The sequence below is a fragment of the Actinospica sp. genome (assembly GCF_035552695.1).
GTDB lineage: Bacteria > Actinomycetota > Actinomycetes > Streptomycetales > Catenulisporaceae > Actinospica.
The window spans coordinates 57,161-146,058 of the sequence record NZ_DASZKT010000093.1; the positions used below are offsets into that span (position 1 = coordinate 57,161).

Sequence of the window (88,898 nt, forward strand, 5' to 3'; positions counted from 1 at the left end):
TCTTGAACGGGGACATCTTGGCGGCGTGCAGGATCTCGTCCGAGTACGCGTTGCCGATGCCCGCGATCGTGCTCTGATCGCGCAGCACGCCCTTGATCTGCCGACGCTCGTTCTTCAGCAGGTCGATCAGCACCTCGGCGGTGAACTCGGGCGACAGCGGCTCGATCCCGAGGCGCGCCACTCCCGGCACGTCCTCCGGATCACTGACCAGCCAGATCGCCAGCCGCTTCTGCGTCCCGGCCTCCGTGACGTCGAAACCCGCGGACTCCGGCTCCGTCAGCCGCAGGCGCAGCGCCAGTGGACCCTTTCCGGGACGCACCGGCTGCGTCGGCAGCTCGTCCTTCCACCTGATCCACCCCGCGCGGGAGAGGTGCATGACGAGGTGCAGTTCGCCGATCCGCATGTCGAGGAACTTCCCGCGCCGCCCCACGCCGTCGAACGTCAGGCCCTCGATCGCCGAGAGCGGCGGGTCGTACGTCTTCATCGCCTGGAACGCGGCCGGCGTCGCCGCGGCCACGGTGCGTCCGGCCAGCTTCCCGTCCAGAAAGGCGGCCAGCGCCTCGACCTCGGGCAATTCGGGCATGGACCCAATTTTGCCACCCGCCGCAAGCCCCCGCCCGCCGGTGTCGGCTCGGCGGCGATCCTCCCCGTCTACTGAGGAAGATCGCCGCCGAACGGTCAGCGGATCGAGCCTAGAACGACTGCTCGCCCTCGCCGAGGCCGATGCCGGTGGTCCACGAGCTGATGCTGACGCCGCCGGAGTAGATCGCGGTGTTGCCGGGGTAGAGGAAATCGGTCACCCGCGAGGTCTTGTCCGGCATGGCCAGCGTCAGGGTGGTGACGTAGAGGCTGTCCTGCGGGGTGTCCGGTATCGCGTAGTAGAACCTGGCGTGCAGGGGGCTGTTCGGGCGCAGGATCAGCGTGCCGCCGCGGCCGTTGATCTGCACGGGGATCTTCTTCTTCTGCGACGGCGGCCCGGCCAGGGTGATCAGCGGGGTGTCGCTGAGCGAGCAGGTGATGCCGTCGTGGGCGAGCAGCGTCAGGTCGAACGTGCGCTGGCCGAGGCCGTAGCTGTAGCCGCCGAAGTAGAACGAGACGTCGTTCATCGTGCAGGGGTGGACGGCGGCGGCCCCGGAGGCCCCGGCCGGCAGGGCCGCGACCGCTACGCCCGCGGTGACGGCGGCGGCCAGGGCCGCCGCGCGGATCTTCTTACGCATGGTTTGCAGAGTCCTTATCTCCGTGCTCGGATGCCTAGAACGCGCCGAGGCCGTGCGGGATGCCGATCCCGGTCGGGCCGTCCCAGCCGGCAATGGCGTTGCACAGCTTCTTGCTGATGCCGGGGTACGCGGCGCAGTTCAGGAACGCCTCGTTGTTTCCGCTGGTCACGTCCGTGAAGTCGGCCGCGGGCGCGGCGTAGAGGGTGTTCGGGCCGTCCACCGCGGACAGGTGGCCGGCCCGGGCGAACAGGCCGCCGATGTAGGGGGCTGACGCGCTGGTGCCGCCGACGATCGTCCAGTCGGCGGGCTGTCCGGTGCTCGGCGCGTAGGTGTCGTAGACGGCCAGGCCGGTGTTCGGGTCGGCGTCGGCGGCGATGTCGGCCGCGGCGCGGTGTCCGCCGCAGGCCGCGGTGACGGCGGCGGGCTGGCCGGTCGCCGCGCGGAAGTCGGTCTCGCAGCCGCTGCCGCCGTCGGACCACGCGGTCGACTTGGCGCCGGCCTTCGTCGGCATCGTGGTTCCGCCGACCGCGATCACCGTCGGCAGGTCGGACGGCCAGGACTGGTGGATGCCGCCGTTGAAGCCGCTGTCGCCGGTCGAGACCGCGATCGCGACGCCCTTGTGCTGGAAGGCTGCGAGGTCCGCGCCGCCGGTGTTGGTCACGTCGGCCGAGTAGCCGTAGCTGATGCTGACCACGGAGGCGTGCGCGCCGACGGCGGTGTTCACGGCCTTCGCGAAGTCTCCGGTGCTGACATCGTTGTCGTCCTCCCCGTCCTGCCAGGGCACGGATATCTCGACCAGGTGGCAGGTCCCGCACGCGGCGGAGGCCATGTCCAGGTCGAGCGAGGTCTCGACGGCGACGTCCTCTTCGAGCGCCGCGCCCGCGCCGCTCTTCTGCGGGGCGGGCTGTGCGCCGCCGGTGTAGTTCTCCAGGTGCAGGCAGCCGTTCGCGGTGGTGCACGCCGGCAGGCCGTACTGCTTGCGGTACGTGGCCAGGTCGGCGGCCAGGTGTCCGTCCACGCCGGCGTCGATGATGGCGATCGTCGCGGTGCTCGCGGTTGTGGACGGCAGGTCGTACGCGCTGGCCAGGCCCGCCGGTCCGTAGCCCGCGGGCTGTGAGGAGCTCAGCGGGGTGGTGCTGTTCTTGGCCGCGGTGACGACTTCCGCGTCGCAGTGGGCGCACACGCGGTGGGTTCCGTGCGTCTGCAGCAGGGTCCCGTTCCGCACCTGCTGCGCCACGGCGGCGACCGTCTCTCCGCTGTTCGCCGTGGCGCTGTTCGCCGCCGTCGCGCCGCTCGCGGTCGCCGCCGCCGTGAGCGCGAGGGCGGCCGCGACCGCGAGCACGGGTATGGCCGCGAGGCTCCGTCCCCGCATACCGAATACCGACATATCGTCCCCTTATCCCAGTGGGTGTCGCAGTGGGTTTCGCGGGGAGAGACGATCGCGGCGGAGATCGGTTGGCGCGGCTTCAGAAATATTTAAGGCAGCAGGCCGGAGCCCCACCAGCCCGCCGTGTGCCGGCTCGTCGCCGCCGCGATCGACCTCGTGCCCTGACCCGCGGACGACGGGCGCAGCGGCTCGGTCCGGGTGGCGCGGCGCCGGGCCGAGAGCGGGCCGAGGCCGCCGAGCAGGTCGATGGCCTCGGCGACGCGCTTGTCCGCCGTCACCGAGTTGGCCGGGAGCAGCCCGATCGCGCGAAAGCCCAGTTGGGCCGGTCGCAGGTCGGCCGGATCGGTGACCCGCATGCACGGCACGCCGAGCGCGTCGACGACCTCGGCGACGGTCGGATCGGTCGGCTCGGCCGGATCCGCGAGTACGAGCACGCACTCGCTCGCCGCGGCCACCGAGCGCACCGTCTCGTGCCAGTCCGACCGGCCGTAGCAGAAGGCGTCCGGGTGCTGGCCGCGCAGCCGCGGGAAGCGCTCCCGCAGGCCGAGCAGGACCGGCGCGGCGGCCTCGATGCGCGTGCCGGGCACGATCACGAACGAGAGCGCCTCCGGGTCCACCTCCTCGAGCGCGGGGTCCGCGGCCTCGCGCACGATCTCCGCCCGTCCGCCCGCGCCGCGCGCGTCCGCCGCCAACTGCTCGGCCAGGGCGTTGCCCGGTTCGGCGATCAGCACGACGGCATCGCCGCGGTTGGTGAAGTCGAGCACTGAGGCGTGCGCCGTGTGCCGGTGCGGGCACATCGCCGTCGCGGTGGCCGAGACGGCGCAACTCGGCCGCTCCGCGACCAGAACCTGGCGAGTGCGCATCACGGACGTCCACTCGCACACGGTGCGCAGCACGGCGTCGAGCGCCGCCGCGTCCTCGGACGGCAGCGCCACGGCGAGGCCCACCGCGCGGCCGTCCACGAGATAGCTGACCGCGGCGGTGACCGTGGCCCGCGTGTGCCGGGTGGCGTCGAGGTCCGAGTCGAGCACGACGTCCCGCCCGGGCGCCGCCGTGCCCGGACGCAGCCGCTCGGCGAGCGCGGCGCTGAACGCGGGGGCCGCCGGGCAGCGCACCGAGCCGCGTGTCGGATGCTCGAAGCGGGTGAGCACGTTGATACGCCCGCGGGCCACCAGCGGCCCCTTGCCGAGCGTCTGCACGAGGAGGGTCCTGTTCACCCGTCAATCGTGACGGAACTGGCGACCGGGCTGGTAGGACCAACAGGGTGATAGTCCACTGATGAACGTAACGAGGCTACCGTATTGTCCGATCTGATGCCTCGTGAGATCCGCGCGATCTGCCAGCTGCCGAGCGCCAGCAGGACGAAGGGGAAGCAGAACGCGATCTTGAAGCCGTCCAGCGCCGCCGTGGCGGACGCGGTGTGCTCGGCGCCGGTGGCGTCCACCAGGAGTCCGGTCGCGAGCAGCGTGATCGCGGAGGCCAGGAAGGCGCCCACGTTCACGATGCCCGAGGCCGTGCCCAGCTGCTCCGGCGGGCTGGCGCTCCGTGCGACGTCGAATCCGATCATCGAGCCCGCGCCGTTGCTCGCGTACGCGGATATCAGCACGATCAGCAGCCACAGCGGCGCCCGCCCGGGCCACAGCAGCACGGCGGCCAGCGCGAGCACGGTGCAGCCCACGACGCTGAGCGCGAGCGGCACGCGCAGGTCGGGACGCCGCGTCAGAGCCACCCCGAAGGCGAAGCAGAAGCCCATGTTCGCGCAGATCAGCAGGGTGAGCAGGGCGCTCGCGGAGCCGGAGCCGAGCCCCTCGCCCTGCACGAGGAAGGGGTAGCCCCACAGCAGGGTGAAAACGGCCGCCGGGAAGCCGGTGGTGAAGTGGACCCACAGCCCAAGCCGCGTCTGCGGGCGCGCCCACGTGACGCGCATCTGGTCCCGGAGTCGCCCGACGCGCCGCGTCCCCCGCATCGCGCGGCCGTGCGGCGTGTCGCGCACGATCCCGGCGGGCAGCACGAGCAGGCACGCGCCGACGGCGGCGACCGTGAGGAAGGTGCCGCTCCACCCGAGCGTCTGCAGGGCCCAGGCGAGCGGCCACGCGCTCGCGATGCCGCCGGCCGCTCCGGTGAGCGCGCTCAGCTGGGTCAGCAGCGCCACGCGGCGAGCCGGGAACCACGCGGACACGATCCGCAGCACACTGATGAACACCATCGCGTCGCCGCAGCCGAGCAGTCCGCGGGCGATGAGCGCGAACCCGAAGGAGTCGACGGCGGCGAACGAGGCCTGCGCGACGCACATGACGGTCAGGCCGGCCAACAGCAGGCGGCGCGGCCCGAAGCGGTCGACCAGCAGGCCCACGGGTATCTGCATCGCGGCGTAGACGAGCATCTGGAGCATCGAGAAGGCGGAGAGCGACGCGGCGTTGATGCCGAAGCGATGCTCGGCGTCCGGCCCGGCGACCCCGAGGCTGCTGCGGTTGAACACGGCCACGAAGTAGACGGCGACGGCCGCGGACCAGGTGACCCACGCGCGCGGCGATATGCGCTGATCGAGTGTATGAACGGGGACAGGGGCAGCGGCACTGTCTATCGCATCCATGGCGCCCGCATCCTCTCACGCATCGGACGTCATACGTTTTCCAGTTCGAGGAATGGGATGCGAAACGGAGCGGATCCCGGGCGATCCAGGGCGAACGGGACTAACTTGGAGGGAAGGGCGACGAAGACAGGAGCGCGGTGATGAAGGCGAATGTCGGAGACAGGCTCGTCATCATGTCCCGCCACCTCGACGAGGCGGTGCACGAGGGCGAGATCATCGAGGTCCACGGCGAGAACGGGACCCCGCCCTACCTCGTGCACTGGTCCGAGGGGGAGCACGAAGGGCTGATCTTCCCCGGGCCGGACGCCAAGATCATTCGAAGGCCGGCGAGCACGGCAGGTGCCTGAACACGGGTCCGGGCCGACCCCCGCTGGGACCGGCCCGGACCGTTCAGCCGTGCCGCTCGGGCAGACTGCTCGTGCTCATACCGCTCGGACTGCTCAGACCAGGTCGAAGCGGTCCAGGTCGGAGACCTTCGCCCAGGCCGCGACGAAGTCGCGCACGAACTTCTCCTTGGCGTCGTCGCTCGCGTAGACCTCGGCCACCGCGCGCAGTTCGGAGTTCGAGCCGAACACCAGGTCGGCCCGGGTGCCGGTCCACTTGACCGCGCCGTTCACGCTGCCCTCGAACACGGTGCCGTCCGCGGAGACCGGCTGCCAGGTCGTGTCCAGGTCGAGCAGGTTGGCGAAGAAGTCGTTCGTCAGCTTGCCGGGGGTCTCGGTGAACACGCCGAGCGCGGAGCGGTCGTAGTTCGCGCCGAGCACCCGCAGGCCGCCGACCAGCACGGTCAACTCGGGGGCGGTCAGCGTCAGCAGGTTCGCCCTGTCGAGCAACAGGAACTCGGCCGGCAGCCGGTTGCCCTTGCCGTAGTAGTTGCGGAAGCCGTCCGCCTTCGGCTCGAGCACGGAGAAGGACTCGACGTCCGTCTGCTCCTGCGCCGCGTCCACCCGGCCCGCGTGGAACGGCACCTCGACCTCGACGCCCGCGTCCTTGGCCGCCTTCTCCACCGCCGCGTTGCCCGCGATGACGATCAGGTCGGCCAGCGAGACCGGCTTGCCGAAGTTGGCCTTGATGCTCTCGAGGGTGCGCAGCACCTCGGCGAGGCTGTCCGGGTCGTTGACCTCCCAGCCCTTCTGCGGCTCGAGGCGCACCCGGGCGCCGTTGGCGCCGCCGCGCTTGTCGCTGCCGCGGAAGGTCGAGGCCGAGGCCCAGGCCGCGGACACCAGCTGGGACACCGTCAGACCGGAGGCCAGCACGTGCTCCTTGAGCGCCGCGACGTCAGCCGCGCCGATCGGCTCATGGGTGGCGGCGGGCAGCGGGTCCTGCCAGATGAGCACCTCGCTCGGCACTTCCGGGCCGAGGTAGCGCACGATCGGGCCCATGTCACGGTGCGTCAGCTTGTACCAGGCGCGGGCGAAGGCGTCCGCGAACTCGTCCGGGTTCTCGAAGAAGCGGCGGGAGATCGGCTCGTAGATCGGGTCGAAGCGCAGCGCCAGGTCGGTGGTGAGCATGTTCGGCGCGATCCGCTTGTTCGGGTCGTGCGCCGAGGGGACGGTGCCCTCGGCCGCGCCGTTCTTCGGCTTCCACTGCTTGGCGCCGGCCGGGGACTCGGTCAGCTCCCACTCGAAGCCGAACAGGTTCGAGAAGAAGTTGTTGCTCCACTTGGTCGGCGTGGTGGTCCAGGTGACCTCCAGGCCGGAGCCGATCGCGTCGGCGCCCACCCCGGTGCCGAAGGTGCTCTTCCAGCCGAGACCCTGCTGCTCGATCGGGGCGGCCTCGGGCTCCGCACCGACGTTGTCGGCCGGGCCGGCGCCGTGCGTCTTGCCGAAGGTGTGGCCGCCGGCGATCAGCGCGACGGTCTCCTCGTCGTTCATCGCCATCCGGCGGAAGGTCTCGCGGATGTCGCGGGCCGCGGCCAGCGGGTCCGGGTTGCCGTTGGGGCCCTCGGGGTTGACGTAGATCAGGCCCATCTGCACCGCGCCGAGCGGGTCCTCGAGGTCGCGGTCGCCGGTGTAGCGCTGGTCGTCCAGCCACACGTGCTCCGGACCCCAGTAGACGTCCTCCTCCGGCTCCCACGTGTCGACGCGGCCGCCGGCGAAGCCGAAGGTCTTGAAGCCCATCGTCTCCAACGCCACGTTGCCGGCCAGTACGAACAGGTCGGCCCAGGAGATGGACTGGCCGTACTTCTTCTTCACCGGCCACAGCAGCCGGCGGGCCTTGTCCAGGTTGACGTTGTCGGGCCAGCTGTTGAGCGGCGCGAAGCGCTGCTGACCGCCGCCGGCGCCGCCGCGGCCGTCGCTGATCCGGTAGGTGCCGGCGCTGTGCCAGGCCATCCGGATCATGAACGGGCCGTAGTTGCCGAAGTCCGCGGGCCACCAGTCCTTCGAGTCCGTCAGCACCGCGGCGACGTCCTGCTTGAGGGCGGCGAGGTCCAGCGCGTCGAACGCGGCGGCATAGTCGAAGTCCGCACCCACCGGGTTGGCCTCGGCCGGGTTCTTCGCCAGGATTTTCAGGTTCAGCTGCTCCGGCCACCACTGGCGGTTGCCGCCGCCGCGGACCGGCTCGAGGGCGCGCCCGTGCGCGACCGGGCACTTTCCTGCGGCCTCTGCGTGTGCTTCGAGGTTCTCGGACATGGGTGGAATTCCTTCCGATGCGGTTGTGCGGTGCTCAGGAGCTGCGGGTGGCTTGGCAGTCGGGGCACAGGCCCCAGTACACGACCTCGGCCTCGTCGATCGCGAAGCCGTGGCTCTCGGACGCGGTCAGGCAGGGCACTTCACCGGTCGCGCAGTCGACGTCGGCGACGACCCCACACGTCCGGCACACGACGTGGTGGTGGTTGTCGCCGACCCTGCCCTCGAACCGGGCGGGGCTGCCGGCCGGTTCGATGCGGCGGATCAGGCCCGCGGCGGTCAGCGCGTGCAGCGCCTCGTACACGGCCTGCAGCGATATGTGGCCGACCCTCTCGCGCACGCCGACGGCGACCGAGTCGACGTCCAGGTGCGCGCCGAGCCGGACGGTCTCCAGCAGCGCGGCCCTGGCGGCCGTCACCCGCAGGCCGGCACCGCGCAGCTCCTCGGCGGTGGTCGGAGTCTGGGATGCGGTCATGCCGCCACCCTACCCAGCTAAAGGCGAAGAGTTCAAGTAAACGAGGAGTACAAGTTTGATGGCCTGTCGGGGAACGAGCCGGGTGCGCCGACCGATCAAACGGCTGCTGCCTCGAGAGCGCTGAGGGCGTCCGCATCGAGCTGGATCTCGCCGGCGGCGATGTTCTCGGTCAGGTGCGTCGGATTGGCGGTGCCCGAAATCACCAGCGTCCGCGAGTATCGGGCGAGCAGCCACGCCAGGCCGATCTGGGCCGGCGTGGCGCCCAGCTTGGCGGCGACGGTGCGCACGGCGGGCTGGTCGACGACCTTGGGCTGGTCGGGGAACGCGGAGCCGAGGGGGCAGAACGGCACCCACGCCACGTCATGTTCGCGGCACACATCGAGCACCGGCTCGTGGGTGCGGTCGACGAGGCTGTACCAGTTCTGCACGCAGACGATGCCCGCTGGAAGCGCGTGGCGCAACTGGTCCGCGCTGACGTTGCTCAGTCCGACGCCGTCGATCTTCCCCTCGTCCCGCAGCGCGCTGAGCTCGGCAAGCTGACTGTCGAGGTCGACGCGCTGGTCGCCTTCGGCGGGGATGCCGGGCGGCATGTCCAAGCGGCGCAGGTTGACGACGGCCAGCCGGTCCGTGCCCAGTCGCGCGAGATTCGCCTCGACGCCCGCGCGCAGCTGTTCCGGTCGCTGCGCGGCGACCAGCGTGCCGCCCGCATCGCGTTCCGCGCCGACCTTGCTCGCCAGGACGAGATCTTCGGCGTAGGGGTGCAGCGCTTCACGGATCAGGTCGTTGGCATTGGCGCCCGCGGGTCCGTAGAACTCCGCGGTGTCGATGTGATCGACCCCCTGCTCGACCGCCGAGCGCAGGATCGAGACAGCGCTCTCTCGGCTGATCGTGGGACGGCCGAACCCCTCGGCCAGCTGCATCGCCCCGAAGCCGATCCGCGCCACGCGGTGTCCGGCGAGGGTGCTGGTGCTTCCGCCGCTGGTGCCGTTTCCGTCCCGCGCCGTGGTCCTCGCTGTGTCGTCGTTCTTGCTGCTCACGTTCCGCTCCCGTCTGGAGTTGGCTATCGTGGTGCACGAGATACAACCGGAGGAACCTCCGGTACGGACCCAGCGTAGCGGAAACGGAGGTACCTCCGCTTCATGGAGGACACCCAGCGAAGCACCGTGCGCGTGGACGCGCAGCGCAATCGGCAGCGGCTGATCGAGGCCGCCCGGCGGGCGTTCGCCACCGGCGAGGGAAAGGTCTCCCTCGAGGCGGTCGCGCGCGAGGCGGGCGTGGGCATCGGCACGCTCTACCGGCATTTCCCGACGCGGGAGGCGCTGGTCGAGGCCGTGTACCGCGCCGAGCGCGGCCGACTCTGCGAAGCCGCCGCAGAACTACTCGCCGAGCAGCCGCCGGACCGCGCGCTGCGCGGCTGGATGGATCGCTTCGCCGACTATGTCGCGACCAAGCGGGAGATGGCCGAGGCCCTGCGCACCCTGATCGCCTCCGGCACCATCACGAAGTCCGAGGCGCGCCAGGAGTTGTCCGCCGCGATTCAGCCGCTGCTCGACGCCGGCGCCGCGTCCGGGACGCTGCGTGCCGACGTGCGAGCGGAGGACGTGGTCGTCGGTGTGGTCGGAATCTTCTCCGTGTGCGTATTCCCCGAGCAGCGCGACCAGGCCTCCCGCCTGCTCGACTTGCTGATGGACGGTCTGCGCCGCACCGATGCCGCGCCGATTCCGCACCGCGAACCCGCCGCACCGTGAAACGGTTTTGACAGCCCTCGAACAGCGCTCGGAGACTGATCATATGACTGCCGATGCACACGCTCACGTGCTGGACCGTCCGGTGGCGGCCTCGCTCGCCGGCCACCACGCCGCATTCGCCCGGCGCCACGGGAGGGCCGTGCGCTTCGACCCGGATGTCGCCGTGTTCGCCGCCCTCGACGATGCGAGCGACCAGCGGGCCTGGGACGACGCCGTCCACCTGCTCGAACCGGACGCGCCGCTCGTGCTCCCCGGCGTGACCCAGTGGCCTGATAGCTGGGAACTGACCGTGATGCTCGACGGTGTGCAGCTGGAAGGCAGCGGAGTCGAGCCGTTGCCCGACGCCGAGGCCGTCGTGCTCGGCTCCGACGACGTGCCCGAGATCCTCGACCTGATCGCGCGCACCGACCCCGGCCCCTTCCGCCGGCGCACCATCGAACTCGGCACCTACCTCGGCATCCGCCGAGAGAGCGCTCTCATCGCCATGGCGGGCGAACGCATGCACCCGCCCGGCTGGACCGAGATCAGCGCCGTCTGCACCGACCCGGCTTACCGCGGCCAGGGCCTCGGCGGACGCCTGGTCCGCGCGGTCGCGGCCGGCATCATGGAACGCGGCGAGACCCCGTTCCTGCACGCGGCCGCGTCCAACGAGAGCGCTCTCCGGCTCTACGAGAAGCTCGGATTCACCGTGCGCCGTGCGATGCCCATCCCGCTCCTCACCCCTGCTCGATGACCTTCGCGAAGTAGAGCGCGCCGACGATCTCGATGCGCAGCCGGGGGTGATCGGCGGCGGCTTTCCTTGCTTTGAGCTTCACCTTGGAATAGGTGAGTGTGAGATCGCCGGTGTCGATCACGATGCCCGGCGAGGTGACGATGATCAGCTTGCCGTGCTGAATCTCGGCATCGATCCGCAGGACGGTCGACGGGATCAGCGCGTCGGTGAAGTCGAGGGTGACCTTGCACAGTTTCGAATGAAGCTGGATGCGCTCGGGCACCTGCCAGCACCCCTCCCGCTGACGGCGTCCGCGCCGGTCTGGTCGCGCATGGCGGCCGCCGACTTCCGCGCGTCGGCCACGCTCGCGAACGGCAGGCCCTTGTTCTCGGCCAGCTTGGACTCGCCCGAGACGTTGAACCCGCGCAGCACCACCTCGCGACCGTATCCGTCCACGTATTCGCCGTTCCGCACGGTGAGCACGGAGTCGGCCGCGTCGTCGAACCACTGCGAGCCGGAGACGCTGGACCCGCCCGACGCGCCGGACGCGGCGGCGTGCGCGGGCACGGCACCGAGGGAGCCGCCGAACAGCAGGCCGGTCGTGCCGACGAGCAGCACGGCCGAGAGCGCTCTCAGCTGTCGTCGCCGGGTAGCCCGATTCACCATCGCAGACTCCTTCGTCGCGGATTGGCAGCCGATCTGGTCGTACTGCGCGGCGGCCGCCTGCGGCAAGGAACGCGGGGTAAAGGCTGCTTCACATCCACCGGCAGGTATAACGATTGCGCACGGGCGTGCCGAGGTCGTCCGCAAAAGATCCGTTAACCACCGCTCCGGCCAGCAGGATTTCGGCCACTCGGCGCGTGTCCGGCCAAGATGTCCCTGCGTGAAATCACGATCTCGCAGTGTGGATACCGGGGCGTGGCGTGCGGCTTTGCCGAGGTCCTACGGCCGTGTACGGTGTGGGCTCAAACGCCGGTGTACCACCGGTTTCGCTGGTCCGACGCATCCCGCGGGTGATCCCCCGGCTCGTGGCCGCACGCCAGAATCCCGCGCACCTCTTGTACGTCCTGTCCATAGGCACGCGTACCACCCGGCCATACTCTGCGCTTCCGTACCCTGCACCGCCCCGGAATGCGAGCGACGAGCGAGGAGCACAGCACATGACGACCAGAAGCCAACGGGCCGCCGCCGCCGATGCCACCGGGCACCGGCTGCGCGGAGAATCACTGGGCCGGTTCGACTCCACCGTGATGGCCGTGGCCGGAACCGCACCCGCCTACTCGATCGCCGGCACCACGGCCGCGCTGGTCGGCGCGGTCGCCTACGCAGGTCCCGCCGCGCTGCTCTACTGCGGCATACCGATGCTCGGGATCGCCTTCGCCTTCAGCTACCTGACCCGGGTGGACGTGAACGCGGGCGCCAGCTACTCGTGGGTGGCCAGGGCGCTGCACCCCGCGCTCGGCTTCATCGCCGGCTGGGCGCTGGTCGTCTCCGCGCTCATCTTCATGGTCATCGGCTCGCTGCCCGCCGGGACCGCGACCCTCTCGCTCTTCTCCGCCTCCGCCGCGGCGAACACCACCGACACGCTCATCGTCGGCGCGATCTGGTTCCTGGTCATGCTCGCGCTGGTCGGCGTCGGCGTCCGGATCACCGCGCACGCCCAGTGGATCATGACGGGGGTCGAAGTCGCCATCCTGCTGGTCTTCGGCCTGGTCGCGCTGTTCCGCAGCGGCCACGTCACGCACTTCAGCTGGCACTGGTTCAGCCTCGGCGCCTTCCACGGCGGCAGCGGATTCGCGGCCGGCGCGCTGGTCGCGGCGTTCTACTACTGGGGCTGGGACGTCACCTGCAACCTGAGCGAGGAGACCAAGCGCGCCTGGCGCACCACCGGCACCAGCGGCCTGGTCGGCGTGCTGATCTCGCTCGGCCTGTTCGAGCTCTTCGCCGTCGTCGTCAACCTGAACCTGACCTCGGATCAGATCAACAGCAACGCGGCCAACGTGCTCTCCGCGCTCGGCAACGTCGTCTGGGCCGGGACCGGCGGCAAGATCATGGTCGTCGCGGTGATGCTCTCCACCGTCGCCACCCTGGAGACCACGCTCATCCAGGTCAGTCGCTCGCTGTTCGCCATGGGCCGCGACCACACCCTGCCGCGCGCGCTCGGCCGGGTGCACCCGCGCCGGCAGACCCCGCTGGTCGCGCTCGGCGTCGTCGGCGTGATCAGCCTCGTCCTGTTCGTCCTGTCCAACAAGGTCGGCTCGCTCGGCACGATCATGAGCGACGCGTTCAGCGCGATCGGCCTGCAGATCTGCGTCTACTACAGCCTGGCCGCGATCGCGGTGATCGTCGCGTATCGCAAGGTGCTGCTGAAGTCGGTTGGCAACGCGGTGTTCATCGGCCTCTGGCCGCTGCTCGGCGCGGTGTTCATGGCCTGGGTGTTCGTGCAGGCCCTGCCGACGCTGACCGCGGAGACGAAGGAGATCGGCCTCGGCGCGCTCGCCCTCGGCCTGATCCCGCTGGTCTGGTTCTGGCGCAAGGGCAGCTCGTACTACCGGACCGAACGGCTCGAGGTGTCCCTGGACACGCTGGTCGGCGAAAACGAGGCCGAGCACGACGGGATCCTGGCCGCCGCGACCCGCTCCGGCGCGCCGGACGACGTGCTGGCCACGGACCTGTAGGCCGCGCCGTGCCGCCGCTGGGCCGGACGTTCAAGCCCGTATTCGACATCTGCCTGCGGGACCGCGATCTGCGCACCGCGGTGGAGGACATCGGCATCGGGCGCTGGGTCGGCGTGCGCGACCTGCTGGAGAGGACCGGCGCGGACTGGGACCGGCGCACCCACCGGGTCAGGGTGCTGGCCGACGCGGCGGCCGGCGGCAAGTGCGTCGAGACCTGGCAGGTCGCGCAGCCCGAGAGCGTGGACGCGCTGGTGCTGCGCGCCGAGGTCGAGGTGGTGCGGACCTTCCGCGTCGTCGCGCGCGACGGGACGGTGGCGACGATGCGCCTCGACGCCACCGTCGAAGCCTGCGTCGCAGCGGCCAAGGCGGCCCCGACCGATCCGGTGCCCGTGGTCTCGCTGCTCACCATCGCCCGGCTCTATCCGGGCGGCAAGCGGGAGATCGACTCCTGGTGGGCCGAGATGCAGCGCCGCGACGCGTTCAATCGCGAGGCCTGCCATCAGGTGCTGCGCTATTTCTCCAGCCGCTATCACGGCTCGGCCACGATGGTGCAGAACTTCGCCCGCGAGTGCGCCCAGCGGGCCCCGCACGGCTCGCCGCTCGCTGTGCTGCCGCTCGTCGCGCGCGTCGAGGAGTTCAAGTTCGGCCGGGCCAAGCACGACGCCGCGGACCTGGCCCTGAACGACATCTGGATCGACGAAGGCGCCATGTACGACCTCGATGTCGTCCTGGACCGCTGGTTCCGCCGCCGCGGCCGCGCATACGCCCAGGACGTCCCAGACCTGCACTATCTCGCGCACGGCCTCTGCTTCGGCAACCGCGTCGAGCAGGCGGCCGCCGTCTTCGACCTCATCGGCGACCTCGCCGCCAGCACCCCGTGGTCCCTCGCGGGAGATCCCGCGTCCACGTTCGGCTACTGGCGAAGCAGAGCCCTGAGCGGGCGGCGCTAGCCGGCACCGACTCGAGCCGAAGCTCAGGAGCGCCGACCCAGGGCCGCCGACACGCCGGGGTAGTCGCCCTGCGCGAGGATGCGGTCCCGGACCCGGCCGAGCCCGCTGGCTACGGCGTTGAGCTCGTCCGTCGTCAGCACGTCGATGAGCAGCTTGCGCACGGCGCGCACGTGTCCGGGCGCCGCCTCCTTCAAGACCTCGAAACCGGCGTCGGTGAGCACGGCCCAGACTCCGCGCGGGCCGCCGCGGCATTCCCGGCGCCGGACGTACCCGGCCTTCTCCAGCTGCGAGATCTGGTAGGTCGTGCCGCTCTGCGTGGTGAACAGCGTCTCGGCGAGCTCGGTCATCCGCAGCTCGCGGTTCGGCGCCTCACTGAGACGGGAGAGCACCTCGTACTGCACGTGCGTAAGCCCGGCCTCGTCCTTGAGCTGCTGGTCCAGCTTGCGGTCCAGCAGCGCCGCGGTGGCGAAGAACGCCAGCCACGCCTTCATCTCGTCCTCGGACAGCCATTCCACCTGCTCAGCCACGACCTCAGCCTACTTCTCCTCGTCGATCCTCAGGGCAGAATCACGGTCTTGCCGCGTGAATGGCCGGCGCGCGCCTTCGCGACCGCCTCCGGGGCCTCGGCCAGCGGGACCGTCTGCTCGATCCGCACCCGCAGGTCGCCGCTCGCCGCCAGCCTCGCGAGCTCGGCCAGCGTCTCCGGGGTGGCGTCGCTGGCGAGGTTCACGCCCTGGATGCCGCGCCCCGCGAGAGTCTCCGGGTCGGCGGTGTGGGTCGTGCTGACCACCGTGCCGCCGTTGCGCACGAGCTCGCTCAGGGCATTGACATCACTCACGGTCGAGGCGACCAGGTCGAGCATCGCGTCGATGCCGTCCGGGTACGCGGCGGCCACCTGCTCGTGCGTCGGCGCCTCGGTGAAGTCGATGACCGTGTGCGCGCCGAGTTCCCGCAGGTAATCGGCCACGTCCGCGGTCCCGGTGGCCAGCACGCGCGCGCCGAGGCGGGCGGCGAACTGGACCGCCGACTGCCCGACGCCGCCGCTCGCGCCGTTGATCAGCAGCGTCTGACCGTCCTTCAGGTTCGCCGCCCCGACCGCCTGGTACGCGGTGACCGCGGCGGTGGGCAGCGCGGCGGCGAGCGGGTAGTCGAGCTCGTCGGGGAGCAGCGCGAGCTTGCCGTCCTGATGGGCCAGGGTGAACTCGGAGTACGAGCCCTGACCCTGCGGCAGCCGCATGAACTGGCCGTACACCCGGTCGCCCTCGCGGAACCTGGTGACCCCGGGACCGGTCTTGACGACCAGCCCGGCGCCGTCCGAGCCCAGCACGAGCGGGAAGGAGTGCGGCACGACGTCCTTGAGCGCGCCGTCCGCGACCTTCCAGTCGAACGGGTTGAGACCGGCGGCGAGCAAGTGGACCAGCAGTTCGCCCGGCCCCGGTTCGGGCGTGGGCAGTTCGGTGAGTTCGGGTTCGGCTCGGAAATCGTTGACGATGACTGCCTTCATCACGATCGGCCTTTCGGGGGAACAGCGTGGGTGCGGGGGAGCGGTTCAGCCCAGCGCGCCGGCGAGCGCGATGGTGTGGTGAGTGTGCTCGACCTTGGCGCTGAGGTAGCGCAGGTTGTTCGGCGTGGCGTGCACGCCGGTCGGGACCGTTTCGGCGATCTTGATGCCGAGGTCGCGCAGCTGGCGGGCCTTGTCGGGGTTGTTGCTCAGCAGGTCGAGTTCAATGATGCCGAGAGCGTTCAGCATCTGCGCGGCGGCGGTGTAGTCGCGGCCGTCCTCGGGCAGACCGAGCGCCAGGTTGGCCTGGTAGGTGTCCAGGCCGGCGTCCTGCAGCGCGTACGCGTCGAGCTTGTTGTACAGGCCGATGCCGCGGCCCTCCTGGCGCAGGTAGAGCAGCACGCCGCCGGCGTTCTCGATCCGCTCGGCCGCCTCGCGCAGCTGCGGCCCGCAGTCGCAGCGCGCCGAGCCGAACACGTCTCCGGTCAGGCACTCGGAGTGCATGCGCACCAGCGGGGTGGCGTTGCCGGAACGCTCGCCGAGCAGCAGCGCGAGGTGCTCCGCGCCGTCGACCAGGCCGTGGAAGGTGACCGCCTCCGCGGTGACGGAGTAGCCGTCGCCGAAGGTCAGCGGGATGGTGACGCGGGTGCGGATGGTGGCTGCGGGGATCTCGGTCGCCATGATCGCTCCTGACGAGACTCGGCTCGGTTGGCTTCAAATTTGAACTCGATCCCGAGCGTACGCTCGATTTCAAATTTGAACAACCCTCTCCGGCGACGAGTTGTTCCGCGTTTTCGACATCCACGCATCGAACAGATGTTCTATAGTGGTGGGATGAGGTGGTCCGGCCAGCTGATCGACGCCGAGGACGGCGGCTCCCGTCAAGGTGCGCTGTTCGAGGCCGAGCCGGTCGTGCGCACCTTCGACACGCCCGCCTTCCGCGGCTCGACCTTCTACGAGGTGCGCGCGAAGACCGTGCTCAACCGCGTACCCGGCGACTCGCCGTTCTTCGGCTGGACTGTGAACCCGTACCGGGGCTGCGGCCATCGCTGCGTCTACTGCTTCGCACGCAAGACGCACACCTACCTCGACTTCGACTCCGGACTCGACTTCGACACCCGCATCGTGGTCAAGGTGAACGCGCCGGAGGTGCTGCGACGGGAGCTGGCCCGCAAGTCGTGGCGCCACGAGCACGTGGCGATGGGTACGAACGTGGACTGCTATCAGCGTGCTGAGGGCCGCTACCAGCTGATGCCGGGGATCATCGCCGCGCTCGCCGATTCCGGGACGCCCTTCTCGATCCTGACCAAGGGCACACTGATGCTGCGCGACCTGCCGCTGCTGCAGCGTGCCGCGCGGGAGGTGGAGGTGGGCCTGAGCATGTCCATCGGCTTCGTCGACGACGCGCTGTGGCGCGAGGTCGAGCCCGGCACGCCCAGCCCCGCCCGCCGCCTCGACGCCGTACGCGCGCTCGCCGACTCGGGCATCGGCTGCTCGGTGCTGATGGCGCCGATCCTGCCGCATCTCTCCGACTCACCGGAGCAGTTGCGCGCGACGGTCGAGGCGATCGCGCGGGCCGGGGCGAAGTCCGTCACTCCGCTGATGCTGCACCTGCGCCCCGGTGCCCGCGAGTGGTACGCCGCCTGGCTGAAGGAGCATCACCCCGACCTCGTGCCGCGATACCGAGCGCTCTACCGCCGCGGCTCGTACCTCCCCGCCTGGTACGGCGACAAGGTCACCGACCTCGTCCACGAATACGCCGCCGAATTCGGCATGACCCGCCCCAACCGCGGCTCCGCCCGCAACCTCCCGCAGCCCGATCCCGAACCCTCGGCCGAAGCGTCGGCCGACTCGCCGTCCGCGGAGCGTCCCACCCAACTGAGCCTCTGGGGCGACTAGGGCTTGCGGCGGCGATACGAGATGACTGGTAGCGTCCTGCGGTGCGATACGACCCTTCGTTCTTTGCCGGCGCGGCCGTCCACTACCGGTCCGGAAGGCCCCCCTACTCGCCTCAGCTCGAGGCTCTCCTCGCTGCGGAGCTCGGCCTGGATGATGGTCATGGTGGTGACGGCAGCGGAAGGCTCCTCGACGTCGGATGCGGTCCCGGCATCCTGACCATACGACTGGCCCACCTGTTCGAGGCCGTCGTCGGCCTCGACCCCGACGCCGCGATGATCGCCGAAGGCCGCGGGGCGGCCCAGGAGCGCGGCATCGCGAACATCACCTGGATCCAGGCTCGGGCCGAGGAGCTTCCCGAGGTGGCGCCCGGGCCGTACCGAATGGTCACCTTCGGCCAGTCCTTCTACTGGACCGACGAAATCCGGGTGGCCGAGGCGGTGTACGACATGCTGGAGCCGGGCGGCGCTCTTGCTCTTGTCGGGCACAAGTTCGAGGGGCGGCCCGTCCCGCCGAGCCCCGGGCCGCCGCGAATTCCGCACGACGAGATCGGCGAACTCGTCCGGAAGTATCTCGGACCGACCAGGCGCGCGGGCCAGAGCGCCCCGCCGGTTCAGGCACTGAGCCTCGAGGACGCCCTCGCAGGCACCCGTTTCGGCGCGCCACGGGTGATCTTCGCTCCCGGCATCCCCGACCTCGTGCGGGACGTCGAGAGCGTGGTGTCAGGCTACTTCTCCATGTCCTTCGCCGCGCCGCACCTCTTCGGCGACCGCGTCGACGAATTCGCCGTCGAGGTGCGAGAACTGCTGTGGGAGCGATCCCCCGAAGGCGTCTTCTGGGACTGGCCAGGTGATACCGAGGTGATGTTCGTCCGCAAGTGACCGCCTAGCGCAGGCCCGCGAACAGATCGTCTTCGGGTAGTGGCGCGCCGGTGGTGTCCTGGACTCGCACGAAGGTCTCGATACCCATCAACTGCGTGAAGCGCTCGACGCCGAGGTTCAGGAAGAAGATGTTCTCGCCCTGGCTGGCGTGCGCTTTGAGGGCGTCGAACTTCTGCGGGCCGAACTTGGCGACGTCGACCCAGGTGGAGATCTCCTCGTCGGGGAGGCCGATGTCGGGGACGTTGTTCCCGTCGTTCTCGCTGTTCTCGCCGTCCTCGGGGACGTCCCAGTCCTCGCCGAGCTCGCGCATGATCCGGCCGAACTCGGCCATCATCGAGCGCGGCGCGGTGGTCCAGTAGACCTTCGCCGGGATGCCGGACTGCGCCACGGCCTCCATGGTGATCCGGTGCGCCTGGATGTGGTCCGGGTGGCCGTAGAAGCCGTTCTCGTCGTACGTGATGACGACGTCGGGCTGGTGGATGCGCATCAGCTCGGCGAGTCGCGCCGCCGCTTCGGGGACCGGCGTGGTCCAGAAGGAGCCCGGCGCGTCGTTCTGCGGCCAGCCCATCATTCCCGAGTCCGCGTAGCCGAGCAGCTCCAGCTCGTCGATCTGCAGCACCCGGCAGGCGGCTTCGAGCTCCACCTTGCGCAGCGCGGCGACCGCCGCGGGATCGTGCCCAGGCTCCCCGGGTTTCACCCCGCCGGGCCCGTCCCCGCAGCTCCCGTCCGTGCACGTAACGAGCACGGTGCGGAAGCCCTCGGCGGCGTACCGCGCGAACACCCCGCCGGTGCCAGTCGCCTCGTCGTCGGGATGGGCGTGCACCGCCATCAACGTCAGTGGCCGATCAACCATGAGCCGCATCCTACGGGGCGCCACCGACAGCCGCCGACAGCCGGGGACGGGCGTCGACAGCCGCTGACAGCGGCGGCCGGCCGCGTACCGCGACCGGTGGCGGGTGGCAGACTGTTGCCCGGCAGCTGATCAGGCAGGCCGTCCTATCGAGGGAGGAAGTCCGTGGCCCCACGCGAGGCGGCGCGCACGGCCGGCGCGACGGCGCGGGCGAAGCAGCAGCCCGGCGCGGGAGAAGGAGGACCGGCCCGGCTCTCCCGCGGGACCCTGGAGGGCGAGCCCTCGCTGCTGTACGTCATGAAGCAGGTCGAGCTCGCGGTACGCGCGGCCCTCGACGACATCGTCCGTCCCGACGGCCTCACCGCGCTGCAGTACACCGCGCTGACCGTCCTCGAGCGGCACCCGAACCTGACCTCGGCTCAGCTCGCCCGCAACTCCTTCGTCACCGCCCAGGCGATGGCCGACATGGTCTCCGCGCTGCGCGACCTCGGCCTGATCGAGCGGCATCGCGACGAGAGCGACCGCCGCCGCCTCGTGCTCGCCCTCACCCCGGTGGGCCGCAAGCTGCTGAGCCGCTACCGCGACCAGGTCGCCGCCCTCGAGGACCGGATGCTCGTCGGTCTCACCGACCGGCAGATCGGCCAGCTGCGAGAGAGCCTCCTCTCCTGCCGCGCCGCCCTCTCCGGCCACCTCCCGCACTGACCTCCGGCCACCGACCGTACCGCGACCACACTAACAAGTTTCCTGATCTTTACTCGCGCCGCGCTGACCGCGTTAGCACCAAACTCATGCCTTGATCAGGTTTCCTGTCGAAAACAAACCATCAGGAAACCTGTACGTTTTCGCCGTCGTGTGGCACCCTCCGGGCAAGGAAGCACCTCTCTTTCGGAACACCGGAGGCCACCGTTGTCCACCCCTGTCCGACTCGACGCCGCCACCACCGGGCCCGCGGCGCACCACCGGCTGAGCCGGGGGACACTCGCCGCGGCGGCGCTCGCGGTCTGCGTGGCGCAGGTCGCGCTCGCGATACCCGCCGTGCTCAATGGACTGTTCCAGCAGGATCTCGGGACCAGTTCCGCCCAGTTGACCTGGATCTCCGACGCCTTCCTGGTGCCGGTGACCCTGCTCGAGCTCACGTTCGGCGTGCTCGGCGACCTGTTCGGGCGCAAGCGGCTGCTCATCATCGGGTCGCTGCTGCTCGTCGTCGGGCAGACGATCAGCGTGCTCACCCCCGGAGCGGGCTCCTCGACAGGCACCCGGGTGCTCGTGCTGTGGAGCGGGCAGATCATCTCCGGCGTCGGGGCCGCGGCGATCTTCCCGACGACGCTCGCCATGGTCGCGGCCGGAACGCATACCGTGCGCGACCGCTCCCGGGCCATCTCGATCTGGGCCGCGGCCCTGGCCTCCGGCGCGTTCATCTCGCCGGTGGTCGGCGGCTGGCTCGCGCGCTACGGCTTCGGTTCCGATCCGTACGCCACCTGGCGCTGGGCCTTCGTCGCGGTGCTCGGGCTCGCCGCGATCAGCACGGTCGTGTCGATCGTCTGGGCGCGCGACTCCTCCGCGCCGGAGGGCCGCTCGCTCGACTGGCCCGGGCAGATCACGATCGCGATCTCGCTGTTCGCCCTGCTCTACGCGGTGATCCAGGGCCCGACGAGCGGCTGGGGGAGCGGCGCGGTGGTCGCGGGGTTCGTACTCGCGGTCGTCTTCCTCGCGCTGTTCATCCTCGTCGAGCGGCGTTCGGCCGCCCCGCTGCTGCGCCTCGACCTGTTCGCGAACCGGGCGTTCGCGGTCGCCGCGATAGCGACCGTGGTCGGCATGTTCGCCTATCTCGGCACCGGCTACGCGACCAGCATCCGGCTCTCCGCGATCCAGAACTTCACACCGCTCAAGACCTCGATCGCGTTCGTGATGCTCAACGCGATGGCGCTCGTCCTCACCCCGGTGGTATCGCGGGTGCTCGAGCGCTACAATCCGAAGTGGACGCTCGGGGTCGGCTTCACGCTGATCGGCGCGGGAGACCTCTGGCTCGCCGGTCTGTCCGCGTCGAACCTCTCGGTCGCGCCCGTCATCGCCCCGCTGCTGGTCGTCGGCGTCGGCTTCGCTTTCGCGCTCTCCGCGGTCACCGCCGTGGCCGTGAACACCGTGCCGAACCACTTCGCGGGCATGGCCAGCGGAACGACGAGCCTGCTGCGCGACTTCGGGTTCACGCTCGGGCCGGCGGTGATCGGCGCAGTAGCACTGAGCCGGGCGGCTGCCGAGATCTCGTCGAAGGTCGCTTCGAATCAGGCGCTGGCGAGTGCTCTCTCGAAGTTCAACGCCTCGGCGGCCTCCGCCTCAGCCGGCCAGAGGCAGTCGCTCGAGGCCGCGATCGGCGCGGTCGACTCGGGGCCGCTGGGTGCGAACGCCGTACCCGGGACCGTCACCCTGGCCAACGGGCAGACAGTGCCCTTCAATCCGCTCAAGGACGTCGCGTTCAACGCCCTCGACCACGCCTACTCGCTCGGCTACGTCGTCTGCGGCGTTGCCGCGCTGGCCGCGGCGCTGCTGGCGGCGTTCGGGCTGCGCGGCCGCGCGGATGAGTCGCTGATCAGCGAGGAATCGCTGGCGGAGGAGTAGGAGCGGTAAGAGTGGCAGCGCCGAGAGGAGGAGCGAACGGCGGTTCCTTGACGTCCACGCCGCTTCGCTCCTCCTCCATGAGTGCACTGATGAAGGAGAGCACACGGGTCACGGCGTCCGGGATCGTCACGCCCGCGTCGTGGATGTTCGAGATCAGATTCCGTTCAGCGTCGGTGTGACCTGTGCGCGGGCGGTACGCGAAGTAGGCGGAGAGGGATTCGGCCGTTGCCAGGCCTGGGCGCTCGCCGATCAGGAGCACGACGACCTTCGGGGCGAGCAGGTCACCGATGTCGTTCACGATCCCGACCCGGCAGTGCCGTACGAGGACCGGCGCGCCGATACTCCAGCCGTGCCGTTCGCAGCCTTCGAACAATGCCGGCAGCAGCTTCGGAACCTGAGATCGTACGGCAGCTGACGACAGGCCGTCGCCGATCACGAACTGGACGTCGGCGCCGTGCGGACATTCCGCCGCGAGCGCGTCGCGTGCTGCGTCCGAGAGGCGTCGGCCGAGGTCAGGGCGGCGAAGGTATTGCTGTAGCGACTCGGCACGAGACTGGGCAACGACGACTCCGCCGACGCCGACGACCCCACCAAGGCCGAGGTCGAAGTCCGCGGGCAACGGGGCGTGCACGGCGTCGCGTGCTGCGGCGTGGTCGGCGCGCAGGGCGAGGAGCGCGTGCGTGGGGTACGAGGTTCCGGCGCGCCCCAGGTAGAGGCGTGCGGGGGTCAGGTCGCGTACCCAAGCTGCGGGGGTTGCAGACGGCGTAGAAGACGGCGTAGCGGACGTGGTCATGCGGCCGCCCGGGCGAGGAGTTCGCGGACGGGACGCCCGGACACGGCGGCGGTCACGTCCAATTCGGCGAGCGAGGTCGGCCACGCGGGCCGCGGCGCCGGGGCGCCATCGCGCCACAGTCCGTTCGCCTCCAGCCATGCCTCGAACGCCGGGGCCGGGCGCAGGCCGAGCGTCCGGCGCACGGTCGCGACGTCGTGATAGCTCGTGGTCTGATAGTTCAGCATCACGTCGTCGCCACCGGGAACGCCCATCACGTAGCCGCAACCGGCCGCGGCGAGCAGCACGAGCAGCGCGTCGTTGCTGTTCTGGTCGGCGTTCACATGGTTCGTATAACAGACATCGATTCCCGTCGGCACGCCCATGAGCTTGCCGACGAAGTGGTCCTCGAGCCCGGCCCGGGTGATCTGCGTCGCGTCGGCGAGATATTCGGGGCCGATGAAACCCACGACCGAGTTCACCAGGAACGGATCGAACAGGCGGGCCACGGCCTGCGCACGGGCCTCGATCGTGAGCTGATCGACGCCGTGATGCGCCTCGGCGGACAACGCGCTGCCCTGACCGGTCTCGAAGTACATCACCTGGTCGCCGACGAATTCGCCGGGGCGGGAGGCGTGCTGGGCCACGACGGCCGCGCGTCCTTCGGCGAGCAGGGCGAGGTCCACGCCGAAGGAGCGGTTCGCGCCCTCGGTCCCGGCGACCGACTGGAAGAGCAGGTCCACCGGGGCGCCGGTCTCCAGCGCCGCGAGCTGCGTGGTGATGTGTGCCAGCACACTGGTTTGCGTAGGCACGCCGAGCGCGCCGATCAGGTCGTGCAGCCCGTGCAGGATCGCGGCGACCGTGCCGACGGCTTCGGTCGCCGGGTTCACGCCGATCATCGCGTCTCCGCAGCCGAAGCCGAGACCGTCGAGCGCGGAGAGCAGAATTCCGCTCACGTCGTCCGTCGGATGGTTCGGCTGGGCCCGCACGCCGAGCACTCCCTCGCCGCCCATCACGTTGCGGCAGCGGGTCTCGACGCGCAGCGGCTTCGGCGCCGCGACGAGGTCCAGGTTGCTCATCAGCTTCGCGCAGGCCGCCGCGATCTCCGGAGTGATCGCGGCGGCAAGGCCGGACGACCAGCGTGCGGCGAAGCCCTGATCGAGGACGAATTCGCGGAACTCACCGACGGTCAGCGCCGCGATCTCGGCGAAGGCCGCCGGGTCCGCCGGTCGGGAGACGGCGGCGGTCACCTCGTCGTCGATCAGCGGTTCGGCGACGATCTCGGACAGCCGCACGTCGGCCAGCGCGATCTTCGCCGCGACCCGCTCCCGCTCGTCCCGGGCCGCGATCCCGGCCAGCTGATCGCCCGACTTCTCCTCGTTCGCGGCGGCGAGCAGTTCCCGCAGCGAGGCGAAGCCGAATCCCTCGCCGCGGATCACGGCCCGGTACGTCATCTACTTCTCCGCCGCGTCCGCGAGAACCGTCGCGCCGATCTTCTGGTAGTGCTCCGGGCTGACCGCGCGCAGGACCAGGCCCACCACGACCCCGAGCACACCGACGCCGATCACCACGTACGGCGTGATCTGGTACACAGGGCTGGTCGCGGCGGCACCGGCGGCGAAACTCAGGTGGCTGAACAGCAGGTAGACCACGTACACCATGCCGAGCGCGCCGAGCGCCGGGGCCAGCAGCGTGCGCCACCAGCTGCGCGTCGCCAGCACCGGCGAATCAGCGGGGTGCTTCGTCACGTGGAAATACCAGATCACTGAGATGGAACAGATCGCCTGCACGATCAGGATCGCCATCGTGCCCATGATCGCCAGCAGTCCGAACTCGAAGTAGTACGCGACGTCCGGCGCGGCCTTGGTCGGCGCCTGGAACCAGAAGAACCCGAGTGTGATCGCGAGCGTCACGATCGACTGCACGACCGAGGCGATGTGCGGGGACTTGTGCGTCGGGTGAGTACGGCCCAGGTGGCGAACGGCCGGGTGCAGCTCGTCGCGGCCGAACGCGTAGAGGTAGCGCGAGGCGGAGTTGTGGAAGGCGAGCGCACATGCGAACGAGCCGGTCACGGTCAGCACCATGTAGACGTCCTTGGCCCACACGCCGATGAACTTCTGCGTGATGCCGAAGAACAGATCGAAGGCGTTGCCGGTCGAGCCGTTCGAGACCGCGATCGCCTGCGAAGGACCGTTGCCCGAGATCGTCATCCACGCGATGAACGTGTAGAACAGGCCGAGGCCGATCACGACGATCAGGGTGGCCCGCGGGATGATCTTGGTCGGATTGCGCGACTCCTCGCCGTAGACCGCGGTGGTCTCGAAGCCGACCCAGGACCAGAAGGCGAAGAACAGCCCGATCGCCGCGCTGCCCCCGGCGACGGCCTTGAACGCGTTGCCCGGGTTCAGCGACTGAGCCTGCAGACCGGCCGGACCGCCGCCGTGGAAGAGCACGGCCAGGCCGAGCGCGGCGAGGATGATCACCTCGGCGACCAGGAACACGCCGAGCACCTTGCCGGAGATGGAGATGTCGAAGTAGCCGAGCATCGCGATCACGGCGATGCCGACCAGCGCGTACCCGATCCAGCTGATCTTCGGCCCGCCGAAGGTCTCGACGTCGGTCTTGAAGAAGGACGCGAAGATGCCGATGAGCGAGCCCTCGAACACCATGTACGCCAGGGTGGCCATCAGCCCCGCGCCGAGGCCGGCCGCGCGGCCCAGGCCGCGGGTGATGAAGCCGTAGAACGCGCCGGTCGCGGTCACATGCCGGGCCATCGCTCCGTAGCCGATGGTGAATACGGCCAGCACGGCGGTGGCGAACAGGAATGTGCCCGGGGTGCCCGCGCCGTTGCCCGAGCCGACCGCGATCGGCAGGTTTCCCGTCATCGCGGTGATCGGGGCCGCGGTCGCCAGCACCATGAAGATGACGCCGATCATGCCGACGGCGTTCTTCTTCAGACTGCCATGGGTCACGGCGGGGGCGGCGGGCTCCACGCTCGTGTCGAGTGTGCTCACGGATCACGCCTTTCCAGCGTCGGAGGGGTATTCGCCCAGGGTGGCTCCTTGATCGGCGAGAACAGCGACGTGGTTGTTAAATTCAGATCAGCCGATTCGCACCAGAGCAGCGGAGGATGCACGACGATGGAGTCGACGACCGAGAAGTACCGTGCCGCGCGTGACCTGCTGCAGGACTCGTCCCGCGACTACGCCGGGGCGGTGGCGAGCTTCGCGTGGCCGGATTTCGAGGAGCGGTTCAACTGGGCCGTCGACTGGTTCGACGCGATCGCCCGCGGGGTCGAGCGGACGGCGCTGTGGATCGTCGAGCAGGACGGCAGCGAGGCGCGCTACTCCTTCGACGAGATGGCCCGCCGCTCCGATCAGGTCGCCGCGCATCTGGCCGGGCACGGCGTACGGCGGGGCGATCGCGTGCTGTTGATGCTGAACAACCAGGTCGAGCTGTGGGAGTCGATGCTCGCGGCGATGAAGCTCGGCGCGGTCATCCTGCCGACGACCACCGCCTTCGGGCCGGCGGACCTGGCCGACCGGGTCGCGCGCGGCGGCGTGCGGCACGTGCTGGTGAACGCGGCGGACGCGGCCAAATTCGACGACGTGCCCGGCGAATACGAGCGGTTCGCCGTTGGACGCACCGCGGACGAGACTCCCGACGGCTGGATCGCATACCGCGACGCGTACGCGCTCGACGTGCCGCCGACGCCGCACCCCGGCACGGCCCCGTCCGACCCGCAGCTGCTGTATTTCACCTCGGGCACGACCAACCGGCCGAAGCTGGTCGAGCACACTCAGGTCTCGTATCCGGTCGGGCACCTGGCCACGTCGTTCTGGGTCGCCGCGAAGCCCGGCGACGTGCACCTGAACATCTCCTCGCCGGGCTGGGCGAAGCACGCGTGGAGCTGCTTCTTCGCGCCGTGGATCGCCGAGGCGACGATCTTCGTCTACAACTACGCGCGCTTCGACGCGGCCGCGCTGCTGCACCAGGTCCGGCGCGCCGGGGTGAACACGTTCTGCGCGCCGCCGACCGTGTGGCGGATGCTGATCAAGGCCGATCTGACCGGCGGGCCTGGCGCGCTGCGCGAGCTGATGTCGGCCGGCGAGCCGCTGAACCCCGAGGTCATGGACCAGGTGCGGCAGGCCTGGGGTCTGATGATCCGGGACGGCTACGGGCAGACCGAGCTGCCGCTCGCGGTCGGCAACGTGCCGGGCATGCCGGTCAAACCGGGTTCGATGGGCCTGCCGCTGCCCGGTGTGCCGATCGTGCTGGTGGATCCGGTCTCCGGTCGGCCCGCGGATGAAGGCGAGATCTGCGTCGACCTGTCGAAGCGGCCCATGAGCCTGATGACGGGTTATCAGGGCGACCCGGAGCGCAACGCTGAGGCGATGGCAAATGGCTACTATCACACCGGCGACGTCGCATCCCGGGACGCCGACGGGTACATCTTCTACATCGGGCGCACGGACGACGTGTTCAAGGCCTCGGACTACAAGATCTCGCCGTTCGAGCTCGAGAGCGTGCTGATCGAGCATCCGGCCGTCGCCGAGGCGGCGGTCGTTCCGGCCGCGGACGAGCTGCGGCTGGCGGTCCCGAAGGCCTACGTGGCGCTGGCCGCCGGGTACGAACCGTCGCCGGAGACCGCGCACGACATCCTGAAGTACGCGCGGGAGCACCTGGCGCCGTACCAGCGCGTGCGGCGGATCGAGTTCTTCGAGCTGCCGAAGACCATCTCGGGCAAGATCCGGCGCGTCGACCTGCGCGGACGCGAGGAGCGCGCGGCGCTGGGGGAGACGGAGCTGACCGAGTGGCGCGACGAGCAGTTCCCCGAGCTGCGCGGCTAGGCCCGGCCGATTTTCCAGCGGCTGGACGCGGCCGAGGCTCCGGCTGAGGGCGCGCCCGACGCCGCGGCTTTGTGCGCTTCGAGCGATCTTGGCGTCGTTCATCGCTCGTCCGGGTGACAATGCAGTGGTGAGAGCACTGTCACCGGCCGAGGCCGGCAAGCGTCGCGGGCTGCGCAGGATGAAGGCGGTGGCCAGCGCCGCCCTGGTCGTCGCCACCCTCGTCTACGTGCTGGCCCGCTGGCAGAGCGGGCGCGGCGCGGGCTGGGCCGGGTACGTCGAGGCGGCCGCCGAGGCCGCGATGATCGGCGCGCTCGCGGACTGGTTCGCGGTCACCGCGCTGTTCCGGCGTCCGCTCGGCCTGCCGATCCCGCACACCGCGATCATCCCGAATCGCAAGGAGGCGCTCGGCCGCTCGCTCGGCGAGTTCGTCGGCGAGAACTTCCTCTCCGAATCGGTGGTCCGGACCCGGCTGCGCGCGGTCGGCCTCTCCACCCGCCTCGGCGCCTGGCTCTCCGACCCCGCGCACGCCGACCGCCTGGCGCACGAGGCCGGCGGCATGATCCGCGGCGCGCTGTCGGTGCTCGACGACGACAAGGTGCGCCAGGTGCTGACCGAGGCGCTCACCCGCCGCCTCGAAGCCATGCCCGCCGGCCCGCCCGCCGGACGCCTGCTGGCCCGCTACGTCGAGGCCGACGCGCATCGCCCGGTCGTGAACCTGCTCGCCCAGCGTGGCGTGGACTGGCTGGTGGACCACCCCGAGGCGATCGAGCAGGCCGTCGAGAGCGAGGCGCCCGGCTGGACACCCCGGTTCCTCGACGAACGGCTGGCCCGCCGCGTGCACCGGGAGCTGCTGCGGGTGGCCCGGGCCGTGCGCGACGAGCCGAACCACGCCGCCCGCCGCGCGGTCGACGCGTACCTGGCCAAGCTGGCCGACGACCTGTGTAAGGACCCTGAGGTGATGGCCAGCGCCGACCGGTTCAAGAACGAGCTGCTCACGCACCCGGCGACGGAGGAGGCGGCCGTCGCGGCGTGGGCGGCGCTGCGCAGGATGATCCTCGAAGGGTTCACCGCCGAGGACGGCGACCTGCGCGGCCGGCTCAGCGAGGCCGTGCGCTCCCTGGGCCAGCGCCTGAACGAGGACGCCCGGCTGCGCGAGAAGGCCGACGGCTGGGTCGAGGGCGCCGCCGTCTACGTCGTCTCCACGTACCGAAGCGAGATCACGGCCCTGATCACCGACACCGTCAACGCCTGGGACGGCGAGGAGACCTCCCGCAAGATCGAGATCCAGATCGGCCGCGACCTGCAGTTCATCCGCATCAACGGCACGGTCGTCGGCGCGCTGGCCGGGCTGCTGATCTATACCCTGACCAGGCTGTCAGACCTCGCACACTAGTGATCACGCTCCGCCCAGGGCCGCCTCGACGACGGTGAACGACCGCGCGGGAAGGGTGAACGTGAGCGTGGATCCCTTCGCCGGCGCCTGTTCGCCGTGCAGCCGGGCCGGCTCGACGTCGGGAAGTTCGCGGGCTGATGAGGCGTCCGCCTGCGTGACGACGGTGACATCCGCATCCGCCGCGAACGTGCGATCGCGCAGCACGACCTGGATCTCCCGCGCCTCGTTCGGATCCCGGTTGACCAAGGTCAACGCGATCCGGTCGCCGTTCGCGGAGACCGTCGCCGCGGCGTCCACGAGGCTGAACGGCCCGAGATCCTCGACGCGGTGCCCCCAGCGGCTCTTCGGCGCGCCCGGCTCCAGCGGACTGACGGTCGGACCGTCCACGTGCACGTCCACGGCGTAGTCCAGGGCCGCCTGCGCGTGCAGCAGCACCGGATAGTAGATCGGCTGCACGGCCACCTCGTCCGGCGTCGTGACGATCGGCGCGATCGCGTTGACCATCTGCGCGAGATTCGCCATCGCGACCCAGTCGCAGTTCCGCACGAAGATGTTCAGATACGTGCCCACGGCCAGCGCGTCCGAGAAGTCGTAGCGCTCCTCGAGGGCCCCGTCCTCGGTGCGGAACCAGACGTTCCACTCGTCATACGCGATGCGCGGGATCCGCTCCAGCCTCCGCGCATACGCCGCGCGCTCGATCAGGCCACTGGCGCAGCGGATCGCACGCTCGGCCTGATGCGGCTGGAGAACGTTCGTCCAATAGTCGTCGGAGCCCGTGTAGATGTGCAGCGAGTGCAGGTCCACGTGCTCCGCGAGACCGTCGATGACGACCCGGTCCCAGTCGTCCCAGCCGCTCATGCCGCAGCTCACGAGCTTGACGTCCGGATCGAGCATGCGGATCGCGCGGGCCCAGCGGGTGGCCTCGGCGACGTACTCCTCGGGCGAGAGGGCGCCGACCTGCCAGTCCCCGTACATCTCGTTGCCGAGCCCCCAGTACGTGACGCCGTACGGTTCCGGATGCCCGTTGGCCGCACGCTGCTTGACCCAGTGCGTGCGCCGCTCCTCGTTGCAGTACTCGACCCAGGCGAGCGCCTCCTCGAGCGTGCCGGTGCCCATGTTCAGGCAGATGTACGGATCCGTGCCGGCCGCGGCGCAGTAGCGCAGGAACTCGTCGGTGCCGAACCGGTTCGTGTCCACACCGCCCCACGCCAGCTCCGGGCGAGTCGGCCGAGCGTCCTTGGGCCCGATGCCGTCCGTCCAGTGGTAGTTGCTCGCGAAGTTGCCGCCCGGCCAGCGCAGCACGCCCATCCGCAGGCCGCGCAGCAGGTCGAGCACGTCGGTGCGAAAGCCCTCGTCGTCCGCCAGCGGCGAGCCCTCGTCGTACAGGCCGCCGTAGACGCAGCGCCCGAGGTGCTCGACGAAGCCGCCGAACACGTTCCGGTCAAGCCGGCCGACGCGCCGCGCCGGATCCACCGCGATGCGGGTCACTCCTGGACCTCCGTACGTCGGCGAGGGCGCCCTCGTGATCGAGAGCGCCCTCCCTAACCTAGAACGACTCAGAACGCTCCGGTGCCGTTCGGCGTGCCGAGTCCGGTGGGACCGTCGTAGCCGGTCTCGGCGGTGCACAGGTACGCGGGGGAGCAGGTGCTGGTCGAGCCGGAGGTCACGTCGTTGAGGGCGGACCTGTGGCTGTACGGGTACGAGCCGTTGCCGATCCCGGACGTGTTGCCGGCCAGGGCGTAGACGGAGGCGATGATCGGGGACGCGGCGCTGGTGCCGCCGACCTGGACCCAGCCGTCGGCGCCGGTGGCGAGGCCGAGGGAGATGAGCAGGTCGCACCACGAGCTGCTGCCGCAACTGTTGGCGGTGTCGTAGACGGCGACGCCGGTGGCCGGGTCGGCGACCGCGGAGACGTCGGCGACGATGCGCTTGCCGCAGCCCGCGGGCAGGCTGAGGTTCGTCTGCCAGGACGGCTGCGACTCGTAGGCGGAGCAGCCGGAGCCGGTGCCCTCGGTCGACGAGGTGGACCACACCGACTCGGTCCAGCCACGCGAGTTCGAGGCCTTGCTCAGACTGGTGCCGCCGACCGCGGTGACGTACGGCGAGGCGGCGGGCCAGATGACGCCGTAGCCGCTGTCGCCGGAGCTCGCCGTGATCGCGATCCCGGTGTGGTGGAACGCCGCGTCGTCGGTGGTCTCGCTGGAAGACTCGGTGCCGCCCCAGCTGTTCGAGATCGCGACCACGCCGCTGCCGGCCGCGGCCGTGTTCTCGGCCGTGTCGAGGTCGGCCTCGGTCGCGGAACTGGCCTCGACCAGCAGGATGTGGCAGCCGGGGCAGATGGCCGAGACCATGTCGAGGTCCAGGGACTCCTCCTCGGACCAGCCGTAGTCCGTCGAGGGCAGCGAGCCGGTGCCCGTCTCGCTCTCCTGCTTGAAGCAGCCGCTCGCGGCGGTGCACGCCGGCAGGCCGTACGCGCTCCGGTAAGTGGCCAGGTCAGCCGCGGCGTTCGGGTCGTTGAACGCGTCGACGACGGCGACGGTCTCGCTCGAGCTGCCGGTCGCGGTCAGGTTGTACGCGGACCGCAGCTGGGAGGGGATGTAGCCGACTGTGGTGGAGCTGCCGGTCGTCTCGGACCGGGCGTTCGCCGACGCGCGGCTGCTGTGCTTCGTCGTGTAGCCGAGGCAGTGCATCACGCCGGGCGAGGTGGAGACGTTGCAGCCGAAGGGCGTCGGCCCGGTGGAGCCGGTGGCCGCCTCGGCGGGCGCGGCCAGACCGACTCCCAGCCCGAGCAGCGCGAGGGAGAGCGCTGCGACGCCGGCGATCAGACGGCGCGACACGGAGCGCGAGGTGGATCGTGGCATGGCTCGCGACGTGGATCGCGAGGCGGGTATCGCCTTCTGACGGATCGTCAATCGTGTGGGCAGCATTCATTCTCCGTTGCGGATCCGGGCGTCAGAGCACTGCGACGGCGGGCTCGGACGCGGGGGTGGGTGGGTGGCGGGTCGCGGCGGCGTGCGAGCCCTGATTCGCGACGCCGATCCGTTGGCAGCGTCGATCCACTCGCCTGCCACGTCAAGCCCCCGTTTCACAACGGTTCACTCGGCGGACAAATCGCCCGCGCGTCGGGCATGACAAGGCTCGGATGCGGAGAGATATTTGACACCGAAGCGTCTTCATCCGCCGACCCCCTGGAGCCCCTGCATGTCCGCGACCTCCGCGCCACCGGGCACCGCCGCGTCGAGCAAGGGGCTGAAGGCGAACGCCCTCGGCCTGACCTCGAGCATCGTCATCGCCACCGCCTCGGTGGCGCCCGCGTACAGCCTGGCCGCCTCGCTCGGCCTGGTCGTCGGGCAGGTCGGGGCGCAGGCGCCGGTCATCATGCTGCTGGCGTTCGTGCCGATGCTCTTCATCGCCTTCGGCTACCAGGGCCTGAACGAGATCGACCCGGACTGCGGCACGACATTCACCTGGGGCGCGCGCGTCTTCGGGCCGAAGACGGGCTGGCTCGGCGGCTGGGCGATCATCGTGGCCGACGTGATCGTGATGGCGAACCTGGCGCAGATCGCCGGGCAGTACGGCTTCCAGCTGGTCGGCGCGTACGGGCTGGCGGCGAGCACCGGCTGGACCGAGGTCGCCGGCGTCGTCTGGATCGCGCTGATGACCCTGATCTGCTATGTCGGCATCGAACTCTCGGCCAGGATCCAGGTCGCGCTCCTGTCGATCGAGCTCGTCATGCTGGCGGTGCTCTCCATCACCGCGCTGACCAAGGTCTACTCCGGGCACGGCGTCTCCGGCTCGATGCACGTCTCGGCATCCTGGTTCAACCCCTTCAACATCAGTTCGTTCTCCGCGCTGACGCTCGGCCTGCTCACCGCGATCTTCATCTACTGGGGCTGGGACACGGCGGTCTCGGTGAACGAGGAGACGAAGGACCGCTCGAAGACCCCGGGTCGCGCAGCCGTCCTGTCCACGGTCCTGCTGCTGGTGACATACGGCCTGGTCACGGTGTCCGCGCAGGCCTTCGCGGGGGTCGGTACCACCGGCTCGGGGCTGGCCAATACCGACAACTCCGGCGACGTGCTGTCCGGCCTCGGCAGCGCGGTCTTCGGCAGCGTCGGCTTCGGCCACTTCCTCAGCAAGCTGCTCGTGCTGATGGTGCTCAGTTCCGCGTCCGCGTCGACGCAGACCACGATCATGCCCACCGCGCGCACGGCGCTGTCCATGGCCGACCACCGCGGCATCCCGTCCGCCTTCGCCCGGATCCACCCGCGCTTCCGCACCCCGACCTGGTCAACCGTCGGCATGGGTCTCGCGTCGATCGCCTTCTACGTGCTGCTGACGAAGATCAGCAGCAACGTGCTGGCCGACTCGATCTCCTCGCTCGGCCTGGCCATCGCGTTCTACTACGGGTTGACCGGCCTGGCGTGCGCCTGGCACTTCGCCCCGAGGGCTTTCCGCGGCGGCGGGCCGCGTACGCTCTGGCTGCGCTTCCTCCTGCCGCTGCTCGGCGCGCTGATCCTGTTCACGTTCTTCGCCTACGGCGCGTACCAGTTCTGGAACCCGAGCTACGGCTTCACGCAGTGGCACATGCCCTTCTCGCCGCACTGGCACATCGGCGGCGTCTTCCTCACCGGAGTCGGCTCGCTCGTCCTGGGCATCCCCTTGATGTATATGTATCGCGCCGTGCGTCCGCAGTATTTCCGCGGCGAGGTCATCCGCCGCGGCGCCTGGCCGCAGCAGACCGAGGCCGCTGAACAGGAGAAATGATCAGCGCGGACTAAGCCGCGCTTAATCCTGATGCCTTGACAGTCGCACTGGTCTAGTCCATTCTCGCCGTGAAGGATCCTTCGCACCTGGCGGCGTCGTGCCGTGTGCTCCTCCGCGCACGGTCGTCGTCGCGTCCCATCCATCCCGAAGGAGCAGATGGAGTGCGCAAAGTCAGTGGTATACATGTGCGCGTACCGAGGGTCGCGATGGCCGCCGCGGCCGCGGCGAGCCTCGTCGCGGGCGGCGTGCTGGTCGCCACGGTCGGCAGCGGAGCGGCGCAGGCCGCCACGACCGCGCTGGGCAGCAACTGGTACGCGTCGGCCCCCTACGACATGCCGCTGGACAACAATCCGCCGGACCTGACCCAGGTCATGGCCGCGACCGGCGAGAAGGCCTACGTGCTGGCGTTCGTGCTGGCTCAGAACAACAGCACCTGCGCCCCCGCGTTCGACGGCGGCTCCTCGGCGGTCTCCTCCGGCGACTCGGTGGCCTCTCAGATCAACGCCCTGCGATCGGCCGGCGGCGACGTCGCCGTCTCCTTCGGCGGCTACGGCGGCACCAAGCTCGGCCAGGTCTGCGGCAGCGCCTCGGCGACGGCGGCCGCGGAGCAGCAGGTCGTCACCGCGTACGGGCTGCACGCGATCGACCTGGACCTGGAAGAGCCCGAATACGAGAACTCGACGGCCATCGCCAACGAACTCGGCGCCGCGCAGATCATCCAGAAGAACAACCCGGGCATCTACATCTCAGTGACGATCCCGGGCACCACCGCCGGCACCGGCTGGTTCGGCACGCAGCTGCTGGACGAGGCCAAGACCCTCGGCTTCACCCCGAACAGCTTCACCATCATGCCCTTCGACGGCGGCTTCAGCGGCGCCTCCTCGCAGATCTCCGCGCTGCAGGCCTTCAACGGCATCCTGACGTCCACGTTCGGCTGGAGCTCGGCCACCGCGTACGCCCACGAGGGCATCTCCTCGATGAACGGACGCACCGACTCGGCGGAGTACTTCTACCAGACCGACTTCCAGTCCGTGCTGAGCTGGGCGGAGAGCAACGGCCTGGGCCGCTACTCGTTCTGGTCGGTGAACCGGGACCGCGAGTGCAACCCGCCGAACAACAACGGAACGCTCTCCGGCAGCTGCTCGAGCGTCACCCAGAACAGCTGGGACTTCACCAAGTACGACGCCGAATTCGCCGGCGCCACCCCGCCGGTGACCACGCCGCCGACCACGTCGAGCCCGTCGGCCTCCCCGACCTCGACGTCGGGCACCGGCAGTAGCGGCGGCGGCACGTGCGCGGCCGCGTGGAGCTCCTCGTCGTCCTACTCGAGCGGCGCCGAGGTCTCGTACAACGGCCACAACTGGACGGCCAACCAGTGGAACTACAACGAGGTTCCGGGCGGCTCGTCGGGCGCCTGGAACGACGACGGCGCCTGCTAGCAGGAGCCTGATACTCCCGCCACAGCCTCCGTGGCCCGGCACCGCTTCCGCCAAAGCGATGCCGGGCCACGGACATGTGCCGGAAGTAGCTGTCGTACGGTGCCTATTCGGCCGGCGCCTTGACCAGTTCCACGGTCCGGATCCGCTCCGTCCGCCGCGGGGAGCCGGGCGCGAGCATCAGCTCGTCGGCACCGGTCTTCTCCGCCAGCTGCTCCAGGAACGTCTGGGCCTGCTCGGGAGTGCCGACGGCGGTATAGCGCATCATGTCCTTGACATGCTCGCCGGAGGGCGTGCCGAGCACCACGTCGATCTCGGCGTCGCTGAGCTCACGCGCGGGGGTGAGGAAGCGGCGGGCGCGCCAGCGGAGGGCGGCCTGCTGCTGGATGCGGGCCTCCTCCTCGTCGTCCGCCGCGATGACGTTGGCGGCGACGATGAGGTACGGCTCCGGGTTCGTCTCGGAGGGGCGGTACTCGGAGCGGTACGTCTGAATGGCCGCGAACAGCGCCGACGGGGCGAAGTGCGAGGCGAAGGCATACGGCAGGCTCAGGGCCGCGGCGAGCTGGGCGCCGAACAGCGACGAGCCGAGGATGTAGAGCGGCACGTTCGAGCCGTCGCCCGGGGTCGCGCGCACGCCGGGGATCCGCGTCTCGCCGGTGAGGTAGCCCTGAAGCTCCAACACGTCCTGCGGGAACGTGTCGGCCGAGGACGGGCTGCGCCGCAGGGCTCGCATCGTGGCCTGGTCGGAGCCGGGCGCGCGGCCGAGACCGAGGTCGATGCGGTTCGGGTGCAGCGCGGCGAGCGTGCCGAACTGCTCGGCGATCACCAGCGGCGCGTGGTTCGGCAGCATCACGCCGCCCGCGCCCAGCCGGATCCGCTCGGTGTTCGCGGCGACGTGCGCGATGACCACGCTGGTCGCGGCGGACGCGATCGCCGACATGTTGTGGTGCTCGGCGTACCACACGCGGTGATAGCCGGAGCTTTCCGCTGCGCGGGCGAGCGGGACTGCGCCGTGCAGCGCATCGGACGGGTGCTCGCCGGGACCCACGGCGGCGACATCGAGCAGGGAATACCTCACGTGCGCAGCAACGCCGAAAGATCAAGGCGTATTCCGGGGGGAGAATGGGCGCGTGACAGCCAAGCCGTCAGCCGCCGTCCGCCGCCCCACCGCCGCCGAGCTCGAGGCCGCGCGGGACCTCGTCATCCCGGACGTCATCGCGCCCGATCTCAGGGTTCTGTTCTGCGGCATCAACCCGGGGCTCTGGTCCGGTGCGGTGGGCAAGCACTTCGCGCGGCCCGGGAACCGCTTCTGGCCCGCGCTGCACGCCTCCGGGTTCACGCCCGAGCTGCTCACGCCGGACCGCCAGGACGAACTGCTCGGGCTCGGCCTCGGCATCAGCAACGTCGTCGATCGCACGACGGCACGGGCCGACGAGCTGTCGCCCGACGAATACCGCGAGGGCGCGCGCGTGCTCACCGAGAAGGCCGCGAACCATCGCCCCGCCTGGATCGCGATCGTCGGCATCACCGCGTACCGCACCGCCTTCGGCCGCCCCGCCGCGAAGATCGGCCCGCAGCACGAGCGCATCGCCGACAGCCGGGTCTGGGTTCTGCCCAACCCCAGCGGCCTGAACGCGCACTGGTCCGCCAAGGCGCTCGCGGAGGAGTTCGCACGCTTCCGCGAAGCCGCCGAGGCGGACCAGCCGGTCAGTGAGTAAGGGATCTACTCCATCGGCTTCGGCTTGAGCAGGCAGAAGACCGCACCCCATGGGTCGGCGACCACGGCGTATCGGCCGTACGGCGCCTCCGCCGGCTCCATCGGGATCGTCCCGCCGAGGCTCTTCGCCTTCGCCACGGTCGCGTCCGGGTCGTCCACCGCGAACCAGGCCATCCAGTGCGCCGGCACGTGCGCCGGGAACTCGTCACCCATGTTCTGCATGCCGCCGATGGTCTTGCCGGACACGTTGACGGCGAAGTAGTCCCCCATGCCCTCCATCGGCTGCACGTCGATGTCGAACGCGGACCGGTAGAAGGCGGAGGCTCCCGGCACGTCGCGGGTGTTGCACTCGCTCCAGATCAGCGAGGCCGGCTCGTTCACCACGACGGCGCCGAAGAAGTCCTTGTTCTGCCAGTACCCGAACACTGCTCCGGTCGGGTCGGCCGCGACGCCCATCCGGCCCGCGTCGCCCACGTCCATCGGCGGGAACAGCAGCGTGCCCCCGGCCTCGCCGATCCGCCGAGCGGACTCGTCGGCGTCGTTGCTCGCCAGGTAGGTGGTCCAGACGTGCGGCGGGGCCGGCATGCCCTCGGACTCCATCGCCGGGCCGATCCCGGCGACCGGCTTGTCCCGGACGGTCATCATCGCGTAGCCGCCGAACTCCTCCGGCCCGCGCTCACCGCCCCAGCCGAACAGCCCCTTGTAGAAATCCATGGCCGCCTTCTGGTCCTGGGCCATCAAGTCCACCCAGCACGGCGTGCCCTGCGCATATGGTCGGTCGACTTCACTCATGTCTTCACACTCCTCCGGGGTCCCGGCCTACGCAACCGTACGGCGACGGTGTGTGTGCGACATTCGGGTGAGCCGCCGGGTGAACATTAGGCTGTACGGCATGATCAGACCCGCGCAGCCCGAGGACGTCGTCGAGATCCACGCCATGGTGCGCGAACTCGCCGAGTACGAGAAGGCCCTGGACGAGGCCAAAGCCACCCCGCGGCAGTTGCACGACGCGCTGTTCGGCGAGAGTCCGAAGGTCTTCGCGCACATCGCCGAGGATGACGCCGGCGACGTCGTCGGCTTCGCCCTCTGGTTCCTCAACTACTCGACCTGGACCGGCGCGCACGGCATCTATCTCGAGGACCTTTATGTACGGCCCTCGGCGCGCGGTTCCGGCCACGGCAAGGCGCTACTCGCCCAGCTCGCCCGCATCTGCGTCGAGCGCGGATACACCCGGCTCGAATGGTCGGTCCTCGACTGGAACGCGCCGGCCATCGCCGTCTACCGCTCGCAGGGCGCCGTGCCGATGGACGAATGGACCGTCAACCGGCTCACCGGCGACGCGCTGCGGGCGATGGCCGGGCGGACGGAGACCGGGGGATAGGCAGGGCGCTGACTAGCCCACGCCCTCGCACGGTGCCTTCTCGGGCTCCAGCACGACGAGTTCCTTCGTGGCGCGGGTCAGCGCGACGTAGAGGTCGTTCAGGCCGCGCGCGCCGTTCGCCGCGATGGCGTCCGGGTCGACGAGGACCACGCTGTCGAACTCCAAGCCCTTCGACTGACGCGCCGTCAGCACGACCGTGCGCTGCTCCAGGTCCGGCTCCTCGCCCGACGCCGCGGCCGGCACCAGGTCGGCCACGGCCTGCGCGAACTCGGCCGCGCGGCGGTCCGGCACGATGACCGCGAGCCTGCCCTCGCCGACCGACGCGTCCTGCTCCCGCGCGACCTCGGCGAGCCGCGCGGCCAGCTCGTCCGCCGGGACGGACTCCTGCCGCGGCTTAATCCCCGACTCGCGCACCGACGTCGGCGGCCGCGTTCCGGGGTTGATGCGCTCCAGTACCTCGGCCGCCAGGTCCATGATCTCGCGCGGCGTACGGTAGTTGACCGTCAGCTCCGCGGCGCGCCAGCGGTCCCCGACGAAGGGTTCGAGCATCCCGCGCCAGGAGTCCGCGCCCGCCGGGTCGCCGGTCTGGGCGACGTCGCCGACCAGGGTCATCGACCGGCTCGGGCAACGGCGCATCAGCAGCCGCCACGCCATCGCGGACAGTTCCTGCGCCTCGTCCACGATGATGTGGCCGAAGGTCCAGGTGCGGTCGGCCGTCGCGCGTTCGGCGATCGTGCGCAGGTCCCGCTCGGCCTGCAGGTCGGCCAGCTCCTCGGCGTTGATGATGTCCGCCGCGCTGATGATCTCCTCGCGCGAGTCCTCCTCGTCCGTCGAGCGCGAACCGACCAGCACGTCCAGCACGCCCTGCGCGTACGCGATCTCCTTGCGCCGCCGCAGCTCCCGCGCCGCGCGCTCCGAGTCGAACGCGCCGAGCACTTCGGCGGCCTCATCCAGCAGCGGCACGTCCGCGATCGTCCATGCGTCCCCGTGCGCCTCGCGCAGCGCGGTGCGTTCCTCCAGCGTGAGCTGCGGGGCCACCTCGTCCAGCAGGTACGGCGAGGTGAACAGCTCGGTCAGCAGCCGTTGCGGGGTCAACTCGGGCCACAACCAGGTGAGCGCCGCCTGCACCGCGGGCTCCTGCTCCAGCGAGCGACGCAGCTCCGCGCGGTCCACGGTCCGGCCCAGGCTCTCGTTGAGGTCCGCGTCCTCGCCTTCTATGACCAGGCCGTTCTCCTGCAGGTCCTGCGAGATCGCCTCGACCACCGCGCGGGTGACGTCGTCGAACGGGTCGCGCGTCAGCCGCTCGGCCGCCTGGTCGACCAGCACGTCCATGATCGAGTCCACGAACACCGGCCGCGCGAGGTTGTGCGGCTCCTCGGTGTCCAGCGCCTTCTCCCGGGCCCGGGCGCACGTGTCCCGGTCCAGCCGGTAGCCGACGCCGTCCACCACCACGTTCAGCGGCTCGTCCTCCTCCGGCAGTTGGCGCAGGGCCCTGATCGCGCTCTCGACCACCTCGGCCATCACCATGCGGCCCTTGATCTCGGCGACGTACGGCGATTCCACGCGCCGGGTGCTGACGCCGGGGAAGAGCTCGCCGACCGTGAGCAGCGCCGCGCTGGTCTCGCCGAGGGCGGGGAGCACGTGCGAGATGTAGCGCAGGAAGGTCGGGTTCGGCCCGACGATGAGCACGCCGCGCCGGGCCAGCCGCTCGCGGTGCGTGTAGAGCAGGTACGCGGCGCGGTGCAGGGCGACCGCGGTCTTGCCGGTGCCGGGTCCGCCCTGGACCACGAGGATGCCGCGCAGCTCGTCGCGGATCACGGCGTCCTGCTCGGACTGGATGGTCTCGACGACGTCGCGCATCCGGCCGGTCCGCGCGGAGGTGAGCGAGGCGAGCAGCGCGGCCTCGCCGACCAGCGGGGACGAGGAATCAGCGGTCGAGGTGTCGTCGAGCACCCCGCGGCCGAGCGCGTCGTCGTCGATGCCGGTCACGGTCCGCAGCCGCGTGTGGATGTGCCGCCGACGCCGAACGCCGAGCGGCACGGCACTGGTCGCGGTGTAGAAGGCGCGGGACGCCGGGGCGCGCCAGTCGATCAGCAGCGGCTCGTAGTCGTCCTCGTCGTCCAGGATCCCGATACGGCCGATGTAGCGGCGGTCGCCGGACTCGAGGTCCAGCCGACCGAAGCAGAGCCCGTCCTCGGCCGCGTCCAGCTGCACGAGCCGGCTGCCGTACTCGCGGGTGGCCACGTCCCGTTCCACCAGGTGCTGGGCGGTCCCCGTGGCCGCCTCGCCGATGCGCGCCAGATCGGCCGTGGCCCGTCCCCGCAGGCCGTCGAGGCGACCGTAGAGCATGCTCACGTACTGCTGCTCGCGGGTGACTTCGTCGGATTCGCTTGACATCCCACTCCCCATGCGCTAGTTTTAGTGCCGAGCCGTTCTGTGGTTCCTTTTTGTGCTGCGCGAAAAATCTGAGACTTCAGCGTAGCACATTCCTCCGCTCTAAACGCTTCTGCCGCCGAACCGGCGAATTCCCCATGGCGAACGGGTGCCCTCGCGTAACCCCGCCCGGTTTCTCTGCGGATATTCATATCCATCGCCGTAGTGTCGCTGAGGTCAACTGACGGCCCATCACCGCGACGCGAAGTGAATCCGCCATGAGTAGAAGTCCGCTGAGAGCGGCGCTGACCCGCTCGGCCCTCGGTCTGTGTGTCCTGCTGGCCGGACAGGCGGCATTCGTCGTCCCGGCGGCGCACGCGGGCGCCGGCGACGGTCCGCTGACCGTGCGCGTGGTCCACAGCATCGCCGGGAACGGCGCGTACGACCCGGCCGTCGATGTCGGTATCCCGAGCGCGTCAGTGCAGGTCACCGACGCCTCCGGGCATACCGTGAGCGGCGTGACCGGCTCCGGCGGCACGCTCGCCGTGAACCTCGGCGGGCTGAGCGGCGGGCACTACCGGGTGCGGGTGGCCGCGCCGACCGGCAGCGCCCTCGTGCCCGCTCCGGCCGGCAAGGGGCTGTCCGGCCTGACCGACTTCGCGGACGTCTCGGGTGGCAAGGCCGCGAATCCGGTGATGGGCCTGTGGAATCCCGGCACCTACTGCCAGGCCGACCCCACCCTCGTCTCCTGCGACCTGCAGCGCGGCGACCAGACGTCGGGCCTCGGGCTCTTCTCCTTCCACGCCGTCAGCGGCACCTCGGCGACCGCGCCGGGCGGCCCGTACACGCGGCTGAGCAAGGCCGGCGACCAGGGGAGCGTCTTCGGTATCGGCACCGACCGCTCCGGCAACGTCTTCGCCGGCACCTACGTCAAGCGGCACACCGGCTACGGGCCCGCGGGCAATGTGAACGCCGTCTACCGGTACAACGTGAATGATGCGAGCGCGGGTGTGTCCACCTTCGTCACCCTGCCCGGCACGCTCGCCAAGCACACTGAATTCGACGTCTTCGACCCGGCGAACAAGATCCCGTACGTCGACGACAACGACGTCTACAACGATGTCGGCAGGAGGGGAATCGGCGGCGTCGCGGTCTCCGGCGACGGCAGCACGCTCTACGCCGTGGACCTCAACGACTCGTCGCTCTACACCGTGCCGATCAACGGAGCCGGCTCCTCGGTGACCCCGGGCACGGCGACCGGCGTGCCGATCCCGCGGCCGTCCGCGAACTGCGCCGGCGACTGGCACCCCTTCGGCCTCGGCGTGAGCAGTTCGACCGTATACGTCGGCGGCGTCTGCGGCGCGGAGACCACGACCTTCAACCCGCTTGTCCCCTGGGGCGACCCGAGCCGGGAATACGCGTTCGTATACCGCTACTTCAACGGCCGATTCACCCAGATCCTCGACTTCCCGCTGAACTTTCCGCGCGGCTGCGCCTACCGGTTCAAGACACCGACCCCCGGGAACTGCAAGCCGCAGCTCGGCGGCACGCTCAGCGCCGACTGGGAGGCCTGGAACCAGCGCACGCCGACCGCGGGCAAGTTCGGCTTCAGCAGCGCCCCGCAACCCATGCTGACCAGCATCGACGTAACCGACGACGGGGGACTCGACCTCGGTTTCCGTGACCGCTACCCGGACATGGAGGGCAGCTACCTCCACCGCCACAACAGCTCCAGCGACCAGACCATCGCGGTCGGCGCCGGCGACCTGCTCAGGGCATGCGTCGACAACGGCACGTACTCGCTGGAGAGCGGAGGCGAGTGCGGCTCCACCAACGGCGCGGCGCCGGGCAACGGCCTCGGTCCCGGCGGAGGCGAGTTCTTCACGAACATCTGGAACGGCCCCGACGCCGTCCACGACCACACGGCGACCGGCGGCACCACGTACCTGCTGGGCTACGACCACGAGTGGAGCACACTGTACGACCCCTTCGACAGCGACTCGTGGCGCAACGGCGTGAACCTGTACGGCGCGAGCGGATCGCCGTCGCAGGGCATTGAGGTCGGCGGTTCCGCGCTCAACAAGAACGTCACGTTCGGCGAGGGCAACAGCCTCGCCGACCTGGAGAAGCTGTGCGACGCGGCGCCCGTGCAGATCGGCGACCGGGTCTGGTTCGACGGCGACCGCACTGGGACTCAGGGCCCTGCGGAGCCGGGCGTGGCCGGAGTCAAGGTCACGCTCAAGGACGCGAGCGGCAACACCGTCGCCTCCACGACGACTGACGCGAACGGCGCGTACTACTTCGGCACGTCCGACGGCGTGAAGCCGAATACGACGTACTCGGTCGCGTTCGACTACTCCGGCGCCACCGGGCTTCCGGCCGGAGTGACCGCCGCCGAGCTGAGCTGGACGACGCGGAACGCCGGTTCCGACCGCTGCCTCGATTCCGACGTGAATTCGTCCGGCGTGGCCACGGTCACGGTCGGCAAGGCGGGCGACGTGAACCACTGCGTCGACGCGGGTCTGGTCGGCGGTCCGCAGAACTCGATCGGTGACCGCGTCTGGTTCGACGCGAACCACAACGGCGTCCAGGACGGCGGCGAGCCCGGCATCGGCGGCGTGAAGGCCACGCTGGAGGACGCCTCGGGATCGGCGATCGCGACCACGACGACTGACTCCATCGGCTACTACGAGTTCTCCAACCTGCCGAACGGCCGCTACCGGGTCTGCTTCGACAAGTCGACGCTGCCCGCGCAGTACTCGGACGGCTCATTCACGAACCAGGATGCCGCGGGCGGCAACGGCACCGACTCGGCTGCCGATCCGTCGACCGGCTGCACCGGCTACGTGACACTCGACCCGGACCACCGACACGACTCGACCCGGGACGCGGGCATCGTGACGCCGCCGAACGTGATCGGCCACCGCGTCTGGTTCGACAGGCACGGCGACGGGATCGACGATCCGGGCGATCCGGGCGTCGGCGGAATCAAGACCACGCTGGTCAACGCCGCCGGAACGACGATCGCGAGCACGGCCACTGATTCCCACGGCATGTATCGGTTCGCGAACGTGCCCGACGGCGGGTACAGGGTCTGCTTCGACAAGAGCACGTTCCCCGCGGGCGACGGCCTCACGATGGCCGACGTGCACGGCGGCGACGGCACCGACTCGTCGGCCGACCAGCAGACCGGCTGCACCGACCCGGTGACGCTCGGACCCTGGCACCGGGTGAACCTGACGCGCGACGCCGGCCTGGCCAAGGTGCCGATCGCGCCGTCCGGCCCGGGCGGGATGCTGGCCAGGACGGGTCTCAGCCTGCCGATGACCGGACTGCTCGTGATCGCGCTCGGCTCGCTGGCCGGAGCGGCGTATCTGCTGCTGCGGCGGAAGCGGGAGGCCTGATGAAGCGGACCATCGCCATCGCGGGATCTCTCGTGATCGCGGCAGCCCTCGGCGCGGCTCTATGCCTTACGACCCTGCCCGATCAGGACCCTGCCTCCGCGCTGACCGCGTCGCAGGCCGACCTGCTCGCCGGTGCGCGCCTCGACGACTACCAGAACGGCGTCACCGCGATCGACGCCACGATCCCGGTCAGCGGCCAGGATTTCCGGCTCGACGGCCGCGTGGACTGGAAAGCCCACCTCGGCTACGCGACGCTCGCCGCGCAGCCGGGTCAGGGTGGCGGAACCGAACTACTCCAGTGGACGCCCAACGGGATCGCCGTGCGGGGGAGTTGGAGCGGCCTCCCGCCCGCGACGCCCCCGGCCGACGGCTGGATGGTCCGCCGATGGCAGCGAGGCGCCGACCTCGACACCGCGCTGCAGCTCATCCTCGACCTCGGATCCGACCGGCCGGAGAGCGCGCGGCTGCTCCAGCGGTCGGGTGCCAGTGTCCTGCGACGCGACAGCATCGGAAACGGACCCGTCACCGTCTTCGCCGGACCGCCCGAGGCCCCGACCGGCGCCGCGCACACCCGCTACTGGGTCTCCGACGCCGGCACGCTGCGCCGTTTCGAGGCGCTCGTCGACGGTTCGACCACGTGGGCGCGCGTCGACCTGGCCCCGGGATCGGCCGCGCCCGTCCCACACATCCCGGCTGCGCAGTGAACGCCCATTTATGTCTATTCAGTGTCGATCTGCCAGCCGAGGCTTGGTCGCGGCGCCTGCTCGGTCCAGATCGTCTTCCCAGTGGCCGTGTGCCGCGTACCCCACCTCGTGGTCGGCTGCGCGACGAGCATCAAGCCCCGGCTTCGCGGCTTTCGTCCGGCGCAGTGGATGACCAAGCTGTTGGATGGTCTGCATGACGCCGCCCATGACATTGACTGTGGAATCCACTCCGACAGCGCCGGCCCTGACCCTCCGCCCCTGGCAGGACTCGGACATTCCCGCGATTGTCGCCGCCCACCGCGACGAGACGATGCGCCGCTGGTTGATGCGTTCCATCGACAACGAGGACGAGGCCCGCGCCTGGCTCGCCGACCAGGACGCGGGCTGGATGGACGACACCCATCTGAGCTGGGCCATCGAAGAGGACGGCACGGTCGTCGGCCACTTCGTCATCAAGGCGGCCAACCCGCCGGAGACGCTCGCGACCGGCGTGGGCTATTGGACGATCGTCGAAGCCCGCGGCAAGGGCATCGCCTCGCGCTGCGTCGAGACCGCCACCGAGTGGCTGTTCAGCGGGCAGGACGTGATACCCGCCGACGAGATCGAACTGCTGCACACAGTCGGCAACGAGGGCTCGTGCCGCGTCGCTCAGAAGTGCGGTTACGTCCTCTGCTCAGTGCTCCCGCCGCTGCCGCCGAAGTTCCCGAACGAGGCACACCGGCACCTCCGCAAGCGGCCCGCGTAAGCGGCGGCGTGTTCTTGTCCCCGCGGATGCCGCACGTTAGAGCTGGAACAGGGTTTCGACGAACTCGTTGCGGAATTTGCCTTCGGGGTCGTGGCGGAGGAGGAGTTCGCGGAAGGCGGCGGCCTTGGGGTAGGTCGCGAGGGCGGCCTGGGGGGTGGCGACGAAGACCTTTGCCCAGTGGGGGCGGGCGGCGAGGGGGAGGAGGGCGTCCTCCATGGCGGCGAGGACGGGGGTGACGGCGGCCCGGTCGGGGTGCCAGGTGAAGTGCAGGGCGAAGCAGTCGCGCTGGTAGGCGGGGCTGAGCCAGAGGTCGTCGGCGGCGATGGTGCGGATCTCGGACGTCAGCACGATGGGGGCGATCCTGCTGCCGAGACGGCGCATGGCTTCGAAGGCCTCGGCGGCTCGTTCGCGGGGGACGAAGTACTCCGACTGGAGCTCGTCGCCGTTGCTGGGGGTGAACTCGGGCCGGAAGTGCGGCAGGCGCTCGAACCAGGGGCCCGGCACGCCGAGTTGTTCGGTGCAGTTCTCGGCGGGCATGCCGGGGACGGGGTGCGCGGCGTGGTCGGCGAGGGTCCCGCCGAGCCAGCTCGGTTGCGGGGCAACGGGATCCGCGTCGCGGTCCACGCGGAGCTTGAGCCAGACGTCGGCCCGTCCGCTGGCCCAGTTCATGAACGCGCTGACGCTGTATCCGGCCGCGAACACGTCCTCGTGCTTCTCGATCACTTCGTCGAGCGATGTGTCCTGATATACGTACTGCGCGACGTCGAAGGTCGGTTTGACGTCGACGGTCAGGTGCGTGACGACGCCGAGCGCGCCGAGGGCCACGGGAGCGCCGGGGAAGTCGTCGTCGATGCCGCGGGCGAGCTCGACCACGTCGCCGTGCGCGTTGACGAGCCGCATCGCGCGGATGTAGGCGGCGAGGTTCTGGTTGGCGTCGCCCGAACCGTGCGTCGCGGTGGTGCAGGCGCCGGCGAGGGAGATGTGCGGCAGGGAGGGCAGGTTGGCGAGCGCGAAGCCCGCGGCGTGCAGGCGCGTGGAGATCTCGGCCAGGCGCATGCCGGCGGCCACGGTCGCCGTGCCCGCCGCCGCGTCGACCTCGACCTCGGCGGGCATGTCGCCGAGCAGCACGAGGTCGCCGTGCGTGTCGGCGATGCGGTTGAACGAGTGGCCGGTGCCGAGCACCCGGACCGCCTCGGCGTCGGCGACCACGCGGCGGAGCTCGTCGAGCGTCGTCGGCCGGTGCACCCGTGCGGCGCGGAACTCGACGTTGCGGGCCCAGTTGCGGACTACTTCGCGCGGGTCGTTCTCGCTCATCGGTCGTGAACTCCAAGAAACCAGGGTCGGGTCTGTGAGCGTTAACAAGATACCGTGTGCGGCGCCGGTTGAATATTCCGGCCGGATCGTGGGCAGCGACCTGTAAGGAACCCGGCCGTCCGGCGGGGTCGGGAAGGGAGCGCTGCGATGACGCAGCAGGTCCGAGGGGTCATCGCCCGCACCGCCCGCGAGCCGGTGCGCATCGAGACGGTCACGATCCCGGATCCGGGGCCCGGCGAGGCCGTCGTGAAGGTGATCACCTGCGGCGTGTGCCACACCGACCTGCACTATCGCGAGGGCGGCATCAGCGACGACTTTCCGTTCCTGCTCGGCCACGAGGCCGCCGGGATCGTCGAGGAGGTCGGCGCCGGGGTGACGGACGTGGCGCCCGGCGACTTCGTGATCCTGAACTGGCGTGCGGTCTGCGGGCAGTGCCGCGCGTGCCGCCGGGGACGGCCGTGGTACTGCTTCAACACCTTCAACGCCAAGCGGAAGATGACGCTGGCGGACGGGACCGAGCTCAGTCCCGCGCTCGGCATCGGCGCGTTCGCGGAGAAGACGCTCGTCGCCGCGGGCCAGTGCACGAAGGTCGACCCGGCCGCGTCGCCAGCCGCCGCGGGGCTGCTCGGCTGCGGAGTGATGGCCGGGCTCGGCGCGGCGCTGAACACCGGCAACGTCGGGCGTGGCGACACGGTCGCGGTGATCGGCTGCGGCGGCGTGGGGACGGCGGCCGTCGTCGGGTCGCGGCTCGGCGGCGCGTCCCAGATCATCGCCGTGGACATCGACGACCGGAAGCTCGATCAGGCCGCGAAGCTCGGCGCCACGTCCACCGTGAACGCGGACGAGACCGATCCGGTCGAGGCGATCCGCGAGCTGACCGGTGGCTTCGGCGCCGACGTGGTGATCGACGCCGTCGGCCGCCCGGAGACGTATCGGCAGGCCTTCTACGCGCGCGACCTGGCCGGAACGGTCGTGCTCGTCGGCGTGCCGACGCCTGAGATGCGCCTCGAACTGCCGCTGCTGGACGTCTTCGGCCGCGGCGGCGCGCTCAAATCCTCCTGGTACGGCGACTGTCTGCCGTCCCGCGACTTCCCGATGCTCATCGACCTCTACCTGCAGGGCCGGCTGGACCTCGACGCGTTCGTCTCCGAGACGATCGCGCTGGACGGGATCGAGGACGCGTTCGCCCGGATGCGGGACGGCGATGTGCTGCGGTCGGTGGTCGAGCTCTGACGTTCCGGATGCCTACACCGATTCCAGCTCCCGGCCGTTCGTCTCGCGCACGAAGCGGGCGATGAAGCCCACTGAGATGAGCGCGAACAGCGCGTAGATCACGTAGGTCGCCGAGAGGTTCCAGCCGGCCATCCGCGGGAACGTCTCGGTGACCGCCCAGTTCGCGAGCCAGTTGAACGCCGTGGCCACGGACATCGCGGCGGCACGGACGCGCAGCGGGAACATCTCGCCGACCATCACCCAGAGGATCACGCCCCACGACGCGGCGAAGAAGAACACGAACGAATGCGCGGCCACCAGCGCCACCGTGCCCTCCAGGCTCGGGATCGAGATGTTCGAACCCGTACCCGTCTTGTACGAGAACGCCCACGCCGCCAGGCCCAGCGAGACGGTCATGCCCACCGAGCCGGCCAGCGCGAGCGGCCTGCGGCCGATCCGGTCGATCAGCAGCATCGCCACGACGGTGCCGACGATGTTCACGATCGAGGTGGAGACGCTGATCAGCAGCGATCCGGACTGGTCGATGCCGACCGACTGCCACAGGATCGAGGAGTAGTAGAAGATCACGTTGATGCCCACGAGCTGCTGGAAGACGGCGAGCCCGATGCCGGCCCAGACGATCGGGAGCAGTCCGAAGCGGCGGCTGACCAGGTCGCGCAGCCGGGCCCGCGTTCCCTCGGCGAGAGAGCGCTCGATCTGGGCGACCTGCGCGTCCACGTCCACGCTCGGATCCTCGACCTCGCGCAGCACCTCGCGGGCCCGGTCCGTCTTCCCGGCCGCCACCAGGTAGCGCGGCGACTCAGGGATCAGCGACGCGAACACGAGGTACGCGAGCGCGGGCACCAGGCCGGCCATCAGCATCCACTGCCAGGCCTCCAGCGAGCCGAGGTGGTTCTGGCTGGCGCCGCCCGCGCCCTTCGCGATTCCCCAGTTGATCAGCTGCGACGCGAAGATCCCGAGCACGATCGCGGCCTGCTGGAACGAGGCGAAGCGGCCTCGGTAGCGCGCGGGGGAGATCTCCGCGATGTACGTCGGGCCGATCAGCGAGGCGAGTCCGATCGCGATGCCGGAGAGCGTGCGCCAGGCGCCGAGCTCCCACACGCCGGTCGGCAGTGAGGAGCCGAGAGCGCTCACCGCGAACAGGGCCGCCGCCAGCTGCATCACCCGGATTCGCCCGAGGTGGTCGGCGAGCCGTCCGGCGATCGCGGCGCCGACCGCCGAACCGAGCAGCGCGACGGCCACGATCGTGCCGGTCTCGGTCGAGCCGACGCCGAAGTGGTCCTGGATCCCGGTGACCGCGCCGTTGATCACGGCACTGTCATAGCCGAAGAGGAACCCGCCGAGCGCCGCCGCGGCGGCGAGAAAGGTCACCCGGCGCAGATGCGCCGGGGTGCCGGATGGGGCGGTGGGCCTGGGGACGGCCGCGGTCTCGGACGACATGGTGGGCGTACTCCGATCTTCTCGATATCGATCGGAGCAACGGTCCGTCAGACGACGCGGATTCCCCGGGAACCGCAGATGTGACAGGCGCGACAGCGCTATCGGGTCAGCCCTGCGTAAGCCACCGCGATTTCCGCGCCGAGTCGCGCGTTGTTCTTCACCAGCGCGATGTTGGCGCGCAGGCTCTCGCCACCGGTGATCTCCACGATGCGGCCGAGCAGGAACGGCGTGGCCTCCTTGCCCTTGACGCCCTTCGCGTCCATGTCGCGCAGCGCCTGTTCGATGATGGAGTCGATGTGCTCGGACGGGACCTCGTCCGCCTCCGGGATCGGGTTGGCGACGTTCAGGCCGCCGCGGATGCCGAGATCCCACTTCGTACGCATGATCGCGGCGAGTTCGGCCGGCGAGTCGGAGCGCATCGGTGCCGCGAAGCCGCTGTGCCGGGAGAAGAACGCCGGGAATTCGTCCGTGCCGTAGCCGATCACCGGAACGCCGAGCGTCTCCATCGTCTCCAGGGTCAGGCCGATGTCCAGGATGCTCTTCACGCCCGCGCTGATCACGGCCACGTCGGTCTGCGCGAGCTCGGTGAGGTCGGCGCTGACGTCAAAGCTGTGCTGCGCGCCGCGGTGCACTCCGCCGAGGCCGCCGGTGACGAACGTGCGGATCCCGGCCAGCGCGGCCAGGCGCATCGTCGCCGCGACGGTCGTGGCGCCGTGCTCGCCGCGCGCGATCACGTAGGGCAGGTCGCGGAGGCTGACCTTCGCCACGTTCGGATCGGTGGCGAGAAGCTCCAGGTCATCGGCCGTGAGCCCGACGCGCGGCCGGCCGCCGAGCACGGCGATCGTGGCCGGGACCGCGCCGCCGTCCCGGATGATCCGCTCGACCTCGGTCGCCATCGCAACGTTCTGCGGATAGGGCATTCCATGGCTGATGATCGTGCTCTCCAACGCCACGACCGGTCGTCCTTCGGCGAGCGCCGTGCGCACCTCGTCGGTCAGCGTGAGGGCGTGGTGCGGGGTGTCAATGTTCGTCGTCATCTCTTGGTCCTCTCTTCGAGCAGCCGTTCGGTCAGGTCTGGCCGGACGGTGTGCTCGCTTTCCAGCGTCAGCGCGGCGGCCGCGTGCCCGTAGGCTGCGGCGACTTCGGGGGAGTGACCCGCGAGCAGCGCGTGCGCGAAGGCGGCGAGCATCGCGTCCCCGGCGCCGGTCACGTCGTGTACCTCGGCCGGCAGCGCGGCCAACCTGTGGTTGGTACCGTCCCGCGTGCTCAGCAGGCTGCCTTGCGCCCCGAGCCGAATCCACACGTGCCGCACTCCCCGCCGGTGCAGTACGGCCGCCGCGTCGGTCAACGCGTCGTCGGTCACAATGTCCTGATTCGTCAGCGCGGCCAGCTCGTCCCGGTTCGGGGTGATGGCGTGGATCGGCCGGTCCGCACTCAGCAGCGGGGCCAGGCGGGCGGCCTTGGGGACGCTGACCGGATCGAGCACGACGCGCACGTCGGCGGTACGCGCCAGATCGATGAGGTGAGCCGTGGTCGCGGCGGGCAGGTTGCCGTCCAGGACGAGCATCGCGGCATGCGTAATCAGCTCACGGGCCGACCGCAGGTGCTCGGGCCGCAGGTCGTCGGTCGCGCTCATGTCCGCGACGGCCAGCAGCATCTCGCCGTCGGTGTCGAGGAGGGCGGTGTAGCTGCCGGTCGGGTGCGTGCTGCGGTGCACGTGGTCCAGCAGCACGCCGGCGTCCCGCGTCTCGGACAGCAGCCGCTCGCCGTGCGGATCCCGGCCCAGCGCGGCGATCAGGTGCGTCGTCGTGCCGAGGCGCGCGAGGTTCTCGGCGATGTTCCGGCCCACCCCGCCGGGCGTCGTCGACGTGTGGCCCGGATTGCTCGTCCGCGCGATCGCCGAGGCGCTACTGCGGGCCTTGATATCGACGTTCGCCCCGCCGATCACGACCACCGGCGGCTCCGTACTGAGGATGTATCCACGGCCGAGGATCACGCCCTTGCGCCCGAGGTTGGACAGGTGCACGTTGACGGCCCCGCGGCTGCTGCCGACGCGTTCGGCGATCTCCGCCGGGCCGATCAGCGGCTCGCGGCGCAGCAGTTCCACGATCTCCCGCTCGCGCTCGGTGAGTCCCATGCTTAGAAGACTAAAGCGCCTTTATATATCTATGCAAGATGCCGGGGCTGGGCGGTCTGCCCCGGCACCGCGATACTGCCTCCCATGAGAGTCTTGATGCCCTTGCCGGACCGGGATTTCGACGTCACCGAGGCGGCCGTGCCCTGGCGCCTGCTGACGGATGCCGGGCACGAGGTGATCTTCGCGACGGAGGCGGGCGGCAGCGCCCCGGCCGCGGACCCCCGACTGCTGACCGGCGTGTTGTTCGGCCAGTTGGGCGCCGAGCCCGAACCGATCGCCTTCTATCGCGAGATGACCGAGGATCCGAGCTTCCGTGGCCCGCTGAACTGGAAGTCTTTGGACCCGCAGTCCTTCGACGGGCTCCTGCTCGTCGGCGGCCACGCGCCCGGAATGCGGCAGTATCTGGGCTCGGCGGCGCTGCGCAAGACGGTCGCGCGGTTCTGGGCGACCGGCCGTCCGGTCGGCGCGATCTGCCACGGCGTGCTGGTCCTGGCGCGCACGATCGACCAGGCCACCGGCCGCAGCGTCCTGCACGGTCGGTCCAGCACCTGCCTGCCGAAGTACATGGAGCGCTCGGCGTACCTGCTCACGGCCTGGCGGCTGGGCCGGTACTACCGCACGTACCCGGCGTACGTCGAGGACGAGGTCGTCGCCGCGCTCGGCGGGCAGGAGCACTTCCGGCGCGGCCCTCGCGTGCTGACCCGGCGCGGCACGGCGACGGACGACAGCGCGGCCTTCGTCGTCGAGGACGGCTCCTATGTCTCGGCGCGCTGGCCGGGAGACGCGTACCTGTTCGCGAGGAGGTACCTGGAGGTCCTCAAGGCCCGGGCGCGGTAGGCGACCCGTCTCCCTGAGCACGAGTTCTGGCAGGTCGTGGCGGACTGCGTCAGCGACTATCAGCGGGCGAACCCGCACCTCGCCGAACGTTTCGAGGTCTTCGACCTGTTCGTCGGGCGCTTCCCGCTGTCCTGTCTCAACCGGCTCCAGTTGCGCGACAACCTGCAGATGGTCGACCTTGAGGACCCGGCAAGCGCTCTCCAGCTCGCCGGCACGCTGGAGAACCCGCTCGTGAAGCTTCGCCTGCGGGGAGCGTGACGCACGGTTAACATCGGCGGTCTTCGCGCGTGACATGAGCGAGGTGTTCTCTATACGACCCGCCGACACGAAGGCGGGGCGCGTCTAGGGTTCCGTCGGCCGCACGCCCGCCTCGAGCGGGGGCCGGGTCTGGTCCGAGAGACGCAGACGGAGTCCGCCCGCCAGTCGGTCGGCTCCGTTCCACGGCGGGAGAAAAGCCCGGGAGGCCAGGTGAGCTCGGCCATAGGCCGAGCCCGGCTCCCGGAGTATGCCGTGACAGCTCTTTCAGCACCATTCGCACAGACCGAATCAGGCGGCCGACGGCGCACTGCGCCGTTCGGCCGCCTTCCCGTGCGCTCACCCGGAAAGGCGACCCTCATGTCAATCGTCGTATCTCCGGTGGCCGAGGGTGCTGACGCCCTCGACGCCGCTGACCTCTCCGAGTTCGGCTACACCCAACAACTGCGGCGCGGCCTCGGCTCGTACGCGTCCTTCGCCGCCGGCTTCTCCTTCGTCTCCATCCTGACCACGGTCTTCCAGCTCTTCTCCTTCGGCTACAGCTTCGGCGGCCCGGCGTTCTTCTGGACCTGGCCGCTGGTGTTCGCCGGGCAGTTCCTCGTCGCGCTCTGCTTCGCCGAACTGGCCGCGCGCTACCCGATATCCGGCTGCGTATATCAGTGGTCTCGACGCATGTCGACCGGTCTCGTCGGGCACTTCGCGGGCTGGACGATGCTGATCGGGCAGGTCGTGAGCGTCTCGGCCGCTGCCATCGCGCTCCAGGTCGTGCTGCCGTCCGTGTGGAGCGGCTTCCAGCTGTTCGGCGGCGATCCGGCACTGACCACCAAGTCCGGCGCGACGAACGCCGTGCTGCTCGGCACCATCCTGATCGCGCTGACCACGGTCGTCTCGGCGCTCGGCGTCAAGCTCACCGCCCTTATCAACAGCATCGGCGTCACCTGCGAGCTGATCGGCGTCGCGGCGCTCGTCGTCCTGCTGTTCGCGCACGCCAAGCGCGGCCCGAGCGTGGTCACGCAGACGGCGGGCGTCGCCGGGCACGGCACGTACGTCTGGCCGTTCCTGGTCTCCGCGCTGATGGCCGCGTACGTCATGTACGGGTTCGACAGCGCCGGCGAGCTGAGCGAAGAGACGCGCTCGCCGCGCAAGACCGCGCCGCGGGCCATTATCAAGGCCTTGGCCGTGTCGGGAGCGGGCGGTGCGGCGCTGCTGCTCGCCGCGCTGATGGCGGCGCCCTCGCTGACGGACGGCCAGCTCGCGACCGCGGGTCTGCCCTACGTCGTCACCAGCAGGCTCGGAGACGGGCTCGGCCGTGCGGTGCTGGTGGACGTCGCGATCGCGATCTGCGTTTGCACGCTCGCCATCCAGACCGCGGCATCGCGGCTGACGTACTCGATGGCGCGCGACGGCGTCCTGCCCGGCGCTCCACGGCTCGCGAAGGTCTCGCGGCGCACCGGCACGCCCGTGCTGCCGACCGTGCTGATCGGTGTCGCGGCGATCGCGATCCTCGGTGTCAACGTCGGCCAGGCGCAGTTGTTCACCGCGATCACCAGTGTCGCAGTGGTGATCGTCTACCTCGCGTACCTGCTGGTCACGCTGCCGATGTTGGTCCAGCGGCGGCGCGGCCTCGAACCGGCCGGGCCCGGACAGTTCACGCTCGGCCGCTGGGGCCTGCCGATCAACGCGCTCGCCGTCTGCTACGGCCTGTTCATGGCGATCAACATGGCCTGGCCGCGGCAGGCGGTCTACGACCCGGCTGGCGGGCACTGGTACCTGCAGTTCTTCGCGCTGCTGTTCCTCGCTGGCGTCGCAGTGCTCGGATATGCGGCGTATCTGCTCGCCAACCGCCCCGTGACCGCGGCCACGGAGCCTGCCGAGGTCGCGGACGCCGCCGAGGCCACGGCGTGAGCGGCGCGATCGAAGTCCCGGGCGGCGCGGCCGAATCGCTGCGGCTGCGCCGTCACCGGACCCTGACCCTGCGCTGCCTCGGTCCCGGCGCGAATGTCGCAATGCTGATCTATGCACTCGATGATCCGACCGAGCGGCTGAACGTGCCGGACACCCTCAAGGCCCAGATGTCGGCGCGCATCAAGCCGCCGATGACACTGATGTCCGACATGGGTCGCGCGCTCGCCGCCGTCACCGGATCCAGCCTGGACTGGCACGACGCGATCACCGGCCACAGTCTTCCGGACGCCGTCGAACGCCGCTTCGGCCCGTCGTCGTACGCGGCGGACCGCAACGAATGGCGACGCAGCGCCCGCTTCGGCCTGCTCACCGAGCTGTGGAAGCACGACCTCGGCGCGCGGGACCTCCACGCCAATATCAACTTCTTCAGCAAGGTGGCGTCGGCCGGTGACGAGCGCGGAACTCTGACATACGTGCCCGGACATGCCTCCGAGGGCGACTGGGTGACGCTTCGCGCCGAGATCGACCTGCTCATCGTCCTCAGCACAGCGCCGCACCCGCTCGATCCAGCCGAGACCTGGAACCCTGCGGGCGTCCTGCTGGAAATCGCCGAAGGACCGGCACCCGGTCCCGGGGACGCGTCTCGCACCTGGCGCGCCGAGACGAGTCGATCACTGGAACTCGCCGAGTGGAGCTACGCATGAGCGACGAATTCGTGCTCGACGACATCGTCGAGGCCGGTGACGGCTGGATCGGCGAGATCCCGGCGGGCACGCTGCTCCGGATCACCGACCTGCACGGCAATCAGGCCGTCGACACGCTCTTCTACGACGCGCACGACTACGCCAACCGATACAGCGCGATGGACACCATCCGCGAGCAGGGCGCCGTCTACCTGACTACCGGCTCGGTGCTGATGACAGTCAACAGCGATCCTCTGGCGACGATCGTGGACGACACCTGCGGCCGCCACGACACGCTCGGCGGCGCGTGCTCGCAGGAGAGCAACGTCGTGCGCTACGGCCGGCTCACCCGGCACCAGCACTCGTGCCGCACCACCTTCGTGCGCAAGGCGAAGGAGTGGGGGAGAGGGCTGGAAAAGCGGGACATCGCGCACAATATCAACTTCTTCATGAACGTGCCGGTGACCGTGGACGGCGGCCTGACCTTCGAAGACGGCGTGTCGGCGCCGGGCAAGTACGTGGAACTTCGGGCGGAGCGGGACCTGCTCCTGCTGATCTCCAACTGCCCGCAGCTGAACAACCCGTGCAACGGTTACGACCCGACCCCGATCAGCCTCACCGGACGGCGTCCGTGAGCCACGCATGGATCGAGGTCTTGGCCCCCGGCGTGCAGACCGCGGTGCAGGACCTCGGTGGACGTCGCGGATTGTGGGGCGTGGGGGTGCCGCCGTCGGGAGCCTACGACGGACTGTCCTTCGCGCTCGCCAACCGGGCCGTCGGCAATGATCCCGGCGCGGCCGGCTTGGAAGCCGTCCTCGTCGGGCCGACGCTTCGATTCCGCGCCGGCGAGGGCGGCCACGTGCTCGCCGCCCTCGCCGGCGCCTGCCGCGGCGCCCGACTCGACGGCCGCCCGGTCCGTCCCGGCGAGCCCTTCGCCGCACCGGACGGCTCAGTGCTCGAATTCGGACCCTGCGGCCCCGCGGGCCTCCGGGCGTATCTCGCGGTACGCGGCGGCGTCGCGGTCCCCCGGGTGCTCGGCAGCCGGGCGGCGTTCCTGCTCGGCGGCTTCGGCGGCACCGGACGGGCCCTGGAAGCGGGCGACGCGCTTCCGCTCGGCAGGGACGAGAACTGCGACGCTCCGGCCGAACTCGCCGCGATCCTGCCCGAACTCGGCGGCCGCTGGACCCTCCGCGTGATCCCCGGCCCGCACGGCGCCCCCGACTACTTCACCGGCGACGCGCTCGCCGGGCTGTTCGCGGCCGATTGGGAGGTCGACCACCGCAGCGACCGGACCGGAATCCGGCTCGCCGGCCCGCCGGTCGAGTTCGCCAGACCGGACGGCGGCGAGGCGGGCCTGCACCCGTGCAACATCCACGACTCGGCGTATCCGGTCGGCGGCATCATGGTCTCCGGCGACACCCCGGTCATCGTCGGTCCGGACGGTCCCAGCCTCGGCGGCTTCGTCGTCCCGGCCGCGGTCGTCCAGCCGGACCTGTGGAAGCTCGGCCAACTCCGCCCCGGCGACCTCGTGCGGCTCGAACCCGTGACCCCGCGGGCCGCCGACGCGGCGCGGACCGAGCGCCGGCGCCTGCTCGCCGACCCTCGGGCCGCCGTCGCCGCCGTCCTCTTCCCGCCAACCGCGAGCGGGCTCGCTCCGGCACCCGCCCCAACTGTCCCGCCAGCGGTCACTGAGGCCACCTGGGACCGTCCGGCCCCCTTGCTCACGATCGGCCCGGCATGGTCCCGCCCCGAGCTGTCCGTCCGGTTCAGCGGCGACCACCACGTGCTCGTCGAAGCGGGCCCGGCGCGCCTCGATCTCACCGTCCGCGCCCGCATCCACCTGCTGCGTCGCGAGCTGACCGCGCGCGGGCTGCTCGGCGCGCAAGCCGGAGTGCCGGAGCACGTCGAGGGCGTCAGATCCCTGCTGCTCGGCTTCGATCCGACGCGGATCGATCCGCGGCGCCTGGCCGAGCAGATCGGCGACGCGTGGCTCGCGACGCCCGACCCGGCCGGTGTCGAACTGCCGGTGCGCGAAGTGACGATGCCGATCTGCTTCGACGACCCCGACGCGCACGAGGCCATGCGCCGCTACCAGCGCGGCGTGCGTCCGGACGCGCCGTGGTGCCCGGACAACGTCGAGTTCATCCGCCGCGTCAACGGCCTGGACTCGCGCGACGAGGTGTTCGAGATCGTGCGGAAGGCCACGTATCTGGTCATCGGACTCGGCGACGTCTATCTCGGCGCGCCGGTGGCCGTGCCGCTCGATCCGGCGCACCGGCTCGTGACCACGAAGTACGACCCGCCGCGCACCTGGACGCCGGAGAACGCGGTCGGCATCGGCGGCGCGTACCTGTGCGTCTACGGGATGGAGGGCCCCGGCGGCTACCAGCTCGTCGGCCGCACCGTCCCCGTCTGGCGAAAGCCCGCGCCCGACTCGACGTCCCCGGCCGCCGAACCGTGGCTGCTGCGCACCTTCGACCTGCTCCGCTTCGAACCGGTGGGCCACGAGGAGCTGATGGAGCTGCGCGCCGGAATCGCCGACGGCAGCCGCGAATTGCGGATGTCCCCGACTACCCTCGACCTTGGCGCCCTACGCGGCCCGGACACCCCGCTTCCGCCGGAGACCGTCGAGTTCGTCCGACGCCGGGAGCGGTCTTTCGCCGCCGAACGCGCCCGCTGGGCCGAACTCGCGTCCGCCAAAGTCACAGCAGGAGTCTGACATGCCGATCAACGCGCCCGCCCCGGAGCCGATCGCGCCGCAGTCGATCGTGCCGCAGTCGATCGCGCCGGAGTGGATCGCCCGCTTCACGGACGAGGAGTCCGCCCGGATCGTCGCCGCCGAGCTCGGCACCGAGTTCGAGGCTGCGTCCGGGGCCGAGCCCGGATCCCCGGAGCGTGCGGAGGGCGGCCCGCTGTCCGGCATCCGCTTCGCCGTCAAGGACAACATCGACATCGCCGGAGTGGCGTCCTCCGCCGCGTTTCCCGCGCGTGCCGCCCGGGCGGCCGACTCCTCCGCCTTCGCGGTACGACGACTGATCCAAGCGGGTGGCGTCCCGGCCGGAAAGACGAACCTCGACCAGTTCGCGACCGGTCTCGTCGGCACGCGGAGCCCGTTCGGCGCCTGTCACGCGGTCGGCCATCCGGAGTACGTGTCCGGCGGGAGTAGCTCGGGCAGCGCAGTGGCCGTCGCCTCCGGTCAGGTTGAACTCGCGCTCGGCACCGACACCGCGGGCTCAGGCCGGGTGCCCGCCGCGTTCAACGGGATCGTCGGGCTCAAGCCGACCCGCGGGCTGATCTCCACGTCCGGCGTGCTGCCCGCGTGCCGCTCCCTGGACTGCGTCAGCATCTTCACCCGATCGGTTCGCGAGGCTCGTGCCGCGTACGCGGCGCTCGCCGCCTTCGATGCCGCCGATCCGTACGCACGCCCGATGCCCCCGCACCGCCCGCACCTCGCCACGGTCCCCCGCGTCATCGCGGTCCCCGCGAGCGACTCCGACCTCGACCTCGACCCGGAGCACCGCGACGCCTGGGAGTCCGCGCTCAACCACGCCCGTGAACTGGCCGAATACGTCGTCGAAGTGGACATCGAGCCCTTCCTCGCCGCGGCCCGCCTGCTGTATCAAGGCCCATGGCTCGCCGAACGCTGGAACGCGATCGCGCCCCTGCTCGGTGACGAAGGCCTCGACCACCCGGACCTCGATCCGACCGTACGCCGCGTACTCGGCGGCGCCGCCGGCATCAGCGGCGCGGACGCCTTCGCGGGTTTCGACGAGCTGGCCAGGCTGCGACGGCTGACCGAACCCGTGTGGGATGTGGCCGATGCGCTGCTGCTGCCGGTCACTCCGGGCCATCCGACACTCGCCGAGGTCGCGGCCGATCCGGTCGGCGTCAACTCGAGGCTGGGCACGTACACGAACTTCGTCAACCTGCTCGACCTCTGCGCCATCGCCGTTCCCGCGGGGCGTCGCGCGGACGGCCTCCCCTTCGGCGTCCAGCTGATCGCGCCATCGTTCGCCGACGACCGGCTGCTCGACCTCGCCGCGGCCTGGACCGGTGAGAAAGACGACGAATACGCCGACCGAGCGAACGCGCGCCCCGGCTGGACGCGGCTCGCAGTCGTCGGCGCGCACCTGTCGGGCCTTCCGCTCAACGCCCAGCTCCGCGAGCTCGGCGCCACCCTGACCCGCCGCACGCGCACGGCCCCGGAGTACCGGCTCCATCGCCTACCCGGCCCCGCGCCGGCCCGCCCCGGCCTGTTCCCGGTATCCGACGGCACCGGCGCCGCCATCCTCGCCGAGGTCTGGGACCTCCCGCAGCAGAGCCTTGCCGCCCTGCTCGAATCCGTCCCGCCGCCGCTCGGCTTCGCACCCGTCGCGCTCGCCGACGGCGGCACCGTCCTCGGCTTCGTCGCCAACGGCCCGATCCCGGACGGCGCCCTCGACATCACCGAGTACGGCGGTTGGCGGGCGTACTGCGCGACGCCCTAACCCGGCTACGCCGCCAGCAGATCCGAGCTCACGGCGCTCGTGCGGTCCGTCGCCGCGAACCACGAATTCACCGCGCGACGGCCGAATTCGAAGGCCTCGTGGAGCAGGTTGGAGTCGGTCGCCAAGCGGCTGACGGCCGGGACGGACCGGTCGGGGCGGATCGAGAGCACCGCGGACTGGCAGGTTCCGTCGAGATCCAGCTCGTACGCGGCGAGGTCTCGGTCGTCGTCCACCATGCGCGCACGCCGCGCCAGATACGCGGCCTTGAGCTGAGGCGTGTGCCTGCGCAGCGCGACCTTCGCGACGAAGCGGGCACCGAGCGACGGCGGAACACGGTCTTCCGCCCCCTTGGTCGCCGGCACGTCGTGGACGGCCTTCGATCGCAGTACCAGCACATGTGTCGCCCCGTCACGCAGTGCCTGACGAAACGGCACCGACTCGGCCAGGCCCGCGTCGTAGTACCGCCGGCCGCCGAACTCGATGGGACGTCCGGCCAGCACCGGAAGCGCGGTGCTCGCGCGCAGGGCCAGCCGCAGCGCCTTGCCGTCCGTCATCTCGCTGAACAGGTCCCTGGGCTCGCCGGTGGCGATGTCGGTGGCGAGCAGGTGCAGCTCGATCGCGGTGTCGAGCACGGACGCGTAGTCCAGCGGGTATTCGCGGATGTAGATGTCCTCGACCAGCTTCTCGACGTCCACCAGCGGGCGGCCGCGCAGCAGGTTCGTCGTGCGGATGCACGCCCTGGTGAAACGCGGGTCGATGCAGCTGAGGATGCCCTGCGGCTTCGAGCTGAGCAGCCAGGCCGCCGTGAGAGCGCCCGCCGAGGCGCCGTAGACCGCGTCGAAGGCCTCGAGCAGGCCGAGTTCGTGGATTGCCAACGCCATGCCGGCCGACACGCTGCCGCGCATTCCGCCACCCTCGATCGCGAGCGCGACCCGGTGGCCGTCCGTCCGCGCGCCGGGGCGGCTACCCGCCGCCAGCCGGTCGGCGAGGACGGACGCTAGCCGTTGATTCTGGTCCTGATCCGTCAATCCGCCGAGAAGCTGCTCCGCCACTGCCCTCTCTCCCCTGGTCGCGGCCCTTGTGGGGCCGTTCTCCGTTGTGGCCGCGGTGGGCGAGTGCCTACCGAGGGGAACGTACCCGGGGGTTGTGAACGGGAGATCTATGCTGTGCGACGGGCTCTTGAGCTTTGGGTATATCGAACGACCGGGTTAGACGGCCTGCTCGCGCCGACGGGCGAGCGCGGGGTGCGATCCGACCGCCACGAGGTCCGCGACCGCCTGCCTCGGGGTGCCCTCGGCGAGGTGGGTGCGGCCGACGAGGATGGCGTCGGCATCCAGCTTCGCGCTGCTGATCAGGTCGCGGCGCGGCGTGGAACCGCACTCGGTGACGCGTACCACGCCGTTCGGGACGAGGGGGAGCAGCTTGGCGAGCGTTGCCTGGATCTGGATCGAGCCGTCGGCTACGTACTGCGGCGGACGCAGGAAGAGCGTGTGCGCCTTCGCCCGCAGCGAGCGTACGAGGTCGCGGGCGCTGCAGACCTCGACGACCGCGGTCAGGCCGATGGTCGCGGCGCGCTCCACGAGCGAGACCAGCGCCTCGTCGTGCAGCGTGGACGCGGAAAGCAGCACGAGGCTGGCGCCGTGCGCGCGGGCCTCCCAGAGCTGGTAGCTGGAGACGACGGGGTCCATGCAGAGCAGCGGGGTGTGCGTGTGCACGTTCGCGTCGTTCATCGCGGTCAGCGAGCTGCCGACGCCGTTCGCGCCCGGCCGGATCGGCACCGCGATCACACCGGCGCCGCCCGCCTCGTATTCCTCGGCCAGTTCGCCGGGGGCGGAGTGCGCGGGGTCGAGCTCGGCCACGACGACGATCTGCTCGCTGCCGAGGGCCTCCTTGCCGTTCAGCGGGGTCGGCCGGTCCAGCGCCCTGGCCTTGATCTCGTCGAGCGGGACGCGGGCCTGACGGGTGGCGACGCGGGCGAGGGCCTGATTGGCGAGAACCGCTATGGGGGAGGTGGAGCCACCGGCTGTCGTCACGCTGCGGCCGCCTTCACGCTCGCCGGCGGACGGACGACGGCGCAGGTCCGATCTTCGAGCGCGACCGGCTTGTGCAACGCTGCCTCCTCGGTGACGGGGTCTCAGCCTTGGCCGAGATTTGCCCGGTACACAAAGAAGCTAACCCATTCCCCGGGTCCAAGGCCAAATCGATCTTGCTGACCTGCGGAAACGTCGTGTTAAATGCATGTTCTGGAATTCTGTCGAACACGCGTCAAGCTGCTGATTCCACGATCGCGATGCCGGTCGAGGGCTGGTACCGCAGGCGTCCGTGGCAGGCCACGCGTGCCAGAGCCCACCAATGCGCCCCCGCGCGGGCGGCCGGGTCGGCGTGCGCGGTGAAGCTCAGCGTCGCCGACTCGCCGAATCGGAGAGTGAAAGGCTGAACACGTGGCGTCACGGTGACGTCCCCGTCCCCGATCCACGTGCCGTACGGGCTTATCAGCGCCACTTCACCGCGAATCTCACTCGCGGCAAGGTTGGTGAGCCGCACCGGAAGTTCAGCACTCCGGCCCGGCGCGAGCCGGACCGGCGACCAATCGGTGACGACATCCACGAGGTCTCCGTCGGCCGCCTCTCCCTCGGCCACATCGCCGACGCGGATCTCGACAGTGTCCTCCAGTACCTGGCCGAGATCGTCCCTGATACGCGCGGCGATGATGTATCGGCCGGGCTCGCCCGACGTGGTGAAGGGAACGCCGAACTCGGCATGCTCGCCGGGCGCGAGCTTGTATGGCAAGTCCACGTCCGCCGCGGATACGCCCTCGGGGACGACGAGCTCGGCGACGCCGCCGGCCTCGTGCCCGCTACAGCTCACGGTGACGGTGAGAGCGCTCTCTGCGGCGCTGATGTGCACGGACGACGGCAGGTTCCCGATCGGCGCCGGGCCCGCATCGTGCAGCCAGTAGCGTGTGAAGACGGGCTGTACGGGCTCTGCGATACGCGCGAGCGGGTCGTGCGCGAGCGCGCCATCGTGGTCGGGGAAGCTGGGCGGGGTCGGCGCGATTCGGATGGTCGCCACGTCGGCGGGGGAGAGGTCCACGGTGACGGACGATGCGTCGATTGGAGTCAGAACCTCGGAGGAGTTGTCTTCGAGTAAATCGGTGCGACGAGCGCTCTCTATGCCTCCGTGGACACGTACGATCGCACTCGTCGCCAAACCTGCTGAGTCGTAGATACGCAGACTGAGTTCGCTGGGATGCCCTTCACACACGCCGGATGCGAGCGGATTGCCCGCAGCCTTGGCGGTCGTCAGCAGCACGTTGTGCGGGGTGACGGAGATGAGGCTGAGTTCGGCGGGCAGTGGACGGTCCGCGGGGGAATCGAGCTCGGTGCTGAGAGCGCTCTCTGTGCGGAGCGCGCTCTTTGCCTGCTTCGCGCGCACGGGATGGTTCACGTCCTGGCCCACGCGTGAGAATGCGCTCTCTCGCCAGTCGCCCGGACCCGCCACGATGCTGAGCGCGAACGAGTGCGACCAGTGCTGCCACGCGAAGCTCGACCCGTCCGGCACCGTACGCCGCTCGCCCTCGATCCAGTACCGCGACGGGAACCCGCTGCACGCACGCATCAGATTGACGCTGAGAGCGCTCTCCGCATCCACCACGAAGCCGGACGTTCCGCGGTTGACGACAGCGATCGAGTAGTCGTCGGCGGGCTCGGCGGTCGTCGCGAGACCGGCCGGCACCGGAACTTCGATCGCGGCATCGGACAGGTCGTCGATGAGCTCTGCGATGGCGGCCGGGGACGAGCCGATGATGAGCACCGGCAGGTCGCGCGGACCGCGCAGATCGGCGCCGGGGACCCACTGCTCGCGCCGCGTGCGCAGCGCGGGGACGAACACGCGTCCGTTCGCTTCGAGAGCGGCGCGATATTCGGGTCCGGCGGCGTCGAGCACGGCCGATGCGAACACGTTGTTGCGTCCGAGCACGATGCGCACGTCCGGAAGGTTCGAGTCCACGTCGAGGGCGCCGTATCGCTCACCGTCCGGCTTGGTCAACGTCGAGGTCACGCCCTTCGCGGCCAGCGCCGCAATCAGGGCACGCACATGCTCCGCGCGATCGGGCGAGGTGTCGTCTACCACCTCGGCGACACCGATGGCGTGCACGTCGACGGAGTTGTCATCTCCGCTCGCGCGCTCGTCCCGGTTCGCACCTTCGCGGCGCAGGTTCAGCCGTACTGTCGCGGACAGTCCGGCCCACGTGTGTGCCGGGCTGTCCAGCGTCCAGAGGCTCTGCGCGGCATCGGCCTCCGGGAATCCGAATGAGCGGCCGACTGCACCGAATCCGACCTCTGCGACGGGCAGCAGTCCCGGTGCGTCGAACTGGAAACGGGCGCGCAGCAGGTGGTCCTGGCCGATCGATCCGTCGACGTGCGTCGTCAGGTCGACGCGTTCGATGCCGCGCCAGAGGTTGGTGAGCTGGGTGATCCGCAGGTCTTCGAGTTCGGTCGTGGCGACGATGCGTGAACCGAGCGGGCCGGTCTCGACGTGCACGGATGCGGCGGGCCTTTCGCCGGTGGCAGTCCCCGGTCCGGTGGGCAGCAGATGCCAGGGGCCCTCGCCCCAATAGTCGTGGTCGGCGAGTTCGGCTTGGAGTGTGAGCTCGCCCGCGAGTCCGTCGGGCCGCACGAGTTCGCGGCCGGCCCGAAGGTCCACGACGCTGGAGAGCGCTCCACCGCGTGCCGGATCCGCCTCGACGACGAAGCTCTCGTTCTCGATCCGTGCCGACGGTGCCGATGCGTCGATGCGGACCCAGCCAGCGGGGACGTCGTCGGCCGGGACCACCCCGTACACGCGGTAGCCCAGCGACGGAACCGCCTTGGCCAGGAAAGAGAGCGCGATCTCGGCGATCGAACCGTCCGCGCGGCGCACGACGGATTCGGTCAGCGCCGGAACCTCCACCCCGGCCGGATCGACGACGCGCACGCCTCGCACGGGCTCCGCAGACTCGTCCGTGAACTTCTCCGTGAGCCTCTCCGCGAATTTCACTGTCGCCGTCGTGATCGCGTCGCGCTCGAAAGACAGGGTGTTGACGGCGAGAATCGAGTGCCCATCGGCTCGAGCCACGTGCCGCGCCAGGAAGTCTATGGATCCGTCGATGACCTCCCGGCCCAGCTCATCGGCCTCGCGCCAACCGTTGAGGAGGTCGAGGTACACCTGGTCCGACTCGGTGCCGGTGATCGCGTCGTGGTGTGCGCCGTAGACGAGTTGGCGCCACGCCTTGTCGAGCGCTTCATGCGGGTATCGCGCTCCCAGCAGCAACGCGAGAGACGCAAGTCGCTCGCCGTCCAGCACCGCGACCTCGGCGGCGCGCTGCGCCTGCTTGGTGTCGATGTAGGACACGTCCTTGCCGGTGTACACCGGGTTCATATCGCGTGTCTGCATGCTGATAACCGTGCGGCGCTTCTCCGCGTCCGCGCGGACGGCCGCGAAGAAGTCGCGCGGGATGCCGACCTGGAAGCGCGGCCACACGTAGCGCGCGTTCCACTCACGGTGGATCTGCGTGCAGAAGCGCGAGGGAACGTTATGGTCGTGCCCAACCGGTAGCAGCACGTTGCGCGTGGCCGCGACCTTCTTCAGCTCGCTGAACTTGTCGTGGGCCTTCTGCATCGACTCCTCAAGGGTGTCGACGCGTTCGATGTCCCAGCCGGCCACGTAATGGTCCGCGAGGTATCCGGTGAGCACGCCGCGCCCCGAGGGCGAAATCCACTCGAACTCGGAGGGGAACTGCTGTCGGCTGATGTCGCCGGTGTGCCGCTTGGCGCCGACGTGGTGCCACGGGCCGCGCGCCCACACGCTCGAGTCCATGCCCGCGTCCGCGACGAGACCCGGATACGCCGGGTCGTGGCCGAACACGTCCACCATCCAGGCCGAACGCGGCTCGCCGCCGAGGACATCGCGCTGGTATCCCATCCCGTACACGAGGTTGCGTACGGTCGACTCGGGGTGCGTCAGGTTCGTGTTCGCCTCGTTGTAGCTGCCGCCGACGAGTTCGACGCGGCCCTCGCGCATCAGTCGGCGCAGAACGTTCCGGTCGCGCGGGAACCGGTCCCAGTAAGGCTTCAGATAATCGACCTCTGCGAGTACGAACGCGTAGTCCTCGTCGTCCAGGGCGGCGTCGAGGTGCGCGCGTACGAGATCGAACGCGGAGAGCTGGAACGGCATTCGCTTCTCCTGCGCGCCCGGCAGGTCCAGCCACGTCTCGGTGAATCCGGCCTGCGTATTCCACCACACCGGGTCGTAGTGGAAGTGCGAGATCATCCACATCGTCCACCCGGATTCGGCACGCGTGAGCCGCGCCGGCTGTGTGACGCGGGCGTCGCCGGACTCGACGATCACCGTGGCCTGATACGTGCCGCCCTCGACGGACGGCGACCGGAACACGACGCCGACCTCGACTGTCACCTCGACGCCCACCTCACCCGCGTCCGAATGAACGGCCGAGGCAACGACCGCGGGAACAGGCGTCTCGACCAGCGGACCGTCTATCCGCACCGTCGCCGGTGCGGATAGACCCGCCAGCACCACCCTGGTCAACTGTCTCGGAGCATTGAGAGTCCCGATGAACAGGTCGGTATCGTGGACGGCGGTGATCCGCATGGCAGAGTTCTTCTCTTGTCGTCGTGGCGGACTACGCGGCGGCCTGCGCGAGGATCGTCTTCGCCTGGCCGAAGAACGAGCTCACGCCGCCCGAGACGGACTGCTTGCCGAACGCCACCGCGGACGAGACGTTGCCCAGCGCCGTCTTCACGTCGCCGTATCCGGGCGGGGCGGACGGCGGGTTGGCCAGCGCGTCCGTCGCCACCTGCTGGTTGACGTAGTCGCCGTAGGTCACGTCCGTCTTCGCCGACGAGCTGAGGGTCGGCAGCAGTTCGTTCTCCGCCAGCGTGGACGGCGGCAGGCCGCGCTGGGTGCTCATGATCTTGACCGCGTCCTTGTCCGTGAGGAAGAAGTCGATCAGCTTGGCCGCACCGGTCGGATTGGCGCTCTTGGTCGGGATGACCAGCAGCACGCCGCCGTTGAGGGCCTGGCCGGTCTTGCCGTTCGTGCCGCGCGGCACGATGATCTCACCGAGCGAGGCGGTCATCAGCGGCGCGATCTGGGACAGGCCCCAGCCGTTCGTCAGCGCCACGGAGCCGGACACGAAGGGGTTCGTCGAGTCGGCGTTGCCGTAGTTGGCGACCAGGTCGGCCGGGCAGCAGGCACCGGTCTTGCGCAGGCCGGCCCAGTAGTTCCACCAGTCGCCGAGGTCGTTCGAGTCGAAGCCGAGTTCGCCCGCCTGCGTGTAAAGGTCCTTACCACGCTGGCGCAGCCACGGCTGCATGGCGCCCGAGTCGTCGCCGGACGCGTCCATCGCGCCGTACTTGCCAGAGCCCCAGGCCTTGGCGACCTCGTTGGTGATCGCGGTGAAGTCGTCCCAGGTCCAGGAGTTCTCCGGGTACGCGATCTTCAGCTTGCCCAGCACGGTCTCGTTGTAGAGCACCGGCGCGTAGCCGGAGCCTGAGGCGATGCCGTAGTTCACGCCCTTGACCGTGCCGGCCGTGCGCAGCTGGGTGAACAGCGTGTTCAGCGCGATGGTGCCCGGGATGTACTTGGACAGGTCGCTCAGCACCCCCTTTGCCGCGTACGTGCTGGTCAGGGCGGTGTCCATCTGGAACACGTCCGGCGGGGTGCCGCCCGCGAACTCGGTGTTCAGCTTGTCGAAGTAGCCGTTGTAGCCGGAGTACTGTGCGGTCACCTTGATTCCGGTCTTCTGCGTGAAGACCTTCAGCGCCGACTGGTACGCCTCGTTTCGAGCCGTGCCACCCCACCAGCGGAACACGAGGGTGTCGCTCGATGAGCTGCTCGAGCTCGATGAGGTGAAGTCGCTGCAGCCGGCCATGGCAAGTGCTGCGGCGCCCGCACCGAGGCCGAGGAAGCCTCTTCTGGACAGTTCGGACATATGCGGAGCTACTTTCTGGAATGAGGGAAGGGGGGAGGGAGGTGCGGCTGTGCAGTTGTGCGGGTAACGCCGCGTGGTGGCGGCGAGACTCTGGAGGGGCGCGGTCAGCCCTTGATTCCCGCGTTGGCCACGCCGTCGACCAGTCGCTTCTGGAAGACGAGGAAGACCAGCACCATCGGCAGCAGCGTGACGACGGACATCGCCAGCAGGCCGCCGTAGCTCGAGCCGCTCGCCCGGTCCACGAAGGAGTTCAGGCCCAGCGGGACCGTGTAGCGGCTGTTGTCGTTGAGGTAGACCAGTTGGCGCAGGAAGTCGCTGTAGATCCACACGAACGTCAGCACGGTCGTGGTGATCAGCGCCGGGCGCAGCAGCGGGAGGATCACCGAGAAGAACACCCGCACGTGCCCGGCGCCGTCGATCTCGGCTGCCTCGTCGAGTTCGCGCGGGATGCCGCGGATGAACTGGGTCATCAGGAAGATGAAGAAGGCGTCCACCGCGAGGAAGTACGGCACCACCAGCGGCAGGAAGGTGTTGACCCAGTGCAGCTTGTAGAAGATCGCGTACTGCGGGATCATCGTGGCCTGGAACGGCAGCATCAGGGTGCTGAGCATGAGGCCGAACCAGAGCTTCTTTCCGGCGAAGTCCAGCCGGGCGAACGCGTAGGCGGCCGCCGAGCACGTCAGCAGATTGCCGATGACCACGAGCCCTGAGATCACTAGCGAGTTGGCGATGTACACGGTGAACGACGTGCCGGTCGCGGTCCAGCCGCTGGTGTAGTTCGACAGCGTGAACCCGTGCAGCGGCAGCGGATTCCAGGTCGAGAAGATCTGGTCCTCGGGCTTGAAGGAGGCGCCGACCAGCCAGATCAGCGGGTAGACCATGACCAGCAGGCTGATGCCGAGCACGACGTGCGTGCGCCAGCTCGACCTGGCCAGGCGGCTTCTCCTGGTCCTGCGTATGGTCGCGGCGAGTTCAGTCACCGTAGGTCACCCACTTCCGCGCGGTCGCGAAGTACACGGCCGTGAACAGGCCGATCACCAGGAACAGCAGCCAGGCCATCGCCGAGGCGTAGCCCATCTGCAGACTGCCGAAGCCCTTCTGGTACAGGTAGAGCGTGTAGAGCAGCGTCGATCCGACCGGTCCGCCGAGGCCGTTGCTCACGACGTAGGCCGGCGTGAAGGTCTGGAAGGCGTTGATGGTCTCCAGCACCAGGTTGAAGAAGATCATCGGCGACAGCAGCGGCAGCGTGATCTTGAAGAAGGTGCGCAGCGGGCCTGAGCCGTCCAGCGAGGCGGCCTCGTAGACGTCCCTCGGCAACTGCTTGAGCCCGGCCAGGAAGATCAGCATCGGGGTGCCGAACTGCCAGGCGGCCAACAGGATCAGCGTCCACAGCGCGGTCGAGGGCTGGCCGATCCAGTCCGGGCCGTGGATGCCGAACACGCCGAGGAACTCGTTGAGCAGGCCCTGCTGCGAGAAGACCTGCTGCCACATCACCGCGACGGCCACCGAGGCGCCGAGCAGCGAGGGCAGGTAGAAGGCCGAGCGGTAGAAGCCGAGGCCGCGGATCTTCTTGTTCAGCAGGACCGCGACGATCAGCGCCGCGCCGAGCTTGAGCGGCACGGAGAAGACCACGTACTCGAAGGTGACCCGCACCGACTGCCAGAAGTTCGGATCCTGGAACAGCAGCCGGAAGTTCTCCAGGCCGATCCACTTGGGCGCGGTGAGCAGGTTGTAGTTCGTGAACGACAGGTACAGCGAGTACGCCATCGGGATCAGCGTCAGGCCGAAGATGCCGATCAGCCACGGGGTCAGGAACGCGTAGGCGGCCCGGTTGTGCTTGTGCCGCTTGCGTTTGCGCGGCTTGCGGACGCGTTCGGCGGTGACGCTCGGACCGGCCGCGACGACGCGTTGGTCGGTGTGCACTGACGCCATGGGATCTGCTCCTGGGACGGTTCGCTGAGCTGGGTTCGAGTTCTGCCATGAAATCCACGCACGGCGCCCGTCGATCCAGTACGTCCGTCCCAGGGATTCGTCTGGAAAGCGCTTGCCGAGCATTCTGGGGACGGCGACCTCTCATGTCAAGAGGTCAGCACAAACTCTATGAGCAGGGCGATTACCCGCCGGTTACCACGGTGTTTATACCGTGTTCCCGCGCCAGGTGGGCGGCGCCGAGCACGGTGGCGCGCTCGCCCAGTCTGCTGACCTCGACGTTCGTCGGCCAGCTGAGCGCGCGCAGGGTCTTCCGGACCCCGTCGGTGAGCAGCGGGTTGCGGCCGACCCCGCCGCCGAGGATCACCAGCCCGGGATCGAGCACGGCGGTGAGCGACGCGGCCAGTTTCCCGACCTCGGACGCGTGCTCGGCGACCAGCGCCGCGCCCCGCGGGTGGCCGTCGGCGGCGAGCGCGAACAAGGCCTCCGGGTCGACCGGCAGCGGGCCGTCGCCCTCCCGCCACACGACGCCGACCTGCCGCATCAGGCCCGGCGAGCCGAGCCGCGCCTCCAGCGCCTCCTGGCCGGGCGGCCGCCCGGCCGTCCACGGGTACGCGAGGCGCGCGACCTCTCCGGCGGCCCCGTTGCGGCCGCGCACCAGCCGCCGGCCGATCACGATCCCGGCGCCGATCCCCACGCCGACCTGCAGGTACACGAAGGTGTCCCGGGAGTGGCCGACGTCGCTCGGAGCTCCGTCGCCGCCGTCGTGCAGCTCGGCGATCGCGGCGCAGTTCACGTTGTTCTCGACGGCAACCGGCACGTCCCGGGGCAGCCGGAGCCCGGCGACGGCCTCGCCGACGCGCCGCGCGGTGACCGGGTCGGCGGCCGGATCCGGTAGCACCACGTCCGAGACGGCGACCACGGCGGTGCGCAGCGGCCCGTCCTCGGTCCGCCGGGACAGCGCCGCGCCGATCATCGACCAGGCCCGGTCGGGACGCGCGCTCTGGCCCTCGTCGAGCAGCGTGCCGTCCAGCGCGATCGCGCGGAAGGAGACCTGCGTGTGCCCGCGGTCCACGGCCAGCACGTACCCGGCCGCGCGGGAGAGCCGGTAGACGGCCGCGGACCGCCCGGTCACGCCGTACGCGGTGCCGTCCCGCTCCACCAGGCCCGCCGACTCCAGTTCGGCCATCGCCGTCGAGACGGTCGGCTTGGACAGCTCGCAGGCCGCCGCGAGCCGCGGGCGGGTAGCCCGGACGAACCGCGCGAGCTGCGCGAACACCTGGCCGGCGCTCTCGCTCAGCGGGCCGGGATCCGTAAAAGCCATCGCAGACCTTTCCTCATTCGTGATCCACCGGGAGGACGTTACCCCTTGACAGCCCCGGGGCTTCGTTAGTTTAGTGACTAACGAACCCGGGTGGGTCCCAGCCTCCCGGATCCTGCGCCACCGGCGCAGCCACCGCCTCGCACGGGGCGGGCCACGCACTCGATCCATGCACCGCCATCCGCCGCGCCCCGCGCGCGGCGGATCCGATGGAAAGAGGAGCACCCCGTGCCGGACCTGCTACCGGGCCCGATCTCAGGCGTCCGGGTGGGAATCGACGTCGGCGGCACCAAGACACATCTGCGTGCCGTCGCGTCCCGCCTGCTCGCCGACCAGGTGTACTCCAGCGAGGGCTGGGTCCCCGCCGACTTCCGCCGCGCCGCCGGCTTTCTGGCCGAGCTGATCGCCCGGACGCTCCCGGGCGCCACGCCCCTCGCGATCGCGGTGGGTGCACACGGCTGCGAAAGCGCTGAGGACGGTGCGGCGCTCGGCCGCGAACTCGAACTGCTCGTCGGCGCCCCCTGTCTGGTGGTCAACGACGCCGAACTGCTCGCCCCCGCCGTCGGCCTCGGCGACGGCATCGGCCTGGTCGCGGGCACCGGCTCGGTCGCCGTCGGCCGGGACTCGGCCGGGCGGCCGGTGTACGTCGGCGGCTGGGGCTGGCTCTTCGGCGACGAGGGCAGCGCCCCCGGCCTGATCCGCGAGGCCGCCCGGGCGAGCCTCGCCGCGCGGGACCGGGGCGAGGACCCCGACCTGCTCGCCGCGCTGCTGCTGGACGCGTACCAGGTCAGCGAGGTGACGGACCTTCCGGACGCGATGGCCGCACATGCCGGTGCGCGCGAGTGGGGCAGCAGGGCAGCGCTCGTCTTCGATGCCCTGGAGGGCGGCTCGTCGGTCGCCGAAGCAGTGATCGAAGACGCGGCCGAGGCCCTGGCCCAGCTCATCGTGCAGGTCGCGGCCCGCGGCGTGGACCCGTCCGGCGTGGCTGTCGGCGGGGGAGTGATCCTCAACCAGCCGCGCCTGTACGACGCCTTCGTGCGGCGCCTCGCCATGCTGCTGCCCGACACGGCCGTGCACCGGCTCGACGTGCCGCCGGTTCAGGGCGCGCTGGTGATCGCGGAGCGGATGGTGCATGCCGGGGCGGGATTGGCCGAGGTCGAGGTCGCCTGATGAGCAGGCCACGTCCGCGCGTAGTGCTGATCGGGGTACACGGCCACGGCCGCGTCCACCTCGAGGGCCTGCTCGAACGCGAGCGCGACGGCGTACTCGAACTCTGCGGCGTGGCCGACAGACGCGATCCCGAGCTCGCAGACCACGAATTCGACACCGATCCTGTGCGCTTGCTGGAGAAGCTGCATCCTGATATCGCAGTGATCTCCACACCGATCCATACACATTTGGAGATCGCTGAGGCCGCGCTACGAGTCGGCGCTCACCTGCTGCTCGAGAAGCCACCGGTAACGTCCGTTGCGGACCACTCCCGGCTGCTGGCAGCGGCCACGAACGCGGGTCGGCACTGCCAGGTCGGCTTCCAGGCCTTCGGTTCCTCCGCTGTCGATCAGCTCATTGCGAAGGTCCGCGGCGGTGAGTTCGGCGAGGTCGAGCGCGTTGCCATGTCAGGATGCTGGCGGCGTGGATACGAGTACTACAGCCGTTCACCGTGGGCGGGGAAGCGTCGGCTCGACGGCGTGACCGTCGCGGACGGCGTGTTGACCAACCCGTTCGCGCACGGGGTCGCGCTCGCGTTGCGCCTGGCCGGTGAGTATGTGCGGTCGGTGATGGCCGAGCCGTATCGCGCGTACGACATCGAGACCGACGACACCGCCTGCGCGCGTATCACGACGGACGGCGCGAGCGTGACACTGGCCGCGACGCTCTGCGCGGAGTGGGAATCAGAGCCCTACGTGCGCGTCTTCGGCACCCGCGGCACCGCGACGATCTGGTACACCGAGGACCGCCTGCTCAGCATCACGGCTGCCGGCGAGGACGAGCAGGTCGGCCACCGCGTGGCCCTCATCGACGACCTCATCGGGCATCTCGACGACGACCCCGCGCGCGACGTGCTGCGCTGCCCGCTGCGCTCGACCCGCGCGTTCACCGAGGTCCTCGAGGCGATCCAGCGCGGACCTGCGCCGCGCGCCATCCCAGTGGATCATTTAAGAGTGGGCGAGCGCGGCCGCACGGTCCCCGGTATCGAGGACGCCGTCGCGCGCGCCGTCGCGACCGGAAGAGTGTTCAGCGAGCTCGACGGACTCTCCTGGGTCTGACCGAATACGAAAGGCATCCCGGCGTGACCGCGATCTACCTGCCGAGCCAGCACGCGAGCGTGCACGACCTGCCGCTCGACCCCGCGTCCCGCACGCGGGTCCTCGCCGACCTCGTCGCCGCGGCGATCGAACACCAACAGCCCGACGGCAACTTCGAGGACCCGGCCGCGGACGACGACATCGGCGACATGTCCCTCGGCGTGATCTCGCTGCTCTGCCTCGCCTGGCACCGCGGCGACCGGCGCGACCGGCAGCTCATCGAGGCCGCCCGCAGGGGAGCGGACCATTTCCTGCGCGAACGCGTCTACCGCGCGGACAATCCCGGCGAGGCCTTCCTGCGTCGCCGGGACTCCGGCCTGCCCTACGCGCGCTACATGCCGGGAGATGGCGAGCACCCGTTCGGCGACTGGCCGAGCACGGTCTGGGCGCTGCTGCACGCCGTCAACATCATCGAACTCGGTGAAGGCCTGCTGACGCAGGAGCAGTACGCGCAGGTCACCGAGCTCGCCGTCGGCTACTGGAGCTGGCTGACCGAAGCGAGCATCTTCAACCCGCAGCAGACCGCGAACCAGGCGATCGGCTCGATCGCCGCCGCGCTGATGCTCGCCCGGCTCCTGCGCTGCAAGGATCGGGCCGCGGAGGCCGAACAGATCGCCGCCGACGCGCGGCGCCTGTACCGCGACGAGATCCGCGCCGAACGCATCGTCGACCGCGGATTCGCGCTACCGACCGAACACGGCGCCGGCCACGACCAGAACTACGTGCCGATCTCGCTGACGTTCCTGGCCAAGGCCTATGCGGAGAGCGGCGAGCAGTGGTTCCTCGAGGACGGCGACGAGATCGCTCGGCACCTTGAGACTCGCCTTTCGGTACGCGGCTTCGACTTCGGCGGCCCGCGCTACAGCGAGCAGCACAGCGGCTACGAGGGAATGCCGGGCCTGCGATACTTCAGCCGGCGAATCGGCGCCGACCTGGGCCGATACCTCGGCGACCGGCGCTGCGCGTACACCTGGCCCGCGAAGAGCGGCGCCCCGAGCGGCCACTTCGCGTTCGCGACCGTCTGGCTGCTGCAAGACGATGAGGGGGAGTGGTTCCGGCGTGGTCCGGAGCCGCAGCAGACCCCGTACTCCGTGCGCTCCGGCCGCACCTCGGTCACGTTGACGGCGAAGCTCACGCCGTACGTGATCGACGCGGCGGGCTCCGCCGTGATCGAGGCCGTCGCGGACCACGAGCACGGCATCGGCCCGATCCTGCAGTACCCGGACGGAAGCAGGATGCTGCTGACGCGTCCGCTCGGCCCGATCCGTACGCGGGACGCGGTCGCGGGCGGGCTGTCGGCGAAGCTGGTGACCAAGGCGGTCGTGACGCGCGACCAGGTGATGGTGTCCGTGCGGCAACTCGTGGTCTGCGATGGAGAGCGCGTACACCTCGTCACGGTCCTCGACCGCTCGGGCCTGCCCGCCGACGCCTCGCTGGACTTCCTCGCGGGCCTGCCGTACCTGGAGGCCGTCGACTCCCGCCAGCGGAAGATCCTCTCCGTTTCGCATGCCGCGGGCGCGGAGAGCGCTCTCTTCGCCCTCGGGATCCCGAATGCGGTCCTCGCCACGTCCGGCACGATCACCACCGGCCAACTGGCGATCCGCAGCGCGGGCAAGCTCCGCGTGATCAACCCGCCGGACGGCCCGACGTATTTCAACAGCCCGCGCACGATCGGCCTGACTCTGGAGCAGGTGTCGTTCGCGCTCGCGGACGACCCGCGCGGCTACGGCGACCCGGACAGCGGCTGGCACCGCGTGGCCGGGACGAACCTCGTCCTCGGCGGCGCGCTCTCCGACGCGCCCGCCGGACTGGCGGTCTTCGCCGTCTGCTACGGTCCGGCCTCGGACCCGGCTGCATATAGAGTCACGGCAGACGCCGCGCCGAACGGCGTGCTCGTCCACACCCCCGACTTCAGTGCCCTGATAGGCCACCCGTCCGGTGACGAGCATGGCGAGCCGATCCTCACCCTCACCCCGAGCGAGACGTGACTTCATGTCCGACCTCGAAGAACCCAGGCTCCGCGTCGCGGGACGTGTGGTCGCCGACTACGTCCTGGCCCCCGATATCGACCCGACCCTCGTCCCGCGCCCGTACCTCCACCCCGTGCGCACGCTGGCCGGCACCGTCGTGACGGACGTGCTGCCGGCGGACCACGAATGGCACCTCGGAGCGGGCCTGGCCATCGCCGACGTCGCGGGCACGAACCTGTGGGGCGGACGCAGCTACGTGCACGGCAAGGGGTACATCCGGCTTCAGGATCACGGCAGCATCGAGCACGTGGTCTGGCAGCAGCACTCGGACAGCGTGCTCGAACACGACCTCATCTGGCGCGACCACGAGGGCGCCGAACTGCTCGCCGAACACCGCACCATATCCGCGTCGCCCGGCGCTACGCAGGACTCGTGGCTGCTCACCTTCGCCACCACGCTGACGAACGTCCGCCCGACCCCGGTCGAGATCCGCAGCCCCGCCACCAACGGACGCGGCGAAGGAGCGGGCTACGGCGGATTCTTCTGGCGTTTGCCCCCGACGCGGGACCTGACCATCGAGGCCCGCGACCCCCGCACCGCCGACCGCGCACGCGGCGAAGGCTTCGTCAACGGAAGCGCTCTCCCGGAGCTCACCGCCACCGGTACGACGAGCGGTGACGCGGGGAGTGCCGCCGCCGGGAGCGCCGCTGGAAGTGCTACTGCCGGGAAGGCCGCTGGGAGTGGCGCAGCTGAGTGGACCGCCGCCGAGAGCGCCGCCACTGGGAGTGGCGCCGCAGGGAGCGCGACTGTCCGGAGCGCCGTCGCTGATAGTGCCGCCACCTCCGGTTCTACCTCTCGTTCGATCGTCGGCAAGCGGTTCGCCCTCACCTTCAGCGGTCTCGCCGGCGGCGACCGCTGGTTTGTCCGCGCCACCGAATACCCAGCCATTGGCATCGCCTTCGCCTACAACCGCGTCCTCGTCCTCGATCCAGGCGGCGCGCTCTCCCGCACGTTCAGCGTCACCGTGGCCGACGCATAGTTTCGGATACTCCCGTATGCTTTCGGTTATGAGCGGAAGTAGCGTGCGACTCGGACTCATCGGCTGTGGGAGGATCGCGCAGGTCGCGCATCTGCCCGCCTTGGAGAAGGCGGACGGGATCGAACCCGTCGTCGTGTGTGATCAGAGCGAGGACGTGGTGCGGGCCCTGGCCGCGCGCTACGGAATCGCCTCGTACGTCACCGATGCGGCGGACGTCCTCAAGAACGATCAGGTGGATGCCGTACTCATCGCCGTACCCGACCGCTTCCACTACTCCGTGACCGAAGCGGCGTTGCTGGCCGGGAAGCATGTCCTGGTCGAGAAGCCGCTCACCTCGACCGTCGACGAGGCGCGGAAGCTCGTCGAACTGCGGGCACAGACAGGGCTCACGCTTCAGGTCGGCGCGACGAAGCGGCACGATCCGGGACTTTCGTTTGCGCGCGATTTCATCGCATCGGGACAGCTCGGCGAGGCTCGGTCCTTCAACGCCTGGTATCGCATCGGATCGATTCGGCCCGGGGTCGAGGCGACGCTGTTCCCACGCACGTTCGTCGACGAGCAGGTTCGCGGCACCGAGGCGGGCTTCAAGGCCGATCGTCGGAGGTATCTGCTCGCCACGCATGGCGCGCACATCTTCGACACGCTGCGCTTCCTGCTCGGCGACGTGCACTCGGTGCTGGCTGTTCACCGCGAGTTCGGCCGCGACCAGGCGTGGAGCGTGCTGGTCACGCTCAACTCCGGCGCGGTCGGCACGATCGGTGTTGCGGTGGACGTGCCGGGCGACGGCGCCGAGGGTATCGAGATCTTCGGCTCCGAGGGGCAGCTCCGCGTCGACACGCACTTCCCGTTCTTCCGGCGCGCCTCAGATGTGCGGGCGTACTCGGCACGAGAGAGCGCTCTCACGGTTCCGGTGTTCGCCGATACGGACCCGTATGAGCGGCAGGTCGAGGCGTTCGCGCGAGCGGTGCGCGGTGCGCAGCCTGCCAATCCGAACGTGGTGGACGGGCTGGAGGCGGTTCGGCTGATCGAGGCGGTGGCGAAATCCGCGGCGAGCGGCACGGCGGTGGAGCTGTGAGACCGCTCTCTCGGCGTCTCGGGATCTTCGCCAAGACGTTCCGGCGTGCGACGGCCGCCGAGGTCGCTGCCGAGGTGCAGCGCGCCGGATACACGGTCGCGCACTGGAACTTCGCCGCGATCGGCCTGCCGACGCTCGCCGACGGCCTTCCCGACGCGGCTTTCGCCGAGGTGCGCGCCGCGTTCGACGCAGCGGGTCTCGCGATTCCGAGCGCGTCGGCGACGTACAACGCGATCGGCCCGGACACCGAGCGGCGCGCGGCCGAGACACGACAGGCGGCCGAGCTCATCCGTCGTACGCGGCTGCTCGGAGCCGAGGCCGTCACCCTGTGCACCGGTACGCGCGACCCGAACGACATGTGGCATGCGCACCCTGACAACGCATCGGCCGCTGCGTGGCGCGACCTGCGTGCGACGCTCGACGTGTTGCTGGACGCGGCGTCGGAAGGGGGCGTCGTGCTCGGGATCGAACCGGAGCCCGGCAACGTCGTGCGCGACGCGGCCGCTGCTGCCCGGTTGCTGGACGAGCTCGGCGATGACGCACCGATCGGGATCGTGTTCGATCCCGCCAACCTGCTCACGCCGCAGGCGATCGAATTTCAAGGGGAGATTCTGACGGAGGCCGTCGAACTCCTCGGCCCCAGGATCGTCAGCGTTCAGGCAAAGGACTTCGGCCTGATGGACTATCACCTCGTCTTTCGCCTCCTCGAGCGGGTGCCGCCGGTACCGTTGATCGTCCAGGACGTGGCGGAGGGCGACGCCGACCGCGTGCGCCGGGACCTGCTGCGTTGGCACAAAGATGTCGACGTCGAAGTTGAAATCGAAGTCGACGCCGAAGTCGAAGTCGAAGTCGAAGTCGAAGGCGAAGGTGCGCGATGAATGGCTCTTTGGGCAGCGGCGATCCGATCTTCGCCGAGGAACGCCGGCAGCGGATCCTCGCGATGGTCGGCGCGCAGGGCCGCGTCCGCATCGCCGAACTCGTCGCGGTCCTCGGCGTGTCCGAGCCGACCATCCGCAAGGACCTCAGCCTGCTGGAACTCGGAAAGCAGTTGCGGCGCACGCACGGCGGCGCCATCGCGCTACGACCCCAGTTCGAGCCGACGATCGACGATCGCAGCATGCTGCATGCCGAGGCGAAGGACCTGATCGCCCGGGCGTGCGCCGCGGAGATCGCGCCTGGCGACTCGGTGTTCCTCGACAGCGGGACGACCGTGCAGCGAATCGCGCACCTGCTCGACCAGGAGCATGTAAATGTTCTGACCAACTCGCTCGGCGTCGCCGCCGCGCTCGCCGACAAGCCGCCGTCGATCCGGCACACGCTGCTCGGCGGAACGGTCCACTCCCTCGGCGGCACCGTCGTCGGCCCCATCGCCCTCGAGACGCTGTCCCGCTTCACCGTGAACCTGGCCTTCATCTCCTCGAGCGGGCTGACCGAGAGCGGCATCTCCGTCGCCGAGGTCGCCGAGACGCAGGTCAAGCAGGCCGTCATCGACCGCGCCCGGAAGGTCGTCGTCCCGATCGACAGCAGCAAGTTCGGCGTCACCGACTTCATCACCGTCTGCGGCCTCGACCGCGTCGACCTCGTCGTCACCGAGGACGCGAGCGAGGAGATCCGCGAGTTGTGCGCGGACAACGGGGTGGAACTGAAGGTCGTCGGCGCCGGCCGGTCCTGACTGGCAGATCCCGGAAAAGTTCGAAATACTGTTCGAGGCGGCCGCCGGTTGCGGCGACTCCGTCGGCGGTCCTTACGGACGTCTTACGGGCATGGCCGACACCGCCGAGGGCGGTTAGGGTGCCTTCTAGGGCGAAAAACCCAACGAGGTGCGCGGGTCCAGAGCGCACCGTGTGGGAGGTGTGGGCGGTATGGAAGAGGGGCTGACGACGCTCGACGCGGACGCTCACGTCCGCGGCGTGTGTTTCAAGACGGGGCCACCCGCCCTGGTCGGAGTGGAACTCGAATGGCTGGTGCACGATCTGGTCGACCCGCGGCGCGCGGTCTCGCCCGCCAGGGTCGATCGCGCGTTGGAAGGCTTGGACGCACCCCCCGCTTTCCCCGGCGGCAGCACCTTCAGCCGTGAGCCAGGTGGCCAGGTGGAGCTCAGCTCCCGGCCGGGCCCGCTCACCGCTTGCCTTGCCGACGTCGCTGCCGACACCGAGGTGCTGCGCGCGGCACTCGCGGCGCACGGCCTGGCCCTCGGCGGCTGGGGACTCGAACCCTTCCTGATCCGCGACAGGATTCTGGATCTGCCGCGCTATCAGGCGATGGAGGCTCACTTCGACCGCGGCGGTCCGTGGGGCCGCCGGATGATGCGATGTACGGCCGGGCTGCAGATCAACCTGGACGCGGGGGAGGAGGGGGCGGGGGCGATCACCGGGTGGCGCCGACGCTGGGAGTTGGCGCACCGGCTCGGGCCGGTCCTGGTCGCGGCATTCGCCAACTCCCCGATCTGGCGCGGTAGACCCACCGGCTGGCGCTCCGGCCGCCAAGCGGTGTGGTGGCGCATGGATCCGAGCCGTACCCGGCCGCCCGCACACGGCGCCGACCCGCGCGCGGCGTGGGCGGATTACGCGCTGGACGCCGCAGTGCTCTGCATCCGCAGTGATGAACCGCAGAGCTGGAACGCACCCGCTGGGCTGACCTTCCGCGGCTGGCTCGACGGAGCCGTGCCGGGACTGCGCCCACCGACCATCGAAGACCTCGACTATCACCTGACCACGCTGTTCCCGCCCATCCGTCCGCGCGGCTGGCTGGAACTGCGGATGATCGACGCGCAGCACGGCGACGAATGGGTCGTTGCGGCCGCCGTGTCAGCGGCCTTGTTCGACGACCCGGCCGCGGCGGAGGCGGCGTGGGCGGCGACCGAGCCGCTGTGCGAAGGCGCCGCCCTGCCGAGCGCGCACACGTGGATGCGCGCGGCCCGGTTCGGCATGTCAGCCCCCGAATTCGGCAAGCCGGCCATGGCGTGCTTCGCCGCCGCCGAGCAGGCGCTCTCCGGCAGTTCGGAGCCGCTCCGCAACGCCGTATCAGCATTCATCGAACGCTATGTCGCGCGGGGCCGCTGCCCGGCCGACGACCGACTCGACGCGCTGCCCAGCGCTCCACGGGAACTCCAGGAGGCCTGGCGATGACCGCCGCCGATCTCGACCGCGCCCTCGGCGCACTCGACACCGCCCGCCTGCGCACGCTCGCGCTCACCGACTGCGTGGACGAGGCCGATCTCACCACCCAGCACTCCCCGCTGATGTCGCCGCTGGTCTGGGACCTCGCGCACATCGGCAACCAGGAGGACATCTGGCTCGTGCGCGCGGCCGCGGGCCGGCCCGGCGTGCGCCCCGACCTGGATGGCATCTACGACGCCTTCCAGCACCCGCGGTCCTCCCGGCCCGAACTGCCGCTGCTGCGCCCCGACCAGGCCCGGCGCTATATCGCCGAGGTGCGCGACCAGGCGCTGCAGCTGCTCGGGGACGTCCCGGCCGAGTCGGACGACCCGCTGCTCGCGGACCGCTTCGTGCTCGGCATGATCGCGCAGCACGAGCAGCAGCATGACGAGACGATGCTGGCCACGCACCAACTGCGTCAGGGTACTGCCGTGCTCCGGGCGCCCGCCCCGCCGGCCGCGCCCGCCGACGCGGCCCGGCTGCCGCGCGAGGTGCTGATCCCCGGCGGCCCGTTCACCATGGGTACGAGCACTGATCCGTGGGCCCTGGACAACGAGCGTCCGGCGCACCCGGTCGAGGTGTCAGCGTTCTACCTCGATACGACGCCGGTCACGAACGAGGCGTACCAGGCGTTCATCGCGGCCGGCGGTTACGAGGATCCGCGCTGGTGGACGGAGACCGGCTGGGCGCACCGCTGCCACGCGGACATCGAGGCGCCGCTGTTCTGGACGCGCGACGGCGCCGGCTCCGGCGGCGGCTGGCTGCGTCGCCGGTTCGGGGTCGTCGAGCCGGTGCCGCCGCAGGAACCGGTCGTGCACGTGAGCTGGTATGAGGCCGACGCGTACGCGCGCTGGGCCGGACGCCGGCTGCCGACCGAGGCCGAATGGGAGAAGGCCGCGCGGCACGACCCGTCCGCCGACCGCTCGCGCCGCTACCCGTGGGGCGACGCCGACCCGGGCCCCGAGCACGCCAACCTCGCCCAGCGGCACCTGCAGCCCGCACCCGCCGGCGCGTACCCCGAGGGCCGGTCGGCGTACGGGGTGCGGCAGCTGATCGGGGACGTGTGGGAGTGGACCAGCAGCGATTTCGAGCCGTACCCCGGCTTCGTCGCGTTCCCCTATAAGGAGTATTCGGAGGTCTTCTTCGGCCCCGACTACAAGGTGCTGCGCGGCGGCGCGTTCAGCGTGGACCCGGTCGTGTGCCGCGGCACGTTCCGCAACTGGGACTTGCCGATCCGCCGGCAGATCTTCAGCGGCTTCCGCACGGCGAGGGACGCGGGCGCGGAGGTACGGCGCGGCGAGGGCGTCTGATGTGCCGTCACCTCGCGTACCTCGGACCGCCGGTCAGCCTCGCGCAGCTCGTGACGGCCCCCGCGCACGCGCTGTACGAGCAGTCGTGGGCGCCGCGCCTGCAGAAGCACGGCGTGGTCAACGCGGACGGATTCGGCATCGGCTGGTATCCGACCGGCTCGGCTGGGGAGGCGGAGGACGGCGAGGAGCCCGCGCGCTACCGCCGCAACGTCCCCATCTGGACCGACCCGAACCTGCCCGAGTTGGCGCACGCGATCCGCAGCCACGCCGTCGTCGCCGCCGTCCGCTCGGCCACCGCCGGAACCAGCAACGAAGAATCCGCCGCCGCCCCCTTTCGCGACGGCCGCTACCTGTTCAGCCACAACGGCGCCATCCCCGACTGGACCAATCTTCCTACTGATCTCCCGACCGATCTCACCCCCGCCGAGCTGCTCTCACTGCAGGCCCGCAGCGACTCGGCGCTCCTGTGGCTGCTGATCTATCGTGAACTGCGCCGAGGCGTCGCCCCCGAGGACGCGCTCGCCACGGTCGTTCGACACGTCGCCGACGCGCGCCCGACTGCCCGGCTGAACCTGCTGCTGACCGACGGCGAGACCATCTTCGCCACGCGTTTCGGCGACACGCTCTGGTACCGCAACGACCCCGCGTCCGTCCTGGTCGCCTCCGAACCCGACGACGAGTTCGCCGGGGAATGGCGCGAGGTCCCCGACCGCACGCTCCTGCTGGCCAACCAGGCCGGCATCGTCCGAACAACAACGCTGCACGTGTCCTACGCCGCCGCGGAGAAGTGAGGAAGAAATCGTGACCGGCTCCAACCCCACTCAATTCACGCTCGACCACCGGCTTCCGCCCGACCACCACCAGGCCAGCCTGCGCGCCGACGTGACCAGCGGGCTTGCCGCCCCACCGCGCACGCTGTCCCCCAAATGGTTCTACGACGAGCGCGGCAGTGAGCTGTTCGAGCAGATCACCGCGTTGCCCGAGTACTACCTCACCCGTGCGGAGTACGAGATCCTCACCAGCCACGCCGAGGAGATCGCGGACGCGTGCGGCGCGCGCACGCTCGTCGAGCTCGGCTCCGGCTCGTCCCGCAAGACCCGGCTGCTGCTCGACGCGCTGCTCGGCGCCGGGACGCTGGAGCGCTACGTGCCGGTCGACGTCAGCAGCAGCGCGCTCGTCGCCGCGGGCGAGGCGCTGATCGTCGAGTACCCGAAGCTGCGCGTCGCGGCGACCGTCACGGACTTCGAGGACGACCTCGTGCTCTCCGACGACGACCCGGATCCGCGGATGCTCGCGTTCCTCGGCAGCACGCTCGGCAACTTCGATCCCGGCCAGCGCCGCAAGCTCTACGCCGAGTTCCGCGAGGCGCTGCGCCCGGACGACTCGCTGCTGCTCGGTGCGGACCTGGTCAAGGACGAGGCGGTGCTGGTGCCCGCGTACAACGACAGCCTCGGCATCACCGCCGCGTTCAACAAGAACGTGCTGTCGGTCATCAACCGCGAGCTGAACGCCGACTTCCACATCGCAGAGTTCGATCACCATGCCGATTGGAACGCGGCGGAGGAGCGCATCGAGATGTACCTGCGCTCGCAGGTGCAGCAGACCGTGAAGATCCGCGGGCTGGACCTCGTCGTCGACCTCGCCGCCGGGGAGGACGTGCGTACCGAGCTGTCCTGCAAGTTCCGTCGCACGAGCCTGACGGAGGAGCTCGCCGCCGGGGGATTCGAAGTGAGCCGCTGGTGGACCGACCGGGCCGACCGCTTCGCGGTCCTGCTGGCGCGGCCCGTCTCGTAGCGCCTCCTTGCAGCGCCTCATAACCCCGGAAGGATCTTCAAGAAATCTCAGGGAGATACGTCACGATAGCGGCACCATGACTCGCTCCGCCGCCTCGCCGTCCCCGCTGCGACGACGGCTGCAACTCGTGCTCGCCGGGCTGTGGCTGCTCGACGGACTGCTCAAGTTGCAGCCGTACATGTTCACCAGGGACTTCGCGCCGATGACCCTCGGCGAAGCCGGGGATGGCGCCCCGCTCTGGCTGGTCGACCCGCTCGACTGGGCCAAGCGCATCGTCTCGGACCATCCGGTCGGCACGATGGTCCTGTTCGCGCTGGTCGAGATCGGCATCGGCCTGGCCATCGTCCTAGCCATCGTCCTCGCGGCGCTGATCTGGGTCTTCGCCGAGGGCTTCGGCATGCCGTTCCAGGGCATGGGCACCGATCCCGACACCGGGCCCCTGCTCGCCGCCATCGCCGTCGCGTTCTGGCCGGTCAACCCCGCGCCGTCCGCGAGGGCCGCCGGTTCCGCCACGTCCGCCGCGCTCGTCGCCGTCTCCACGGCAGGGGCCGCCGCGTGAACGCCCCCGGCTGGCTCACCGCCCTCGTAAGTACCCTGATGATCTTTGTGGCCGGCTACTCCCTCTGGCGCCTCGCGATCAGCCGCGCCTGGGGCCGCGCCACCGACTACGAGTCCGACATCCTGCACCTCGCCGTCGGTATCGCGGCCGCGGGCCTCGTCGCCAGCTGGGCGCGCTCTCTCCCGCGCTCCCTCTGGACCGGCGTCTTCATCGCCGGAGCGGTCTATTTCGCCGTGCGCACCTACCTGACGTGGTCCGATCGGGCCGTCCGCGGCGAGCTGCTCGCGCAGACCGGCTGCTGCGCCGTCCTCGTCTACATGTTCCTCGCCGGCGTCGCCCCGACCACCATCCAGGGCTCGACGGCCGGCCAGTACACGATGGCCGGGATGGGGGACGGCATGATCCTCGACCAGACCATCACCTACCCGGCGATCGGCCTGATCTTCGTCGTCGCACTGTGCTTCTACGCGGTTGCGGTGCTGAACGGCATCGCGCCGCTGCGGACCGAGGGCGGCGAGAGCACCAGCACCCTGATGCTCGCGCCGCGCAGCGTCGACGTCTGCCGCATCGTCATCGTCCTCGTCCTGGCGTACGCGATTCTGACCAAGCTGGTCTGATCAGGCCGCCTCAGGCCCGGGCCCCGGCGGTCGCTACGGCGGCGAGCGTCGGTTGCAGGCGGCGGGCGGCGTCGAGGTGGTCGCCGGTCCAGATGATGCGGACGGCGGTCGCGGTGGCCTGGCCGTTCTCGTCGGCGAGGTCGCGGCGGACGGACTCGACCAGGCGGGCCTCGGCCTCGGTGTTGCGCTCGAGCGGGGGAGGGGCGGGGAGGTAGCGGTCCAGGCTTTCGGCGAGTTGCGCGTACCAGTTCGAGACCCGGGTCGCGGCGCTGAGGAGCTCGGCGCGGGCCTGGGCCCGGTCGGGCTCGTCGCGCGACTCGGTTTGCCGCCAGAGGGCGAGAACCGCGTCGGCCGCGAGCCTGAGGCCCACGACGCCGGTCACCAGTGTCGTCGTGTCCGCCAGGGGTACCGGCTTCGAGCCGCGTTCGGCCAGGTAGCTGCGGAAGGCGTCGTCCAGGCGCCGTGCCGCGGCGGCGGCCTGACGGCTCTCCAGCATGGGCGCGTCCGGCGGCGCGGGGTGGGCGGTGCAGCGGCCGAGGGCGAATTCCACCGCGCTGGCGAGGTAGCGGGCGCTGTCCTCGTACGCCTCGGCCAGCGCCTTCTCCAGGGCCGCCCCGGCGCCGCGCGGCCAGAAGAACAGCGCGACCAAGAGGCTCACGCCGCAGCCGAGCGCGATGTCCTGGATCCGCAGCAGCACGATGTGCCAGTTCGGGTCCTGGCCGATGTTGAAAAGGATCACGAGAGTGACCGTGAATGCAGCCTGACCTGTGGCGAAGGAGATCGCCGCGGGTGCGATGCCGGCGAGCAGGATGGCGACCGGCAACAGGACCCACAGGACGTTGCCGTGGTGGCCGACGAGCGCGAGCAGTCCGGCGCCGAGGATCGAGCCGACGACCGTTCCGGCCACGGCCCGCAGCGCGTTCTGACCGGTGTTCAGCGCGTTCGATCGCAGCACGGACAGCGTGCCGAGCAGCACCCAGAACGAATGCTGAACGCTCGTCACATTCGCGAGCGCGACCGCGATGCCGAGACCGACCGCGCCGCGCAGACTGTTGTGCAGCCAGACCGAGTGCCACTCCACGTGCGCACGCCCGCGCTCCCACGCCGCGACGAGCGGCTGACGCACCGCCCCCGGCTCCAGTCCGAGCAGCCTGGCGAACCAGCCGCGCTGCTCGGCCTCCGCCGCGAGCTCGACGTTCTCCGCGATCTGCAGCGTCGCGAAGCCCAGCTCCTGGGCGCGGAAGGAGTGGTCGAGCACGCCGATGAACTCGCGGACCTGCTCCTCCGTGCCGTCCACCGGACGATCCACCGGCAGCCGCACGGTCGCGCCGTCCTCCATCGCGGCCATCGCCGCACGCAGCTGGAGCGACGCGGCGCGCAGCGGGTCGGGGTCGGCTCGCAGGTTCTCGAGCAGATCCGCCGCGCAGTTCAGCACGGCCGCGGCGGCGCGCCGTGCGATGTGGGCCTCGCGATCGCAGCTGGGCCCGTTCTCGGCCCGGATCGGACTCTCCGCCATGATCGTGCTGAGCCAGGTGAGCTCGTCCACGAGCCGCACGAGCGCGCGTGACCCCGTGGACAGGCCGGTCGGGCGGTACGGCGTGGCGTTGAACGCGCGGCGCAGCTCGAGGGCCGCCTCGGCCGCCTTGCCGGCCGTCGCCTGGCACTGCTTCGCGCTCGGCGCGCCCTTGTCCCTGGCCAGCAGCGACGCGTCGGCGAGCAGCTGCGCTGCGGCGGCCCGGCACACGCGGGCGGCGGGCGCGGACAGCGGGTCGGTGGACGAGCGTGGCCAGAGCAGCGTGATCGCGAGCATGGTCGCGCCCGCCGCGAGCCCGACCCCGGCGAGCCGCGCGGGCAGCTGGGAGAGCGGGACCGGGCTCGTCACCGGGAGGATGAACGCCAGGAGCAACGGCGTGGCCGAGCTCGCGAGCACCGAGCTGACCACGCCCGAGAACAGCACCGTGAACCCGACGACGACCGTGCACGCGACGGCCAGCCAGGTCACCCGGGCCGTGAGCGTGCCGATGCAGATCAGCACGGCCCACGCCACCGCGAGTCCGAGGTGCGCGCGCAACCGCTGCACGATCGGGCCTGTGTACTCGACCATCAACAGCATCGCGAAGGCGCCGAACGAGGCGAACGTGCCCATCGGGACCGAGTGGATGGCCTGCGTACACAGCGCGAAGAGCGCAGGCATCACGAGCGCGGTGCGCCCGGCGCGGCGGGTCGCGGCGAGCGCGGGGTCGTGCTGACGCAGCCATTGCAGCATGAGGCCAGTATCCGCGAATTCGACCTACGCCGTTAGGCGGCATCGAATGTGAACCAGTGGATGTTCACGAAGTCGGCGGGTTGGCCGCTGGTGAAGAGGAGGTAGACGGTGTGTGTGCCGGTGGTGGTGGTGATGTTGGCGGGTGTGGTTTGCCAGTTTTGCCAGCCGCCGGTGTTGCCGATGGCGAGGCTGCCGAGGGGGGTGTTGGCGGGGTTGTCGAGGGTGACTTGGACGAGGCCGCTGATGCCGGTGGCGGCGCCGGAGGCGACGCGTGCTTGGAATTGGGTGGCGCCGGTGGTCCCGAAGTCGATGTTGTTGTAGGCGAGCCAGTCGCCGTTGGCGATCCAGCCGACGTCTTGTCCGCCGCCGGTGTCGGTGGTGGTCTCGGTTTGGGTGCCGTTGTGTGCGGAGTAGCTCGCGGCCTGGATCGTGGTGTAGGCGCTCACGGTCCCCCCGCCGCTGCCGGAGGTGGCTGTCGCGGTGGCGGTGGGGGTGGGTGCGCCGCCTGCGGTGGCGGTGCCGCCGCCGACGGCGATGGTCAGCACGGTGGGGTTGGGGTCGGCGACGAACCCGGACTGGTCGACCCCGCCGTTCGCGGTGACGTCGTCGTACGGGAACGCGTAGCCGCGCCCGTCGAGGTTGGCGCCGTGCACGATCCGCGCGTAGTGGTTGGTGACCGTGTTCTGGTAGTAGGTCGCCGGGTTCTCGCCGTCGGGTTGGTCGGTGTCGGTCAGCAAGGTGGTGCGGTTGAACGCGGCGCTGATCCGCGCGACCAACGGGCCGCGTTCCCCGGAGGTGTCCGCGAACGGCCCGGTCGAGCAGGAGAAGATGTCCGCCGCCGTGGGCTGCGCGAACCCGGCCACACCCGGGAAGTTCAACGTGCCACCCGACACCGTGCCGGCGACCGACCCCCAGGAGGCCTGGGTGTCCACCGTCAACGCCTGGCTGGCGTACTTCGAGAACACCTGGTCGACGTACGGCTGGAAGTAGCCGGAGAACAGCGCCGAGTTCCGCACGATCCCGTTGTTCGGGCTCAAAGCACGCAGGTTCGCCCCGCCGGAGGTGACCACGAGTTGGTCCCAGCCGGCGCCGTCCGCATTGTGTTGCGCGATCAGGTTCGAGCAGACCGTGTCCAACCCCGACGCCGGCATCCCGGACACGGTCTGGACGCTGCCGGAGGAGTTGGTCAGCGCGAGGGACACCGGGATCGAGACGAAGTCGACGTAGCTGATGTTCACGTAGATCTGCGAGGCGTTGAACGTGAACTCGCAGAAGTCCCACTGAATGTTGATGTTGGGGTCCGACGGGTTGCTCACCGACGGCTCGACCAACGCCGGACCCGGGTTGAGCAGGAACGTGATCGGCGCACCGACCGAGAACCAGATCCGGCCCCCCGCGATCTGCGGAATCGTGATCGACGTCGTCGAACCCGACCCACCCAACGCGATCGCACAGTTCGCCCCCAACCCCGCACCAGTACCACTCGGCGAGGCGGGGTAGTACACCGTGTGGCCATCGGACTCCAACAGCATCAGCGCATTGCCGTTGTCCACCGCCAACCCCGTCACATACGCGTACACCGCGCCCGACGACGTCGTGT

The 88,898-nt window shown here is 70.2% G+C and carries 73 protein-coding genes, 1 pseudogene and 1 riboswitch (1 of these 75 cut by a window edge); of the genes and pseudogenes, 39 read left to right on the forward strand and 35 right to left on the reverse strand.

What is annotated here, in order from left to right; genetic code table 11:
- The 5 genes from VG296_RS11820 to VG296_RS11840 all read right to left on the reverse strand — a co-directional run.
- A protein-coding gene (locus VG296_RS11820) for an Fpg/Nei family DNA glycosylase (RefSeq protein ID WP_325565705.1) crosses the window boundary here: on the reverse strand, positions 1–583 show its 5' portion. It extends 284 nt beyond the left edge of the window; only the first 583 of its 867 coding nucleotides appear in the window; it begins with the start codon at positions 581–583; its stop codon lies beyond the left edge, outside the window.
- A 109-nt stretch (positions 584–692) separates the two neighbouring features.
- Positions 693–1,217, reverse strand: a complete 525-nt coding sequence (locus tag VG296_RS11825; protein ID WP_325565706.1) for a hypothetical protein — start codon at positions 1,215–1,217, stop codon at positions 693–695.
- 34 nt (positions 1,218–1,251) lie between these two features.
- The gene (locus VG296_RS11830; RefSeq protein ID WP_325565707.1) at positions 1,252–2,604 is read right to left on the reverse strand and encodes a peptidase S8; all 1,353 of its coding nucleotides are present in this window, start codon (positions 2,602–2,604) and stop codon (positions 1,252–1,254) included.
- Positions 2,605–2,693: 89 nt separating this feature from the next.
- Entirely contained in the window at positions 2,694–3,821 is a 1,128-nt protein-coding gene (locus VG296_RS11835) for a hypothetical protein (protein ID WP_325565708.1), read from the reverse strand.
- Positions 3,818–5,197, reverse strand: a complete 1,380-nt coding sequence (locus VG296_RS11840; protein ID WP_325565709.1) for an MFS transporter — start codon at positions 5,195–5,197, stop codon at positions 3,818–3,820. Before VG296_RS11840 ends, VG296_RS11835 begins: the two co-directional genes overlap by 4 nt.
- 140 nt (positions 5,198–5,337) lie before the next feature.
- Here VG296_RS11840 and VG296_RS11845 point away from each other — a divergent pair, with 140 nt between their 5' ends.
- Entirely contained in the window at positions 5,338–5,544 is a 207-nt protein-coding gene (locus VG296_RS11845) for a DUF1918 domain-containing protein (protein WP_325565710.1), read from the forward strand.
- Between the two features lie 93 nt (positions 5,545–5,637).
- On the opposite strand, the gene katG is transcribed toward VG296_RS11845, so the two are convergent.
- The 3 genes from katG to VG296_RS11860 all read right to left on the reverse strand — a co-directional run bounded on the left by katG (position 5,638) and on the right by VG296_RS11860 (position 9,339).
- Positions 5,638–7,830: a catalase/peroxidase HPI gene (katG, locus tag VG296_RS11850; protein ID WP_325565711.1), complete on the reverse strand. Its 2,193-nt coding sequence runs from the start codon at positions 7,828–7,830 to the stop codon at positions 5,638–5,640.
- 34 nt (positions 7,831–7,864) lie between these two features.
- Positions 7,865–8,302 (reverse strand): Fur family transcriptional regulator, encoded by a 438-nt coding sequence (locus VG296_RS11855; protein ID WP_325565712.1) that lies wholly within the window; start codon positions 8,300–8,302, stop codon positions 7,865–7,867.
- A 95-nt stretch (positions 8,303–8,397) separates the two neighbouring features.
- Complete coding sequence (locus VG296_RS11860; RefSeq protein WP_325565713.1) at positions 8,398–9,339, reverse strand: aldo/keto reductase; 942 nt, start codon at positions 9,337–9,339, stop codon at positions 8,398–8,400.
- A 102-nt stretch (positions 9,340–9,441) separates the two neighbouring features.
- On the opposite strand from VG296_RS11860, the gene VG296_RS11865 reads away from it, so the two are divergent.
- A complete protein-coding gene (locus tag VG296_RS11865) occupies positions 9,442–10,050 on the forward strand; it encodes a helix-turn-helix domain-containing protein (protein ID WP_325565714.1) in 609 nt (202 codons plus the stop codon).
- 43 nt (positions 10,051–10,093) lie between these two features.
- Complete coding sequence (locus VG296_RS11870) at positions 10,094–10,783, forward strand: GNAT family N-acetyltransferase (protein WP_325565715.1); 690 nt, start codon at positions 10,094–10,096, stop codon at positions 10,781–10,783.
- Here VG296_RS11870 and VG296_RS11875 read toward each other — a convergent pair.
- Positions 10,767–11,045 carry a hypothetical protein gene (locus VG296_RS11875; RefSeq protein ID WP_325565716.1) on the reverse strand — a complete coding sequence of 93 codons (279 nt, stop codon included), beginning with the start codon at positions 11,043–11,045 and terminating at the stop codon, positions 10,767–10,769. The two genes, VG296_RS11870 and VG296_RS11875, sit on opposite strands and share 17 nt — an antisense overlap.
- The gene (locus VG296_RS33190; protein ID WP_325565717.1) at positions 10,979–11,428 is read right to left on the reverse strand and encodes a hypothetical protein; all 450 of its coding nucleotides are present in this window, start codon (positions 11,426–11,428) and stop codon (positions 10,979–10,981) included. The genes VG296_RS11875 and VG296_RS33190 overlap by 67 nt, the downstream gene beginning before the upstream one ends.
- Positions 11,429–11,922: 494 nt before the next feature.
- Between VG296_RS33190 and VG296_RS11885 the strand changes: the two genes are divergently transcribed.
- Positions 11,923–13,440: an APC family permease gene (locus tag VG296_RS11885; protein ID WP_325565718.1), complete on the forward strand. Its 1,518-nt coding sequence runs from the start codon at positions 11,923–11,925 to the stop codon at positions 13,438–13,440.
- Between the two features lie 8 nt (positions 13,441–13,448).
- Entirely contained in the window at positions 13,449–14,390 is a 942-nt protein-coding gene (locus VG296_RS11890; RefSeq protein ID WP_325565719.1) for a hypothetical protein, read from the forward strand.
- A gap of 23 nt (positions 14,391–14,413) precedes the next feature.
- On the opposite strand, the gene VG296_RS11895 is transcribed toward VG296_RS11890, so the two are convergent.
- Genes VG296_RS11895 through VG296_RS11905 form a run of 3 tightly spaced genes read right to left on the reverse strand, consistent with a single transcriptional unit; the run spans position 14,414 to position 16,572 of the window.
- Complete coding sequence (locus VG296_RS11895) at positions 14,414–14,917, reverse strand: MarR family winged helix-turn-helix transcriptional regulator (protein ID WP_325565720.1); 504 nt, start codon at positions 14,915–14,917, stop codon at positions 14,414–14,416.
- A 29-nt stretch (positions 14,918–14,946) separates the two neighbouring features.
- The gene (locus tag VG296_RS11900) at positions 14,947–15,894 is read right to left on the reverse strand and encodes an NADP-dependent oxidoreductase (RefSeq protein WP_325565721.1); all 948 of its coding nucleotides are present in this window, start codon (positions 15,892–15,894) and stop codon (positions 14,947–14,949) included.
- A gap of 45 nt (positions 15,895–15,939) precedes the next feature.
- The gene (locus VG296_RS11905) at positions 15,940–16,572 is read right to left on the reverse strand and encodes a GTP cyclohydrolase II (protein WP_325565722.1); all 633 of its coding nucleotides are present in this window, start codon (positions 16,570–16,572) and stop codon (positions 15,940–15,942) included.
- A 153-nt stretch (positions 16,573–16,725) separates the two neighbouring features.
- Between VG296_RS11905 and VG296_RS11910 the strand changes: the two genes are divergently transcribed.
- Together VG296_RS11910 and VG296_RS11915 are read left to right on the forward strand one after the other, a co-directional pair.
- Positions 16,726–17,790 carry an Rv2578c family radical SAM protein gene (locus tag VG296_RS11910; protein WP_325565723.1) on the forward strand — a complete coding sequence of 355 codons (1,065 nt, stop codon included), beginning with the start codon at positions 16,726–16,728 and terminating at the stop codon, positions 17,788–17,790.
- A 41-nt stretch (positions 17,791–17,831) separates the two neighbouring features.
- Positions 17,832–18,668, forward strand: coding sequence for a class I SAM-dependent methyltransferase (locus VG296_RS11915; RefSeq protein ID WP_325565724.1), 837 nt, complete (start codon positions 17,832–17,834; stop codon positions 18,666–18,668).
- Positions 18,669–18,672: 4 nt separating this feature from the next.
- Here the strand turns inward: VG296_RS11915 and VG296_RS11920 are convergent, their stop codons facing one another.
- The gene (locus VG296_RS11920) at positions 18,673–19,521 is read right to left on the reverse strand and encodes a PIG-L family deacetylase (RefSeq protein ID WP_325565725.1); all 849 of its coding nucleotides are present in this window, start codon (positions 19,519–19,521) and stop codon (positions 18,673–18,675) included.
- Positions 19,522–19,815: 294 nt separating this feature from the next.
- Here VG296_RS11920 and VG296_RS11925 point away from each other — a divergent pair, with 294 nt between their 5' ends.
- Entirely contained in the window at positions 19,816–20,220 is a 405-nt protein-coding gene (locus VG296_RS11925; RefSeq protein ID WP_349259531.1) for a MarR family winged helix-turn-helix transcriptional regulator, read from the forward strand.
- A 204-nt stretch (positions 20,221–20,424) separates the two neighbouring features.
- Positions 20,425–22,134, forward strand: coding sequence for an MFS transporter (locus tag VG296_RS11930; protein WP_325565727.1), 1,710 nt, complete (start codon positions 20,425–20,427; stop codon positions 22,132–22,134).
- On the opposite strand, the gene eutC is transcribed toward VG296_RS11930, so the two are convergent.
- The 3 genes from eutC to VG296_RS11945 are packed head-to-tail and all read right to left on the reverse strand — an operon-like array spanning position 22,106 to position 25,917.
- Positions 22,106–22,927: an ethanolamine ammonia-lyase subunit EutC gene (gene eutC / locus VG296_RS11935; protein ID WP_325565728.1), complete on the reverse strand. Its 822-nt coding sequence runs from the start codon at positions 22,925–22,927 to the stop codon at positions 22,106–22,108. The genes VG296_RS11930 and eutC overlap by 29 nt on opposite strands.
- Entirely contained in the window at positions 22,924–24,357 is a 1,434-nt protein-coding gene (gene eutB / locus VG296_RS11940; RefSeq protein WP_325565729.1) for an ethanolamine ammonia-lyase subunit EutB, read from the reverse strand. The genes eutC and eutB overlap by 4 nt, the downstream gene beginning before the upstream one ends.
- Positions 24,358–25,917 (reverse strand): APC family permease, encoded by a 1,560-nt coding sequence (locus tag VG296_RS11945; RefSeq protein WP_325565730.1) that lies wholly within the window; start codon positions 25,915–25,917, stop codon positions 24,358–24,360.
- A 126-nt stretch (positions 25,918–26,043) separates the two neighbouring features.
- Between VG296_RS11945 and VG296_RS11950 the strand changes: the two genes are divergently transcribed.
- Positions 26,044–27,753: an AMP-binding protein gene (locus VG296_RS11950; RefSeq protein ID WP_325565731.1), complete on the forward strand. Its 1,710-nt coding sequence runs from the start codon at positions 26,044–26,046 to the stop codon at positions 27,751–27,753.
- A gap of 127 nt (positions 27,754–27,880) precedes the next feature.
- Positions 27,881–29,146 carry a DUF445 domain-containing protein gene (locus VG296_RS11955; protein WP_325565732.1) on the forward strand — a complete coding sequence of 422 codons (1,266 nt, stop codon included), beginning with the start codon at positions 27,881–27,883 and terminating at the stop codon, positions 29,144–29,146.
- A gap of 3 nt (positions 29,147–29,149) precedes the next feature.
- Here the strand turns inward: VG296_RS11955 and VG296_RS11960 are convergent, their stop codons facing one another.
- Together VG296_RS11960 and VG296_RS11965 are read right to left on the reverse strand one after the other, a co-directional pair.
- Positions 29,150–30,634 carry an alpha-N-arabinofuranosidase gene (locus tag VG296_RS11960; protein ID WP_325565733.1) on the reverse strand — a complete coding sequence of 495 codons (1,485 nt, stop codon included), beginning with the start codon at positions 30,632–30,634 and terminating at the stop codon, positions 29,150–29,152.
- A 68-nt stretch (positions 30,635–30,702) separates the two neighbouring features.
- Entirely contained in the window at positions 30,703–32,007 is a 1,305-nt protein-coding gene (locus VG296_RS11965; protein WP_325565734.1) for a S53 family peptidase, read from the reverse strand.
- Positions 32,008–32,347: 340 nt separating this feature from the next.
- On the opposite strand from VG296_RS11965, the gene VG296_RS11970 reads away from it, so the two are divergent.
- Positions 32,348–33,913, forward strand: coding sequence for an APC family permease (locus tag VG296_RS11970; protein ID WP_325565735.1), 1,566 nt, complete (start codon positions 32,348–32,350; stop codon positions 33,911–33,913).
- Between the two features lie 185 nt (positions 33,914–34,098).
- Positions 34,099–35,352 carry a chitinase gene (locus VG296_RS11975; RefSeq protein WP_325565736.1) on the forward strand — a complete coding sequence of 418 codons (1,254 nt, stop codon included), beginning with the start codon at positions 34,099–34,101 and terminating at the stop codon, positions 35,350–35,352.
- Positions 35,353–35,455: 103 nt separating this feature from the next.
- Here VG296_RS11975 and VG296_RS11980 read toward each other — a convergent pair whose 3' ends face one another.
- Positions 35,456–36,427, reverse strand: a complete 972-nt coding sequence (locus VG296_RS11980; protein WP_325565737.1) for an LLM class flavin-dependent oxidoreductase — start codon at positions 36,425–36,427, stop codon at positions 35,456–35,458.
- Positions 36,428–36,479: 52 nt separating this feature from the next.
- Between VG296_RS11980 and mug the strand changes: the two genes are divergently transcribed.
- Positions 36,480–37,067, forward strand: coding sequence for a G/U mismatch-specific DNA glycosylase (gene mug / locus VG296_RS11985; protein WP_325565738.1), 588 nt, complete (start codon positions 36,480–36,482; stop codon positions 37,065–37,067).
- A 5-nt stretch (positions 37,068–37,072) separates the two neighbouring features.
- On the opposite strand, the gene VG296_RS11990 is transcribed toward mug, so the two are convergent.
- On the reverse strand, positions 37,073–37,858 hold the full coding sequence (locus VG296_RS11990; protein ID WP_325565739.1) for a VOC family protein: 786 nt from the start codon (positions 37,856–37,858) through the stop codon (positions 37,073–37,075).
- 100 nt (positions 37,859–37,958) lie between these two features.
- On the opposite strand from VG296_RS11990, the gene VG296_RS11995 reads away from it, so the two are divergent.
- On the forward strand, positions 37,959–38,447 hold the full coding sequence (locus VG296_RS11995) for a GNAT family N-acetyltransferase (protein WP_325565740.1): 489 nt from the start codon (positions 37,959–37,961) through the stop codon (positions 38,445–38,447).
- Between the two features lie 12 nt (positions 38,448–38,459).
- Here VG296_RS11995 and VG296_RS12000 read toward each other — a convergent pair whose 3' ends face one another.
- Positions 38,460–40,844 (reverse strand): HelD family protein, encoded by a 2,385-nt coding sequence (locus VG296_RS12000; protein ID WP_325565741.1) that lies wholly within the window; start codon positions 40,842–40,844, stop codon positions 38,460–38,462.
- Positions 40,845–41,098: 254 nt separating this feature from the next.
- On the opposite strand from VG296_RS12000, the gene VG296_RS12005 reads away from it, so the two are divergent.
- From VG296_RS12005 to VG296_RS12015, 3 genes are all read left to right on the forward strand, one after another.
- Positions 41,099–44,224: an SdrD B-like domain-containing protein gene (locus VG296_RS12005; RefSeq protein WP_325565742.1), complete on the forward strand. Its 3,126-nt coding sequence runs from the start codon at positions 41,099–41,101 to the stop codon at positions 44,222–44,224.
- A complete protein-coding gene (locus VG296_RS12010) occupies positions 44,224–44,928 on the forward strand; it encodes a hypothetical protein (RefSeq protein WP_325565743.1) in 705 nt (234 codons plus the stop codon). The genes VG296_RS12005 and VG296_RS12010 overlap by 1 nt, the downstream gene beginning before the upstream one ends.
- A gap of 205 nt (positions 44,929–45,133) precedes the next feature.
- Complete coding sequence (locus VG296_RS12015; protein ID WP_325565744.1) at positions 45,134–45,673, forward strand: GNAT family N-acetyltransferase; 540 nt, start codon at positions 45,134–45,136, stop codon at positions 45,671–45,673.
- A 36-nt stretch (positions 45,674–45,709) separates the two neighbouring features.
- Here the strand turns inward: VG296_RS12015 and VG296_RS12020 are convergent, their stop codons facing one another.
- Positions 45,710–46,987, reverse strand: a complete 1,278-nt coding sequence (locus tag VG296_RS12020) for a D-arabinono-1,4-lactone oxidase (protein ID WP_325565745.1) — start codon at positions 46,985–46,987, stop codon at positions 45,710–45,712.
- A 147-nt stretch (positions 46,988–47,134) separates the two neighbouring features.
- Here VG296_RS12020 and VG296_RS12025 point away from each other — a divergent pair, with 147 nt between their 5' ends.
- Entirely contained in the window at positions 47,135–48,220 is a 1,086-nt protein-coding gene (locus VG296_RS12025; protein WP_325565746.1) for an S-(hydroxymethyl)mycothiol dehydrogenase, read from the forward strand.
- 12 nt (positions 48,221–48,232) lie between these two features.
- On the opposite strand, the gene VG296_RS12030 is transcribed toward VG296_RS12025, so the two are convergent.
- The 3 genes from VG296_RS12030 to VG296_RS12040 all read right to left on the reverse strand — a co-directional run bounded on the left by VG296_RS12030 (position 48,233) and on the right by VG296_RS12040 (position 51,797).
- Positions 48,233–49,660, reverse strand: a complete 1,428-nt coding sequence (locus VG296_RS12030; RefSeq protein ID WP_325565747.1) for a sugar porter family MFS transporter — start codon at positions 49,658–49,660, stop codon at positions 48,233–48,235.
- A 98-nt stretch (positions 49,661–49,758) separates the two neighbouring features.
- Entirely contained in the window at positions 49,759–50,697 is a 939-nt protein-coding gene (locus VG296_RS12035) for a pseudouridine-5'-phosphate glycosidase (RefSeq protein ID WP_325565748.1), read from the reverse strand.
- Positions 50,694–51,797 (reverse strand): carbohydrate kinase, encoded by a 1,104-nt coding sequence (locus VG296_RS12040; RefSeq protein ID WP_325565749.1) that lies wholly within the window; start codon positions 51,795–51,797, stop codon positions 50,694–50,696. The genes VG296_RS12035 and VG296_RS12040 overlap by 4 nt, the downstream gene beginning before the upstream one ends.
- A gap of 84 nt (positions 51,798–51,881) precedes the next feature.
- Here VG296_RS12040 and VG296_RS12045 point away from each other — a divergent pair, with 84 nt between their 5' ends.
- The 7 genes and pseudogenes from VG296_RS12045 to atzF all read left to right on the forward strand — a co-directional run bounded on the left by VG296_RS12045 (position 51,882) and on the right by atzF (position 59,964).
- Positions 51,882–52,634 carry a type 1 glutamine amidotransferase domain-containing protein gene (locus VG296_RS12045; RefSeq protein WP_325565750.1) on the forward strand — a complete coding sequence of 251 codons (753 nt, stop codon included), beginning with the start codon at positions 51,882–51,884 and terminating at the stop codon, positions 52,632–52,634.
- A gap of 9 nt (positions 52,635–52,643) precedes the next feature.
- Positions 52,644–52,892, forward strand: a pseudogene (locus VG296_RS12050) (IucA/IucC family C-terminal-domain containing protein); the annotation flags it as partial.
- 73 nt (positions 52,893–52,965) lie between these two features.
- Positions 52,966–53,099, forward strand: a riboswitch (guanidine-I (ykkC/yxkD leader).
- 150 nt (positions 53,100–53,249) lie between these two features.
- The gene (locus tag VG296_RS12055) at positions 53,250–54,794 is read left to right on the forward strand and encodes an amino acid permease (RefSeq protein ID WP_325565751.1); all 1,545 of its coding nucleotides are present in this window, start codon (positions 53,250–53,252) and stop codon (positions 54,792–54,794) included.
- Positions 54,791–55,498 carry an urea amidolyase associated protein UAAP1 gene (locus VG296_RS12060; RefSeq protein ID WP_325565752.1) on the forward strand — a complete coding sequence of 236 codons (708 nt, stop codon included), beginning with the start codon at positions 54,791–54,793 and terminating at the stop codon, positions 55,496–55,498. Before VG296_RS12055 ends, VG296_RS12060 begins: the two co-directional genes overlap by 4 nt.
- Positions 55,495–56,112, forward strand: a complete 618-nt coding sequence (locus VG296_RS12065) for an urea amidolyase associated protein UAAP2 (protein WP_325565753.1) — start codon at positions 55,495–55,497, stop codon at positions 56,110–56,112. Before VG296_RS12060 ends, VG296_RS12065 begins: the two co-directional genes overlap by 4 nt.
- The gene (locus VG296_RS12070; protein WP_325565754.1) at positions 56,109–58,196 is read left to right on the forward strand and encodes a 5-oxoprolinase/urea amidolyase family protein; all 2,088 of its coding nucleotides are present in this window, start codon (positions 56,109–56,111) and stop codon (positions 58,194–58,196) included. Before VG296_RS12065 ends, VG296_RS12070 begins: the two co-directional genes overlap by 4 nt.
- Position 58,197: 1 nt before the next feature.
- Entirely contained in the window at positions 58,198–59,964 is a 1,767-nt protein-coding gene (gene atzF, locus VG296_RS12075) for an allophanate hydrolase (protein WP_325565755.1), read from the forward strand.
- Positions 59,965–59,969: 5 nt separating this feature from the next.
- On the opposite strand, the gene VG296_RS12080 is transcribed toward atzF, so the two are convergent.
- From VG296_RS12080 to VG296_RS12110, 7 genes are all read right to left on the reverse strand, one after another.
- Complete coding sequence (locus tag VG296_RS12080; RefSeq protein WP_325565756.1) at positions 59,970–61,016, reverse strand: patatin family protein; 1,047 nt, start codon at positions 61,014–61,016, stop codon at positions 59,970–59,972.
- A gap of 156 nt (positions 61,017–61,172) precedes the next feature.
- A complete protein-coding gene (locus VG296_RS12085) occupies positions 61,173–61,997 on the reverse strand; it encodes an indole-3-glycerol-phosphate synthase TrpC (RefSeq protein ID WP_325565757.1) in 825 nt (274 codons plus the stop codon).
- Positions 61,998–62,229: 232 nt separating this feature from the next.
- A complete protein-coding gene (locus VG296_RS12090) occupies positions 62,230–66,612 on the reverse strand; it encodes a glycoside hydrolase family 38 C-terminal domain-containing protein (RefSeq protein WP_325565758.1) in 4,383 nt (1,460 codons plus the stop codon).
- A gap of 31 nt (positions 66,613–66,643) precedes the next feature.
- The gene (locus VG296_RS12095; protein WP_325565759.1) at positions 66,644–67,954 is read right to left on the reverse strand and encodes an ABC transporter substrate-binding protein; all 1,311 of its coding nucleotides are present in this window, start codon (positions 67,952–67,954) and stop codon (positions 66,644–66,646) included.
- Between the two features lie 104 nt (positions 67,955–68,058).
- Positions 68,059–68,934: a carbohydrate ABC transporter permease gene (locus VG296_RS12100; protein WP_325565760.1), complete on the reverse strand. Its 876-nt coding sequence runs from the start codon at positions 68,932–68,934 to the stop codon at positions 68,059–68,061.
- Positions 68,927–69,886 (reverse strand): sugar ABC transporter permease, encoded by a 960-nt coding sequence (locus VG296_RS12105; RefSeq protein ID WP_325565761.1) that lies wholly within the window; start codon positions 69,884–69,886, stop codon positions 68,927–68,929. Before VG296_RS12105 ends, VG296_RS12100 begins: the two co-directional genes overlap by 8 nt.
- Positions 69,887–70,067: 181 nt before the next feature.
- Positions 70,068–71,207 (reverse strand): ROK family transcriptional regulator, encoded by a 1,140-nt coding sequence (locus tag VG296_RS12110; protein ID WP_325565762.1) that lies wholly within the window; start codon positions 71,205–71,207, stop codon positions 70,068–70,070.
- Positions 71,208–71,432: 225 nt separating this feature from the next.
- On the opposite strand from VG296_RS12110, the gene VG296_RS12115 reads away from it, so the two are divergent.
- From VG296_RS12115 to VG296_RS12175, 13 genes are all read left to right on the forward strand, one after another.
- Positions 71,433–72,374, forward strand: a complete 942-nt coding sequence (locus VG296_RS12115; protein WP_325565763.1) for a BadF/BadG/BcrA/BcrD ATPase family protein — start codon at positions 71,433–71,435, stop codon at positions 72,372–72,374.
- Positions 72,374–73,471 (forward strand): Gfo/Idh/MocA family oxidoreductase, encoded by a 1,098-nt coding sequence (locus VG296_RS12120; RefSeq protein ID WP_325565764.1) that lies wholly within the window; start codon positions 72,374–72,376, stop codon positions 73,469–73,471. Before VG296_RS12115 ends, VG296_RS12120 begins: the two co-directional genes overlap by 1 nt.
- A 23-nt stretch (positions 73,472–73,494) precedes the next feature.
- Positions 73,495–75,498 (forward strand): hypothetical protein, encoded by a 2,004-nt coding sequence (locus tag VG296_RS12125; RefSeq protein WP_325565765.1) that lies wholly within the window; start codon positions 73,495–73,497, stop codon positions 75,496–75,498.
- Between the two features lie 4 nt (positions 75,499–75,502).
- Positions 75,503–76,519, forward strand: coding sequence for a DUF6807 family protein (locus tag VG296_RS12130; protein ID WP_325565766.1), 1,017 nt, complete (start codon positions 75,503–75,505; stop codon positions 76,517–76,519).
- Between the two features lie 28 nt (positions 76,520–76,547).
- Positions 76,548–77,594: a Gfo/Idh/MocA family oxidoreductase gene (locus VG296_RS12135; protein ID WP_325565767.1), complete on the forward strand. Its 1,047-nt coding sequence runs from the start codon at positions 76,548–76,550 to the stop codon at positions 77,592–77,594.
- 74 nt (positions 77,595–77,668) lie between these two features.
- Complete coding sequence (locus VG296_RS12140) at positions 77,669–78,472, forward strand: sugar phosphate isomerase/epimerase family protein (protein WP_325565768.1); 804 nt, start codon at positions 77,669–77,671, stop codon at positions 78,470–78,472.
- Complete coding sequence (locus VG296_RS12145; protein WP_325565769.1) at positions 78,469–79,266, forward strand: DeoR/GlpR family DNA-binding transcription regulator; 798 nt, start codon at positions 78,469–78,471, stop codon at positions 79,264–79,266. The genes VG296_RS12140 and VG296_RS12145 overlap by 4 nt, the downstream gene beginning before the upstream one ends.
- A 190-nt stretch (positions 79,267–79,456) precedes the next feature.
- Positions 79,457–80,722, forward strand: coding sequence for an ergothioneine biosynthesis glutamate--cysteine ligase EgtA (egtA, locus tag VG296_RS12150; RefSeq protein WP_325565770.1), 1,266 nt, complete (start codon positions 79,457–79,459; stop codon positions 80,720–80,722).
- The gene (egtB, locus tag VG296_RS12155) at positions 80,719–82,062 is read left to right on the forward strand and encodes an ergothioneine biosynthesis protein EgtB (RefSeq protein WP_325565771.1); all 1,344 of its coding nucleotides are present in this window, start codon (positions 80,719–80,721) and stop codon (positions 82,060–82,062) included. The genes egtA and egtB overlap by 4 nt, the downstream gene beginning before the upstream one ends.
- Positions 82,062–82,853, forward strand: coding sequence for an ergothioneine biosynthesis protein EgtC (gene egtC, locus VG296_RS12160; protein WP_325565772.1), 792 nt, complete (start codon positions 82,062–82,064; stop codon positions 82,851–82,853). Before egtB ends, egtC begins: the two co-directional genes overlap by 1 nt.
- Positions 82,854–82,863: 10 nt before the next feature.
- Positions 82,864–83,856, forward strand: coding sequence for an L-histidine N(alpha)-methyltransferase (gene egtD, locus VG296_RS12165; RefSeq protein WP_325565773.1), 993 nt, complete (start codon positions 82,864–82,866; stop codon positions 83,854–83,856).
- Positions 83,857–83,932: 76 nt separating this feature from the next.
- Positions 83,933–84,415, forward strand: coding sequence for a hypothetical protein (locus VG296_RS12170; RefSeq protein WP_325565774.1), 483 nt, complete (start codon positions 83,933–83,935; stop codon positions 84,413–84,415).
- A complete protein-coding gene (locus VG296_RS12175) occupies positions 84,412–85,032 on the forward strand; it encodes a DUF5134 domain-containing protein (RefSeq protein WP_325565775.1) in 621 nt (206 codons plus the stop codon). The genes VG296_RS12170 and VG296_RS12175 overlap by 4 nt, the downstream gene beginning before the upstream one ends.
- 10 nt (positions 85,033–85,042) lie before the next feature.
- Here VG296_RS12175 and VG296_RS12180 read toward each other — a convergent pair whose 3' ends face one another.
- On the reverse strand, positions 85,043–87,298 hold the full coding sequence (locus VG296_RS12180; protein ID WP_325565776.1) for an FUSC family protein: 2,256 nt from the start codon (positions 87,296–87,298) through the stop codon (positions 85,043–85,045).
- A 32-nt stretch (positions 87,299–87,330) separates the two neighbouring features.
- The coding region (locus VG296_RS12185; RefSeq protein ID WP_325565777.1) for a beta-1,3-glucanase family protein at positions 87,331–88,898 on the reverse strand (1,568 nt) is incomplete at its 5' end.

Coding starts and splice junctions, on each gene's coding strand:
- VG296_RS11825 (WP_325565706.1), bottom strand. CDS start 1,217: ATGCGTAAGAAGATCCGCGCGGCGGCCCTGGCCGCCGCCGTCACCGCG.
- VG296_RS11830 (WP_325565707.1), bottom strand. CDS start 2,604: ATGTCGGTATTCGGTATGCGGGGACGGAGCCTCGCGGCCATACCCGTG.
- VG296_RS11840 (WP_325565709.1), bottom strand. CDS start 5,197: ATGGATGCGATAGACAGTGCCGCTGCCCCTGTCCCCGTTCATACACTC.
- VG296_RS11845 (WP_325565710.1), top strand. CDS start 5,338: ATGAAGGCGAATGTCGGAGACAGGCTCGTCATCATGTCCCGCCACCTC.
- katG (WP_325565711.1), bottom strand. CDS start 7,830: ATGTCCGAGAACCTCGAAGCACACGCAGAGGCCGCAGGAAAGTGCCCG.
- VG296_RS11855 (WP_325565712.1), bottom strand. CDS start 8,302: ATGACCGCATCCCAGACTCCGACCACCGCCGAGGAGCTGCGCGGTGCC.
- VG296_RS11865 (WP_325565714.1), top strand. CDS start 9,442: ATGGAGGACACCCAGCGAAGCACCGTGCGCGTGGACGCGCAGCGCAAT.
- VG296_RS11870 (WP_325565715.1), top strand. CDS start 10,094: ATGACTGCCGATGCACACGCTCACGTGCTGGACCGTCCGGTGGCGGCC.
- VG296_RS33190 (WP_325565717.1), bottom strand. CDS start 11,428: ATGGTGAATCGGGCTACCCGGCGACGACAGCTGAGAGCGCTCTCGGCC.
- VG296_RS11885 (WP_325565718.1), top strand. CDS start 11,923: ATGACGACCAGAAGCCAACGGGCCGCCGCCGCCGATGCCACCGGGCAC.
- VG296_RS11900 (WP_325565721.1), bottom strand. CDS start 15,894: ATGAAGGCAGTCATCGTCAACGATTTCCGAGCCGAACCCGAACTCACC.
- VG296_RS11905 (WP_325565722.1), bottom strand. CDS start 16,572: ATGGCGACCGAGATCCCCGCAGCCACCATCCGCACCCGCGTCACCATC.
- VG296_RS11910 (WP_325565723.1), top strand. CDS start 16,726: ATGAGGTGGTCCGGCCAGCTGATCGACGCCGAGGACGGCGGCTCCCGT.
- VG296_RS11920 (WP_325565725.1), bottom strand. CDS start 19,521: ATGGTTGATCGGCCACTGACGTTGATGGCGGTGCACGCCCATCCCGAC.
- VG296_RS11925 (WP_349259531.1), top strand. CDS start 19,816: ATGAAGCAGGTCGAGCTCGCGGTACGCGCGGCCCTCGACGACATCGTC.
- eutC (WP_325565728.1), bottom strand. CDS start 22,927: ATGACCACGTCCGCTACGCCGTCTTCTACGCCGTCTGCAACCCCCGCA.
- eutB (WP_325565729.1), bottom strand. CDS start 24,357: ATGACGTACCGGGCCGTGATCCGCGGCGAGGGATTCGGCTTCGCCTCG.
- VG296_RS11950 (WP_325565731.1), top strand. CDS start 26,044: ATGGAGTCGACGACCGAGAAGTACCGTGCCGCGCGTGACCTGCTGCAG.
- VG296_RS11965 (WP_325565734.1), bottom strand. CDS start 32,007: ATGCCACGATCCACCTCGCGCTCCGTGTCGCGCCGTCTGATCGCCGGC.
- VG296_RS11970 (WP_325565735.1), top strand. CDS start 32,348: ATGTCCGCGACCTCCGCGCCACCGGGCACCGCCGCGTCGAGCAAGGGG.
- VG296_RS11990 (WP_325565739.1), bottom strand. CDS start 37,858: ATGAGTGAAGTCGACCGACCATATGCGCAGGGCACGCCGTGCTGGGTG.
- VG296_RS11995 (WP_325565740.1), top strand. CDS start 37,959: ATGATCAGACCCGCGCAGCCCGAGGACGTCGTCGAGATCCACGCCATG.
- VG296_RS12000 (WP_325565741.1), bottom strand. CDS start 40,844: ATGTCAAGCGAATCCGACGAAGTCACCCGCGAGCAGCAGTACGTGAGC.
- VG296_RS12005 (WP_325565742.1), top strand. CDS start 41,099: ATGAGTAGAAGTCCGCTGAGAGCGGCGCTGACCCGCTCGGCCCTCGGT.
- VG296_RS12010 (WP_325565743.1), top strand. CDS start 44,224: ATGAAGCGGACCATCGCCATCGCGGGATCTCTCGTGATCGCGGCAGCC.
- VG296_RS12015 (WP_325565744.1), top strand. CDS start 45,134: ATGACATTGACTGTGGAATCCACTCCGACAGCGCCGGCCCTGACCCTC.
- VG296_RS12020 (WP_325565745.1), bottom strand. CDS start 46,987: ATGAGCGAGAACGACCCGCGCGAAGTAGTCCGCAACTGGGCCCGCAAC.
- VG296_RS12025 (WP_325565746.1), top strand. CDS start 47,135: ATGACGCAGCAGGTCCGAGGGGTCATCGCCCGCACCGCCCGCGAGCCG.
- VG296_RS12030 (WP_325565747.1), bottom strand. CDS start 49,660: ATGTCGTCCGAGACCGCGGCCGTCCCCAGGCCCACCGCCCCATCCGGC.
- VG296_RS12035 (WP_325565748.1), bottom strand. CDS start 50,697: ATGACGACGAACATTGACACCCCGCACCACGCCCTCACGCTGACCGAC.
- VG296_RS12040 (WP_325565749.1), bottom strand. CDS start 51,797: ATGGGACTCACCGAGCGCGAGCGGGAGATCGTGGAACTGCTGCGCCGC.
- VG296_RS12045 (WP_325565750.1), top strand. CDS start 51,882: ATGAGAGTCTTGATGCCCTTGCCGGACCGGGATTTCGACGTCACCGAG.
- VG296_RS12055 (WP_325565751.1), top strand. CDS start 53,250: ATGTCAATCGTCGTATCTCCGGTGGCCGAGGGTGCTGACGCCCTCGAC.
- VG296_RS12065 (WP_325565753.1), top strand. CDS start 55,495: ATGAGCGACGAATTCGTGCTCGACGACATCGTCGAGGCCGGTGACGGC.
- atzF (WP_325565755.1), top strand. CDS start 58,198: ATGCCGATCAACGCGCCCGCCCCGGAGCCGATCGCGCCGCAGTCGATC.
- VG296_RS12090 (WP_325565758.1), bottom strand. CDS start 66,612: ATGCGGATCACCGCCGTCCACGATACCGACCTGTTCATCGGGACTCTC.
- VG296_RS12095 (WP_325565759.1), bottom strand. CDS start 67,954: ATGTCCGAACTGTCCAGAAGAGGCTTCCTCGGCCTCGGTGCGGGCGCC.
- VG296_RS12105 (WP_325565761.1), bottom strand. CDS start 69,886: ATGGCGTCAGTGCACACCGACCAACGCGTCGTCGCGGCCGGTCCGAGC.
- VG296_RS12110 (WP_325565762.1), bottom strand. CDS start 71,207: ATGGCTTTTACGGATCCCGGCCCGCTGAGCGAGAGCGCCGGCCAGGTG.
- VG296_RS12120 (WP_325565764.1), top strand. CDS start 72,374: ATGAGCAGGCCACGTCCGCGCGTAGTGCTGATCGGGGTACACGGCCAC.
- VG296_RS12130 (WP_325565766.1), top strand. CDS start 75,503: ATGTCCGACCTCGAAGAACCCAGGCTCCGCGTCGCGGGACGTGTGGTC.
- VG296_RS12135 (WP_325565767.1), top strand. CDS start 76,548: ATGAGCGGAAGTAGCGTGCGACTCGGACTCATCGGCTGTGGGAGGATC.
- VG296_RS12145 (WP_325565769.1), top strand. CDS start 78,469: ATGAATGGCTCTTTGGGCAGCGGCGATCCGATCTTCGCCGAGGAACGC.
- egtA (WP_325565770.1), top strand. CDS start 79,457: ATGGAAGAGGGGCTGACGACGCTCGACGCGGACGCTCACGTCCGCGGC.
- egtB (WP_325565771.1), top strand. CDS start 80,719: ATGACCGCCGCCGATCTCGACCGCGCCCTCGGCGCACTCGACACCGCC.
- egtC (WP_325565772.1), top strand. CDS start 82,062: ATGTGCCGTCACCTCGCGTACCTCGGACCGCCGGTCAGCCTCGCGCAG.
- VG296_RS12170 (WP_325565774.1), top strand. CDS start 83,933: ATGACTCGCTCCGCCGCCTCGCCGTCCCCGCTGCGACGACGGCTGCAA.
- VG296_RS12180 (WP_325565776.1), bottom strand. CDS start 87,298: ATGCTGCAATGGCTGCGTCAGCACGACCCCGCGCTCGCCGCGACCCGC.